The sequence below is a fragment of the Paenibacillus sp. FSL M7-0420 genome (genome assembly GCF_038002345.1).
In the GTDB taxonomy this organism is placed as follows: domain Bacteria; phylum Bacillota; class Bacilli; order Paenibacillales; family Paenibacillaceae; genus Paenibacillus_AQ.
Map to the genome: position 1 here is coordinate 6974570 of NZ_JBBOCJ010000001.1, position 115343 is coordinate 7089912.

A 115343-nucleotide genomic window follows, 5' to 3' on the forward strand; every position below is an offset into this window, starting at 1 on the left:
ATCCACAATGGTGTCCTTGAGTATCCACTGGCCGCGGTTATGCAGCAGCAGGGCGAAGACCTCCTGCGCCTTGCTGGTTCTCCACTGCATTTTGCGCCCCGGCTCCGTGCTGTCTGTGAATTCAAGCCGGTGGAAGCAGAGGATTGACAGCTCCTTGACAGGCGCCGGTGTAGGCGGCATCTTCACTTCAGGACTCTCCTTGCCGACTTCCAGCCGCTCAAGGGTTTTGCTTAACCGCTGGGAGGTCACCGGCTTCAGCAAATAATCAGCTGCATTGAGTTCAAAGGCTTCGATCGCATACTCGCTGTATGCGGTAATATAGACAATCCGGGTGCTCCGGTCCATACCTGCAATGTATTCACCTGCTTCCAGCCCGTTCATCTCCGGCATCCCGATATCCAGGAAGACAATATCCGCCTTCTCCCGTTCCAGATGCGCAAGTCCCAGGCGTGCCGAGGTGAATTTCCCGGTGATTTCCACACGCCCATCCTTCAGAAGCATACGCTCCAGATGCTGCAGCGCCGGCTTCTCATCGTCAATCAATATGGCCTTCATCAGTCGGACTCACCTCCTCTTCGTTCGTAGTTCTCAAATGCCTTTAGGTGGGGATGGTATATGATATAGCGGTCCCTCTTCCCGGTACACTGTCAATATTCAGGCCTGCTCCATACATCTTGAGCAGGCGGTGCTGAATATTGCGCAGTCCGATGCCCCCCTCTGTCCGCTCTTCCGAGAGGACCTCCGCAATCTTCTCCGGGGTCATACCTACACCGTCATCCGTGACTGCTACCTTGAGACAGCCGGGCAGCAGTTCGACGGTCAGCCGTACCGTCCCTCCGGCCTCCTTCTGCATCAGGCCATGATTCACGGCATTCTCCACAATCGGCTGGATGCTCAGCGGCGGAACCATAGCCATCACATCTTCCGGCACATCGAACTCGATGTTCAGCCGTTCATCGAACCTCGCCTGCTCCAGCGCAAGATAGGATTTGACCAGTCCCAGCTCCTTCTCCATGGATACCGTCTGTCCCCGGTTCTGGAAGTCGAAGCTGCTCCGCAGGTATTGGCTGAGGTCCAGCAGCAGCTCCGTGGCCTTGTCCGGGTCCTCCGGACAGACCGAGATAATGGCATTCAGCGCATTATATAAGAAATGCGGCTTGATCTGCGCCTGGAGGAAGGCAATCTCCGACTGGACAGATACACGGATTGACTTGCGCATATCCAGCAGGGTCTGCATCCGTGCCTTGAATTCGCGCACCTCCACCGGCTTGCTCAGATAATCATTCGCTCCGGCCTCGAAGGCTGCGAGGATATCATCTGGGCGGCTGCTCGCCATCAGTACCAGAATCGGCAGCTCGGACAAGGTGAACCGTTCACGGATGGCCTTACAGAGCAGAAGCCCGGGCATCTCCGGCATTACCCAGTCGGCAATCACCAGATCAAGCTCAGGATGCTGCTGGATGATCTGGATCGCCTCAGCCCCGCTGCTGGCGGTAATCACAGAATGTTTATCCAGCTGCAATACGCCTACCAGCACGCGGAGGTTAACGGGATCATTATCCACTACCAGAATGGAGCAGCAGTCTTCAGCCGGCAGCTGCACAGGTTCTTCTCCGGGAAGCGTGTACGAAGGCGCCGTCTCCCAGCCGTGAAGCTCTCCGAATTCCTCCTCCAGCAGTGCATGACTCCTCTGCAGGATCGGCTGGGTGAAGCTGAAGACGGAGCCTTGCCCCAGTTCGGAATGCACCTCAATCTCCCCGCCCGTCAGTTCTACCAGCCTCTGGGTAATGCTGAGGCCAAGCCCGTTCTCACGGTAGACCTTACTGGCGGCAGGACCGCTTGGATCATTGGCATCGAAGATCGTACGCAGACGCTCAGGCGCGATACCCTGGCCAGTGTCTGTTATGATGATGGCAACATACTCTTCTTTAACCTCAGCAGACAGCGTTATCACGCCTCTGGGCGTATAATTCACTGCACTCGCGAGTAAATTATGCAGAATCTGAGCGAACCGCTGCTCATCCGTCTCCAGCAGCGGAAGCTGCTCCGGCAGATTCAGCCGGAATTCCAGCTGGCTGTTGCCGTAGACCTGACGGGTGACCGCCATAATGGAGGAAGCTGCCATGCGGAGATCGACGGCCTGCCGGCGCAGGAAGAGCGCGCCGTGATTCAGCTTCGCAAAGTCCGACATATCATGGATCAGGGCTGTAAGCCGCTTGCCGGTGGAGACAATCGTGAGCAGCTGATCCTGCTGGGCAGCGCTGATGGAGCCGGCCGTCCCCTGAGCCAGCACCTTGGCCATGTTGACGATCCCCTGCAGCGGCCTCCGCAGTTCCTGCGACGTATCGGAGATGAAGTCATCCTTCAAGCCGTCAAGCGACAAAAGGCGGCGTGAGAGCTGTTCCACTTCGCGGAAGGAAGCTGCGTATTGCCGGGTCATAAGGATCGCCTGCACGAACCCGAACAGGAGTATCTCGTAGGAGATGATGAAATAGCTGAAGGTCATGCCCATGAAGCTGACCAGATAATAGATAATGACCACGCTCAGGCTTTCAATACTGACCATCATCAGGAACATATTCTTCGGATTGCGCCGGGTGCCCTGGACCATGGAGTAGAGCACGAAGCCCAGGCTTACCGAGCCCCAGGTCAGCAGCAGCACCTCCAGATAGCTGAACAGATAGGCCGGGACGAAGGCAGCAATCAGCAGCAGGAATGCCGTAACCAGCCTGGAGGCCTTAATTACCCCGATAGACATCGGGTAATTCACTGAATTGGCGACATAGTGCAGCAGATAATAATAGACCAGTGTAGAGGACGCGAGCTGCAGCTTGAGTATAATCTCGTAAGGGAAGCCCGGCAGTGCCGCCAGGATAAGCTTTTCGCCGTGCGTAAAAATGTAGACAAAAGCCGCTATGCAGAACAAGCCCAGATACAATGTGACCCCCCGGCTCTCCCTCACCTTGGAGAACATCAGCAGGAAGAGGGCTAGCACGAAGAATCCGATCAGTGCAGCCCCGTCTACAAACAGGGCAAATTCCCTGTGCTTCAAAATAGCGGCCTGATTACCGATCACAATCGGCTGAACGATCCCGCCTGAGGAGTAGCTATAGTTAGCTGCCTGCACAATAATCTCCATGGTATCCCCGGTTACCGAGGCGAATCCCATAAAAGGCATGTTATTCTGTCTGCCCTCAGAGGCCGAGGCTGCCGGGGTTCCGCTGCTTCCAATCTCCTGCCCGTTCAGATAGACCTTGCTGGCACTGCGGATGTTGCTGGTGCGCAGGCCGTAGACCATGTCTTCCCCTGGGGCAATCATCGCCTGAAGGCGGTATGTAGCATAGCCTTTGGCTCTGCGCTCGCCCTGTTCGGAGATATCGTCGTTCCACTTCCCCGGGACCTGAATCATCGTAGAGGGGGCGGGGACCTCCTTGCCAGCGTTCACCGGATGGAAATCCCCGGGCGACAGCAGTACATCCCGGTACAGCTCCCACTCTCCGTCCAGCTTCATAATCCCGTCGTGGCGGGCGTCCCAGGAGCGAAGGTCAATCACACCCTGCACCGCCTGCGGCCTGTCCCCCTTAATCTGATGTGTCTGGAGGACCGAGAGCAGCGGAACGATCAACACCAGCACCAGACTGCCGAGAATGCTCAGCCAATACTTTCTCATGTCCTCTGCCAGTCCCTTCTAGTTGTCATTGTATAAATTATACAACAGGCTCCGTTCATCTGAAGCAAAAAAAAAGCCGAGTTCCATTTATTTCGGAATCGGCTGTTCATCTTATTAGAGCTACGCGGATGGAATATTTTACTTCGTTTCCGGAGCGGCTGCGGCAGGAACCGCACTCTCCTGGGTCTTCGACAAGAAGATATTCAGAATGATCGCTGTCAGCGACCCGGACACGATTCCATTCTGCAGCAGCATTCTGGCGAATTCCGGCAGCTGGTCGAACATGGACGGAAGCACTGCAGAGCCGAGGCCCACCGCGATGCTGCAGGCAGCAATCAGCAGATTGCCGTCCTTGCGCAGATCCACATCGGACAGAATCGACATACCGGAAGCGGCGACCGAGCCGAACATGACAATCATCGCCCCGCCCAGCACCGCATTCGGCACCACTGTAGTCAGTGCCGCCAGCTTAGGCAGCAGACCAAGTACGATCATAATTCCGCCTGCTGCAAAAATAACATTCCGCGTCTTCACCCGCGTCAGCGACAGCAAGCCGACATTCTGGGAGAATGCGGTGTACGGGAAGGCATTGAACAGGCCCCCCAGCATGATGGCCAGTCCCTCGGAACGCAGGCCGTTCACGATCTGCTTCTGCTCCACCTGCTGGTCCGTCGCCTTACCTACGGCAAAGTAGACCCCGGTGGATTCGACCATAGACACAATATTGACGATGATCATTGTGAATATGGCGGTAATGCTGAACTGAGGCCAGCCGAAGTAGAACGGCTGTGCAACGCTGACCCAGGAAGCTGTGGTCACGGTAGAGAAATGAACAATGCCCATGGCATAGCCGATTACTGTACCCACTACAAGTCCTACCAGCACAGATACGGAGCGCAGGAACCCTGTGGTCAGCCGGTTAACGGCCAGAATAACGAGCAGTGTGATCAGAGCCAGCAGCAGATTGCGGGGCTGCCCGAAGTCGGCGCTGCCCTGGCCGCCGGCCACATTATTCATCGCTACGGGAATCAGCGACAGTCCGATGATTGTGACTACCGAGCCGGTGACCACGGTCGGGAAGAACTTCAGCAGCTTCCCGTACACCGGGGCTGCCAGCACCACGAACAACCCGGAGATAATGATTGCGCCATAAGCCGTTGCCAGATTGGAGCCTGAAGCGATGGCGATAATCGGGCTAACGGCTGTGAAGGTACAGCCGAGAACAACCGGCAGCCCGCTTCCGAAATATTTGCTGCCCATAATCTGCAGCAGGGTCGCCAGTCCACAGGTGAACAGATCCGCTGCAATCAGATACGCCATCTGCGTACCATTCAAGTTGAGTGCTCCCCCGACAACCAGCGGTACTATGACCGCTCCGGCATACATCGCCAGTACATGCTGAAGCCCTAGGGCCAGTATCTTCTGTTTGCTTAACATCCTGCACGCTCCTTGATTAATCCTTCATTATCTATGAAATGAATCTCACCCGGCGACATGGAAGCAATCCGTGCCAGGGAATACACCGGAACTCCGCGCTGCTCCAGCAGACCGCGTCCCTCCTGGAAGCTCTTCTCGATGACACAGCCGACCCCGGCCAGCTGCGCCCCCGACTCTGCTACGATATCGCATAGCCCTACAAGCGCCGCGCCGGTAGCCAGGAAATCATCAACGATCAATACGGTATCGTCCGGCCCGAGATATTTCTGTGAGATGCTGATCTGGTAGTCCTCTTGACGGGTGAAGGAGTGAACCGGTGCCGAATACACCGCTTCGGACAAGGTGACTGCCTTCTTCTTCTTGGCGTAGATGAACGGAACACCCAGCGCAATTCCCGCCGCCATGGCGAACTGAATGCCGCTGGCCTCCACAGTCAGCACCTTGGTGATCTGCCGGTCTCCGAAGACTGCTGCGAATTCCTTCCCGATCGCAAGCGCAAGCGCCGTGTCTACCTGATGGTTAAGAAATGAGTCCACTTTCAGCACAGTCTCCGATAGAATTAAGCCTTCTTGTCTAATGCGTTCTTCTAATACTTTCATTACAGCGGATCTTCCTCCTTAGAAATAAAAAAAGACAGATAAAATAAAAAGGACAGATTCCCTGAGTGTTTCTCTCAAGTGAATCTGTCCTTCTGGGTTTTTGTCCCTTGGTGGTGTAACACATATACGTGTCCGCATCGCTTGGACCAGTCTTTCCCGTGCCGCAGCACAAGAAACGGAACCCTAGATGCGCTATTTCACTCATAGTCGGATAATTACAGTGGCTATCCGGTAGAAACTTATGGGCCATATTCCCAAGATTATATGAGTTATATGAAATCTGTTATTTGAACTCAGAATGAATCATGTTTGTTATCTTACACGCTCTACACGCTGGTTACAAGCAAAATTTTAAGTAAATTGCGGTGATTTCAAAGTTTTCATGAAAACTCCGGCAAAAGCAGGCCTGCCTCCGGAAAGCCTTGTAAATTTTAGGTTTAAGGTGTATTCTTCATGTCTTCTATATCACTGAAGCTCCATAAAAGCTATAATTATATAGCTTAGCATTCTAACTGAACAAAGGCGGCGGACAATGAGAATAAAACAACAGGTTTGGTTAGCTGCATCAGCTTCTATCCTGCTGCTAGGCAGTATGATTACTATATCTATCCTCTTTATGGAGGGTGGCCCGCGCCTGCTTACAACAGGATTAGGCGCGGGCGGCATTCTGGTTAGTATCGGCCTTCTGTACAGTATTCAGCGAAATATAGACCGCGGCCTGGGCCGGATCACGGAGATCTCACAGGATATCGCAGCAGGCATTTTTGACCCTGCTGCTGCGGCTACTGTCCGGAAGGATGAATTCGGCCAGCTTTCAGCTTCCTTTTTCGGGCTGGCAGCTGAGCTCCATCACAGAACCGCCGATGAGCGCGAACTGCGGCTTAGAGCCGAGGAACAGGCCTGGATTAATACGCAGGTGTCTGAGATGGCGCTGCTGCTTCAAGGCTCTGTCCAGCTGAGGACGGCCTCGCGTGTGTTCATCGGCAGGCTGGCTACCGCTGTCGGCGGAAGCTACGGGGCGATCTATCTGAAGCAGGGGGGGCAGCTGAACTTCGCGGCCGGCTATGCCTTCGATGATGCTTCAGGGCAACAGGAGTCCATACCGCTGGGCAGCGGCCTGGTCGGACAATGCGCACTGGATCAGCAGATGATCGTACTGCAGGATCTACCAGAGAATTATATCAAGGTCCGCTCCGGCCTGGGGGAGGCTGCGCCCTCCTCGCTGATTATAGTCCCTATTAAGCATGAACAGGAAGTTGTAGCAGTCATGGAACTGGCTGCCTTAAGCCCGTTCAACTCCAAAGAGATGCAGCTGATTGAACGCACCGGACAGAACATGGGCGTGCTGATGAATACGCTGGCGGATGTCGCCAGAATTGAAGAGCTGCTGAGCGAGACTCAGCTGCAGAAGGAAGAACTGGAGGCCCAGACCGAAGAACTGACCGCCCAGACCCAGGAGCTGGAAGCTCAGACCGAAGAGCTGATGGCCCAGACAGAGGAGCTGCGGCTGCAGACCGACCAGTTACAGGACCAGAAGACTGAACTGGAGGCGCAGTCCGAGAGCCTGCTGACCTCCAATGAACAGCTTCAGACACAAATGAAGCTCACAGAGGCCCAGAAGGACGAGATTGAAGCCCAGACGGAGGAACTGCGGCAGCAGACGGAAGAGCTGCATGCCTCCAACCTGGAATTGCAGAATCAGATGGAGATTTCCCGCCGGCAAACCATGGAGATCCAGGCACAGGCCGACGAGATCTCTGCGGCAAACCGCGATATGCAGAAGCAGCTGCAAATCACGGAAATGCAAAAGTCCGAGATCGCAGATCAGGCCGAGGAGCTTCAGGCCCAGACCGAAGAGCTTCAGTCTCAGACGGAGGAGCTTCAGGCCCAGACCGATACATTGCAAACTCAGGCCGATGAACTGCTGATCCAGAAGGAGGAGCTGGCTGCCTCCCATGATCAGCTGCTGCTTCAAGTCGAGCTTACTGAGAAGCAAAAGGAGGAGATCCAGGCACAGGCGCAGGAAATCTTCATGGCCGCGCAGTACAAATCGGAATTCCTGGCCAATGTCTCCCATGAGCTGCGCACCCCGCTGAACAGCCTGCTGATCCTCTCGCAGATTCTTGCCGAGAACAAGGACGGCAATCTGGAAGCGAAGCAGCTGGAATACGTTCATACGATCTTCTCGGCAGGCAAGGATCTCCTGCAGCTGATCGATGAGATTCTCGATCTGGCGAAGCTGGAGGTCGGCAAAATGACCCCTGTAATCGAACCGGTCTCCCCACAGGATCTCAGCAATCATGTCTTCCGCCACTTCGAACAGCAGGCCAAGAAGAAGAACCTGCGGTTCGATGTCCATTCCGACAACCGGCTGCCGGATTATCTGATGACCGACGGTCACAGATTGCAGCAGGTCTTGAATAATCTGTTATCCAACGCCATCAAATTCACACCGGAGCAAGGCTCCGTCTCCCTGTCGATCCGCACCAGCGGCGAAGAGGTCATCTTCGCCGTCAGCGATACCGGTATCGGCATAGCCGCTTCCAAGCTGGAGAGCATCTTCGAAGCGTTCCAGCAGGCAGACGGCACCACCAGCCGCAAATACGGCGGCACCGGTCTCGGCCTCACGATCTGCCGGGAGCTGGCTACCCTGCTGGGCGGAAGAATTGAGGTGGATTCCGTGGAAGGCAAGGGCAGCACCTTCTCCCTCATTATTCCCGCTGTGGAACCGGGAGAGGATGCCCAGACCCTTGCTGCCGCAGCCTATTCAGCAGCAGCCTCTCCGGAGATTCCGGCTTCCGAGCCTATCCGCCGCGAGAATCCGGCCTTCCGCGAATCCTTCGTGCCCGACATTTCCATCTCCAATCCGAAGCTGCTGCAATATGCGGAAATGGATGATGACCGGGGCAATCTGCTGAGCGGGGATATTACCCTGCTGATTATCGAGGAGGACGCCGAATTCGCCGCCCGGCTGCTGGAGCTGGCGCGCAGCCGGGGCTTCAAGGCCATCGTCGCCTTCCAGGGCGATCAAGGGCTTGCCCTGGCCCATGCCTACAAGCCTGATGCCATCCTGCTGGATCTGCATCTTCCCGTTCTGGACGGCTGGTCCATTATCAGCCGCCTGAAGAGCAGGCCGGAACTGCGGCATATCCCAGTGCATGTCATCTCGACAGCCGAGGAGAACCAGCAGAGCTTGTCGATGGGCGCCTTATCCTTCTGGAAGAAGCCGAATGATTATGCAGAGCTGGAAGCAGCCTTTCTCCAGATTGAGACTTATATCCGCCGTCCGGTGAAGAGTCTGCTGATTGTCGAAGACAACAAGGTTTTGCGCGGCAGTCTTGTCGAATTCATCGCCCATCCCGATGTGAACATTATTGCAGTGGGCACCGGAAGAGAAGCGATGGAGCATCTGGCCAGCCATCATTTTGACTGTATGGTGCTGGACCTGGGTCTCTCGGATATTTCCGGCTTCGACCTGCTGGAGCAGGTCAAGACCAACCGCAAGCTGCAGACCTTGCCGGTGATTATTTATACAGGCAAGGATCTCAGCAAGACAGATGAGCAGCGCCTTAAGCACTACGCCGAGAGTATTGTGATCAAGAACGTGCGTTCAATGGAACGTCTCTATGACGATACGGCCCTCTACCTCCACCGCAAGCATGCAGACCTGCCTTTGGATAAGCAGCGCCTGATCGAGAACCTGCATAATCCGGAGTCCGCTTTTGCCGGGAAAAGCATTCTGCTTGTGGATGATGATATGCGTAATATTTTTGCGTTATCCAGTGTGCTGGAAGGTTATAATATGGAGATCAGCTTTGCCCAGAATGGCAGAGAAGCCCTGGAGCATCTGGAGACCCACCCTGGCGTTGAACTGGTATTCATGGATATTATGATGCCGGAGATGGATGGTTACGAGACGATGAAGCATATCCGGCTAAATCCGGACTATGATCAGATCGTCATTATTGCGCTGACCGCCCGCGCCTTGGAGGAAGACCGGGTCAAATGCCTCGAAGCTGGGGCGAGCGATTATATATCCAAACCGATTAATACCACACAGCTGGTGAGAGTGCTGAAATTATGGTTGATTCAATAGGAGGCAGCATGGAGTATCCGATTAATATTTTGATTGTAGATGACCGGGCAGATGAGTTCCTGTCCATTCAGGCATTGCTCGCCGATTCGCCCTACCGGCTGGTTCAAGCCCTCTCGGGCATGGATGCTCTGAAATGTCTGCTGGAGCAGGAATTCGCCCTGATCATTATGGATGTGCTCATGCCTGGCATGAACGGGTTTGAAACGGCGAAACGGATAAAGATGCGTCAGAAGTCACGGGATATCCCGATTATTTTCCTAACCTCGCTGACCTCTGAGCTGGAGAACTATATGTTGGCTTATTCGGCAGGGGCCATTGACTACCTGACCAAGCCGTTCCATCCGATCGTGTTAAAAAGCAAGATTGACGGCTTCGTCCGTCTCTACCAGACCCGCAAAGAGCTGCAGCTCAAAACGCAGGAGCTGGAGACAGCCAACAGCATCCTGACCGAGCTGAAGGAGACCGCCGAGGTGGCGCTGCGGATCAAGAGCGGCTTCCTTGCCATGATGAGCCATGAGATCCGTACTCCGCTGAACGGGATTATCGCCATGTCGGATGTGCTTCGTTCCTCCGAGCTGTCCCCGGACGACCAGGAGATGGCCGAAATCATTCATACCAGCGGTCACGCGCTTGTCTCTGTCATTACGCACATCCTGGACTTCACCAAGATCGAATCCGGCAAAATGGAGCTGGATTATGAGCTCTTCAATCTTCACTCCTGCATCAAAGAAACGGTCGATCTGTTCAGGGCTCTGGCGAGAGAACGCAGCCTGACCCTGGAGACCTCTATTGATCCTGACATTCCTGCCCTGCTTATCGGTGACCCCAACCGTCTGCGCCAGGTACTGAATAATCTGATCGGCAATGCCATCAAGTTCACGATCACCGGCGGCGTCAAAGTGCATGTCCAGCTCCGGCAGGCTATGGATAAGCTGCTGGAGCTGGAATTCATTATTGAAGATACCGGTATTGGCATTCCAGAAGACAAGATGAAATATCTGTTCCAGCCGTTCACCCAGATCGGAGCCACCATCAACCGCAAGTTCGGCGGAACCGGGCTCGGGCTGTCCATCTGCAAAATGCTGGTCGACCTCATGGGCGGAACAATCTATGCCAAGCCGGGTCTAGTGGGCGGGGCTACCTTCATCTTCACCATCCAGGTCGCTGAAGGCCAGCCGGACTGAGGCTCCCCCGTCGTTCAGCATGAACCCGTCTCACTGCATACAAGAAGCTCCCCCTTCAGATCATGAAGCGGGAGCTTCTTTGTTATTGCTGTGGACTATTGTAGAATGAAATGGATTAACTCTGGAAGGGGATGAACTCTTTAGATGGGAACCTCTAGATTCCCTTTGTTCCAGCAAAACTTCGTGCTGCAGGCGCGAAGTACAACTCATCATTGGGAAGGCACCGGCCCCCTTTCGATCAAGACATTTCGGAATGGCCGGGCCTATTACAAAACAAATCTTGGTCATTATGCTGTGGAGAAAGAGGGCTACCTTCTTCTAAATGAGGGGGAGCAGTACGGAATAGCCATTGAGTCAGAGACAGAAGTCGACTCTTTTTGTGTCTTTTTCAAGACTGGCTTTGCTGAAGAATTTCATCGAGCCATTCATGTCGGAACAGAGAAGTCTTTGGACGATCCATTTTCAGAATCTAAGCAACCGTTGCAATTTCATACAAAGTCATACCGCCATAGTCATTTGATAACTGCGCTTATCGAGAACTTCAAGAATTCCTTACCTGTACTCGGCAGCGAGAATCTCTGGCTTGATGAACAGTATCAAAATCTAATTCAGGCACTGCTTAACGTCCATCAGAAGATGGCTCAAGAAATTAATACCGTCCTCGGCACACGCCCGGCCACCAGGGAGGAGCTGTTCCGGCGGTTGACCGTAGCATACGAATACTTGCATGCGTACTACAACCAAAATGTGTCTCTTGAAGAAGTCTCAAAGGTCTCATGTCTCTCTAAAAACCATCTGATCCGCAGCTTCCGCCACTTTTTCAAAAGAACGCCACACCAGTTCATCCTCGAAAAAAGGATACTTGAAGCACAGCGTCTCCTTGCTCAAACGGACAGCAATGTAACCGAGATTAGCCTAAGTATTGGCTTCGATAATGTCTCTTCCTTCAATAAGGTTTTTAAACAAAGAACGGGACTCTCACCCCGGATGTTTAGAAAAAAGTGATTTTGGAAAAGTAACCTTCATCCGCACATGTTACATTTACTGTGTGGAACATACAATATAACAAGGGAGCGATATTCACATGAATTCAGAATTTCAAATCAAAGGCATCGGGCAAATATCCATTCGGGTACATGACATGGAAGCTGCCACCCGGTTCTATCAAGATACCCTAGGCCTAAACCTTTTATTTCAGATCCCAAACATGACTTTTCTGGAGTGTAACGGAATTCAGCTGGTCTTGAGTATTGCCGAAGACCCGCGGTTCGATCATCCCAGCTCGGTGTTCTATTTCCAAGTTGACAATATTCACGCATCGTACGAAACGTTGGTCGAGCGGAATGTACATTTTCTGGACAAGCCGCATAAAGTCGCTGAGATGGGTCAAACCGCTACCTGGATGACGTTCTTTCAGGACCCCGATCAGAATGTACATGCCTTGATGAGCGAAGTACCTGTGTCTTAATAATTTCTTCTGGGGGGCGCTATTGCCCCTTTATTCGGTTTTTCGCTTACATTTGGCCCGCGTACTCCGCATCAGCAAATTGTATGCTGTTTTTCGCATACATTCGGTCCGCGCACCCCGTATCAGCAAATTGTATGCTGTTTTTCGCATACATTTGGCCCGCGTACTCCGCATCAGCAAATTGTATACTGTTTTTCACACACATTCGGTCCGCGCACCCCGTATCAGCAAATTGTATGCTGTTTTTCGCATACATTTGGCCCGCGTACTCCGCATCAACCCAGTGCTCCTCAGCGCCCCCTATCCCCCCACCGCCGCAATCAACACCGGCAGGACCAGGAAGGAGGCCAGCGTCGTCCAGACGATACAGCGCGAGACCAGCGCAGGCGAGCTGCCGAAGCGTTCCGCCAGGACGACGGAATTGACAGCCACCGGCATGGAGGCCAGAATCAGCAGCACCGAGAACAGGGTGCCTGTGATGTTCAGGGCAAGCAGCACCAGCGCGGCCAGCAGCGGAGCCAGCACCAGCCGGACGGTCAGCCCCGTCCAGAAGGCCAGCTGCACATTGCGCTCCGTATGTGCTGCCTGGACCTTGACCATCTGCGCGCCGAGGATCGCCAGTACTACCGGCGAATATGCTCCGGCGGCCATCGCAACGCCTGAGGCCAGCTCATGCGGCATATGCAGGCCCAGCGCCCGCAGCAGCAGCGCCAGGATGGCGGCGTAGATGGCCGGCAGCGAGAAGACGGACTTCACCGCGCTGCGCACGGAGAACTGTGACCGGGCGGCAAAATACACGCCGATCGTATTCACGATCACCATCTGGGCGATGACATAGACCGATGCCTTGTCCAGGCCCAGCTGGCCGAAGGCCAGCAGTACCAGCGGCAGGCCGTAATTGACGCTGTTCGTGAAGGTGGAGATGAGCGTCAGGCCGGCGGCCTCCGGCGGAGCCAGCTTCAGCATTTTACCGATTAGGGTCGCCACACCCCACAGCAGAAACAGGTTCATGAGCGAGAAGGCCAGTGTCTTATAGACATCATCGAAGGAGATATCTGCCGTAGCCAGCGTGTCGAGAATAATAGCCGGACTGAGAAAATACAGGTACAGCGTCAGCAGAGGCTTCGTATCGAGCTGCTTATACCGTCCAAGCAGCGCTCCGGCAGCCACCGGAATGGACAGCGGTACGATAACCTCAACAAGTGTCGTGAGTACAGTCTGAATCACAAGCCAGGACTCCTCTATGTAGTAGTTATTTCTACTATAACCCTCCGGGCAGGGAGCGTCTAAGACAAGGAAGCAATATCCTTGATAGCAATTGCCTATGACCCCCGCCCCGTGCAGACAAAATAACCCCACAAAGTGGAGCTTTAGCGTAGGTGTTGACTCAGGTACTTTGCGGGGACCCCAAAACATAAAAAAAATCCCGCACCCTTAAATTAAGGGCCACGGGATTCCGGTCAGGTCTTCATTTTACAGCATTTTGATCTCAAGCAGCTCGTATTTGATGATCCCCATCGGGGCATTGACGCTGATGATATCGCCTACCTTTTTGCCGATCAGCTCTTTGCCGAGCGGGCTCTCGTAGGAAATCTTGTTGTCCAGCACATCGGCTTCCGCCGGTCCAACCACTCTATATTCGATCTTCTCCGAGTACTCCACATCGTTGAGGATAACGATGCAGCCTACGCTGACTGTACTCAGATCCATATTGCTGGCATCCACAATCTGTGCCTTGATCAGCATCTTCTCGAGAATCATAATGCGGGTCTCCATGAAGGATTGATCCTCCTTGGCGGAGTGGTATTCGCTGTTCTCCTTCAGATCGCCGTAGCTGATCGCCAGCTTAAGCCGGGCTGCAAGCTCCTTGCGCCCTGCTCCCTTCAGTTCCCTCAGCTCTTCCTCCAGCTTGGCCAAGCCTTCTTTGGTCAAAAATACTTCGTCATTATTAGACATGTATACAACTCCTATTATTTGCTCACTTTATAGTATTCTAACTCATAATCGCCCAACATGCGAAGAGAAAGCGCTATAACGCATTATTAAGGAGTATTTACGGCAGAGTCCCGGCTTCAAGCCTCTGCCTGCGGAGCAGGGGCCGCTGCAGGCTTGCCGCTGCCGCTTCTCAGGAGAAAGGTCAGCGGAATAGCCAGCAGCCCCACTGCCGTAGCGATCAGGAAAATATCCTGCACGCCCATTGTCATACCCTGCGCCTTCAGCAGAGAACCGGCTGTCCGGGCTGGCCCATCCGCCAGCTCCTGCTGATGGGCCAGCGATCTGGAAGCGAGCAGCGAGCTGAATACGGCAATGGACAAGGCACCTGTAGCCTGGCGGACCCAGTTGGTTACAGAGGAGGCATGCCCGGTAATGGCTCTTGGCACCGCCGACATTCCGGCATTGGTCACCGGCATGAAGGCCAGTGCAATGCCGACATTGCGCACCGCCATAAGCACCGCCACACGGGTATGAGTCACGGCCATCGTGATGTGGGCAAGCTCCCAGGTTGAGGCGCTTAGCAGCAGAATGCCGCCAAGGATGAGCCAGAACGGGCCGATCCAGGAGTACAGCTTGCCGACCACCGGTGACAGAACAGCCATCACGATGGAGCCCGGCAACAGCACCAGCGCGGTCTTCAGCGGGGTAGACTGCTGAATATCCTGCAGGAAGACCGGGATCAGGAAGGTTCCCGAGTATAACGCAACGGTAATAATGCAGTTGATGATCAGGCTGTAGGTGAACCGGCTCTGCCGGAATACCTTCAGATTCAGCAGCGGCTCCTGGATCGACAGCTCCCTGCGGATGAAATACGTTAAGGCCGCCGCCCCAACCAGCAGCAAGGTCAGGGTATTCCATGACGTCCAGCCCCAGGCGCCCCCTTTATTGAACGCCAGAATAATGAAGGCGCTGCTTAGAATGACTGTGACGAAGCCCGGCAGATCGAAGCTTCTGCTCCCGGTGTTCTGCCGCTGGAAGGGCAGGCACTTGAGAGCTACGCCAATGGCAATCAGGCCAATCGGCAGATTGATCACGAACAGCGATTTCCAGCCGAAGTATCCGGTCAGCCAGCCGCCGAGTGTCGGGCCGAAGGCAGGCGCCAGCATCGAGGACAGGCTCCAGAGGCTCATGGCGAAGGCCTGCTTTTCTTTGTCGATGAACTGATAAATCATCGTCATGGTAGTAGGGATGATCAGGCCGCCGAATATCCCCTGGATAATGCGGAAGGTAATCAGGGAATGAATATTCCAGGCCACCGTGCACAGTGCCGAGAACAAGGTGAAGCCCGACAGGGCGAATACGTACAGAACCTTATAGCTCCATTTATCCCCGAAATAACCCACCACAGGCGCAATGACGCCGGTAGCAAGCAGATAGCCGGTAATCATCCATTGTACGGTGCTGATCCCGGCGTGGAAGTCGTTCAGAAAGACCGGGAACGCTACGTTAATGGTGGTCGTACTGAGAATGGCCATGAAATTTCCGAAAAAGATGGCCAGAATAATCAGCCAGAATGATGAATGTTTTGCCGCCGGACTGCTCAAGGGCGCTCTCTCCTCTATTTTGCGGTTCACCCCAATATAGGTGTATAATACAATTAATTTAATATATGTGTATTATACAACTATATGATTGAAAGTCAACTTGACTTTTTTCATGATTCTTTCATAATAAGGCGGCAATATCCGGTTCCCTTAGCATAAGGCCGGTGTTATCACTTATACTAGGGAGACATATGACAAAGTAACCGGTAAAGGACGGAATCTAACTATGGCTGATGAACAGAAGGATAAGCACCTCGAAGCCCTGAACCAGGAGCTGATCACGCTGATCCGCCTCGGCTCGCTGGATAAGAAGCATGGCGGGCTGGACCGCTCCTCGTATACCCTGCTCCACCATTTGTCGATACACGACAAGGTAGGCGTTAAGGCGCTTGCCGAACAATTCGGCCTCGACACCTCTACCATCAGCAGGCAGACAAGTGTCCTGGAGGCGAAGAACTATGTGGAGCGGGTGCCTGATCCGCAGGATGGGCGCTCCAGCTATTTTCAGCTTACTGCGCTTGGTGCACAGACCTTCGCCGAGGCCCGGGACATCCGGCTTGCGCGCTACGGGGAGATCTTCGGGAATTGGTCCCCGGAGGACTGCGGACTCTTCAGCGGACTGCTCGCCCGGCTCAACCGCACCCTGCAGCAAAAATAGCACGAAGAGGATTGACGGATGCTGGCGAAGCTGGTAGATTGAATTAATCATACAAAATAACTCGGAATTATATTTTAGCCAAAGGGGCCGGTCTGCATGAACTTTATTTTCTTTTCCCCGCATTTCCCCAAGAACAGCACTGATTTCTGTACGCATCTGCGGGAGCAGGGAGCCACGGTGCTTGGGATTGGCGATGCAGCCTATGACCAGCTGGAGGACAAGCTGAAATCGGCATTGACCGAGTACTATAAGGTAAGCAACCTCGAGAGCTACGAGGAGATTCTGCGGGCTGTCGGTTATTTCACCCATAAATACGGCAAGATTGACCGCTTTGAGTCGCTGAATGAATACTGGCTGGAGCAGGATGCGGCGATCCGTACGGACTTCAACATCTACGGCACCAAGTCGGATTTCGTCCATAATCTGAAGCAGAAGTCCAAGATGAAGGAATTTTTCCGCAAAAGCGGGGTAAGCACCGTCCAGTTCTCCACCGGCACAACACGCGTGAGCGTCGAGAGCTTCATCCAGAGCGCGGGCTTTCCGCTGGTGGTGAAGCCCGATCTCGGCTCCGGGGCCAGTAATACGTACAAGATCAATAACGAAGAGGAGCTCCAGCACTTTTTTGACACGAAGCCGGAGGATGTAGCCTTCATTATTGAGGAATTCATAGACGGGGTTATCTTCACCTATGACGGGCTGGTGGACAGGGACGGGAATGTACGCTTCGCAGTCAGCCACCTGTTCGAGAACAGTGTGATGGATGTCGTCAATACGGACAATCACCTCTACTACTTCTGTCTGCGGGAGATCAGTCCAGAGGTCGAGGAGGCGGGCCGGAGCATTTTGCAGGCTTTTGACATCCGGGAACGGTTCTTCCATATCGAGCTGTTCAAATCGCACAAGGATGGCCGGATCATTGCCCTGGAAGTGAATATGCGACCGCCCGGCGCCTGGATGACTGATGCGATTAACTTCGCCTATGATGTCAATGTGTATAAGGAATGGGCCAGTATGGTAGTGCATAATGAGGTCGGCGGTCCATACGAAGGCAAATATTATACCGGCTATGCCAGCCGCAAGAATCATAAGCATTACGCTCACAGCCACGAGGACATCTACCGTGCATTCGGCGGGAAGATCGTCAATTATGACGAGATTGAGGAGGTCTTCAGCAGAGCGATGGGCAACCGCGCTTATCAGTTCCGTTCACCCGAGCTTTCGGAGGTCAGAGACATTAGAGGCTATATTCAACAAGAAGAGGGATAGGATGTGTTAACGGATGAGGATAAGCTACCATAAGGAGTACAGCCACAACCTGGGCAGAGACATGGAGTATAAAATATACGGCCACGCCGGCAAACCGATGCTCGTCTTCCCCACCTCGCTTGGACGCTTTTATCAATATGAGGATTCGGGCATGATCGGCACGCTCTCGTCCTTCATTGAAGCGGGCAAGCTGCAGATCTGGGCCTGCGACAGTCTGGATGAGGAGACCTTCTTCTCCACCCACTGGAACAATGAGGACCGTGTGCACCGCCATGAGCAGTATGACAAATATATTGCGCATGAGCTGATTCCCGGCATCCTCCATGAGAGCAAGCACAACAACGGCGGGACCGACCAGCGCATTCTGATCTCCGGCTGCTCGATGGGCGCTTATTACAGCGCCAGCTTCTTTTTCCGTTATCCGCACTATTTCGATACCTTGATCGCCCTGAGCGGCGTCTACTCCACCTACTACTTCTTCGGCGACTATATGAGCGGGAACGTCTATCTTAATTCACCGCTGCATTACCTGCCCGGGCTGACGGATGAGCATTATCTGAACCAGTACCGCAGCAGCACAATCATCGTCTGTGTCGGTCAAGGGGCGTATGAGGACGAGATGCTTCATGAGACCCGGCTGCTTCAGGAAGTGCTGGGGCAAAAGGGTATTCCGGCCAGGATCGACTACTGGGGCCATGATGTCAGCCATGATTGGCCATGGTGGAACAAGCAGATTCATTATTATGTGGAAGGCTGCCTGGGTTAGTGAAGCTGGGGCTTGAACAGATTCATTTGAATAAAATCATCCTACCGGATGAATGGGATTACCTGCGCGCCACCGCAATGTATGCTGTTTTCCACATACATTCGGGCCATATGCCTGCATGTGAGTACAATGTATGCTGTTTTTCACATACATTCGGGCCATATGTCTACGTGTGAGTACAATGTATGCTGTTTTCCACATACATTCGGGCCATATGTCTACGTGTGAGTACAATGTATCCTGTTTTCCACATACATTCGGGCCATATGCTTACATGTGAGTACAATGTATGCTGTTTTTCACATACATTCGGGCCATATGCCGCTGTACCAGCCGATAGTACTCGTTTTTCAGCATATCATTACCGATAAAATTAAACTCACTCTTGCTCCTAGCGACTACCCTTCAGCCACATTCAGCAACTAAGTACTCTGCGAATCATTCAACACGAGGAAACTATAATTTCCTATACGAGCACAAAAAAAGGGGCTGTCCCAAAAGCCATGAAATGGCTGCTTGGGATAGCTCTTTATTTTGTAGTAGGATCAACGTGAGCACTTGGGTGGACGCTGCGCGAACGGACCGTTGTTCCAATCGCTGTGGTCTCCAGATTTTTTTCATTCCCCTTAGCGGTGAAAATCCGGAGACCAAGGCGACCGCTGCCGCTTTTCCACAATCGTTCCGTCCTCTCCGCTGTTTAAGTGGGAAAAGTTTCTTCAAATCTTTCTAAAATCACAAAAAGAAACCTCTCTTTTGTTAAAATGGAGTTACCACACAACCATTTCAAAGGAGAGGTTTCTTTGTACATTCAATATACCATGGACCAACTTTGCTTGCCAATGGATCTGGAAGAAGATATCCCGGGAAATCACCTCGTTCGCGTCGTGAATGCCGCCGTCAATCGGCTGGACAACGCCATTTTTGACGCGGCCTATCCCGGCGGCGGCCGTGACAGCTACCATCCTAAAATGCTCACCAAAGTCATCATCTACGCTTACACTCAGCGAATCTATTCGTCTCGCCAAATCGCCAAAGCGGTCCGGGAGAACATTCCCTTCATGTGGCTGGCCGGACGGCAGCGACCTGACTTCCGCACGCTGAATCGCTTCCGTTCCCAGCGGATGAGAAATGTCCTCGAAACGGTATTTACCGCCGTGCTTCAGTTTCTGGCTAACGAAAAATACGTGTCTCTGGAGCATTATTTTGTGGACGGAACTAAGATCGAGGCGAATGCCAATCGCTACACCTTTGTCTGGAGCAAAGCGGTCAGCAAACACAAAGCGAAACTGCAAGATAAGGTACAGGCCCTATTCGCTGACATTGACGCAGCGGAAGAGCAGGAAGAACAAGAGAACCAGGGCAAAGATCTGGCTGAACTCAGCACGGGTTCGGAAATGGACAGTGAGAAACTCGAACAAGCCGTGCAAAAGCTTGAAGCTCAGCTTGCCGAAAAACCAAAAGACAAGCCCCTAAAAAAGACGGTTCGGACGTTGCGTAAGGATTTGCTCCCTCGACTGCAGAAGTACGAACAGTACCAAAAGCTGCTTGGGGACCGGAACAGTTTCAGCAAGACCGATCCCGAGGCAACGTTTATGCGGATGAAAGAAGATCACATGCAAAATGGCCAACTGAAGCCAGGTTATAATCTACAGATTGGGACCGAAAACCAGTTTATTGTGGCCTACAGTCTCCATCAAAGACCGGGTGACACCCGCTGTTTAGAACCACATCTGGCAAAAACAAAGCAATTCCTCGGGAAACTTCCAAAGACGGTCATTGCAGATGCCGGCTATGGAAGTGAAGAAAACTACGCCTATCTGGAAAAGAGCGGGATACAGGCCGTCGTGAAATACAGCACCTACCACAAAGAAAAGAGCAAAGCCTGGAAAGCCGACGTCGGAAAAATCGAGAACTGGACCTACGACGGATCCGAGGATCGCTGGACGTGTTTAGCTGGACACCCGCTGTATTTCCAACGAGAAAGCAAGGAAACCACAGAGAGTGGATACGAAATTAAGAAGCGTCACTACCAAAGTCAAAGCTGCGGAGGTTGTCCGCTAAAAGAAAACTGCACGAAGGGAAGCGGAAACCGGGAAATCGCAGTCAGTTTGGAGCGGCTTAGATACCAGAAACAGGCGAAAGAAATCCTCTGAAGCGAGGAAGGCTATCTATAGGCCGTACGTCGAATGACGGAGCCGGAAAGTGTATTTGGACAATTAAAAAATAACCGGGGTTTCCGGCGCTTTCTGCTTCGCGGCATGGAAAAAGTGACGCTAGAGGTCGGTTGGCTTTCGCTTGCTCACAACCTGCTGAAGCAAGCAGCGAATGACCAGAAACGCAAGGGAGCGATCCTCCAATAACGGAGAACCGCTCCCTTTCTTACAAATTAATCTTTTAAGAAGGCATGGGATTTTTCCCCCACCAGTAGAGTATCTACTTTTGGGACAGCCCCTTTTTCTTAAGACCGCTGCCGCCCTGTCCTATGCAGGAACATGCTCCGAACAGAACTGAAGCAGCGCGGCTTCCTCATCTTCTTCCATATCGAAATCGAGCAGCTGGCCTGACGAGGTCTCCAGCAGATCGTAGCTGACAATGCTTGTCTGCTCCTCTTCCACTTTGACAATCACGCGGGCGGACACGCCGTTCTCCACGTACAGCTCATCATCCTCCGGCACATCAATATTCACGACGAACTCATATCGCTTGCCGCTTAGGATATTAAATGGATCTCTTACGTTCTCCACGGTGTAGCTTGTAAATGTCAACAAGTTGCATTCCTCATTTCTCAATTCACTGCCAGATTATTGTAACACAGTATCTGCGGCTTTGCCTTTGGTCTTCTTAATCTGCTTGCTGCGCAGCTGTCCGCAGGCCGCATCAATATCGACGCCCTGCTCCAGCCGGGTGCTGACGCTGACGCCCTGCTTCTTCAGCGTATCGAAGAACGCACGCACCGACTCCCGACTGCTCCGCTGATACTGGCTATGCTCATCCACAGGATTATACGGAATCAGGTTGACGTTCGCCAGCTGGCGGCGGTCTCCGATTAACGCAGCCAGCTCCAGCGCATGCTCCTCACGGTCATTGATATCCTTCAGCAGGATATACTCCAGCGTGATTCTCCGGTTCGTCTTCTCCAGATAGTAATCAATCGCCGGCATTAACTTCTCTATAGGAATGGCCCGGTTAATCTTCATAATCTGTGTCCGCAGCTCATTATTCGGGGCGTGCAGCGAGATCGCCAGATTAACCTGCATATTGGCGTCGGCGAATTCTCGGATTTTGTCCGCCAGGCCGCTGGTGGATACGGTGATTCCTTTGCCGGCAATCGCCAGGCCCTTGTGATCCTTAATTGTAATCAGGAAGTTCAGCAGATGCTGGAAGTTATCGAACGGCTCGCCGATCCCCATAACTACGACATGGGTGACCTTCTGGCCCAGACCGGCCTGATCCAGATAATGCTGGACCTTCATAATCTGCTCCACGATCTCGCCGCTGGTCAGGTCCCGGCTCTTCGCCAGCAGCCCGCTTGCACAGAAGCTGCACCCGATATTACAGCCGACCTGAGTGGTGACACATACGGACAAGCCGTACTTCTGCCGCATCATCACTGTCTCAATCAGGTTGCCGTCCTGGAGGCGGAAGAGGAACTTCACCGTACCGTCGGCCGATTCCTGCTTCACATGCTCTTCCATCGTCTGAAACACATAATGCTCTTCCAGCAGCTCTATGCATTCCTGATTCATTCCGTCCATCTCGGCGAAGCTGGTGATCCGCTTGCGGTACAGCCATTCCCAGACCGCAGTGGCCCGGGATTTCTTGTGGCCATGCTCCAGCAGCCATGCTGTCAATTGCTCCAAAGTCAATCCATAAATGGATTCTTTATTCATTTCATATCCTCTTTTCAAAACATTAAAGTTCAATCTATCTATTCTACCTTGACAGGGACATTAGCAACAATACCTTATTGTCTCAAATTTTGTTTATTAAAACAAGAGGAAACACTGCGGAGCCGGGCGCTTTTGAGCTGAAAAAAATAAAAAAGCGCAGTCCGCAGCGACCACGCCTTTTTCGCCAAACCTTATTTATACAGAACCTTCTCGACATTGTACTTCGCGCGAAGCTTGTTCACGATGTAGGTCTCATAAATCTCTCTGTCCACCGGATCTTCGACGAGGCAGACTTCGATGCGGGTGACCTCATCGCGGTGGAGCTTCATCACGGATACATTATCCTCGAAATGCTTCTTGATCCGCGGTCTCAGCTTGCGGGCCTTGCCCACAAACAACAGCTCGTCCTGATCATTGTAGAACATGAAGATGCCGCCGGCTTCGCGGGTAATCAGGTGGAAATCGGTGAATCCGTTAATATGGCTCAGCTCAGGGTTAGCTTGCTTGTAAATAATAACTTCCGGTGACGGAATGGTAATGCTGATCATTAAGCTTCACTTCCTCATTGGATATAGAAATAAATAGTATCACAGAATGGGTATCGTGACTATTTGTATCTTGTGCAAATTACCCTAGAGCTATAAGGAAAAATCAAAAAATCCGGCTCTACGGCTTCAAATCATACTGGTTATTGATCAATCACTCTTCATGGACTGATGAAAAGGACAGCCCTTCGCTTCCGCAGCCTCATGCTGCCCAGAGTCCGCCTGTTGCTTCTTCCGGTAGACGAAGCGCGGGCTTAGCTGCAAATCTCGCAGCTTGTTGTCATTCCAGATCGGCGTGGAGGAAGGCGACATCGGCGGAATCAGCCAGCCCCACTTGCCGGATACTTCCCGTCCCTGCTGCTGCTCCTGTTCCTGGAAGCGGACGAACTGGTCTGCGGCAGTATGATGGTCCACAATACTGACCCCAGCCTGCTTGAAGGAATGGAGGACAGCCCGGTTCAATTCCAGCAGCGCCCGGTCCTTCCACAGCGAGGTATTAGTGGACCGGTCCAGGCCTAGCAGGTCAGCTACCGCAGGCAGACGGTTGTAGCGGTCCGTATCGCCGAAATTCCGCGAGCCGATCTCCGTCTCCATGTACCAGCCGTTGAATGGCGCTGCCGGGTAACGGATGCCGCCGATCTCCAGACACATGTCCGAGACAATCGGAACGGAGTACCAGCGCAGGCCCAGCTCCGTGAACTGCGGAATCTCCGGATGGCTGAGCGGAACCTCCTGCGCAAGTCCTGGGGGGATTGGGAAGTAACGGGGCTCCTCCCGGCCGATGCTGATCACGAGCGGCAAAATGTCGAAATCCCCGCCTGTGCCCTGCCAGCCCAGCCTGAGGCAGACGGCGGTGAATTCATCCGAAGCCGGATCACCGGCACGCGGATGCTCCCCGTCCCCGGGATAACCGGCATAGCGGATCAGCTGATGATTCCAGATCCGGATTGCACGGTCTTGCTCCTCTTCACTGCGGAAGACGGTAATGACCGGCCGGATACGGCCGCCGTTATTCGCATGCTCCATATGATGCAGCAGCGCCTCCGCGACCTCCGCTACAGTCTCTGCTCTGCGGGCGTCAATCACCTCTAGGGAATGCCAGAACAGTCTTCCGATGCAGCGGCTGTTATGGCGCCAGGCCATCCTTGCCCCGTGCGCCAGCTCTTCTGCCGTATGCCTGTATGTACCTGTGCGCTGCACCTCTTCGCGTATCTCCGCCAGACGAAGGTCCCGTTCACCCTCTGTTAACCCCAGCTCCTGATAGCAGGCCGTAATGAAGGACTCCGCCTGCCGGATCAGCTCCTGAGTGCTATGCTGTGGAACTGTGTGTTTCATCTTCTCTCTCCTATCCATGCGTGCCCTGCTACAGTGCCCTCAGCGTATCATCTCTGCTCCAGCTCTGCCAGCCTGGAGATAATCCGTCGTTTGCGGTAGAGCATCCGCGCAGCCTCTGTAACCTCCTCCAGCGTCTTCCGGTTCAGGTATGCGCCGAAGAACATGCCTGCGACCGGAACGGTCTGGAGCAGCTTTTTCCAGCCCCAATTGTCGCGGTATACAGTCACTACCTCCTTCCAGCCCTGAATCCTGGAGACGGTCTCCTGGGTCGCGGCGAGAATGTTGCCGTCCCCCCCTGCCTGCAGATTCAGCTCCTTCAGCAGCGTGCGCTTCCCCACTACATCGGAGGAGGCGAACTGCATCACCTTCACGGTGAAGATCCGCTCGGCCTTATCGGTCGGATCGTAGCCATAACACAAACCGATCTCCTGAATCGCCTTCAAGGAGAGGCCCAGGACAGCCGGAATATCGGCAGCCAGTGTAAAAATCCCGCCGAAGCCCGTGGTCGCCCCCTGAGCCGTAGCCGTATTCCGGCTCCGCTCCGCGAGCTTCAGTGCCACTGCATCCATGACAGCCAGCGGGTAAGGCCCGGTAGAGGGAGCGCCCGCCGCCCGGCTTGTCTCTTCCATCAGCTTGCCCACCTTGCGCCCGGCCACCAGATAGTTGCCGCCGTTCTGGATGTAGCCGCCCAGTTCATCAAGCAGCCGGCCTACCTTCTCGTGGATAACCTTTGGCGTGATTGCATCCAGCAGCTTGAAGGGCAACCGGGTAATCCGGTCCCAGATCATCAGCCTATTCTGCTCTTTCTCCCACTTGGTAATCTCCTTAAGCGCGGCATACAGCATCTCCGGTGTCTCCGGAGGCCCTCCTGAACCGGTATTGTCCGCTTCTGGCATAGTTATGTACCTCCCCTGAATGGTCTCGTCATTACCTTATAACCCTTTTTCACAGCAAATGATTGCACAAGTCCCCCATTCGCCCCTCGGGTACCATCAACAGCAAACAGGCACCCCGGATCAACTCCGGGAATGCCGGTTCTCCATAGCCTGGTTCAGGCTTTAATCCTGTGACTCGCCTGCCTGCCCATCCAGCGAAGACAATCTGCGCTTCTCTTCCTCCAGCCTCTCTTGGACCAGCTCTACCCCTTGTCTGCCGACCGAGCCTTCCGGGGCATGGCGCACAGCTTCTTCAGCGTGCTCCAGGCTGTTCTCTGCCTGCTCCATCATCTGTCCGGTCGGATGGCTCACGGCCTGGGTTACAGCGTTATGCAGCTTCGTCACCGCATCGTGCGCCTGATCCACCGTACTGTTGGTGCGCAGACTAGATTCGTAATGCTTCATATTATATTTCCCCCTCCATCACAATGTCCGTTCTTCTGTAGGATGGATTAGGGAAGGAAATCTTATGCGGATTGTAGGCGCGGGGTTCACATGCGGACCGTACGGACGTTATTACTCTCAAAACCGTGGCCTTTCGCTCCATGAGGACTGGAGAGACCTTATCCCCCCAAAAGCAAGGCCGAATTGTGCCAAATGGGAGCAATAAAGGCTCTGGAGTCCGCATGGGCTCGAAAACAGGCTGATTGCTGGAAATAACGGCGCTGGAGTCCGTACGTAACTGAGTAGCGGAGGTTATGGTACCTTAAGCGGCGCCTACACCAGGAACATGGCGACAATGGTCATTGCCGTAAGACCCAGCAGGACCGGCTTCAGATTGCGCCGGGCCAGCTCGAACGGGCTGACGCCGCAGATCGCAGCGGCGGGAATGAGCGCCCACGGGATCAGGGTGCCGCCGCCGACCCAGATGGCGGCCACCTGCCCAAGGGCGGTCAGCGTGGCCGCGCCGGAGTGGATCGCGGCGGCGAACAGCCCGGCAATCGAGCCGGCCAGCGAGATGCCGGAGAACCCGGAGCCGTCGAGGCCGGTGATCGCGCCGATTACCGTCAGCGTAACGGCTCCTACCGCGCCGTTCAGGGGCACGTGATTGGCCAGGGCCACGCCCAGGTCGTTCACGATGCCGTGCGAGCCGTCCGGCAGCACCTTGCCGAACAGCTCGGTGAAGGCGGCATCACCCAGATAGAAGAAGGCGGCAATCGGGATGACCGGCCCGAAGACCTTGAAGCCGAAGGTGAACCCTTCAATGAGATAGGCGGTAATCCTCTCTAGCCCCTGCCCCTGGCCGCGATGGGCCAGCAGGGTAACGGCAATCAGGATCAGCACAGCGGTTCCTCCGACCAGCGCGGTAGCATCGCCGCCTTGCAGGTGAAGCATGAACATGCCGATCACATCCAGCAGGAAGAGCAGCGGAATGGCGATCGCCAGCCCTTTGCGCAGACGTTCACTCAGGAGGACTGGCTGGTCATCCTCCGTCCCCGCATCAGCCAGCGGCTCTGCTGCTGCTACGGGTGAAGTGACCAGACCGTCTCTCCAGGTGCCGTTCCTCTGGTCTCTCTTCATCATCCAGAAGGCTGACACCGTGGTCACTACCCCCATTACGACCACCAGCGGAATACTGGCCTCCATCACGCTCGACACCGGAAGACCGGCGGCATCCGCCGTCAGCTTCGGAGCGCCTTGAATAATATAATCGCCGGAGAGGGCGATCCCGTGCCCGAACAGGTTCATAGCTACCGCTGCGCCCAGCGCAGGCAGGCCGACCCGGACCGCCACCGGCAGCAGAACGGCTCCGACCAGCGCTACCGCAGGGGACGGCCAGAAGAAGAACGAGGTCACCATCATAATCAGTCCGATTCCCCAGTAGGCCATCGCCGGTGTGCGCAGGAACCGGGTGAGCGGCGATACCATCGTCTCGTTGATGCCTGTTATAATCAGAATCCGGCTCATCGCCACGATAATAGAGATAATCATTATAGTGCCGAGCAGCTCCTTAGTCGCATAGACAAAAGAGTTAAAGATCCCCGACACCGACCCGCTAAGCGTCGCCGTTGCCAGCAGCCCGAGCGCCAAAATCCCGGTCACACAGATCATGGTTGTATCACGCCGCTTGATCAGCAGCGCCAGAATGAACACAATAAACACCAGATACACCCAATGAATCGCAGTAAGCTGGATACCCATTAGCCATGCGCCCCCTTTCCACTTACAAATAGCAAGCAGGTGCTATATGCTATGCAGGAGGATAGGCCATTGTTCGCTTCAGGGACGCGCAGGATCGTACAAAAAGACCCCTGTCTCCACAGCACATGGATTCAGGGATCTTATTTGCGGATTACACTCTGTTACCGGTGCCTGCCTGCTCTTCTGGCCCGGAGGAACGCAAGCTGCTTCAGTCTGTCCTGATCGTATAAGCTGCCCGCGATTTCCGGTTGCCCGGTATGTAGATGGGTAATCTCCTGCACTGCTGCTGGTCTGGAGAAGACAGGATGAAGGGTAGAAGTACCGTCCCTGTGAACGATCAGGCTATGACCGGACGAGGGGTGCGGCTCGCGCACATACTCGTCAAGGTAGCCATATACCTTACGTTGCATCACAGGATCTTTGCTCATCTGCTGCAGAATATTCGGAGCGATTACAAGCTCTCGCTGATCCCTCCGGTCTCCTGCATCAGTCTTCTTCCCCTTGCTGCCATCTTTGGCTACCGCCATAATGCGGACGGACAGACCGTACCTTGCCTTGATTCTGCGTGCCTGATCCTCAATTGCCGCTCCCACAGCCGCCATCATCTCCGGGAAGCTAAGCGGGGATGACCCGGCGGAAGTGTGGTCCGCCTGTTGCGGTGAGCGGGTCAGCGAAGCGGCGTTGATTCGTGATATGGGAATATACATCGGACGCTCCTCTTCTCGCGCGTAAAGTTCAGGACAACTATTTATCGGCAAAAAGAGGAAAATTACTTATAAAGGGCTATTCCTTAGCCAATGCGCCCGCAGCTGCATCCTCGCCGCCAAGCCGCCCGGAGGTGAAGGAGTATCCCAGTCCAACGCCGTTGCCTACATAGGTATCATTAAATAACACCCCTTCAGACTCCACGCCCACAGCATACAGTCCTTTGACCGGCAGACGCTTATCATTCAGCACCTGGAACTTGGTATTGACCAGCAGACCGCCTACTGAACAGAGGTTGTTGATCTCGGCAATAACGGCGTAATACGGCCCGCTGCTGCCCATAGGAATCAGATATTCCTTCGCCTTGCCGAACTCCGTATCGGTGCCCGTCTTCGCTGCTTCCTCATAGAGCTTGAACTCAGCGGCAAATACTTCAGGGTCCATCCCTGCATTCTTCGCCAGCTCCTCAAGTGTATTGCCCTTGAAGCCGTCGCCGTTCGCTACCATGGATTCGAAGACTTTGTCGGCATCCTTCCAAGGCTGGTCGAGCGTGAACTTCTCTGTATAGGAGGCATAGAATTCCGGCGGCATGCCCGGCAGCTTAGGTGCCTGAATCCCCTTCATCCCCTTGGACTTCAGGGCATCCAGCTGCGCCTGCGAGACAATAACCAGATGATAAGCTCCGTTAAAAGCACTGGTATTCGCCGCTGCAACCGCCGTCAGCGTCGCCGCCTCATCTCTGAATCTCGCGCCCGAAGGGCCTACATTCATCAGGGTTGGCAGGTAAGACAGCATCATCGGATAGCTGGCTTCAAACGGCTCATACTCCGTCTTCAGCTTATCTGTAGCTCTGGCCAGCGTCTGGTGAAGCATCTGCCCGCCGAAGTTGTCCGGCACCTTCGCGCCGATCTCCCAGGACATCTTCAGCCCTTCACCGATGTTCTGCCCAAGACCGCCGTTCACGCCTTCGAAGCCAAAGGCTTCCTTAACCATCTCTTTATTCCCGGCATATCCTCCGGTAGCCATCACAACGCTTGCCCCTGTAATCTCCAGGGTGGTTCCGTCAGACTTCTTGGCAACGACTCCGGTCACCTCTCCATTAGCGCCAGTCATCAGCTTCTGCGCGGTGGCCTCCGTGATCACCTGTCCGCCGCCCTTCTCTACGGATGCTGCAAGCATCTTGCGCAGCAGCTCCTGGCGTGTCTCATAAGGAGGCAGCATATGAAGCTGTTCCCCGGCGAAGTTCAGGAAGGTGGTGGTGTAGCCCTTGCCGGTCAGCCAGTCATAGGTCTCGCCCGACTTCGTAACGTATTGGCGGATTGCCGCCGCATCCACGCGCCAGTGATTGTTCACGATCCAGTCGGCAATCTCCTTCTCAACTTCTACTTTCAGCCCGCTGCTTAGCGCGGCCGAGGAGTTGTAGAATTTGCCCGCCCAGGACAGGTTGCTCGCGCCGCCGATCGTCGCTGTTTTCTCGATCAGGATCACCTTCGCGCCCTTATCCGCTGCCGATACCGCTGCCGATACTCCAGAGGCACCTGCTCCAACCACGACCACATCTGCGGACAGCTGCTCGGTCTTGCCTTCTCCCGATTTCACTACAGCCTTTGTTTTAAAAGCCTCCACATTGCCGCCCGCCTGCTTAAGCGCATCCTCCACAGCGGTCAGAATCGCCTTGCTGGACTCGGACGCACCGCTGACGGCATCAATATTCAGAGTCTGGCCGGATAGAATCTCCTCCTTGACCTTATTGATCGCCTCCACCCCGATTCCGGCGGTTTCGTTCTGGCTGACCACATTGATTCCGGTAATGACCGAATGATCGTCAAGCGTCACCTCAACCTGAATCTTGCCGTCCTTGCCTTCAGCTTCCGCTTTATAGATTCCGGCTTTGAAGCCTGCCGGTACAGCACTTGTATCCGCTGGCTGTGACGCCTGCGGCGAAGCGGACGGCTGCTCGGAAGCTGCCGGTGCGGCGGAATTATTACCGCTACAGCCGCTCAGGAGCGACAGGACCAATACCAGACATACGGTGAATAGGAACACTCGTTTTGTTGCTTGCTTACGCATTAATTTCTCCCCCTGTGTGGTTAATGCAGTCCCGTTTCTCTCTAATAGGACTGCTGACTACCGCACAAAGTGTAAACCTTGGTACTGTACCAAGGTCAATGGACAATATGTGAAACTTTTCTCAAAGTAGGGGAGACGCTTCCTCCGGTTCAACCGGAATATTAATCTCCAGATACGTTTTGCTGCCGTTACCCGTGCGCTCAGTGAATAGAATTTTACCGCTGATATCCCCGCTAATCTTATAATTCCTTGCCTCCACATATTCCAGCATGAATCCGAAGGCATCCCGCTCCAGGTAATCCTCCTGGCCGCTGACAATGACGGCAGAGATGCAGGTAGCCGGCTCCAGAACCTCCACACTGTCATTCAGGCAGACCCCGAGCTTCACCTGATCCTCCGCAAGCAGGCCAAGTCCCCAGCTATACTCCAGATCCCCTGGTCCACAGACGTATTCGCCCGCCTTATGCTCAACCCGGAAGGAATAAAAGGTGAACGGCAGCAGCTCCATCCACGCCTGAACCGTGTCTTTGAGCTCCTCCTTTTGCAGCAAATGATTCTTGTTCGTCTGCTGAATCCGGTACATGCGCGGCACCTGCTTCATCTTGCACGTATACAGGGATGCGCTGACCTGCGCCAGCTCCGCCTGAATCTCCTGAATCTTGCCGAGCAGCAGCGTGCTGCGCCGGATCTCCTCCTCCAGCTGCATACCCGCAGCGGCAATCGACTCCACCACTTGCTCACACGGCGCGTCCTTGATCAGCCCGGCTACATCCTGAAGCGGGATCTGCATGCTCCGGTACCATCTGCTCGTCAATAGATTCCGCGCATCCAGATCGTTGAAATACCTGTAATTATTATGATGATCCTTCATTGGCCGGACAATATCATGTTTCTCATATAACCGCAGTGTATCTGCCGTCACTCCCAGAATGGATGCAAATTCACCGATTGAATACTTCATCAGCAGCCCCCCAGCTTACTTGATCGCATACGCTCATGCCTATGATTCATGTAATTAATGATAGAGGGTTATACCGGGAGACATTGTGGATTATGTCACACCGCTTCTGCCGGAGGACCGGGAGGAGCTTTTCCTGTCGCAGGTGACGGCGGCATGGTCTATACTTGAAAGATACGGAAGAAACTCACGAACGGAGGCGGCTGCCATGCCCGCAAAGCTAACAGACAAGGTCGCTGACCTGCCCTTGACGCCTGGCGTATATCTAATGAAGGACGGCCTGGGTCATGTGATTTATGTCGGTAAGGCGAAGCAGCTAAGGAAGCGGGTCCAGTCTTATTTTTATAATAATAAGGGACATTCGCCCAAGGTGAAGCAGCTCGTTAAGCATATCCGCGATCTGGACTACCGGTTGACCGATACAGAGCTGGAGGCCTTCATGCTGGAATGCCAGCTGATCAAAGAGATCAAGCCGATGTATAACCGCAAAATGAAAAATCCGCTCGCCTACAGCTATATTTCCATCGTGGACAAAGCGCCTTACCGGCAGATTGAGATCGGCTATGAGCCAAGTACAGAGGCGGGCGGCCTCGTCTACGGCCCTTATACCAGCCGGAGTACGGTGGAGAGAGCGGTGCTGGGCATCAAAGAATCGCAGCGCATTCTGTGCAGCAGCCCCCATTCCCGCAGCTCCCGCTGCCTGAACCATTCGCTGGGCCTATGCATCGGCATGTGCGGAGGCGGGGAGGCAGCTGTGGCACAGTATGAAGCCGTTATAGAAGAGATCATTTGCCTGCTGGAAGGCAGAGACAGCGTAATTGTAACCGGACTGGAAGCCCGGATGGAGGAAGCTGCGCTGCGGTTCGACTTCGAGACCGCTGCCAAGTTCCGCGATTATCTGGGGGCGGTTCACTCGCTGCTGCAGAAGGAGCAAGTGATCGAATTCACCGGAGCAAACAAGAATATTATCGTGCTGGAGCCGGTGGACGCGCAGTCCCATAAGCTGATCCTCATCAAGGGCAGCGTGATCCTCTACCGCACCCTGCTGGCAACGGAAGCCCTGAACGAAGGGCTGCTCACCGGGAGGATCGCTGCATCCGCCCGTGAGGTCTTCCACAGCAGCAGCCAGACCGCCGCTACGGAAGAGATGAGCCGCCACAAGATCGACGAGGCACAGATCATCTACAGCTACCTCAAGAACAGCTCCAGCCATTATCTTCTCGTCCCGCCGGAGTGGCTGGAGAATGAGGAGGTGACAGGGTTAGAGGAAGGGATAGCGGAACTGGTTCAGTCTTCTGTCTTGGGTACATAGCAATTGACTCTGCATCCCCACTTAATACACCGCCTGCGGCGCAAACCGCCCGGTGCCTTTTAACGTATAGTCATAGAATTCAAGAATTAGCCTGTTCATGGTCTCAATACAGTAATACTTATCGATATCCGCCTGCCCGCGCTGCAGCATATTCGCAAGGATGGGGGAGAACAGCGGCAGATCAGTCAAGCTCAAGTGCTTGGCTCCCTGATTTAGCAGCCTTTTCCACACCCGGGTTGAATGTCTGGACGGTCTCACGCCTGTCTTCTTGCGGACCAGATCAACCGAGCCTTTCAGCGTAAAAATAAACAGCAATGCCGCCAGTATTCCCCAACTGAACCTCCAATCCATAACGGGGGCAGTGTCAGTATAACGAATACGATAAACAGGGTAATTCTAATTTAGGATTAGAATTACCCTGTTTATCGTAGGTTTGAGCCTAACGTTGAGATGGAGCTTATCTCTATCTCAACGTTTTTTGTTGGAAATTGCGATCAAGATGTGAAAGAGCTGGAGGCGCATCGAGTCATCATGTGTCGTCCTCTCTCTTTGAGGGCTTTATTTTATCCGGAAGGGCCTGAATCGCTTGAACGAGCTGGGCGAGTGACTGATCCAAGTGATCCAGTCTCTCAACAATGGTTTGCAATACATAGTGAATCAAGATGAAACATAGTGTGACCGGAAATCCGACGTTCGTAACCAAGGATATCAAATCAGTAGGAGACATCGAGAACCTCCTCCTTTCTACATAGTGTCTCTGGATTCTACAAATAGGGAAATTTTTGATATGGATATACAACCAAATATGATAAGATATAGGAACACAAGTTCGTATTTTGGTTGTGAAACACCTCCTAAATTTTCCCTCTAAGTAGAAAGATATTTGTACCAAGGAGGTAGGTTGAGGATGGAGCAGCAAATAATACAACGCTATCGCCGGGAAGTGTATCGGATTGGCTGGCGCTTGCAATATCGGAGCAAAAAAATCTATCGCAATGAGTGTGGCTTTTTGGATATCAACCCTATTCAGAAGGATGAAGCAGAGGACATAATTAACCGGTTATCCATAGAGCAATTGTTGGACACGCTGCCGGCCAAAGGAAAGATGATCTTGCAAAAGCTGTACTTGCAAGAGTTGACAGAAGCCGAGGTCGCTGCGCAGCTGCACATGAGTCAACAGGGGGTTAACAAATGGAAACGAAGAATGATACAGCAGCTATCACAGACTGTGAATTTGTAGAGCTACTGCAGGCGGCCAAACAGCAGCAGCCCGAAGCCATACTAAAAATAATCGAATTGTTCCAGGAGGATATTGAAACCGTCAGTCAACGTATCCGCATCCCGCGAGAAGATGCAGTTTCTCATATTGTGACGGAGCTGTTGGCTTATATTCAAAGAAACAACATCTCATAAAGAAGCGGGCAACGCCTGATAAGTGGCGCTGCCCGCTATGTTTATGGGAATGCTTTAGGACTTGTTTTCTTCCGGAATGTCGAAGAACTGATTCAGATTCATTTCCTTTGTCCCCAGGGTAGTGACCTCACCGTTAGTCTCAACGAATCCATAATCCGATTGTCCGACATGCCCCTTGAAGTGGAAAAAGAAGACACGACTCGTGATTTTTGGAAGTACGCCATCCTGGTCGGTGATTTTTCGGGGCAAAAAGAACAGGCCACTTGAACCTGAATCTGATTTAAAGGTGGCTGTCCATTTTTCTTCGCTATGGTTCCCCGAAACTTCGTAGTATGAAATGCTATTACCCCCAGTCAAGAAAAATTGATCTGCTCTTCCTTCCGGGAAATAATAATTTTGATTTCCTCCAACTTCACTAGGGATAAATTTCAAGGCCTTTAATGAACTCACCATTGGAAATTTCAGCGCTGCACTCCGAGCTTCAGCCAGGCTGGACGAAGCCAATTGTTCCTTCAGCTCTTCACCGGATTGTGCGACGAATACCATTCGTTGTTTAGGATTCCACAGGACATATGCCCCCGTGGATTCTGCGATAAAGCGTAACGGTACAATCACACGCCCTTGTTTAAGGGTCGAGGCCGCTTCCAGCTTCACTTCTTTATTCCCGACCTTTGCTGTTTTTTGGCCCGCTACCAAGGTGGTGGTTGCCCCGTCCCGGGTAATGGTGACGGTCTTGGATGCGTTATTCCATTGTATCGAGCTGCCAGGTATTTTTTGGGCTAATTGCAAGGGCACCATAGTCGTACCACTAGTGATATAAGGGGCTACATCCGTATTTGCGTAAAGGCCGTTGATACTAATTTTGATTGCTGTAGAAGCTGCGGAAGCCGTTCCTGCAGATATGGCGCTTCCCGCGATCAGCAGGGACGCAGCGAGACACCCAACAAATGATCTTTTTAACATTTTTTTCACGTTATCACATCCTCCTTGTTCCATTTATTGTATTCACTCCCTGTAATGTAGACGCAAATATATCCAAAATGTTACTAAAAACAAAGAAGAAACTTCTTAAAAGAAGTTTCTTCTTTGTTTTTAGTATGACTGCTCCGGTTAGGCAGGGTCAAGCTTGGTGATAAGCGGAGCGAAGTTATAGATGGTGAATTTGGCGGCGCTATTGGGGTCAGCAGGATTTTCCTCTGTGCTGACTACTACGCGGTTAGTGGTAGATAGATTGTCCGTCCATGTATTGTAAATCGCTCCTGCGACATCCATCCGCAGCTGGGTTTGTGAAAAGCTGGCTTGGCTGTACGAGCTGCCGCCCTGATCCTCAACACCGTGAATCATTTTGACTTTGTTGTAGGTGCCCAGCAGGTTTTGGGTAAGTCCAACGTTAACGTTATCCGTCCAAGGCAGGGCAGAACCGTTTACATACAAAGTTGCCCGATTCGTCGCGTAGTTGTATACCAGCTTCAAATCTACGGTTTGACCTTTGCCCAGACTGGCTACCGGGTTGGATTGAAAATACGTCGAGTTGTTATTGTAGGACGAACCAAGGAAAACTTTGAATCCTGCGGAGGAATACGATATGCCGGCTTCAATAGCCGCATCTCCAATGCCCAGGTACCAATCGACATACCCATTGACCAAGTTGATGGTCGTAGGCAAAATGAGTTTGGTTGTCACTCCTGTATAAGAGGCTGATTTTGTAAGTGTTCTTACTGCACCATGTCTAAGCATAATTTTTCTCTCCTTATTTGTATGAGTTGAGTAGCTTGGAAGCTGGCGCGCCGTTTTGCTTCTCATCTATAAGGGAGAATTTTGAGAGGAATCTACTACCTTTTTTCTTTTTTTGTGGTTAAACAACAAATAATTCAGAAGAGCAATACCAAATAGGATCATCATATTCTCATAATATAAATGGCCGTATCTTACCAGCCACTTGGTTCCATATGATTTAGGCGAAGTTACGGTTACATTAACGCGGATTAATTTTAAACGATGCTCAGGAGCATGTATTTATCATCAGAAAAAAAGCCATCCGCCAGATACTCCGGTACGGACAGCCTTGTGTACGCTTAGTTGTTATGATACCGCCCTCTAGGCACGACCAGCGGGGAACCGGAGACCGGGTCAGGAATGACTGTGCTATCCAGTCCGAAGATCTCTTTAACCCGCAGGCTTGTGATGACCTCTGCGGGCGAGCCCTCGGCAACCAGCCGACCGGAATGCAGCGCAAAGATATGGTCGGCATACCGGGCGGACAGGTTGATATCATGCAGGACCATCACAATGGTGGTTCCGTGCTTGCGGTTCAGATCGGTGAGCAGGTCCAGAATCTCCACCTGGTAGGTGATATCCAGGAAGGTGGTCGGCTCATCCAGGAACAGGATATCGGTCTGCTGGGCCAGGGCCATCGCAATCCAGACCCGCTGCTGCTGGCCGCCTGAGAGCTCATCGATATTACGGTTAGCGAACTCTGTGATATTCATAATCTCCATCGCTTCGGCCACGGCTTCGTAATCCTTCCGGGACCAGCCCCCAAGCAAGGACTGGTGCGGGAATCTGCCGCGTCCCACCAGATCGGCAACCGATATTCCTTCCGGCACAATCGGGGATTGCGGCAGCAGCCCGATGACCCGGGCCAGCGCTTTGGCCGGAATCTGCGAGATCGGCTTGCCGTCCAGCGTCACCTGGCCTGCGGTATGCTTGATCAGCCTGGCCATGGTTTTGAGCAGGGTGGATTTCCCGCAGCCGTTCGCGCCGATAATGACGCTGATCTGATGATCCGGGATCACCAGGTCTATCCCATGAATAATCGTCTTATTCTCATAGCCCGCTATCAACTGCTCAGCTCCAAACACATGTGCCTTGTTCATTATAATTCTCCCTTTCGATTCATGCGGATTAACAGGAAGATCAGGTAAGGCGCTCCGAGTAATCCGGTAATGATGCCTACAGGGAATCTGTACTCAAAAGCAAATTGTCCAATCAGATCAGACGCCAGGACCAGATTCACACCGACCAGACCTGCGGGTATGATGCTGGAGGCACCTGTACCTACCAGTCTTTTGGCAATCGGCCCTGACAGGAAGGAGACAAACGCAATAGGTCCAGTAGTAGCCGTAGCAATCGCCACCATGAAGACAGAGCTGACAATCAGTGCAATTCGGGTCCGGTCTGTGCGGACTCCAAGCGAGGTAGCCGACTGCTCCCCCAGCTCCAGAATACTCAGATGCTTGCCCAGCAGGATGATGATAGGCGAACAGATCAGCACGATGATCACCAGCGGCGGAAGCTCGCGCATCTGTGAGCCGTTGAGACTGCCGGTCAGCCAGCGGACCGCTGAAGGGATGTCCTTCTCGGAGCCGATCAGCAGCAGGTAGGAGATCACGGCATCCAGCATCGCCTGAAGACCAATCCCGATCAGAATTAACCGCCCGATGGAGAAGGTTCTTCCCCTGGAGAGCACATAGATCAGCAGCACGGTGGCAAGGCCAGCGATTACCGAAGCAACAGAGACTACAGCTCCGCTGGCTTGAAGGATCACGATGCAGTATACCGCTGCCGCACTAGATCCTGAGGTAATGCCAATCACATTCGGGTTCGCCAGCGGATTGCGCAGCATCGTCTGGAAGGTGTACCCGGCAATCCCGAAGGCGAATCCGGCAAAAAGACCCGCCAGCATCCTCGGCAGCCGGATCACATTCACGGCGAAGGAGACGCCCTTCAGCTCTTCCCCGGAGAGTGCGCGCAGCACATCGGCAATCGGATAGACGGTATTGCCGAGCAGCAGCATGGCGCAGCAGAGCCCTACGGCAAGTACTGCAAGCAGGCTGGTAACAATCAGGCCGCGGCGGTGTCGCTGACGTCTGCCCGCCATAATAAATTCAATCGTTTCATTTCTCATAAGGATCGCACTTTCGACTTCATCGCTAATAGAATCAGGATCGGTGCCCCTACGAAGGCTGTAACTACACCGACTTCAAGCTCTCCGGGGCTGCCGATCAGCCGCCCGCCTACATCGGAGATTGTCAGAATAATCGCCCCGGTGACCGCTGACATCGGGATCACGAACCGCAGGTCCGAACCGAGGATCAGACGGATCACATGAGTGGACAAAAGGCCGATGAACCCGATAGGCCCGGCCAGGGCCGTCACAGCTCCGCATAACAATACCCCTGCCAGCGCGGCGATAAGCCGCAGTGTCCCTGTGCGGACCCCGAGGCCTGTCGCCACATCATCGCCCAGGGCCAGCGCATTCAGGGCCGGAGCTGTAAGGAAGGCAATCAGCATGCCGATCATCAGGAACGGAATGAAGGTTGTAATGCCGCTCCAGGTCCCCGCACCCACGCTGCCCACCTGCCAGAACCGGAACTGGTCCATGACGTAAGCGCGCGGAATCATGATGGCAGTGACCAGAGAGGACAGAGCTGCGCTGATCGCAGCACCCGCCAGAACGAGCTTAATGGGCGTGGCTCCGCCACGCCCCATCGAGCCGATTCCGAATACGAAGACCGCTGTAATTGCAGCTCCGGCTAAGGCTAACCATATATATTGGCCCGCAGTGCTTATGTTCAGGAAAGCAATTCCGCAGACCACGAACAAGGAGGCTCCCGTGTTCACCCCAAGGATGCTGGGATCGGCAATCGGGTTGCGGGTCACCGCCTGCATTAAGGCTCCCGATACACCTAGCGCCCCGCCGCACATCAGGCTGAACACCGTCCGGGAGATCCGCTTGCGCACCACATTTGCCCCATAGCTGTCCACCTCTGGACGGAAAAGCCCGTCAATCAGCTCATTCCAGCCTACATGACGGGCTCCCAGTACAAGTGACGCAATGATGCACAGGACCAGCAGGACCATGCAGCTCATCAGCACCAGGATGAAATTCTTCGGCATATGCAATTTTAGCTTATTGTTGTCCGAGACCGGTGAACTCATCATTTTATTTTATCAATAGCTCCCCCAATTAAGGCAAGGTATTCATCAATGGTGTACGCAATGGACAGCGGATTCGGTGTTCCGGCAGCAACCAGCGGAGTATCACTGTCGATAAAAGCTACCGATCCCCGTTCAATGGCCGGGATTTTGCCGATCAGTGAATCTGCCTGAAGCGTCTTAAGCAATTCGGCATTTCCATAACCTACGATCAGATCTGCATCATACAGGGCTTCCACATTCTCGGAGCTTAAGCTGAGCGAATAGCTGGTAGGGTCTGTAATCTGTTTGGTAATGCTCTCGGGATAGATCATCCCCAGCTCATACAGGAATGCGACCCGGGAGTCCACAGGTGTATAAATATGCAGTTTCGACAAATCCTCAGCGGAGAAATTGACCCAGACTACTTTTTTGCCGGCAATCTGCGGATATTTGCTCAGCTTGTCCTTAACCAGGGCTTCGGTGTCCTTGATGAGCTGCTCGCCTTCAGGCTTCATGCCCATGCCTTCTGCGTTCAGCAGCACCTGCTCACGCCATGTTGTAGCCCAAGCAGCTGTCGGGTAAGCTACCACTGGAGCGATCTGGCTCAGTGTCTCATAGTCTTCCTTCGTTAGGCCAGAGTACGCAGCCAGAATAACATCAGGATCGGCGTCTGAGATCGCCTCGAAATCAAGACCATCGGTATCCTGGAATACATTCGGATCGGTTACATTCAGCTCCTTGAGCTTATCTGCAGTCCAAGGCAGCAGTCCGCTGCCATCCTGCACGCCGAAGTTCGCAGCCGAGAAGCCTACAGGGACAACGCCCAAGGCCAGAGCCACATCATGGTTAGCCCACTGCACAGTAACTACGCGTTCCGGCTTGCTCTTAATTACAGCTTCACCAAGCGCATGCTTGATGGTAATCGGATAGGTCACAGCATCCTGCGCCGCTGGTGCTTCTGTGCTTGCCGCTTCGCTGGTTGCAGCTGCTGCCGGTGCAGGGGAAGGTGAAGCTGCTGAATTCGGCTGGTTGGACGAGCAGCCTGCCAGCACTATAGTTAGCGCTAATGGAATGAATAATGTCTTGAAAGAGAACTTTTTGGTACGGTTCATGTGTGGACCCTTCCTTATCTGAATATGGTTTTGGTCGATCTTATACTGTGGCTTATCCGGCAATATGACATCATGCAATTTTATACGATAATGAGAATCATTATCGATAAATATATAGGGGCTGGGGCAGGTTGTCAATGTAAAATTTGGATTCCGCCCGCAAACCTCAGCAAAATGCCCGATGGTAATTTTCGGATTACAAAAAACCTTTTTAAAAAGTGGGCTAAAGGGCGCTGTTGGTGGTCGGGGCGGGATTAGGATCGTTGGTTGGGATAGTAGTAGCTGTGGTGGTGGCTGGTGGTATTGGGGTGGATGATGGGGCTTATGAGCTTATAGGCTGATTGCTGGTGATAATGTGCGGATGGTGATAGTTGCTAACGTAATGGTGTGGCTCCGGTGAACGGCATTGATTATAAGGTAACCACCTTCCCGCCTCCAGCCCACTTTCCAAGAATTCAGGGTCCTTTGCTCCTCAGTTCTGCCACCCTGACCGCCTGTACCAAATTTAGCGGGATTTATCCCTTTGATCTCCTCACACCAACCGCTTTAACCATATTTAATGGGATTTATCCCTTTTATCCCCTTGCAACGAGCACGTTTCACCTGAATTAATGGGATTTATCCCTCTGCTTGTCCGATATAGCCAACCTCCGCCTAATTTAATAGTATTTATCCCTTTGAATACTCATTCTACGTGTACATTAAAAAAAGCCCCACAAACAACCGCCCTTTATAGTGGGCCGCTTGTGGGGAAGTCTGGGGGGAGAACAGAAAGGTTAGCTAAGTTAGCTTACTTACAATTACATGCTCTTGGTCAGTGTAATGGATTGATCCGCTTTACCCCATTGTACGTTCCAGCCCAGTAATTCGGTGATGAAACGAAGGGGAACTACGGTTCTGTTATCGTCGTTCACAAAGACCTTGGCGCCGACGGATTTCCTCATGCCGTTGACTTCCATGAAGTCTTTGTTCATCCAGAATACCAGGGTGTCGCTGCCTGCGGTAATAGTAACCTGCTGCGCCTGCTTATCCCATTTCACTTCTGCCCCGATGCCTTCACTCAGGTAGCGAAGCGGGATATAGGTCATTCCGCTCCAGATGAACGGCTTGGTATCCATTTGAGTTACTTGTCCGTTAATGTTCAGGACGCCGCTGCCCACCTTCATCCAGACTTTCATCATGGAAGCAGGAGCTGCTGGTGTTGCAGGTGCGGGTGCTGCTGCATCCTGGAACTTATCGTTGAACTGCGTAACAATCGCATTGCCCAGCGCTTGGCCTACCCCGAACATCGTCTTGTAGCCCTCGCGGTTCGTCTTGTACGATGCGTCATAGTTGCCCGCTGCATATTGCGTAAGCACCTGCTGCACTTGATTCTCGTGGGTGGTCAGTGCGGATTGCCCCGCCGACTTCGGCAGGTTGCCTGTTGTAGCCGAATCAAGGAAGGCTGCAAATTCAGTGGTGAAGCCTGCGATACGCGCTTCGACTGCTGCTTTTGCCGCTGCATCATTGTTCTTCACTGCCGCTGTGAAATCAGCCTGGGCATTCACATGATTCGTGACCCAGATCTTCTCGAAAGCCGCTGCCCCGTCTGCACCATAGATGGAGGCAATCGCTGCTTTGAAGTCGGCCGTATTCATGGCTTCGGCTCCAATCAGCGCACTGGAAGCGGCTCTTCCGTCATATTGCTCCTGCATTTGCAGGACGGACAGGGCGAAGTGTTCACCCGCTAACTGGTTGAGTGCGGATCTCAGATCAGCAGCCTTGGTATCTGCCTTGGTATTCTCAAATTTAGCAGGCATTTGCGTAGTAATTGCACTGGACAAGGCCTTGCTGATGCCGAACATCTCAGCATACCCCTTACGGTAGGCTTCATAAGCGCCCTTGTAATCGCCGGCTGCATAATCCTCGAACACTTCCTGGACATGGTTCTCATGACTGCGGATAACCTGCTTCGCGGCTGCGGCCGGAAGCTTGCCCTCTGTTGCCGTGCCGAGGAAATTCCCGAATTCGTCTACAAAACCGCTTACTTTATCTTCTGCAGCTTTGACGGCTGCGGTGTCCTTGTTCTTCGTCGCCTTCACCAGATCGTCGGTGTACTTGTTATGAGCGCGGAAAATCCGTCCAAATTCAGCTGCACCTGCATCACCGTACAGTGAAGCAATGGCGGGCTGCATATCGAGCGCGTTCTGATCAAGCGCCTGGTAGGCTGCTGCCGCATCCTTGGTCTCGTCATAGGCCTTCGTCATTGCGGTTACGGCAAGGGTGAAATGCTCGGAGAGCAAATAATCCAGGCCCGCTCTCAGCTCAGCTGCCGGTGTATTCACCGAAGCCTTCATCATTGTGGCTGCAGTGGCTGCCTCCGCACCTGCCAGCGCAGGTACCATTAGGGTCAAGCTTAACATGGGAACGACTAGCTTCTTCATCTTCATCTCACTTCACTCCTTGGGTTGGTGTAATATATGGTGTTCACGTTTCCTGTCTGCCTGTTTGCCTGTACATACACTGAAACGCAGGGAATTCAGGTTTGGATCACCATCCCGCAAAAAAAAGCTGCCCGCCGGTATAAAACACCGGAACGGGCAGCCTCTTGTAATAATATAACCTGCTTGCAGATTGAGTTACGCCAGCAATGCGCGAACACCTTCACTCAGCGGGGTAAGCGGACGGTTCAGCAGCTTCACGAGGTCGCCGCTCTCGATATTCAGCGCGCCATCACGGATGGCTGCCTGAATGGCAACGACGATCGGCAGCGCCGCTTCCGGCACGCCTGCACCTGCCATAATCTTCGCATAGGCGGTGTCATCCACCTGCTGCACGGCCACCTCCTGGCCCAGAACCTCACCGACCACCGCTGCCAGCTCTGCCTGGGTAAGCGGAGTACCGGACAATTCGTAGATGACACTCTCACGGCTCTCTCCAACCAGAACAGCAGCAGCCGCTTCAGCATAATCACTGCGCAATGCCCAGCCTACCTTGCCGTCTTCGGCTGAGGTCAGCCAAGGAGCGCCGGCCTTCACGGCCTGAATGGAGCCGACTTCGTTCTCCAGGTACCAGTTGTTGCGCAGGAAAGCATACGGAATGCCGGATTCACGGATGAACTCTTCTGTCGCACGGTGTACCGGCGCCAGGAACAGGGAGCTGTTATCGGCATCGCCTACACTGGTGTAGACGATGAAGCCTACACCTGCACGGACAGCGGCGTCTACAGCTGCCTTATGCTGGCGGATACGGGTGTCATTGTCGCCGTCAGCCGAGACGATCAGCAGGCGCTCCACTCCGGCAAAGGCGGTGTCCAGCGTCTCCGGCTGATCGAAATCACCATGACGGACATCGACCCCGCGCGCCTTCAGTGCTTCTGCCTTCTCCGGGTTTCTGACACTGGCTACAATATTCCCAGCGGGTACGGTCTTCAGCAGAGTCTCTGCTACGATGGAACCAAATTTGCCTGTTGCTCCTGTTAATGCGATTGTCATCTCTAATTCCTCCATTTGGGTTCTTGTATTTCAATCTCAGCTATAAGCTCTCGTTGACATCGGTAATCATCACTCATGTAACCATTGTAGTTACAAGTTGGCCGGATGTCAAATAGATTGTTCAAGATTCACACCACCGTCTTGAAATAGCGGTAGATCTGCTCCAGCTTCTTGCTGTGCTTCCCCTTCTTACTCTCCATGTTACCGAATTCGAAGAACTTCACCTTACGGATGCCCACGTAGTTGAACAGGGCTTTGCGCATCAGTATCTTATGCGAGTTCCCCAGCCATAGCAGCGGGTAGTGGGTCGGCCCCTTCATGCTGGAGATGCAGATCACGCTCTTCCCCTTGAGCAGCCCCTCCGGCAAAAGTCCGCCCTTATCCCGGTAGGCGAAGCCCGATGCAAACATCCGGTCGATGTAGCCCATCAGCATCGCTGGCGGGCGTCCCCACCAGATCGGATAGACCAGGACGATCTGATCGGCCCACAGCAGCTGCTCCCTGTACTCTGCCAGCTCCGGTTCCCGGTACATATCCCGTCTGCGCCGATTCTCATTGAACACCAGGACCGGATCGAATCCGGCCTCATACAGATCAAGCACCTTCACTTCCGTAATCTTCGCATTCTCCTTGCTGCCGCGCAGCACTTCCTCCAGGAAGGCGTAGCTCAGGCTCTTATGGTTCGGATGGGTGTAGATCACAAGTGTATTCATTAGTGGTATTCCCCTTTAGTTGTCATTTGATAACCAAAACATAGCACAGCCGCGAATTACTTGTCAAATGATAATTGTTTTTTGATAATTATTCTGGTATTGTGACCTCTGAGGTGATCTTATGGACAACAACCATCTATTCCAGAAATTCATAGCCTTCACTGCCGCCGTCCATCAAATAACGAACAATATTTCCAAAGATGTGAATTCGGACGGCTTAACGCCGTTGCAATATAAGATTATCGAATACATCGCCGTCAGCCAGCCCGTTACGCTCAGCGAGATCAGCGACTGCATGAACATGTCGATGCCCAATACGAGCCGGGAGCTGAAGAAGCTCAGCGAAAAAGGGCTATGTACCCGCATCACCGACCCCGCTGACCGCCGCAGGCAGGGAATTACGCTCTCCGCCGCAGGCGAGGCGTTGATGAATGAGGCGTTCTCGCAGATAGCCGTGCGGTTCGAGCAGCGCATCGCCGGCCTGAGCGCTGAGGAACGCAAAGAGACCGAGTGGGCGCTCGATCTCTTGCAGCAGAAGGTATTTTATTTGAGCTGAGGAACTATCCTGTCTCCATATTCCTGCCAACAATTGGCACAAAACCAATTCACACCAATCGCGTCTAACTGGAGAGAGTTAAATCTATCCATAAGGTGATGAATCCATGACAACAAGAACGACTATGCTGCTGTCTCTGCTTGGACTGGCCCTGTTATTGCCAGAGCGCGTCCATGCAGATGCAGCCCCTTCACCCCAGCCCATCTCCATCTACCTGGACGGGCAGCAGCTCCAGCCGGAGACCCGGCCGCTGAACATCAGCGGGACTGTACTGGTTCCTATGCGCGGGCTGTTCGAAGCCCAAGGGGCCGAGCTCTCCTGGGACAATGCAAGCAAGACGGTAACCGCCGTCAAAGGCGGCACTGCACTCACCTATACCTTAGGCTCGTCCACAGCTCTGCTGAACGGGAAGACCTCCCAGCTGGCTGTACCGGGACAACTGTCGCAAGGCTACAGTATGATTCCCCTGCGCTTCGTCAGTGAAGCCCTGGGCAGCGAGGTGAGCTGGGAGCCGGCTTCGGGCTCCGTCCTTATCTCCTCGGCGGCTGCCTATGAGACCTCGGTCACCTGGGGGGTCAACCTGCGCAGCACCCCGGATGCCGGGAGCAGCGCCACCAGTCTGGGCCTGCTGCCCGCCGGAAGCAAGGTTCATGTCATCCGTGAGATTGATGCCCTCTGGCTGGAGGTGCGGACCGCAGATCATGTAAGAGGATATGTATCTTCCAAGCCGAAATTCACGGATTACAGAAGCCCCTCGCTACTGCAGAAGCAGGGAGAGGCAGTGATTAACGAGGGCCGGAAATACCTGAATACCCCCTATGAATTCGGCGCTTCTCCTGACCAGACGGATACGTTCGACTGTTCTTCTTTTGTGAAGCGTGTGTTCGGGGATACGCTCGGGATTGAGCTTCCCCGCGTCTCTTACGATCAGGCACAGGAAGGCCGGAAAGTTGGCGTGGGCGAGCTGCGCACCGGAGATCTGCTGTTCTTCACCGCCAGGGGTCTCGACATCGGACATGTAGCCATCTATGCCGGAAATAACCGGATCCTGCATACCTACTCCAAGGAGCAGGGTGTACATATGGAGGATTTCAGCAGTAAGTGGAAGCAGCGGTTTGTTACCGCGCGGCGGATTCTATAACGGGGGAGTTCGGGAGTTCGGGAATCCTCTGTAACAGTTGGAAAAAAGGCACTGCCAGAAATAAGTGCCTTATTTCCTTCTCTTCCGGTCCTGCTTCATGCTATGCCTTGCGCACAAACTCCGATTTCAGCTTCATTGCGCCGAACCCGTCGATTTTGCAATCGATATCATGGTCGCCTTCCACCAGCCGGATATTCTTCACCTTGGTGCCTATCTTCAGAACGGACGAGCTGCCTTTGACCTTGAGATCCTTAATCACCGTTACGGTGTCCCCGTCAGCCAGTACATTTCCGTTAGCATCCTTAACTACCTTCTCTTCTTCACCGCTTGCACTTCCTGCATCCAAAGACCACTCATGTCCGCATTCCGGGCAGACCAGAAGCGCTCCGTCCTCATAGGTGTACACAGAGCTGCACTGCGGGCAATTTGGCAATTCATTCATGATTTCATTTCTCCATTCCTGCTTAAGCATGTGTTATAGGGATAAGTCTGTCTAAGTTTAACATATAACTTGATTTAACTCCGCCCCCTGCCTGATTCAATTTGGTAACCAGGTGGATGTCTACGGGAAGCAGTTTGGATGAGCGATGGAAGTGGTAATAATTAGAAGGTAGCTTGTATACGTTATAAATGACCGTGAAGGAGTGAATGAGGGCATGAATGAATCGGAATCGGAGCACAGCAGCAGCCAGCCTGCCGCAGACACCGGGGAGCATACAGCGCTTGCCGCTGAGGCTGTAGATGCCATAGAGAACCTGTCCGGTATCCATCCCGGATACCGCCGCGCCCATGCGGCGGGAGTCTGCTGCCGCGGCTTCTTCCGGCCGAGCGGGCTGGGGATGGAATTCACGGAGGCTGCGCATCTTCAGGAGCAGCAGGTGAATGCCATTATCCGCTTCTCGGGCAGTTCGACTGATCCGGCACTTGCGGATCTGCTATCCCCTGCCAAGGGGATGGCTGTCCAGTTCACCCTGCCGGATGGCGGGGTTACGAATCTGGTTGGAGTGACCGTCCCTGTCTTTTTTGCGCGGACCCCGGAGTCCTTCATCGACATTGTGCATATGGCCCACCGGCTGCGGACCGGGACACTCGGACCGATTGAGCTGATGAAGGAAATTGTCAGCCACTTCAGCGAGAGCAAGGAAGCTCTGCTTGCTGTGCGGCGGCTGAAGCCGCCTGCCAGCTACGCCGAATGTCATTACTACTGCATACATGCTTATGTGCTGGTCAATGCAGCGGGCAGGCAGCAGCCTGTCCGGTTCGAGTGGGTTCCCGAGACGGGCGTGCGCACACTGACACTGGAAGAGGCTGCGCAGCAGCCGGACCGCTATCTGGAGGATGAGCTGGAGCTGCGCTTCAAGGATGAGCCGGCTATCTTCCAACTGGTCGCTGTTCTTGGAGAGGAAGGCGATGCTACGGATGATCCTACCCGCGCCTGGCCGGAGGACCGCCGCAGAATCGATCTCGGGCGGCTGCATATTTCAGAGATCTGCCCCGATCCGGCATATCTGCTCATGGACCCTACGATCCTTACAACTGGTATGCTCCTCTCGGATGATCCGATTCTTAAGTTCCGCAGTGCGGCCTACGCCGAATCTTATGGGCGGCGGATCGAAGGAAGATAGCTTCTGCCCGCTGTGGCAGCTATACACCGGCCCAGCGCCAAAGGGACACTGCGCCCTTTGGCGCTTTTGATTCAAACGCTATACTTAGTTGGTTAATGGATATTAATCCGGTTACAAGAGAGAGGAGTGCAGTATGCAGCAGGCCATGGTCATCATGAACCCGTCGTCCGGCAAGGCAGAGGCGCGGGATTATATTAGAGCAGCGGAAGAGGTGCTGCAAGGCGCAGGGTATCAGGTTACCGTCCAGGAGACCGCAGGGGAAGGAGATGCAACCGCCTTCTGCCTCCAGGCCTGCGCCGAGTGCTATGATCTGGTGGTTGCCATTGGCGGAGACGGAACGCTCCACGAGACGATGAACGGCCTCACAGATCAGCAGCACCGCCCTACACTTGGCATTGTGCCAATGGGCACCGTCAATGATTTCGCCCGCGCGCTACAGATTCCGCTTGTTCCTGAAGAGGCAATCCAGAGCCTGGCTTCGCCCCGGACCCGAAGAGTCGATATGGGCCGGCTGAATGACCGGCTGTTCGTCAATGTGGTGGCCGCAGGCTCTCTGGCAGGCTCCCTCTCCTCGGTTAGCTCCGAAGACAAGAGCCGGCTCGGGTTCCTTGCTTATCTAAAAGAGGGCATTAAGGAGCTGACCAGCAATACTGCACATACCCTGACGATTACTCACGACGGGGAGATCTGGGAAGGCTCCTCCCCGCTGTTCATTGCTGCACTGACCAATTCCGTGGGCGGCTTCGAGAAGCTTGCCCCTGCCGCTGCCGTAGATGACGGCCTGCTCCATTGCTTCATCGTCAAGGACCTGCACCTGCTGAATTCCGTTACGGTCAGCATCTCCCTGCTGCTCGGCAATCTGCGGAATCATAAGGATGTCATCTACTTCACAGCCAAGGAGGTCACCGTCCGTTCCGCCGAGCCGGTACAGACGAATGTGGACGGCGAGCAAGGTCCGCCGCTGCCGATCCGCTTAAGCACCATTCCGCGCCACATTCAGGTCGTGGTGCCGGAGGACTGAGCAGCTCGGGCGCCTCAGGTGCTCCAGGCTGCAGAATACAGGAATCCGGGAGAAGACTCTTCCTTAGCTGATTCCGTGCAGCTCTGCGAAGTCCTCACCGAGTGTCCATTCCAGACGTCTGACCCATTCACGCTGCACCTCCTTGGGCGCGATCTGCAGGCGGTGCAGGATATTCCATACCCTGTACAGACTCGCCGCCTTCATCTGCTGCGGCGTGAAGGATAACGGGTTAACAGACAGATAGCCCTGCATGAAGGCAGTGTTGAGCAGCGAGGATTGTACGGGATAATGGTGCTTCGTGAACCAGCAGACCCAGGCTACATCATTCAGCGGGCTGCCCCATTCCGCCCATTCCCAGTCCAGCACATGCAGCAGATCATCGGCTTCACAGAGCAGATTATGTACTCCGTAATCGCCATGGGTCAGGACCCACGGAAGCTCCCCGGCCTCCGCCGCAGACAGCAAGTGAAGCGACTGCCTGCCGAGAGCGGCGGGAACGAATTCCAGCTTCTGAATCACCTGACTCAGTGCAGACCTGTTGCTGAGCCGGATCTCTGTCTCTTGCGGCTGATAAGGGCGGGAATGAATCTGGGCAGCCAGCAGCTGCCCCATTCTGCTGTAGATCCGCTCGGCTCTTGTCCAGTCCCTGGCATCCAGAACGGATTGGGCGTTCCCGCCCTGCATGCAGTCCATGATGATGATGCGCTTCCCGTCCATCTCTGCCACCTCATGCACCACCGGGGTATCACAGCTTCCCTGCACCAGCTGCATTACCTGAACCTCATTGAGCGTATCTTCATTGGACAGATTTGTTATTTTGGCTACAAGCGGCGGCTCGGCCCCCGCCATCAGATAGGTGAGATTCGTATATCCCCCTGTCAGCCGTTCAAGCCGGCAGGCATATCTTGCTTCCAGACCTCTGATGATGTTCTCAATCATGATATGAATCCCTCTCTTTTTCCTTCTGTAAGCCTTTATTCCAAGAATATCACATGCTCCATTTCATTACAGATTAAGCTATTCTGCACAAGCAGATCTATGCTGGCGGCCCTCACTGTATGTATGACAAAGAGACCGGCGAGAGAATCCGGCCAGTCTGCTGGAGCCATGCCTCATAGCGGCATAGCGGTCTCCTGCACAGCCAATGCCTGCCCTGGAAGGGGCTTATGCTTGTGGCCTGGCCGGGACGTACAGCTTGTGGATCAACACCATTTGACCTATATGATAGGCATTATGAGTTGCCGCATTGCTGATGATCTCCCACCATGCAGCCGTTACCGGGAAGCCGTCCACCTGTTCCTCCAGCCCTTCCTCAGACAACAGGCTCTGCCAGTTCAAGAGCGTCTGCAGCAGCCTTCCGCGCAGCTCGCTGAACGCAATATCTGCCGGAAGCCTGAAGCTGAGGTTATTATCCTTCACCGGAGGCACAGCGTCCATACGCCCCTCGCGGTACCGGCTCTGCCAGGCTTCATTCCAGTACAGCAAATGCTGGGTAAGCTCAGCTATGCTGCTGACTCCTTCACCGGGCTTCCAGAACGCTTCCTCCTCGGTCACGTTCTCCACAGCCTGCATATAGGGAAGATGCCAGCTGGGATCGTTGGCCCCGGCCAGCAATTGATTGGCCAGCACATCCTTGGCATGAACCATTCCTTCACTCTCCTCTTCTTCGCATTCCGTTATATTTGAAGTGAAGCCCCCTTTCCCTACCGGGAACGAGGACTTCTCTAGTGGCTGGACGGCTTGTATTCGCTCAGCTTACCGTAATAAACCAGATGCAGCCGGTCGCTCTGCCGGAAGTCATCCGGGGTGACGAGCGCAGGCAGCTTGTTCCACAGCTTAATGCCGGAGCGCTCCAGAATCTCGGCCACGAACTGTGAGCAGAAATAGGAGTTGCTGAACTCCACCGGCTCCTTCAGTGCAATGCCGATAACACCGAGGATATTGTAGAGATACTTCTGGCGGCTGCGGATGAAGACCTGGAGCACCCGCTTCATTTTCTCAACCTCACGGTCCGTAACCTGAAGCTCGTAGATGACGCAGGTCGTCTCCGGGTATTTACTGTAGGTGCCTGTGCGGATATCCTCCTTCACGAACCCGCCGTTCAGCGGATTGGCCGGATGCTTCCTTCCAAAGCTGTATAGCTCGGACAGCTCCCGGTTAAACGAGATCGAGGCATGATTATACGGCGCTTTGGTATAGCCCTGAATGAGCTTCGTGAACAGCGTTCCCGTATTGGTGAGCATGATGTACACCGATGGATCTGCTGACATTTACAATATTTCCCCTTATCAAGTCGGTTGTTTTGCTTCATAATAAGCTGGACGCTTTGTCTATTTTAGCATAAAATCCCTGTATTGAATGCCCACCCCGAGACAAGTTGGTGATTGCTGATGAACCGCTCCTTATTCACACTTATTCTTATTATTGCAGTGCTGTCGGTTGTAAATGTACTGTATCTGATTGTCAGCCGGTTGCAGAAGGACAAGGACTATTCCGGCATCGGCTTCCGGATCAGAACCTGGTGGGGCATGGTGTTTATCTTCTGCCTCGCCACGCTGTCCAATGCTGTTGTCTCCCTGCTGTCCCTGATGGTGCTGAGCTTCTTCGCCCTCAAGGAATACTTCTCCATGATCCGCACCCGAAAAGCAGACCGCAGGCTGTTCCTCTGGGCGTACCTGTCCATTCCGCTGCAGTTCTACTGGATCTACGTGGAATGGTACGGGATGTTCATTATCTTCATTCCAGTCTATGTGTTCCTGCTGCTGCCGATTCCCCGGCTGATTAACAAGGGAACGCTCGGCTTCCTGCGCGGTGTCAGCGCGGTGCAGTGGGGACTGATGCTGATGGTCTTCGGGCTTAGCCATCTGGCCTATTTCCAGTTCGCCACGCCGGAATACGGTGCAGGGCTGGTTCTCTTCCTGGTGGTGCTGACCCAGCTCAATGATGCCGTGCATTATCTGGCCTCGCTCTACATCGGCAAGCACCGGATCGTCCCGACCGCGAACCCGAACCTCACCTGGGAGGGCTTCGGCTGTGCGTTCGTGATCACAACGATCGCCTCATATCTGATGTATCCGCACCTCACCCCGCTGAATCCGGCCTTTGGCTATCTCTCCGGCATGCTGATCAGTCTCAGCGGCTTCTTCGGCAGCCTGACAGTCTCCGTCCTGAAGCGGGATCTGCTGATTGGGGACGATGACAAATTCGCTGCCCTTAAGCAAAGCTATCTGAGCCGCGTAGACAGTCTTGCCTACACCGCACCGGTATTCTTCCATGTGATCCGCTACTATTTCGACTTCATGTAGCCGCTGATCACACTTATATTTGTACAAAAACAGAGACTATCCGCTAATGGATAGTCTCTGCTCTGCTGTCCCGCTTAATTCGTGCTTGTACCTGCACTGTCTGGAGCTGTAGTGCCTGCATCGGCCGGCTTCGTGGTGCCCGCGTCGGCTGGCTTCGTAGTACCAGCGTCCGCAGGCGGCGTTCCTCCCTCTCCGCCTGGTCCGCCTCCGGCTCTGTTGCCTCTGCCGCCGCCGAAGCCTCCCGGCCCGCCCATACCGCTGCCGCCTGTGGTTACACCCGATGCATTCACCCAGGTCACCGTACTGGTGATGTCAAAAGCAACGAATTTGCTGCCCCCGCTGTACGTCCCGCCGGTATACAGTCCATCCGCAGCTGTTCCAGTAGAGCTGCCTCCGGTATAGACGGTATAAGAGCCGTCCTTCAGCTCTGGAGCGCTGACCACTACGGTCTGGAAGCTCTTCGCCGGAGCGAAGGTCAGAATGGTATTACCGTCAGCGTCTTCCAGATGAACCATCGTTCCGGCCTGCTGAGTAGCTGCGAATTCCACGCTTACCGAATACTGGCCGGAGTCCTCGCCCGGAGCCTGTGCCATGCCGGAAGCGCCTGCGGCTACCAGGAATCCGCCTGTGATGTTGAAGTTCCCGTCATAATCCAAGGCTCCGTTGCCGGAGTTCTCGGGGCCATTCACAATGACGTTGCCCCCAGTCATAGTCACCGAGCCGTTGGAGTCCAGACCATCGCCTGCGGCATCTACAGTCAGGGTGCCGCCGCTGATGGTCAGCAGGTTGCTGCCGGTGCTGCTGAACGAATCCTGAGCCTGCGTTCCTGCTGCCGTATTGGTATCGTTGCCTCCGGCCACATTGACGCCATCGTCTGTGGCTGTCACATGGATCTCACCGCCGGATATGGTGATGTCCGCCCCTTCTATCCCTTCATAGCTCCGCGTAATATTGACGGTGCCGCCCGATATCGAGACCAGAGCATCGGCGTGAAGCCCGTCATCCCCTGTAGCGATCTGGAATTCCCCATCCGTTACCGAGAGGCTGCTGTTACTGTGCAGCGCATCATCTGCGGCGTCCACCGTGAAGCTTCCGCCGTTCACCGTCAGGTTGCCGCCTGCCTTAATCCCTTTGGCGCTGACGGATTCTGTCTCCGCCGCTGCTGTGGTGTCCGTCTGTGCCGCTGAAGCGGTGTCTGACTGCACCACGGCTGCGGTGCCACTCTCCGCTGCTTGGGGCTGGTCAGCCGCCGGCCCAGCATCCACCGCAGGCGGCGTACCCCCTTCTTCCCCGGGAGCAGGGAAGGCTCCACCCTCCGGACGCTGGCCGAAGCCGCCGCCCATTCCCGGCCCTCCCTGATCGCCGGTCTTCACTTCGGCATTCACATAGCCGCCGCCAGTCACCAGTGTATACGTGCCGCCGTCGATGACAGCAGCGGTTTCCGCTTGAATCCCGTCATTGCCGGCCGTAATATCAAAGGTCCCGCCTGCAATGGCGATGAAGCCCTTGGCGGCATCCTTATCGTTGGTTGATTTGATGCCATCCCCTGCTGCTTGAATCGTTAGATTGCCGTCCTGAATGGCAATCATGTCTTTGCCGACAATACCGTCATCTGCTGCCTGCACTTCAATGGTGCCGGACATGATTTTGAGATCATCCTTGCCGGTGATGCCGTCGTTATAGTTGCCGGTTACCGTCAGCTTGCCGGTGCCGTTAATCGTCAGGTCTGCTTTGCTGAAGAGCGCAGCGCTTGGCTCATCCTCAGCTCCGTCTGCGAATACATAGGCGGCTCCATCCGTCACACTGTTATCCGTCCCTTCCTGCAAGGTGATGACCACTTTGCCGGCTTCCTTGATGTAGACCGGGGCACTATCGCTGTCCGTCAGGTGAGCGCCGTTCAGCACCAGCCTTACGGTCCCTTTGGCCTGCTCATCTACGATAATCTGGCCGTCACTCAGTGTGCCGCTAAGCACATAAGTGCCTGCTTCCGTAATGGTTACTGTGCCTTCTTGCGCTGTGGCGCCTGCACCGTCCACCACAGCAGCAGTGCCAGCCAGAGTTATAGCGGTCGAATCTGCTTCCGTCCAGGCGGTTACAGCATCCTCTTCCTCCCAAGTCACAAGATCTGCCGCCTTCACACTTGCCGGCTGCACAGCGGCAGAGGAACTGCTCTGCACGGCCGCAACTGATGTACCCGCGTTGTTACTTGTATCTGGCGTAGCGGCTTTTGCACTGCATGCCGACATGAGTGCGGCGCATAGCAGCATAAGTCCGATTTTACCGGCTGTTAATCTGTTCTTCATCAGTCATCATTCCCTTCCTGTAGCGGATTAGTATTCATTCATGACAGGTGCCATGGTTAGTGAGAGATCCAGGTTCCCGTTACGTGTGCGGATGGCGTCCAGCAGCTCCTTCTGGCTCGTCTGCTCATCAATCGTTACTGCGTAGACCAGCTCATACAGGCTGCCCAGCTCCGTGGTTCTGATCTTCTTCAGCTCGTAGGCGACATTGAAGGTATTGAAGACCTCCGCGAAGGCCTCCTCATAGCCCAGATTCTCAGGGATCGTTACCTTCAGTGTCTTGTGCATCGACTTCTTAAGTCCAAAGCCCGTACGGTTAAGCACGGTCATCAGAGCGCAGAGGATAAGGGTGAAGAAGACCGCGTAACCGAAGGCCCCTACCCCGCAGGCCAGCCCGGAGGCCATGGTGAACAGGACAAAAGTGATATCCTTCGGATCGCCGGGAGCGCTTCGGAACCGGATGATCGAGAAGGCACCCGCCAGGCTGAAGGCCCGGGCCACATTGCTGCCAATGAGCAGAATAATGATAGCAACAATCACCGGCAGCAGAACCATGGTCAGTGTGAAGCTCTGCGAGTATCCGGCGGGGCTCGTCTTCATGTAGGTGAAGCTGATTAGCCCGCCGAGTATAATGGCGATGACGATGGTTAAGGCAGCATTCGTGAACGTTAGTTCCGAAGTAGACTCCGCTACGGCAAAAATCGAATCAAGCATATCGAACACTCTCTCTTTCTGATTGGCTGTTTCGCAGCATCTTTTTATATTCGTTGCCGTATTTGGAGAAGCTGGTGCGGTACATCTGATGCTCCGACAGCATCCTGGCCAGCCAGACCGGTATGGTCTTCTCGGCCTTCACTTCCATCAGCCATTGCCCCGGCTCCAGCAGCTCCTCGCCATAGACGCCGTGCTCCAGCTTCAGATCATACCGGCGGCAGCGGATGTTGGTGTCGAAGGTGATGCGCAGGTCCCTGTTATTTTTACAGAACATGGCTTTGCGGTCATAGGACAGATACAGCTTCGGCTGCAGCTCATAGCGGGTCAGCAAGTACTTGATCTCCCCGATCACCTGCTTGTTCATATAACTCTTGAATTCAGGCTCTCTGCCGCTCTCGATGAACGCATAGGCCTCTTTCAGCGTCAGTGAGGTTCTCCTCTTGTTGACTAGGCCCAGCACCTTCTTCTTGATCTCCAGATAGACTCTGGTGTCCCCTTCAGGAATGCCGTAGGCCCGGATGCGGAGCTTCTCCCTATACTTCGGCTTCGCCAGGCTGCTGCGGATCAGGGAATTCTGCGGGGTGTCGTAGTACAGATTGGTGATAGAATAAAATTCGTGCTGCTTGTTGTACGCATCGGGCTCCATATATTCCAGCAGTTCGTCATAGAGCTTCAGATAAGATTCGTGGTCGAACAGATACTTGTTCTCGTAGCGGTTGAAGACCTCGATCGCCATAGGGTTCAGATCCTTTCGGGTGAGTATGGGGTGCACTTGCTTATGAATGTATCTTAGCCCCCGAACCTTTAACGAATCTTAAATGGATTAAGGTTGATTAAAGGTCCCCTTGATATAATGGCACCAGCAGCAAGTACCTTACTTAGGAAGAGGATGAGCCATCCCATGAGAATATTAATTGTAGAAGACGAGGTCCATCTGGCGGAGGCCTTAACCCAAATCCTCAAAAAACACAATTATTCGGTAGATGCGGTGCATGACGGCAGAGCCGGTCTCGATTATGCGCAGAGCGGGATCTATGACCTGCTGCTGCTGGATATTATGATGCCGGAGCTGGATGGAATCAGCGTGCTGAAGGAGCTGCGCAGGGACGGAGTCTCCACACCGGTCATTATGCTTACCGCAAAAGGGGAGCTCACCGATATGGTGACCGGACTCGATTATGGAGCAGACGATTATATCGCCAAGCCGTTCGCTTCAGAGGAGCTGCTGGCCCGTATCCGGGCTGCGCTGCGGCGTAAGGGCGAGGTGATTCCTGACGATGCCCTGAAGTTCGGGGATCTGGAGCTGAATACGGCTAACCCGAAGCTGACGGTGAAGGGCAAGGAGATGAAGCTAAATCTCAAGGAGACGGAGCTGCTGGAGCTGCTGATCCTAAGGAAGCAGGCGGTCACCTCGAAGGAGCAGATCATTGAGAAGCTGTGGGGGTTCGATTCCGATGCGGAGCATAATAACGTGGAGGTCTATATTTCTTTTTTGCGTAAAAAGCTGGCCTTCCTGAACTCGGAGGTGCGCATCAGCACGATTAGGGGCGTAGGGTACGTGCTGGAGGGGAGTGCCTGATGTTCAATAAACTCCGAACCCGGTTCCTGATTGTCAATCTGGTCACCATCTCCATCATCATGCTGGTGGCCTTCGCCGCCATCTACATCTTCACGTACCGCAATGTGCAGGGAGACATCGATATGGCGCTCCACCGGATTGCGGATATGCAGCAGCGGGGTCCGGGCGACGGGCAAGGTCCGCGCGGTCCGGGAGGCGGCGGGGGGGCCAGCCCCATGGATAAAGGGCCGATCGACCCTTACCAGCCGGAGCGTTCCGTCTCGTTCACGGTACAAACAGATGCCAGCGGCGCGATGACCCGCAAAGAATCGAAGTTCACGATGGACGATGAACTCTATACCGCCGCACTGAAGGAGGCTCAGGGTATCGGCAAGGATACCGGCCGGTTCACGCTGGACGGCAGCCGCTGGATCTTCATGGCCAAGCCTGTAAGCAGCGGACAACAGTATGTCTTCATGGACATCACCGCCCAGCAGCAGATCCTGACGAACCTGATCTATACCTTCGCGGCTGTCGGCCTGCTGACCCTGGTCATCCTCTACTTCACCAGCCGCTACTTTGCGGGGCGCTCGATTGCGCCGGTGCGGGAGGCTTTTGACAAGCAGAAGCAGTTCATTGCCGACGCCTCCCATGAGCTGAAGACGCCGCTGACGATTATTAACACCAACGCGGATGTGCTGCTGGCGAACAGTGAGGATACGATCCGCAATCAGGCAAAATGGCTGCAATATATCAAGTCCGAGACGGAACGCATGACCCGGCTGACTAACGATCTGCTGTACCTGACGGAGATGGATGACTCCCGGACCGGGAAGCTCCACAGCCGGTTCAATATGAGCGAGGCAGTTGAGAATATTATTCTGACCATGGAGGCGGTCATCTTCGAGAAGAATCTCTCCTTCGACTATGACATTCAGCCCGGGCTTACCGTGCTGGGCAACAACGAGCAGATCAAGCAGGTGGTCATGATTCTGCTCGATAACGCAGTGAAATATACGAATCCCAAGGGCGCTGTACACATCTCGCTCTATAAGCAGAACAGCGATGTCCTCCTCTCCGTCTCGAATACAGGGGAAGGCATAGCTGCGGAGCATCTGGCGCGGATTTTTGACCGCTTTTACCGTACGGATACCTCCAGAGCGCGCAAGCAGGGCGGCTACGGGCTGGGTCTGGCTATCGCTAGGTCCATTGTGGACCAGCATCAAGGAAGGATTTACGTAAAAAGTGTGGTTGGAGCGTCTACGACGTTCTATGTACAACTGCCCAGAATGGCGTAAAGTCTATAATTCCATAAACCAGCCACTTCCTTACGGGAAGCGTGCTGATTTATGGACTATCCTTAAAGGTAGGGGTTCCTTGTTAACCCCGCTGCCGGCATTGTGCATTCTTTTGCCTCCGCCCCGCTGGTGCGGGCCGAGTCTTCAGCGGCACTCTCGTCTGTCTTCAGCAATACAATTATGAATTCGCCGATCCCGGGAACGTATATCCGGGATACAGAATTCTCCCGGTCCATGCCCGACAGCTGTATCATGATATCTTCGGCTGATGTTATTTCCATCCTATGAATCACCTCGCTCGTTAAGATAATGGCCTCAATTGGCATGGCACTGGATTCCTGTTCCTGGACTCCTACGGATTGACGCCCACGGAGAACGGACGCGCGCCAACCAGTATGACACTAATCACAGCCTGAGTGACACCATCAATGACCGATACCGTATTATCATCCTGATTGGTAATATAGATGCGGTTCGTCAATGGATTAGCGCCCGCGCCGTTAGGATTATTTCCGACTGGAATGGTAGTAATCACCGTATTCGTTAACCCGCCAATCACCGATACATTGTCGTCATCCCGGTTTGTTACATAGATGGCATTGGTAGAGATGTTCACTCCCGGCTCAGCCGGAGTCGTGCCGACAGGCACGTTGGTGATCACCGTATTGGTCGCACCATCAAGAACGGATACGGTGTTGCTGGTGAAGTTCGCGACATAAATCCGGTTCGTCAAGGGATCAACAGCCAAACGGAACGGGTTCACCTGCACGGGAATCTGGGTAATAACCGTATTCGTAGCCCCATCAATGACGGTAACGATATCCGAGTTGAATTCAGATACATAAATAGTATTGGTTAAGGAATTCACACCGATCCCCGTTGGAAAAGGAGAACCGCCGGCGGGAATAATGGTAGTCACCACAGTGTTGGTTAATCCGTCAATGACAGTGACCGTATTATCATTGAAATTAGCCACATAGATGGCATTGGTAGCGGTATTCACCGCAACTGCGCCCGAACCATCCCCGGCAGGAATGGTAGCCAGCACCGTATTGGTTAACCCGTCGATAACGGATACGTTGTCACTGTTCAAGTTAGCGACATAAATGCGGTTGGTTAACGGGTTCACAGCTATTCCAGCAGGATTCACTCCTACAGGGATGACTGCGATTACTGCACCTGTAGCACCGTTGATCACAGAAACATCATTGCTGTTGAAATTGGCAACATAGATACGGTTGACGGAGCCTGTGACTCCCCCCTCTTCAGCACCCAGCAGCTCGGCTGAGACCAGACGGTGGGCGGTAACCAGCTGTCCGGCAGAATCCTTGCCCCACACGGAGACTTCGGTCTGCAATTCAGCAGGACCCTCCGTTGTAAAGACAAACTCATAGGCATCCAGATTGGCAAAGTAATTCCTTGTGATCACCTCGTCCGGGGAAACCGTAATAAGCTCGCTTACATACAACGTTCTGGTGAGGGTCAAGTTGTACCCTTGGATCAGAATCGCAGACGGATTCACCGCATCCCGGTTATCAATCTTGACCGTCACCTGTACCGTAGGCCTTACACCGTTCACTGCATTATTCTCAATAGGCCCTGTTGATATAATAGCCATTCCAGCCAAGCCTCCCTAGATAAGAGATTTGCAAACTACCAGTATCTCCTAGTATATGTAAGAACTGCGGCCCCGCTTGGACTATGCTATAGCTAGAATCAAATTATGGCTCTACGACTACCCATTCATGTGAGAAAGGTGTGATCCTATGCATGCTACAGGACCCAATCCAAATGACATCCATCCGAATCCCCAGATCAGACAGGTCCGTTTCATCAAAAATACGCTGACCCGCCCCAACATCATCGCCGGAGACTTCTCCTACTATGATGATCCCGACGAGGCGGTGACCTTCGAGAGCCGTGTTACCCATCACTATGAGTTCATCGGCGACAAGCTGATTATCGGCAAGTTCTGCGCCATCGCCAGGGGTACCGAGTTCATTATGAACGGCGCCAACCACCGGATGGGCTCCGTGACCACCTACCCCTTCAACATTATGGGCGGCGGCTGGGAGCAGGCCACTCCTGCACTTGCCGACCTGCCCTACAAAGGCGACACCGTCATCGGCAACGATGTCTGGATTGGCCAGAATGCCACCATCATGCCCGGTGTGACCATTGGCGACGGGGCGATTATTGCCGCTAATACTACTGTCACCAAGGATGTTCCTGCCTATCATATCGCCGGGGGCAATCCTGCCCGGATTCTGCGGCAGCGCTTCGATGACGAGCTCATCGCCCTGCTGCTGGAGTTGAAGTGGTGGGACTGGAGTCCAGAGAAGATCACCACCCATCTGAAGGCGCTGTGCAGCAGTGATCTGGAGCGGATCAGAAGCCTGGCGGACAAGAGCTGATGATAGGAGTACAGCAAAGGGGACATCCCGTAGGCCATGTAATGGCCGATTGGGATGCCCCCTTGTTGCTAGAGCAGGTATTAGGAACCTTTAGTTAATCTCCAAATAATCAATATAAGCATCCCAAGTTCCGTCATCGGCCGTAACCACCAGCTCAATCACCTGATTGCCGGTTCCATGGCTGACATTGCTGATCGTATAGACTGCAGGGCTGCTTCCCCCGTAGTAAAAGGTCCCCTTCGTCACCCCGCCGATCTTGAGGTCCACCCTGGCCATATTGGCGTTATTGGAGGCCCCGCGCAGGGAGAAATTATGGGTGCCGCTGGTGAAATTCTGGGTGTACTTCACAGAATCATTATTAGCGTATAAGGCAACTCCGGAGAAAGGGGAGCTAATATTCGCGGCATATTGACCGGCCTTGGTCATGCTCTCCGCCTCTACCTTCGTTACAGCGGGACCAGGACCATTGCCGCCATCAGGCGCAACCGCCCTCCCGGTGCTTGGCGAGATCATGCCTGAACACAGGCCGCGATTCTTAAGATTCTGTGCAATCTGCGGTACCGCCTGGAGTGTGGTCTGGTATTGGTCATGCATCAAGATGACATCCCCATTCTTCATCGTGCCCACAGCGGCCACGATCTGGGCGGTTCCCGCTCCGTTCCAGTCCTGGGAATCCACGTTCCAGAGCACTTCGGTAAGGCCGTTCTGGGCCTCGATGGACTTGAGAGTCGCGTTGGTCGCCCCATACGGCGGACGGAACAGCTTCGGAGCGGTGCCGGTAATAGACTGCAGCGTCTGCTGCGTCTGCGTAATCTGAGACGTGACCTGGGAAGCGCCCAACTGTGTCAGATTAGGATGCGACCAGGAGTGGTTGCCGATCCACATTCCTGCGTTCTTCTGGGCCAGTACAAGCGAAGGATTGTTCTGCGCATTCTGCCCGATATTGAAGAACGTGGCGCGCAGGCCATTCTGCTGCAGAGCATTCAGCAGATTCGTCGTGGTGCTTGGATTAGGCCCATCATCATACGTTAGAGCCACGTAGCCGGCCGAGCAATCAGCGGCGAACACCTTCTCCCCGCCCAACGCCAGCGACCCCATAAATAAAGACACGACAAGCGATCCGACAGCTGCCCATTGTATAGCTTTGCTTTTAAACATCCTTCTAATCTCCTCTCGAATGAAATAGTTTCCTGACTGTAACCGTTAAGCAGTAAATCTTAAGGATGAAGCCGCTAAGACTATAACTGTATGTATACGCTCCGTTGTTATCAATCGCTTACATTAGTAATTATAGCAATTATTCCCTTTTTAAGCTAGGTAGTATTCTTACAATTTGGGATAATTAATAGCGGGGACAAGGAGAGATATAACAGGGGCGAGTGCCCACCCCTTCCTGCAACCCCCTCCTGTTTTATTCAATAATTTTCCATAATTTAGACCCGTCCCGGATGAATAGGTTTTCATTTTACCCGTATGATATAAAGTTCGACTTTATCAAGAACCATTTACGAGGAGGAAGATGAATGACCTTTGGTTTCAGGACATTGGGGACAATGCTTTTGGCTTTAACACTGCTTGCAGGTACATCCGCTATTGCAGAACAGCCTGTGAAGGCTGAGGGGGCAGGGAAGCTTTTTTATCACACCTCGGGCAGCCGGATTGTAGACTCGCAGGGGAACCCGGCCGTGTTCAACGGACTGAACTGGTTTGGCTTCGAGACGCCGAACTATTCCCCGCACGGATTGTGGTCGCGTTCCATGGATGATGTGCTCGATCAGGTCCGCGCAGAAGGGTACAACTTGATTCGCCTGCCGTTCAGCAGTCAAATGTTCGATCCGGCTTCCCAGGCCAACAGCATTGATTATGCCAAAAACCCGGACCTGGCCGGTCTGACTCCCATCGAAATTATGGATACCTTAATTGAAAAAGCCGGCCAGCGCGGCATTCAAATCTTCCTGGACCGGCACCGTCCCGATTCCGGCGGGCAATCGACGCTCTGGTATACCGCCGCTTATCCTGAATCCCGCTGGATCAGTGACTGGGTGATGCTGGCTGCACGGTATGCGAATAATCCTACGGTAATCGGTGCGGATCTGCATAATGAGCCTCACGGCACGGCAAGCTGGGGGACCGGTGATCTCAGCACAGACTGGCGGCTCGCGGCCCAGCGGGCAGGGAATGCCATCCTTACGGTGAATCCGCACTGGCTGATCATCGTCGAAGGGATCGAGCAGAATGTGCAGGGTAACACCAGCAAGTACTGGTGGGGCGGCAATCTGACCGGGGTGCGGAATTATCCAGTAAATCTTACGGTACCGAATCAAGTAGTGTATTCTCCGCATGATTACGGTCCCGGGGTGGCGGAGCAGCCGTGGTTCAGCGATCCGGCTTTTCCGGCGAACCTGCCAGCGATATGGGATCAGACCTGGGGCTATATCAGCAAAGAGAACATTGCCCCTCTAATCATGGGTGAATTCGGAGGCCGCAGCGTGGACACCCTCTCGGTTGAAGGGAAATGGCAAAATAAACTAGTCGATTACATCGGCACGAATGATCTCTATTGGACCTACTGGACACTGAACCCCAACAGCGGGGATACCGGCGGTCTACTGCAGGATGACTGGGTAACCTGGAACCGGCCGAAGCAGCTCATGCTGAACCGGATCATGAAGACGGTCACCTTCCCTCCTATTGAGGAGCCCGGCGGCCCCGGGGCAGGACCTGTGACCGCCACTCCGCTCTACCGCAGTGATGAGACCGGCAACAACGTGGGCTCCATCCGGGCCAGTCTCCAGCTGAAGAGCACTTCCACCGTCCCCGTCCCGCTAAGCCAATTCACAATCCGTTACTGGTTCACCCAGGACGGCAGCACCGCCCATACCATGGAGATTGACTACGCCGTCGTCGGCAAAAACAATATCCAGACCACCATCGTCCCGCTCGCGGTCCCGGTCCCGAACGCGGATGCCTACGCTGAAATCTCCTTCAAGGACGGGGCGGGCAGTCTGGCGGCTTCCGGCTCGACCGGAGAGATCCAGTTCCGTATTCACAAGGATAACTATGCGAATTACAGCCAGGCCAACGATTACTCCTTCCGTCCGCTGCTGACCAGCTACACCGCCAATGACCGGATCACAGTCTACCATAACGGAACGCTCATCTACGGGGTAGAGCCGTAACCAAGCGGAAACGGCTACGAGGCTGTCCCAAAAGCAGGTTTTCTACGGCAGAAGATAGTTTTCTTCATTCTTAAAACCACAAAAAGTGAGCAGAGCAGCGATCCTCCAAATGGGAGAATCGCTGCTCTGCGTTTTTGGTCATTGGGGGCTCATGGGAAATCCGCCCGTGATCAGCGGCATGACCCGCTCCGCCAGTTCGGAGGAAGACTCTGATCTTCCCTCCAGATTCCAGCGGTAGGTTACGCCATATAAGGACCAGCTTAGCAGCGTGGCGGCAGTTGCAAGCGGCTTCGAATCTGTAGCCGCAGCTGATCCGGAGATCAGCTGCAGGATAAGTTTCTCGAGATGCAGCTTAATATTCTCCTCCAGCAAGAGAGCTACAGAATCATATCTTTTGAAACAGCGGTGACTGGTTTCATGATAATTACATAATGCTACTATCAGCTCTTGAAGCGTCTTCTCGGTCAACGGTCCTTTGGCATCGACTTTATGGAGGACCATATTCGTAAAGGCATCTAACAAAAAGGCTTCGAACAGCGCATATTTATCCTGGAAATGGGCATAAAAGGTGGTCCTGTTAATCGTAGCTGCTTTGGTAATGTCGCCGACGGTTATCGAGTTGAAGTCCATGATATTCAATTGCCGGACGAAGGCATCCAGAATTAATTGACGGGTCCGAATCACCCGCGGGTCGTTCGGATTGGGGGGAAGTATGCCAGCCATCCAAGGAGCACCCCTTTCAGAAGAGATTATAATCCTCTTATTATAAACATGTGCTCTGTACACAACAAATAGGATCTGCCAATACGACAGTTTTTCCGGCTTCTAGCTTAAGCAACAACTTGCGCAGTTTGTTGGTTGAAGGGTGGACTGGAGCTTGTTACTATTGCATTCATACCCCGCTTTGAGAATAATCATTCAACCTACAGGAGGCGTTAACCATGGCTAAACAACAGGAGCAAATCCACTCACTGGAGACCTTATTTGAACCGTACACGGTTCAACAATTAACTATACACAACCGGATTGTAATGTCACCGATGGCGCGTGCTTTTTCACCGGAGGGAGTACCGGGTGAGGATATGGCAGCGTATTACCGCCGCCGTGCTGAGAATGGGGTGGGGTTAATCATCACCGTTGGTATGATTGACCATCCGGCAGCAAGCAGTGATCCGGGACTGGCTAATCTCTTTGGTGAAGCTGCTCTGAACGGCTGGCGTGAAGTCGTCAGAGCGGTTCATGAGGCCGGCGGTATCATTTTTCCGCAGTTGTCACATATGGGAATGATTCGGCCCATGGGTTCCCAGCCCTACCCGGATTCACCATCGATCGGGCCATCAGGACTCGACATGCAGGGGAACAAGATAAGCGGGCCGATGACAGAAGAAGAAATTGCGGGGGTCATTCAAGCCTATGCCGATGCGGCAGTGAATGCACAGCAAGCGGGCTTCGACGGAATAGAGCTCTCCGGCGGCCACGGCTTGTTGATTGACCAGTTCTTCTGGGAAAGAACCAATCAGCGGACAGACCGCTACGGCGGCGATTTCCTGAAGCGTACCCGGTTTGCAGCCGAAGTTGTCCAGGCCGTCCGCGCTGCAGTCGGACCGGATTATCCGATTTCCATCCGGTTGTCCCAGTGGAAGATGACGGATTACACGGCAAAGCTGGTGGATACACCGGAGCAGCTGGAGCAATTCCTGGATGTGCTGGTACAGGCAGGGGTAGATATCTTCCACATCTCGACCCGCAGGTTCTGGGACCCGGAATTCGCGGGCTCGGAGCTGGGTCTCGCCGGATGGGTGAAGAAGCTTACCGGGAAGACAACGATTGCCGTTGGTTCCGTAGGCATGGACAATGCTCCCGCTGAAGGCGGGGAAGCAGACCATCAAGGGATGGAGGAGCTGCTGAAGCGGCTGGACCACCAGGAGTTCGATCTGGTAGCGGTTGGACGCGCACTTCTGGGCGATCCGGCATGGGCGAAGAAAATCCGTGAGGGCAGGCTGGAAGAGATTCAAGCTTTTACTCCAGAGGCGGCGGCCCAATTGTATTGAATCATAGATAATCTCCAAGAACCGCTCGAATACCCTTTCTCTGCCAAATAAAACGCACGGGAATGAGAAATTCTCTCTGTACCCGTGCGTTTTTTTGATTGTTAACCCAGGTCACTCTGCCTGTTCCTCCAGCCTCGCCCGCATCTGCGCATAGGCTTCCGGGGTGCCGACATCCTCTATCGTGCCCTCCGTATAGTAGGCCCGCATCTCCTGGCGGGAATGCAGCCATTCGGGAAAATAAGTCGGCGCATCCGGGTTGCCCCCTTCCGCCAGATAACGGGAGAACAGCGGCAGCGTAGACCGTTTGTAGATATACAGCGCGAATACGCCAATGTTCGAGCGGGGCGCCTGCGGCTTTTCCTCCAGGGACAAGACCCGATTCTGCGCATCCAGCTCCGCCACGCCGATACTGTGCAGCTCTGCCGGATCATTCACCCTACGGACAAGAATACAGTCGGTACCCACCTTATGAAAATAGTCCAAGTACCCCTCAAGGCCGAATCCCAGCACATTATCGCCTGCCAGAACCAACAGATCCTCCTGCGGCTGCTCCCGCTCCAGCACAAACTGGATATCGCCAATCGCGCCTAGCCGCCCCTCAGGAGAAGAAGTGCCATCGTTCAGAACGCGAACCGGCTTCATGCCCTTATACTGCTGCTGCCACTGTTCAAAAGCATGGAAAAAGCGGTCATTCGTCACAATGAGAATCTCCGAGATCTCCTCCAGCACCTCCAGACGGGCGGCCAGCAGGTCCAGAATCGTCCGGCTTCCTTGAACCGGGAGCAGCGGCTTGGGCGTGTCTAGCGTTAATGGATACAGGCGGGTCGCATACCCCGCAGCCAAGATTAATGCAATCATCCCTTGCTCTCTCCTCTGCCTGGCTCCGGTGCGGTAAACAAGGATCGGGCCAGCATAGCCATGGTTTGTTTGTATACGGTATGGGCGGCATCGGCATCGCCAAGGAACCCGCCCATATACAGGTGAATTACACCGTGCAGCGATGACCAGATGGCGGCGACAAGTGCCCCGGTCTCTTCCTGGTCCGAAATAAGTCCCTGCTGCTGGGCAGTAATGATTAGAACCTGTAATTGGCGTATGGCAGTTAGCGTTCCCTGCATACTCTCCGCATCCGGCTTGAACTCGGCAAAGGCTCCTCCGAACATCAGCTTGTAGTAGCTGCTGTGCTCCTGTCCAAACTGCCAGAAGGCTTCGCCTAGCTCCAGCAGATGCTGCCGCAGATTAGCGGACGGCGGCACCTCATCAAACTGCCGGGCCAGCAGGCTGCAGCCCTCCAGATATAATTGCTGGGCCAAACCCTCTTTATTGACGAACAAACTATAGATAATTTTGGTGGAACAGCCCATCTTTTGCGATACTTTACGCACCGTAACGGCCTCTGGCCCCTCTTCCTGCAGAATGGCTGCGGCGGCATCCACCACCAGCTTACGGAGATTTTCCGTATTTTGCAGACGGGCTTCCTGATAGGTTTTTAAGGTACGGCCCGTGGACGGCGAGGACTTGTCTTCGTTATGGATAGGAATCACCTTCATTCGGTTATCAATGTTGTTGACCAGCAACAGGGTTGCCGGGTTCTAACAGGAATTCTAAACATTCGAACATAGGATGTCAATTGAACCCTTACGCGAAAAAAACAGATTGACACAGCAGTATTCTTTTGGTTACTATGATTCATATAAGAAACAGTGTTACCGAATAAATATATCACGCTGAGAACGAATTTAAGCCCGCTAAGACGGGTTATATTTTTTCGAATGTGGTAACGTTGTTTCCATCACAAAACATTGATTCTAAAAGGAGCAAAAAACATGAATATTGCAGGGAAATGGTCATTAATCACCGGGGCCTCTTCGGGAATCGGCGAACAGTTCGCCAGACAACTCGCCAAGAAAGGCAGCCATCTGGTGCTTGTAGCCAGATCCAAAGACAAACTGGATGCGCTCGCAGCCGAATTGACCCGAAGCCATGGAATTCAGTGCCGGGTGATTCCCCAGGATCTGTCGCTTCAAGGTGCTGCCGGAGAGCTGTATCAGACCTGCCAGCAGTTAGGCCTGAGCATCGATCTGCTGGTGAACAATGCAGGATTCGCCACTCACGGTCTGTTCGAGCAGGTCTCCGGCGGGCGCCAGCATGAAGAGGTCATGTTGAACGTATCTGCTGTAGTGGATATGACTCATCTATTCCTGCCTGGGATGCTCCACAGAGGAGCAGGCGCTGTGATCAATGTATCGTCTACCGCAGGCTTTCAGCCGCTGCCTTATATGGCGGTCTACGGGGCGACCAAAGCTTTTGTCTTATCCTTCACCGATGCCCTCTACTGGGAGAATCGTGACCGCGGCGTGCAATTCTTCACCCTGTGTCCAGGCTCAACGGAGACGGATTTCTTCAACGTGGTAGGAACGGAGGATGCCTCAGTCGGCGGCGCGAAAGACTCACCGGAACGTGTAGTAGCCCTTACACTGCGCGCTATGGCCAGAGGGAAGCAATACGTTGTTCCGGGATTCCGCAACTACCTGGGCGCCCAGATCTCCCGGTTCATGACCCGCAGACAAAGTCTGCGGCTGGTTGGGGGTATGCTGCGCCCTGCCGCGAAGGAGCATAATGGACAGCCGTCATAATCCTGAAGGAACATTGTATGGTATCACCACTGCCCTAAGTCATGTATCCCGCTGCAACTTTTAGGCAACCCAAACAGCAGCTCATCCCGGCAGGAGGGCTGCTCTTGGGGTTGGAATTACCGCTACATACGCGGACGGTACGCTACACTGTCGATCTGGACCTTAAGTCCATCCGGGCCGCCCACATGCGCGAACTCGGTGGAGATCGTTTTGCGGGCAGGGTACTTGCATCTGTATGACATAATTTGAGAGGAGGAATATGGTATTGGCGGCATTCTCTTTCTTTTGCTGAACAAGAATTCAATTTGACCTTAGACTCCCACACGCGTAGTTTCAGGAAGCTCCAAAGCAGCCTGCTCCAGACACTCTGCCATTACCTCACGGTACCGCCGCTCCTCTTCTACCGTCACTTTCCCACGCAGCAATTCGAATAGTGCAAGACAGCGCTTGAAATTCCCGTCATGTCCGGACTGGTGGGCCAGCCTTAAAGATTGCATGGTCCAGTCCAGCGCCTCCGGCAGTCTGCCTGCCCGCTTATGATAGAGAGCCAAATAATAACAATAGTTGAAATAATGTGAGAGATTGCCTGCATCCTCGTAGTCCCCAAATCCGGCGCTCTGCTCCGCGAATGTATGCAGCAGATCGTCCACATCTAACCTATACTGCACCGCAGCCTGCACAATAGTTCCTAACCCCGGCAACAGTTCTTCAGGATTATCCTGCAAGAACTGAGTATATCCCTCCAGAAACTCCGTTCTGCCAGACAAAATCTCCACGATATACAGGTTGGCACATGCCAAACCTCTGAACTCCTCGGCAATTGCCTCCCCTTCTACCCCCAAGTCCTCCATCCAGCCAAGCTCGGCATAGCGGTATATCGTCTCTCTAGCCTCGTCATACTTCCGCTGCTTCTGATAGGCAATGCCCTGCATCAGGTGACTGAACCCGAAGTAATACACAAGCGGACGCTGCGTGTCCACAAGCGGTAACGGAAGCCCTTTAGCCTTGTGATACTGCCGTTCCTCATAGATACACTGCGCATAGCTGTACAGAATACCTGCCGTATTCAGCATCTTGTCCCAATCCTCTAAGCGATACGCCATGTCCAGCATTTCAACGATAATGTCCGGATTAAGTAGTTTCAGAATGGAAGGGCGCATGTGTGGGGCCTCCTTTATTATCCATTTCCAATTAATTGTATAGCCGAATATATATTTGGTCAATATAAATTGTACTTATAAGTACAATTTAATTCTCATTAAGTTTGAGTTTAGTTATCTGTATTGGTTAGCGCACCTCTTCTAACCTTAAGTGGAGGTGATACCATGAATTTACCAGAAAGTGTAGGAAATCGGATACGTGAACTCAGAAAGGCCAAAGGATGGACACAAGAGCAACTGGCTGAGGCAGCATCGCTGCACTACAGTTACATAGGTGGTGTTGAACGGGGAGACCGCAACATTTCTTTGGAGACACTGGAGAAAATAATAGCTGCCTTCCATATTCCCGCTGAAGAAATTTTTCGCTTCGAGGATGAAAGTGACCGCCGCAAGGTGTTAGATGAACATATGATTTTGATTAGTGATAGGAGTATTGAAGAAATAGTTGCCCTCACTAAAATAAATCGGGAAGTGATTGTTACACTAGATATCTCTGGAAGAAAGGATAATAAGCACTAAATTAAGCCTTCCTTCTAAGAGGTGAGCCAAGATGCCAGACGAGTCCAAATCCGAGCTTGTAAAAAGAATCGGAGAACGTATCCGAAGATTCCTCTCGCAAAAGCAGCTTGCAGAACGGTCAGGTCTACATACGAATTATGCGGGACAAGTTGAACGTTGGCTGGGCGGTTACACACACCCAGCCTTACATTCTCTTAGAGTCACGGCAATCCCAGAACGGTCAGCATAGGGTTACACATTATTGTTCCTCTGGAATATCCACAATAATATAATTTTCCTTCAGCTTAGGCTGAGGAACCTCGGCTTCTTTATAAATAACCTCATTCCAATTCTCCTTATTAATCAAACTATACCCAGTGGAAGTGATATGAGGCATCCAGCGAAAGCTTGCGAATGTCGTAGCTGTAAAATCCGGTAAGGAACCATCCTGCTGCGTAAAAGAGCGGTTGATGAAATAAAGGTTTTCTTGCTTACCAGCCTTGTCGCCAGTGAGAGCTTGCCACTTAAGGTAAGCTGTGTTCTTCGTCAACTGATAGTAACGGATTACATTATTATTAACCTCGATGAACCGGTCCTTTGTAGTCGCCGGAAAATAATATTGGAGACTGGCGGTTTCCAGAGAGGGTTCAAAGTCCTCCTTGAGCTGTGAAACTCTGGGAAGATTAATCGCAGCATTTCTTGCAGTGCTTAACTCGCTGCTCTTCACATCAGCCAACAATTTCGCGCTTGGTTTTGACACAAATGCCGTTTGGGTGTCTGGATTCCAAATTACTGAACCGTCCAACGCTTCGGCAACAAAACGTAAAGGGATCATGGTTTTGCCATTATGAATAAATGGAGCAGCGCTTAAGGAAACGGAGGCTCCATTTTTCAGTGCTGTTGTATTATTTATGGTCAACTGCAGACTTGTGCCGCTCCCCTTCACGGTTACTTGCTTCGTCGCATTATTCCAGGCAAACGTTAAACCGCCTAAGCTTTGGAGTGAAGTCAGGCTAAAAAACACCTGATTCTTCTTGTTAAGAATGTCTTTGGCCTCTAAATCGTTATTATTCACAACTACTTGTGTTCCTTGGGGACTCTTGCCTGCTGCAGACGCCGTATGTGCTACCGGTGCCAGAAGCGCAGCACATAGAACAATAGATGAACATAGGATCAACTTCCTCATCATACAACCTCCTGAATTTTACATTCTTTATATGAGAGACGCAAAAGAATCCAAAAAGTTCCTCGAAAGTACCCTTATAACAATACAGGACCGCCCCATAATGCAGGCAGTCCCGTTAATGTCTTATCCGGTCTAGTCCAGCTCCGCACGCGAGAATAAATCGCGGATGAGCATATCGTCCTCGCAAGCCTGCTTGAAGGCAGTCGCGAAGGCGACAAGCGCATCACCGTCAGATGAATAGGCGCAGAACATACCGGCCTCCGGGTCGAACTGGACAACACCCGCCAGCGCAGGCATCTTTTCCTCCAGGAATACCGCTGCCAGAGAGGCCCAATCATATCCATTGCCCTCGAAGCCCTCCTCCTCCCGTGCAGCGAATACCTCTGTCTTATAATTGCCAACGCTCAGAATGACCGACTTGCCGCCGTTATCCTGCTCCACGATAATAAAAGGCTTCAGATCCTCAGCTCCCGCTATTTCTGCTTCCTTCAGCTTTTCAAGCAATTGATCCTTCGCTGTATCCGTAAACCGGAGCGTCCCCTCAGTCTTCACGATCATTCCCTGCTTAACCCGGTCATCCAGCCAGTCCGTGATGAAGCCCGGGGCATATCCGCCTGTGCTGAATTCACCACCGAACGCGATCATTGTGGAATACACCTCCAGATACTGGTCACGGCTCGTATTCGGGTAAGCGCTGGTATAGAGCCAGAACTGCAGATCATACATCAGGGTGGAGCGTTCGTCCGCATGAAGAGAGAAATGGCCCTTCTCCTCTACGATGGCGGTGCATATCTTGCGGATAACGCCCTCTATATCGTCCATTTCCGTAACCTGGTCACACAGCTCCTGAAGCAGCGGAGAGAACGGCGCGGACGCTACCTTCTCCAGGTCCTCCTGCTTATCCTCCTCCGAGGTATCGTAGACCTCCTCATTCACCAGCCCGCGAATGAAAGTCTCAAAATCCGGGGCCAGGAACGTAATCTCATAGTTGCTCTCCTGGTCCACATGAATCACCTCAGGTTCCCCTTCCGGGCCGCAGTGACGGTAATCCAGCATGATGACATCATGTCCGGCAGAAGGACAGTCGCCGAAGACCACGCCGATATCGGGGTAGCCCCACTCCTCAATCATGAAACGGCTGCCCAGCTCCCCGCAGAGGGAATAGAGTTTGTCGCGGCCGATCCCGGCAATTCCCGAAATTGCGACATGATCTGCTGACCAGGAAGTGGGTTCATTCACAGGAAAACACGTATTGAGTGGAACTCCGCCGTTATGCTGCTTCATCATGGCGATATAAGAGGCCGGCAGCTTATAGCCCAGCTCCTCCTCCACAGAAGCAATCAGCTCGTCACTGGGCAGCGGAGAGACATAAGACTTCAAGGCATAATCACTGTCCTCCCAGAAATCCGCGCAATAGTCGAGGAATGCACCAAGGTCTCTACCGCCACCCTCTCTATTCACCTTCAAGGCCTCCAGCGCTTCGGCGCGTCTTGCCTGCTCTCTTGTCTCACGCCAGGCGCCTTCCCGGCTCCACTCCAGCATTCTTGCGGTATCCCCGTCTCCCGGCTCCAGCTCCTCTGCACGTTCAAAGGCATGAATAGCCTGCTCATACTGCTTCAGATGATAGTAAGAATACCCTATGCGGAATTGCCACAGCGGATCATCTTCGCCTTCCTTGGAGATGCTGAGCAGCTGCTCCAGCGCCTCCCTATATTCACCCAGATTATTGTAGGCTCTGCCTAATTGGCCGATACACTCATAATCTCTTGCATCCGGTGGAATCTCCAGAATACGGTCCACAATCTGCTGATATTCATCTTCTTCATGCCAACGCTTCACCTGTTCCAGCAACGCCTCTTCCATGCCTTTAGCCTCCCTAATTGGACACTGCAAAACAAGCCTGTCCCCTATTCCGAAGGACTGCTTCTTGTCAGTATATTCGCTATTACCCATTCACCGGAAAATCACAAGTAGAAACGGCCACACAGTCCTTTTTGAGGTGAAACCTATAACAGTCCATCCCAAAAAGAGGCCGCCTCGGCCGGGCATCCGGCATCAAGACAACCTCTCTATGAACGTTCAACTTCTATTCCGGCAAAGCTCTACTGAATGGACTGCAGATGCTCCCCGAGACGGTCCCAGGTTTCGGTAATTCCCTGAATCATCCCCATATCCATAACAGTGCGGAGCGCTTCTTCAGACTCATATTTCGAGCGGCTGACCAGCTTCGTTCCGCCACCCTCCGCCTCTTCAAAGATCATGCTGACCAATGTAGACGGCATTCCCTCAGTCTCATTGCCTTCGGCATCGGAGAAGTAGTCGGTGTAGACAAAGCTCTCGCCATCGGTAATTTCATGATAGATGCCTTTGCCCCAGGATTCCATTCCGAAGAATTCCCCCTGCTTCTCATCGACACACTTCATACAGTAATGCCAAATGCCGCCTGGCCGAAAATCAACACTGCAGAAGGGAACGATCCAGCCGCGGGGCCCCCACCACTGCTTCAGATGCTCAGCTTCAGAGAACACTTTGAATACAAGCTCATGCGGGGCGGCGAATACACGTTCCAGAACCAGTTCAAGACCTTCTACACGGGAAATCATTGTCTCAGACATACCTAATCCCTCCTGATCGTCATTTAATGACGTTTGGTCTTCGGATTTCAGCCGCTGTGGAATTCTACTGCCCGCTACCCCTGCTTAATCGGCGCTGCGAGAATCATTTTCCCGCGCGGGGTCTCTCCCGCGCCATCCGGCTCCAGCGTAACGGCTATGGTATCGTAGGCCTTCGGGTCAAAGGAATAATACAGTGCCCCGTTCCCGTCCTGCGAGATGAAGGTGCCCGCATTCACCGGTTTGTCCCCTTTGATCAGCCATACCTGATAGACCTCGGTGCCGGTAAGCTCCGGCAGATCTTCTGCCTGAAGCACCAGGTGGGTGCCAGCAGGGTCTGCGACAATGGTTGCTGTGCCCTTGGCGGTAATCCCTTCTCCCGCCGGACTAAGCGCTACCGCCTCATTCACCTTAAGCCCCTGGAGCGGTCCGGTGCCGGAGGCCAGCTGCTCCTTCAGCTCAGACACATTCCCGCGCAGCTGGCCGGTGTAGACGACCAGGAGCAGCACAGCCACAGCCAGTCCAAGGCTCAGGTACCCCCAGAAGCGGGTTCTCTTGGGCTCCGGGATGCTTAACTGGGGCATGCCCTGCTCCTGCTCTGCCGCAGGAGTCCTCGCTGGCTCATGCTCCGCCCCCCGCTCTGCATCAGGCTTCATATTGAGCAGGCGGGTCTCCGGCCGGGCTGCCGGTGCGCCCGCATTCCCGGATTCCAGCACCCGTGACAAGATGCGCTCCTTCATGCCGGAGGGCGGGTCTACCGGCACAGAGGCAAGCGGAAGATGGTCCAGTACCTGGCGGTATTCCGCCACCAGCTCCCTGCATTCCGCGCATTCTGCCGCATGGGCAGCGAATTGCTGCATTTCTTCTGCAGTCAGCGCGCCCAGCGTATATAATTCGGCCAATTCACAGAGTTCCTCATTGTGTTCACTCATGCGCATGATCCCTCCTTCCCCAGTGCCGTAACGATTTGTGAAGCTGCTTCATCGCCAGCCGGACTCTTCCCTTGACCGTGCCCAGCGGGATAGCCGCAAGCTGCGCTACCTCCTGCTGGGTGTAGCCCTGGTAATAGATCATATCCATTACCTGCTGCTGGTCGCGGCTTAATCCCAGCAGCGCCTCTCTGATCTCTTCCCCCGCCATCTGCAGCTCAACGAGATCCTCAGTAAGCGCGCTATGGTCCTGAACCTGCTCCAGATTCCCGGATTCGCCGGATTGACGCGGCAGCCTGGCGTCCCGCTTGCGGAGATAATCGATCGCCAGATTGCGGGTCACTGCGAACATCCAGGTGAGCAGCTTGCCCTTGCCGAAGTCAATCTGCCCTGCATTCTTCCACAGGCGCAGGAACAGCTCCTGCATAACCTCCTCGGCAGCCATCGAATCCTTCACGATCTGGTAAGCAAAGCTATAGATGACCCGTTCATACCGGTCATAGAGCAGTTCGAGGGCATTCGAGTCTTTCTGTGCAATAAGCAGAATTAACTGCTTATCGTCAGCTGTGTCATTCAATTGCCATCCCCCATTCAACAGAAAATATAGTAGTGCCAGTGGTTCAATGCTGAAAAACCTGCGTCCACTGAGTATAACCGCTTTGCACAACTGTCTCAACCTGCCGGCCTGGCTGCTGCAAGCATCCGGCAGCCGTTATTGAAGCCCCGCCCGCTTCCATATATGATAGCTATATCATATCCGCAAAGGGAGGATCATTTCCGTGGCCGTACTGATTAATGAACAGATTAAGGCAGCCGAGGTAGAGTTGACCGGGCTGAAGGGCGAGAAGCTCGGCACCGTATCCAGAAGCGAGGCGCTGTCCAAGGCCAGAGCCGCAGGGGCCGATCTGGTCTGCACCTCGCTGATGAGCAGCCCGCCGCCCTGCAGCCTGGTTGCCAAGGGCAAAGGCAAAGCGGCTGCGCAAGCTGTCCGCAAGGGCGATACCAGCCGTCCGCAAGGCGGCGGCAGTAATGAGAAGGTGAAAGAGCTGCGCTTCACCGCCCATATTGAAGAGCATGACTACGACACGAAGCTGCGTCAGGCGGACAAGCATCTGCGCTCCGGCAAGCCGGTGCAGCTCGTCGTGAAGTCCTCCGGCGCCAAGGAGGCCGCCGCTGCGAAGGCAGTGCTGGAGCGGCTCGTGGCCGATCTGAAGGAAGCCGGAACCAAGGCCTCCGGCCTGCAGACCAGCGGCAAGGGCGCACAGGTTAGAGTTAATCCGCGGACGTAAGTTGTCTTATCTAGGCACACTTATGCCTGAATTGTGTGCGGGTTCAGAACTGGCTGCACTCTACTTCTGTTGCACTTTGTACATTAGCTGACCCCGAAATTGTTCTAAAAATCGAATCCGTTGCACTCTGTACAGCAGAATCGGGAAAAATCAGGGCCCACGGGCAGAATTCACGAAAGCCATTGTATGAAATACAACAGATGATCATTTAGCTTAGCAAAGTGCGAATTCTATTGCAGAAAATACAATCAGTCTACAAAACTGCTGCAATCCTGCATAAGACAGCGATAGGAGTCCTGCTCATGCACAACAGGTGCCATCCTATATGGACGGCACCTGTTATTAAAATACGGCAAAGCAGCTGTAATCTCTAATCTTCCGATCTTCTTCCGATCTTCTTCCGATTATATATTACGCGCATCCTTCACGCATAACCCTCTTCAGTTCATCGCCCGCCTGCTCAGCTTATGGTCACTTCCCACCTTTAAGCCGCTCCATGAACGACTCCTTCCTCAGCACATGCAGCAGCTCCCCATTGCAGTCCTCATAATCGCCGGTTAATCCGGCCAGCTCCTGCTCCACCCGGAAGCCCAGCTTCCGGAGCACCCCGAGCGATGCGGTGTTGCGCGGATCTGCCTTGGCATATAATTGCTCCAGTCCGATCACACCGAAGGCGTAGTCCGCCATCGCCGCAGCGGCTTCGGTAGCATAGCCCCGGCCCCAGTGTTCGCGCCCGATCAGATAATACAGCTCCGCATCCGGCGCCCTGAACTCCAGCACACCGGCCCCGCACCGGCCGATCAGCCGGCCGGTGGCCTTATCGCAGACGGCGAATGAATACTTGAACGGCAGCTCGAACGGCGTATGATAGCTGAACATCAGCCAGCGGAACATCCCCTCATACTCATGCAGCGGCATGACCTCCATATGCATGAAGGCCAGCACCTCCGGGTTCTGCATCAGCTCGAATGAAGCCATAAGATCACTTTCCATATAGGGACGGATGATTAACCGCTCCGTTTCGAGCCTCATCCTGGACAGTACCGGATTCATAATACGCATACCCTCACCTTCAAGTTCTATCTGTCCCCAGCATAGTTCAGGCCCAGGATTGTCCACAAGGTAAAAGATAGTTTAATCCGTTTGCCCCCTGCCGTTATTCCACAGCGTACGGAAGGATGAACAGTCCCGGATCAGGGAATCGAAATCCCCTTCCCCCGCCAGCCTGCCTTGCTCCATGACCAGAATCTGGTCCACGCCGCTGATGAAATTCAGCCGGTGCGCGATAATAATGACCGTCTTATGCCTGAACTCCGCGAACACCGTCTCCATCAGGCTGCGCTCCGTAATATTATCCAGTGCCGATACCGGCTCATCGAGGATGATCAGATTCCGCTTCTGCAGGATCGCCCGGGCAAAAGCCAGCCGCTGCCGTTCCCCGCCCGACAGCTTCAGCCCGCGCTCCCCAACCCGCGTCTCCAGCTTCTCCGGCAGCTCCAGTACCTTCTCCTTCAGATGAACCTTGTCCAGCACCGCATACAGCTCTTCATCCGGGACGTCCTGCTCGAACACCATGTTTCCCCGGATGGTAGTGTCGAAGATCGGACTGTCCTGTGACAGATAAGAGATGTGATCATAGTAGCTGTCGAGACTCAGCTCATCGATATCCGTGCCGTCTACCAACAGCTGGCCGCCGCTTTTTTTGAGCAAGCCCGTAATCAGCTTAATGACTGTTGACTTGCCGCTGCCGCTTAGGCCGACCAGAGCCACTGAGGTTCCGGGCGCAACCGAGAAGGACAGCCGGTCCAGCACCTGTACCTCTCCGTAGCTGAACGATACCTCCTTGAATTCGATGCTGCCCTGTAGCTGTGCAAGCGCCTTGCCCTGCTCCAGATTCCGGTCCTCGGGGGCATTCAGGAAGCCCTCGAACCGCTGATAGGTCACCCTGTTCAGCTTATAGCCGACGAATAAGACGTTGAAGATGGCGATCGGCGTATAGATTTTCTCAATGAACATGAACAGTGCGACCATGACCCCGACAGAAGCCTGCCCGGAGACCACATTCTTCACACCGTACAGCAGCACGATCACCTTAATGACCGTAATGAACAATTCGAATAAGGCGAAGAAGGATTCATGAATCATCTGCAGCTTCGCGCTCTGCCTGATGATCTGCTGTGCCGCCTTGTTCAGTCTGCCGATCTCCTGCGCGTACTTCTTGTTGGTGCGGAAGACGACCAGCTCCATGAAGCCGCGGACCCCGTACCGGGACATGGCCTCCTGCTGCATAAGCACCGATTCTTTGATCCGGTAGAGAACTTTGAGCAGAACATTCGTTAACAGGAAGATGACCACGTACCCGCCCGCAATCACCAGCATGATTCGGAGGTCATAGTAGCTGATGAAGAGCAGGCTGAAGAGAATGGTGGGCAGCAGCTCATGCAGCGTGTGGAGGATAAAAGAAAAGAGAATGCTGTTCCCGGCCGCCGCGCCGTTCTCAATCACCTTGATCATCTGGCCTGTGCCCATGTTCTGATAGGCGGAATAATCCATTCTGGAGATTTTGGACAAGGCCATAATCTTCAGTCTTTCCGTGATGCTGTTCGATAGATAGGCGCTGGGATATTCATCCGCATAATTCAGCAGGACATTCAGGCCGAGCAGTATCCCGTAGAAGATAACCCCATATAGGATTTCACGGAAGCCCGTTCCCGCCACCGCCTGATCCAGAATCCGCTGAAAGACTACAATGCCCAGACTGCTTAAGAGCTGAATGGCGAAGCCGAGACCTATATACAGAGCGGCCCACCCTCTGAGGTGGACAAGACATTTCTTTAACATGATCACAATCTCCAATCTTATACATAAGAATATGGCAAAAAAGCCGGGAACTCTCCTCGCCACCCCGCGCCAAAGACTCCTGCCCCGGCAGTATAGTCTTCAAGCGGAATAACTCAGTGTCCCGGCTCACAAAGAATGACCTTCCAGGCACCGTACAAGAAACCAGTTAGCTGTGACCAAGAGGACAGACCTCCCCCTTGGTGGCTGGTACGCGTTCTACCCAGCCCGATAACTAGTTCCTTGCGACGGTACGGAATGGCATCCATTTCACCTCTTTGATAAGATTGACCTTCATTGTATGCTTCGGCCAGACCGGCCGTCAAGCCCTAGTGCTTAGTCCCTTTTGCCGCATCCGGTTCTGCATCAGGGCTGGCATCTGAAGCGGAATCCGCTTCGGCAGCTTCTTCTGCATCCTCGCTATCCTCGTCCGCAGCGGCCAGCGCCGCCTTCTCACTGCGGCTCCATTCCAGGAATTCGATAGTATCCTGATCCTCAGGGTCCAGCTTATTTGCCTTCTTGAACGCCTTGATCGCCTGATCGTACTCGTCCAGATAATAGTGGGCGTAGCCGACGCGGAAATGCCAGAGCGGATCTTTTTTACCCTGATCCGCTGCCTTGTTGAACCATTTAAGCGCTTCCCGGTAGCGGCCCAGATTGTTGAGCGCCCGGCCCAAATGTACCGCCAGCTCTTCATCGATCAGCGGTGTCGGCACCTCTTTGATGCGGGATACGATTTCTTCATATTCGTCCGCCTCGTGCCAAGCGTTCAATTGCGCGATTAATTCTTCTCTCATTACCCATAGCCTCCCGGTTAATAGTTCCAAGTTCTCTTAGAGATACTTTATCATTTTCACACCAAGTTTCCCACTGTTGCCATGCGCTAGGCCGGGATAATGATCCGGAAGATGGTTCCCTTGCCCTTCTCGCTGGTGACCTCAATACGCCCCTTGAGCTTGTTAATCGTGTTATAGGCCATGACCATTCCGAGCCCTGTCCCGTCTGCCTTGGTGGAGTAATACGGCTTGCCCAGGCGCGAGATCTCATCCTTGGTCATTCCGACACCGGTGTCGCGGATGGTAATGATAATATTCTGCCCGCTCGCGAAGACAGAAATAGACAGAACCGCATCCTCCACCCCATCCATCGCTTCAATCGCATTCTTGTACAGATTAATCAGGCATTGCTGCATCCCATTACTGTCATAATGGGTGCTAAGCGGGTTGTTGAAGCTGAATTCAACCGCAACCTTGTGGATCGTGGCATACGGCAGGATCACATTCTTGGTGTATTCACATTCAGCCATCAGGTTGGAGTAGACCCGGCTCTCCGACTGCGGCTTGGCAAAAGACAGATAATCGCTGATGATCTTCTCCGCCCGGTTCAGCTCCAGCAGTGACAGCTCGACGTACCCCTTCTCCTCCGGTGTGAGGTTCTTGGAGAGATTAAGCAGCTGGAGAAAACCGCTGGTCACGGTTAACGGATTGCGCATCTCATGGGAGACGCTGGCCGCCAGCTCACTGACCACATTCAGCCGCTCCGACTGCATAATCCGCTCACGGTTCCTGAGATTCGCCAGGATCTGCTCCAGCAGGATCATTAGGATCACCATGACCACCGCATGCGTAATTAAGGCATAGAAGGCAAGCGTCCAGAACTGGGTATCCAGCTTATCCATGATCCGGCCCAGAATGATCAGATAACAGCCCATAGTCAGGACCACGATGGAGGTAGCCCACAAGATCCGTCCCTTGGGCTTAGAACGGAGAAATCTGGCGCTTATGGAAGGAACCAGAATGAGGACTGCTGTCGAAAAAAGTAAAGATTGGACGGTTCCCTCACCGCCTATGTAGAAACGGTACACATTCAGAATCACATATAAGGGCAGGGTATGTTTGTACCCTCCATACAAGGCCGCAATCACAAACGGAACATACCGCAAGTCAAAGATGAACCCGGTCTCCAGCCGGATCGGCTTAGCGATACACAGGATCATGGTGGCGGCGATGAGCAGTACAAGAATCTTATGATTGTAGGCGTGGGGCCTGTTTTCGAAGAAAATCAGAAATATCAGCACCGGAAACAGCATAAACAAAAAATTGAGCAGCAGCGTCTCAAACAAGGCTAACTTCCTTTCGGTTCTAATGCTGGTGTCAAGAGATACGTTTGTATTCTGAGCACTATACTTAGAACATTACGCTAACCTGATATTAGAAGTAAAGGAATTATTGTATGCGTTTTTTCTCCCGGAATTCAAGGATACCCGCGAGAAGTGTCGAATACGTATGCTTTGAAGGCATGATGCACAGAATTGCATAACTACAGCTACCGAAGGAGCGGGTATCCATGGCTTTTACCATTAATAATCTGAAGGACAATACCAACGTTATCATTAAAGAGCAGCTAGGCGGCTTCAGCATCATCGAATACAAAGAGGATCTCAGCACCACTACCCGGTATGAAGCAGAGACCAACTTCTTCATGAGCAAGAGCAATATGCGCAACAAGCAGCTGATGATTGAGCTGAATAACAATGAGGTGATGCTCAGTGCCGGAGCCATGCAGTATATGATCGGCAATATCGAGATGACCTCCGGCATCAAAGGCGTAGGAGGACTGATGCGCAATATGCTATCCGGGGCGGCAACCGGAACCAGTGCAGTCAAGCCGCTCTACAAGGGAACCGGAACCATTCTGCTGGAGACCACCTACAAATACCTCTGGCTGATTGATGTGGACAACGACCATATCGTAATCGATGACGGCATGTTCCTCGCTTGTGAGACTACGCTTGATATCTCCGTTGCGGCACGCAAGAACATCTCCTCTGCCGTCCTCGGCGGTGAAGGGCTGTTCAACCTGAGCGCGCGCGGCAAAGGGATTCTTGCCCTCGAAGCTCCCATTCCTTCCGAGGAGGCTGTCGTGGTCGAGCTGCAGAATGATGTGCTGAAGGTGGACGGGAACTTCGCCCTCATGTGGTCCAACTCTCTGGACTTCACGGTCGAGAAGTCAGGCAAGACCCGTCTGGGCTCCGCCGCCTCAGGCGAAGGCCTGGTCAACGTGTACCGGGGAACCGGCATGGTCTGGCTGGCCCCGCTCATGAATTACAGAAACAGCCTGCTTCAGGGCACGCCTACTTCATAATGATGCTGGGGTACCGTCCCACCCGCATGAACCCAAGCGAAAGGAGGCCCTGTCTTTATGTCCATTCAAGCTGTGCTGTTTGATTTCGATGGAACCCTGGCAGACACCTTGCCGTTATCCTTTCGTGCCTTCCAGGCTGTATTTAAGCAATATGACCAGAGAGAGGTCACCCGCGATGAGCTTGTCGCGATGTTCGGTCCCACCGAGGAAGGCATCATCAGCGGAAATTTCACAGATCCGGCTTCGGTTCCACAAGCGATAGAGGATTATTATTCAATATATAAGCTGGGACACACCGAAGAATTCCAGAATAATGCGCACATCCTTGGATTACTTCAAGCCTTGAAGGCTCAGGGAATGAAGCTTGGAGTCATTACCGGTAAAAGCAGACGGGCCTATCAGATATCGGCCGGAGCGCTGGATCTGGTGCATTTCTTCGATATCTCGATTACCGGCGATGATGTCGCGAAGCCAAAACCTGATCCCGAAGGTATACAATCGGCATTGCGAACACTGGGCATTGAACCATCCCAGGCCATATTCGTAGGGGACAGCAATGCGGATATTCTCGCAGGCAAGGCTGCCGGAATGCGGACCTACGCTGTCCGCTGGCTACCCACCTTCCAGAGTCAGGCCTATGATCTTGCGCCGGACGGCATTCTGGAGAATGTTGCGGAGTTCCAGCGGCTTCTCCAATTGAATAACATTATACCAATGACCTACCATTCCAAGCAGCAGGCAGCGGACATTAAGGCGTTAGAGCAGCAGTGCAGCCAAGCCGATTCTATCCAATTAAGCTCCGATCTAGAGCATCTCGTCAAGGAAGACGGCGACCATGCCCTGCTCTGTTACTGCGAAGATCAGCTCATTGGCCTGCTTAGCTGGTTCGCTGCGGACAGTGATTATGCACAGATCAATGCCATGGTCCATCCGGATTACCGCCGGCAAGGTGTGTTCCGCAGCCTTGTGAAACGTGCCAGAGCAGACATTGAGCCTCTTGGCGTACACCTGCTCAGCTACAAAATTCCCGCCAGCTCGCAGACAGGACTATTGGCGGCGCAGGCCCTGGGCGGGGATTTTGACCGGTCAGAATACGCCATGTCCTACGCCGGTATGAATTCCACCAGCCCGCTTCCTTCAGAGCTAATCCTGCTTCCCGCTGCGCCTGAGGATTTCGAATTCATAATCTCCTGCTCCTCCCAGGCCTTCGGAGAATCGGAAGACGATACGCGCAAGTACTTCACACAGACGGATGAGCCAGAGCGGATAACGTATATCGCTTGGACAGGGAGTGAACGAATCGGCCTGATCCGGGTCAACTATATCAATGAGGATACGGCTTTTATTCATAATTTCTGTATCCTGCCTTCCCATCAGGGGAAGGGGGCTGGCGGGAAGGTGCTAAGACAGACCGTCGGTATCCTGTTGCAGAAGCCCTACCCGGTTATTCGCCTAAGTGTTGTCACCGGGAATGTCCGGGCGCTGAATCTCTATCTCCGTGCCGGATTTAAGATTAACTCAGAGTACAGATATTACAGCGGCAGCCTGTACCTTGAACCGTAATTGCAGCTTTAACTACAGTCAGCACATGCCAAAAAGATCCTCTTTCTGATTAAGAAAGGGGATCTTTTGCTATGCGGCATAAAAATCTTAGAGCGCATGCTACGACTTCTTCTTTCCCGCCAGCTGCTCTTGGGCCAGACGGACCATCTCACGAACCATGGAGCCTCCGATGCGGCCGCCAATCTGTCCCGCCGATTCGGTCGTCAGCTTACCGTTATTACCGGCCTGCAGCGGGATGCCCAGTTCCTTCGCCACCTCGTATTTCACATCGTCCGGGTGATTCGGATCTACGTGATATCCTTCCTGCCGCATAACCTCCGCTTTGAACGTCTGCATTCCCTGGGCGGACCCTGGTACAGCATACTTTCTGCTTCTTCTCGCCATTTAAGGACACACTCCCTTGCTGTCTTTCCTCTAAGTTGCCCAGGAGTGTGGGCCTTCATTCCCTGTCGTCCTTTAAGACTGCATCCCGTCCTCAATCCGCTGCATGAATTCTTCCACCGCGCTGTAGCCCAGCTGCTTGAGATACCAGTTGTTCGCAGCCGCTTCAATCAGACCCGCTACATCGCGGCCCGGCTGAAGCTGGACCTCGATATGCGGGATCTGCACCCCGAGATATTCGGTGAACTGGGGCACCAGCTCCAGCTCATTGTTGAGTGAATTCTCCTGCCAGGGGGCAAGCTCGATATCCAGCACAATCCGCGTCTCATCCTGGAACGCCCGCCGCCCGTACTGCCGCACGACGTTGATCAGGCCGATGCTGCGCAGGGCCAGGAATTCACGTGTGGTCTCATTGTGGGTCCCGAGGAGCGTCGCCGGACCCAGCTTCTTCAGCACCACAATATCATCAGCTACGAAGCGGTGGCCCCTGCGGATCAGCGTATGCGCCGTCTCGCTCTTGCCGATTCCCGACTTGCCCCGCAGCAGAATTCCTATTCCCGATACGTTAACGCATACCCCGTGGATCGACAGCTCGGGCGCCAGCGTCTTCACCAGGAAGCTGTCCAGCTTGGCGATGAACTCGGTGGTCACCTCCGGCGTCCGCAGCAGCGGAATGCCTTCCTGGTCACAGAACAGCGTCAGGTAAGGAATCTCCTGCTGGCCGCTGGTCACGATGAAGCAGGGCGGATGGTATTTGACGATGTTGCCAATATGCAGCATCCGCTCCTCTACACTCAGCGTTAACAGGTAGTTGATCTCTTTACGTCCAAGGACCTGCACCCGCTCCATCGGAAAAAAATCAAAATAACCGACAAACTCCAGACCCGGTCTGTGCGTCCTTGGACGGGTGATGTTCCGGTCCATCCGGCCCGCTCCGGCCAGCACCTCCAGATGGAATTTCTCTACAAGACTCTGCACGCTAATAGACTTCATGTGGTCCCCTCCCAATCCAATATTTTCCGATAGATTTATCTAAAAATCTTGTAATCTGCACACGCTAATTATATATTAAAAACAATATATAAGACCTAAGACCCACAAAAATCAATAAATACTATTAAAATCAAGAAGGTGTAACATATTGGCCTTAGCCTCTTGGATTGACCTGATTATGTGCTTCCTTCTGTTCCTGCTGCTCATCTATATCGTGGCTACGGTCACCATTACCAAGCTGCACAAGGTCTATTTAGGGTTCCATTTCTCTATGCTGATCTGGCCTTACTGCCAGTTTGCCATAAGAACCGTTGATGATCCTCTCTATCAGCTCTTTTATGTGAAGCTTGCCTTCGTGGATGCTTCCCTGCTGGGCCTGGGCTGGATCTTCTTCACGATTCTGCTTGCGGGACAATCCCAGTTCCTGAGTAGAAAAATAGTGTCCGCGCTGGTGATCCCTGCAGTACTGACCTCCCTCGGAGTGGTGCTCAATCCTTATGGATGGTTCGTCCGTCCGGTGAACGGAGGGTATGTGGAGCGGATCTACGGACCTATTTTCTGGATTAGCATAAGCGTACTTGCGATTAACGCCATCATGTCCATGTATGTCATCTACGTGGCTCTGACCTCTAATCAGGCTGCACGGATCAAAAATCAGGTTATGTATATGCTCAAAGGCATTACAGCCCTATGCGTCTTCCTTATGATCGATGTGCTTCTCAATGTCATTCTGGATGACTATCTGCCGGTAATTCCGGGCTTCACTTCGCTGGGTATCGTGGTGTCGGCTACGTTCTTTGTGATTACGATCCACCAGGACAAAGTATTCGATATCGTAACTATCGCCCATCAGGATATTATCAATACCATGGAATACGGAATTCTCGTGCTGGATGACCAGGAGCAAGTCGTAGAGATCAATCATGCCCTGCATCCCTATATCCCGCTTGTGACGGGTGCGGCGTTCAACATGAGCAGCTATCTGCCGGATGACCCTGCCATGAAGATCGAGTCCTTCCTCGAGAAATACCATGGGTATCCGCTGGAGACGGCCGAGCTGGAAATTCTGTATCCCCTTATCCAAATGGTTGTCAGTATTCATGCAGCACCCATTATGGTGAGCGGCAGCCGGGTCGGACGGATTGTCACCTTCCAGAATGTAACCGAGATCCGGCGGCTCATCGATGAGACGAACCAGCAGAATGCCATCCTGAAGGAACGTAACGATTCGCTGGTGAAGGTACAGGAGGAGCTGTTCCAGACGAACGGCAAGCTGAGGAAGCTGGCGATCACCGACAGCCTAACCGGCTGCTACAACCGGCATTATCTGATGCAGCAATTGGAGCAGGAGGCGCTGCGGGTCAGCGATACCCGGACACCTTCGACTATTATACTGATCGACATCGACTTTTTCAAAAAAATCAACGACCAGCACGGCCATCTGGCCGGAGATATGGTCCTGTGCAACACAGTGGAGCTGCTGCAGCACAGCCTGCGGCCCTCCGATATTCTGGCCCGCTACGGCGGAGAGGAATTCATTATCTATTTGCCGGATACGGATGGAGCCGAGGCGCGGCGTCTGGCGGAGCAGCTGAAATCCGAGGTTGAACATAACACTATCAATATCGATTATATCGATGAGCCTGTGTCCATCACCATCAGCATGGGACTGCTCAGCATCGCTGAATTCAAGATCCCGCCTGCCATGGATGCGACCACCTACCTGAACGACCTGTTCAAGTCTGCCGACAAAGCCCTGTACGCCGCCAAGCATCAGGGCCGGAATCAGATTGTTGCGGCGGAGGTATAATTGGATGTTATCCTTGTATCATGAGCACTAGCCGCATAGGCAGTGCTTTTTTTTGCATTTATTTATGATTTTGATTATTTTATTTTTGCTGGAACCTTTTTGACTAAGCTGCCGTCTAAGATCACAAATAAACCACAAACTACTCTTGCGAGGTGACTGGACATGAAGAAGACATTCAAGATGATAACCCTATCCGCAGCAGCAGCTCTGGCGCTCAGCTTCACAGGACAACAATTCGCCTCGGCCGCAGCCTTCAAGGATATCCATAACGTGCAGGATAAAGACAAGATTATCGCGCTTCAGAACAGCGGACTGATTAAAGGCATCAGCGCGGATCTGTTCGGCCCGAGCCTCAGCATCACAGCAGCCCAGGGGGTGCAGATGATCGTGAGTGCGCTTGATCTGAATCTGGATACGATCCGGTTCGTGAAGGAGCCGCATGCCACCGACTATTTCAAGAACGCGAGTGACTCCGCCTGGTATGCACAGGCGCTGATTATTGCCGGTGTGCACGGCCTGGACCTGCCAGCGGACTTGAAGCCTGGTGAGAAGCTGACCCGCGAAGAATTTACCTACCAGCTCATTGATGCGATGGAGAACACGAACCGCCTGCCGATGATTAAGCCAGTGGTGGTGGAGTATGCCGATCAGGATCAGGTGCAGGTAGAATACTCCGGTGCCCTGCAGCGTGCGCTGAATTACGGTATCCTGAAGCTGGATGGCAGCGGCAAGCTTAACCCGAAGCAGGAAATCACCCGTGCGGAAGCGGCAGTAGCCATCAGCAATGCACTCGCTTATCTGAAGGCACATCCAGCCCCTGCTGCTATGGATGAGGTCCTGACCGCAGAACAAGCTGTGAAGGTTATTAAAGAAGCGGTCGGTCCTGAAGCCGGCCTGCAGATCAAGATTGCTCCGGCGGCCAGCATGTCACGTGAAGCCTTCACGTATCTGTTAATCCATACGTTACAGACCAGCGGTCAACTGCCGATGATTAATGTCATTCCAGTAGACGTGAAGGACGGCGATCAGATCGACATCCTGAACTCGGGAGCTATCCAGACCGCCCTTGCTCTTGGCTTTGTGGAGCTGGATGCCGACGGGAACTTCAATCCAAAGGCGGCAATCACCCGTCCTGAGGCTGCTTCCATCGCCGGAAATGCCATGAATTATTTGAAGGCCCATCCGGCACCCGGTGCTGTAAGCAAGACAATCACCGCAACCGAGGCCGTCCAGTTCATCAAGGATGCTGCCGGGCCTGAGGTGAATCTTCAGATCAAAATCGATCCGAATATGAGCGTAACCCGCGAATCGTTCACGTATCTGCTCATCAACACGCTCCAGACCAGCGGCCAACTGCCGATGATTAAGCTGATCCCGGTGGAGATCAAGGATAATGACAAGATCAATATCCTGAACTCAGGAGCCATTCAGACCGCGCTTGCCCTTAAGATCGTGAAGCTGGATCAAGACGGGGGCTTCCGTCCCCAGGACGGTGTCACCAGTGCTGACGCAGTGGCAATGGTCAGCCAGGTGAAGGCCATCCTGAGCGGAAAGTCTTCGAAGTAAGCAACATATGCGATTTATCTTACCCCTTCTGCGAACATGCGGGAGGGGTTTGTGCTGTGTTCTACAGAATCAGCACCATCAGATCCTCATCCAGGTACTCGCTGCCAAGCTTCATCGCCTTCGGCTCTGTGCCGTAGCGGATGAATCCAAGGGATTCGTAGAGCCTTTTGGCCGGAGCGTTATTGGAGGTTACGGTCAGCGTCAGCAGCTCTAGCCCCGGTGCGGCCTTCGCCCGTGCAATCAGCTCCAGCATCAGCGCGCGTCCCACGCCATGTTTACGGGCAACCGGATCTACATATACTGCATAGACATTAGCTTTGTGCTGAACCTTGGGCCTGCTCTCCCGGAACAAGGTAGCCATTCCCGCCAGCTGCTGCTCCCCGTCCAAGAAGGCACCCAGGGTGAAATGCTCATCCGAGGAGTCCAGCCTAATCCGGGTAGTCTCGATAGACAGCTTCACTTCCGATTCATAAGAGCTAAGGAAAGCTTCCGGGTGCAGCTGCAGCGACTGCAAACGAAGCGCACGGTAGCTTTCGGCGTCCGGGGGGGTCAGTGTTCTGATGTACATTTCCTTCCTCCCCTATAATATGGATGCAATAAATTGACAAAAGGCTAATATTTGGTTATATTTAGGTTTGTAAAATTATATTTTGCGCAATTTAAATTCCTATCACTTGAAAAGAGGGACTTCTTATGATGACTGTAAGTTTAATTCTTGTTGCCTTAGTAGCACTAGAGCATGTGTACATACTAGTACTGGAGATGTTTCTGTGGACAACCCCGAGAGCACAGAAGGCGTTCGGATTGACCCCCGCCTTCGCACAGGAGACGAAATCGCTGGCAGCCAATCAGGGCTTATATAACGGCTTCCTCGCAGCCGGTCTAATCTGGGGCCTGCTGCATCCAAGCGCGGACTTCGGTTACCAGCTGCAATTGTTCTTCCTGATCTGTGTGGCGGTTGCGGCCATCTACGGCGGACTTACCTCCAAGAGATCCATCCTGCTGATGCAAGGCCTCCCGGCCTTTCTGGCGCTGGCGGCCACATTGATCGCACATCTGTAAAATTCGCGGAGCGATGCAGGCAGCTTCCGCTCCGCCCTAGCCTCACAGCTTCTGAGCGAACTGGTTCAACTGCTCCGACATCGCCCGGATCTCCTCAATGAAGCTGGAGATCTCTTGCGTTGAAGCTGCCTGCTCTTGTCCCACTGAGGCAATCTGACCGATGGATTGGCCGATTCCCTTCATCGCTGCCTGGATCTCCCGCAGGGTGTCCCGTATCCGCTGCGCGGATTGCTCGGTCTCCTGTGAGAACTTGCGGATTTCTCTGGCGACAATGTCGAAGCCCCGGCCCCTCTCTCCGGCATGGGCGGCCTCAATGGCCGCATTAATTCCAAGCAGATGCGTCTGGTCGGCAACCTTCCTCAGAATGGCCAGCACTTCACTGCTTTTGTGGACACTATGGGCTGTCGACTCTGACTGGGCCAGCAGCCTCTGCGAGTAACTTGCAAGCAGGCCTGAGCCGTCGGCGACCTGGCTGATTCTATTATTGGCCTGATTCAGCGATAACGCAATCCGGTCAGCGATCTCCCGCAGCTCGGTCTGTCTGCGCACCTGGATACAAACTGCTCCGCAGACCCTTTCCTCTTCATCATGGACCGGCAGCACCGTACCGACGAATTCATAACCGTAGTATTCCTTGGGAACATTGGCTACCGAGTGTTCATCATGCTTAAGTGCATAATACAGAGGCTCGTCTGGCTGAATTACCTGCCCTTCCCGGATGCCCAGATCGATGGAATCGCCGGGGTAATAGGCAAGGAACTTCACTGTATCACAGACAGCAATCGATATATCATATGGAAAGGCAGCTTTCAGAATCGGTGCCAGATTCACTATATCTTCAAGAGAGCGGACGATGTTTTTCATAGGTGTGAGTCTCCTTTTAGTCAGGTGGCTTCAGGGTACAGCGAAATCAAGAGTTAAGTTCGACATTTTATGACAAACCTCCTTTATTCAAAAATGAATAATTAAAAATTGATTTTCTCCGCCAACTTGCTGGCGTGACCATTGTGGTCGGTTTTTCGACCACATCTGGCCCGCGCGCCTTCGGCGTACCTAGTGTGGGCGGTTTTTCGACCAAAAAAGCCGAAGCCCGTCAGTCTTTTGCTGACAGGCTTCGGCTTTCCTTCGCTCATTGCGGCTTAACTCTATTGTACTCGTGCCGCTATTGCATCCTTCAACCGGTCCAGCTGCAGCAAGTGGTGGCGGTAGTGCATCTCGATCAGCAGATACCATTCTGCTGCAGTCAAGGGGCCGAACCGGGGATGAGGGACAGTGCTGTGCTCAGGTGCCTGCGCAAGCTTCGGCAGGGTCTCCCGCATCCGTTCAACCACCGTGTTCAGGCCCTGGATCAACTGCTCCTTGCTCTCCGGCTGCACCGGCGTATACTGCGGTGACGGCGGAACATGAACACGTACAGGCGGGAAGCTGCCCCCGGCAAAAATCGCTTTACCCTCCGGGGTCATCTCTGCTTCATTCCCCGCCGCTTCCCCGTTCCCGGCCAGACACTGATCGATATTACGGAGCTGCATGTACAGCGCCGATTGTATCAAATGCTGGACCATCTGCCCGAGCGACCACTCTCCCTCACCAGGCTGCCGCAGCAGTTGCTCCATACTGAAGGTATCTAATTCCATAAGATAGTGATTCGCAGTCTTCTCAAAATGCTCTAAAGCTTCTATAAGATTCTTATTCATAATATTCAGGCAGCTCCTTTATTCCTCGGTCTGCCCTGAATATACACAACCGCTCCTGACAACGTTATGTCAGTAGCGTTCCAGCATTCTCGCCGCTTCGGCCCGCACAAGCTTCCGCAAGGCTTCCGGCTCCAGGACAACCGCCCCCGATCCCCAGCCAAGCACCCATTGCAGCAGGTCCTCGGGCTGGCGCACGCGGAAGGTCATAAGCCTGCCGTCTGCCCGGTCCTCCACTTCCTCCAGATAAAAGTTCCCGGATTCAGCCGCCTTGCCCGCTATCTCCGGCTGAACCAAAATGCACACGCGTACATGGCGGTCATCCTCCGGCTGGTACTCGTGCAGATCGAAATCCGCAGGTGCTTCGAACCGGTCATCCAGAATGGTAAGCCCGCTCATTCTGGATAAGCGGAAATGACGGATCTCCTGCCGCAGCCCGCACCAGGCAACCAGGGTCCATGCGCCTCTGTTCAGGACAAGTCCATACGGCGAGGCGGTTCGGACACTGCGGTGACTTCCGTCAGCTTCCTGTCTCCCCTTTATATACCCGAAGCTGATCTTCCGCTGCTCCAGAATCGCGCGTCGGATCTGCTCCATGTACTCCTTCTCCTGTCCTTGCAGCCTATCTTTACGGGTACTCAGCAGCCGGATGCTCTGGCGGATGCGGGCGGCATTCTCCTTGACACCCTCCGGCAGAACCGCTTCAATCTTCCGGCCTGCTGCGGAGGCCTGGTGACCATACTGAGTGTCGAACCGCTGCTCCACGAAATCCGTTCCGATCAGCAGGGTCACAGCCTCCTCAGCCGTGAAGCTGACCGGGGGCAGGAAATACCCTTTTACCAGTGAATATCCCTGACCCGTAGCTCCTACCACTGGCACTCCGGCTTCACTAAGCGCCTGGATATCGCGGTAGATGGTTCTTACACTCGTCTCGAAGACGGACGCCAGATCCTCTGCCCGTACGACCCCTTTGCGCTGCAGCTCCAGTACGATGGCTAACATGCGGTCTGTCTTGTTCATGCGGCGGCTGCACCCTCTTCATCCTGAAATCAGTTTATGTATTGATTATACTGATTTCCTGTTCACTTTTCTCCTTACGGCTTCGAATGGAATACAGAACGAACAGCAGGATGAACCAGAGCGGGGTGAACAGCAGCGCTGGACGGGTCTCATCGGCAAAGAGCATGATGATCAGAATGGTGGCGAACAGCGCCAGGACAGCATAGTTAATTACCGGGGTGAACGGCGCTTTAAATTTGGAAGTGGCATGTAAGTCCGGGCGGTTCCTTTTATACTTGATATGGCAGACCAGCACAACGCCCCAGACCCAGATGAAGCAAATGGCGCTGATCGTAGTCACGATGCCGAAGGCCTGACCCGGAATAAGCTTGCTGAGCAGTGCCCCGGCAGAGATCACTATAGTAGAAATGAATAGGGAATTCGCAGGTACATGATTCCGGTTCAGCTTGCCGAGCTGAGGGGAGGCCTGATTCCGTCTGCTCAGATTGTAGAGAATCCGGCTGGTCGAGAACATCCCGCTGTTGCAGGCGGAGGCCGCCGAGGTTAAGACAACGAAATTGATAATGCCCGCAGCGACGGGAATGCCGACCAGACTGAAGGTGCGCACGAACGGACTTTCAGACGCGCTAAGCTGGGTCCAGGGATTAATGCACAGCAGCACGAAGAGCGCGCCGACATAGAAGAAGAGAATCCGCAGCGGAATTTTGTTGATCGCGGACGGGATGTTTTTCTCAGGATTAGCCGTCTCCGCTGCCGATACCCCCACCAGCTCCACGCCGACATAGGCGAATACCACCATCTGGAAGGAGAACAGGAAGCCCTTCACTCCGTTCGGGAACACGCCCCCGTGCTCCCAGAGATTGCGGACTGACACTGAGCCAGCATCCGTCTTGAACTGGGTCACCAGCAGGACAATCCCCAGGCCGATCAGAGCCAGAATCGTAACCACCTTGATCAGAGCAAACCAGAATTCGAGTTCGCCGAAGCTTTTGACCGTGAGCAGATTGAGCCCGAGCAGAATGATCAGGCAGATCACGGCCGGCACCCACTGCGGAATATCGAACCAGTACTGCACATAGACACCCACCGCAATCACATCGGCCATCGCCGTCATAATCCAGCAGAACCAGTAGGTCCAGCCTGTAATGAAGGCCGCGCGCGGCCCCAAGTAATCCTCAGCAATATCTGTAAAAGACTGATACCCCGCCTTCGAGAGCAGCAGCTCCCCCAGCGCCCGCATCACAAAAAACACGGCAATCCCCACGATCAGATACGTGAGCATAATGGAAGGCCCGGCCTGCTGAATCGCCTTGCCTGAGCCCAGGAATAATCCTGTGCCGATCGTACCTCCGATGGCGATTAGCTGAACATGCCGGTTCGCAAGCTCTCTTTTTAATTCTGTCTGTGCCATACCTGTTTCCCCCTTAATGAATTCAACGCTGTAAATAACGCAAAAAGGAGACTGGATGTCATCCAATCTCCCGGTTCATAAAAAGTTCCAAATAAGCTTCTGCAGCAGCGGCTAATCCGCACGGCAAAACACAAATCCGGTACTCTTCTGTCCTTTTGCCTGAGATTGTGAACCCTTCGGCGCTGCGGTTCCCCGCAGTCTCTCCAGAAGCTGCTCCAGCTATAGTGTGATCCATAGCCTTCATAGCTTGCGAATATTTAATTATTTGAAGCTGACTTCATGTAAATATTTTTCAATTCTATGCACAGTCCAGACTTCTGTCAATATCATTTGTTACTCTCTTGGTCATCGCCGGGTGTCCTGCACTGCTTCATTGCATGTTATTTAACCGTAATTTTGGTTTCCAGGTCTTTATAATAAGTTTTAGCCCACTGACCCTGCTTGTCTTTGAACATCTTCCCGCTGGCATCTTTGGAATACGTAAAAGGCTTAACGCTAATGGACTTCGGAACGGCTGGGAATGCACTATAGTTCTGTTCCTCGGAACCGCTTGTCCGGACTTTCTCAAACGGCTTGCCCCATGGCGAAATCACATTTCCTTTCTCGTCCACAAGGTCATATAACATTCTTTCCGGGTTGTTCACCTTGGACTTGGCCGCTGCCGGAACTTCCCCCTTAAAGGTCACCTGCAGAGACATCGTTAACGCGGTCATCTCGAAGGAATTCACCGTATAATTGAATTTGTTGTTCTTCTTGGAGACGCCCGGCTTCAGGCTTAACAGGGTTCCCAGCTTGTTTACTTGAACTTTAAAAATAAACGGCTCCTTCACCCCGTTGGCGTATGCCTTCAGCGTCAGGTCGAATTTGTCCGGGATTTGCTGCTTCATGGCTCCCTTACTCAAATAGATCAAGGCTGTGTCCGTATCTTCCAAATTGGGAATGATGGAAGTATCAAACAGCAGCTTTTTCCCATTGATTAACACGTCCATATTCCTGGTCTGGTCCATGAAAGAACCGTTCTTGTCCACCGTCCCTCCCTCCTGCCGGATGCCTGCGATAAGTTGATTACTGTCATAGATCAGATCGGTTAGTGTCAGGGTTACCCCCTCCTGGGTCACGGCCTGATTCGGAGCAGCAGCAAGCCCTTTCTGGAAAACAGCCTTCAGAGTGGCGTTGTCGCTGGCCGCGAACGCGCTGTCAGCCTTAGCATCCTTGTTGACATTGGCTGCCGCCGCTACGGGTACAGTGAATCCCCCGCCGACAACTGCCCCTCCGAGTACAGCAGTTACTGCTGTTGCTATCATTGCTTTCTTCATCGTATTTAAGCTGATCGTGTACATAGTTTCTCTCCTTTGCTTATTAAGAATATACAGGTATAACGTTCCCCTGCTGCTATTTTGTGACAGGAGCGCAGAATAACCTCCTACCTGCACAAAGTCATTTTTGAATAAACAGGGTCATTTGCAAGAAAGAATTCGGTTCATCCGCTCTACTATAATAAGTTCATCCAGAACAAGTAGAGTGAGGTTAGAACTTATGGCAAATCCCGTACCACAAGCTATGAACACCAAGTTAGCGACACCGCCCCAGGGCCGTTTCGGCCGTCTGCTGCACAATATCGTGCGATACCGGGTGCTGCTGCTGATGCTGCTGCCCACATCGATTATCTTTTTCATCAACTGCTATATTCCGATGTTCGGATTATTCATTGCCTTCAAGAACATCAACTACGTGGACGGCATTATGGGCAGTCCCTGGGCCGGGCTCGACAACTTCCGGTTCCTGTTCGCCACCTCTGACGCCCTGCGCGTAACCATCAACACCGTGGGGTACAATGTGGTCTTCATTATCTCAGGCCTCATTCTCTCCGTCTCGCTGGCGATTGCGATCAATGAGGTGCGAAACAAGCTGGCTTCGAAGTTCTTCCAGACCGTCATGATTATGCCGAACTTCCTGTCCATGGTCGTGGTCAGCTTCATCGTCTATGCCTTCCTGCACCCGGAGTACGGCTTCCTGGTCAAGCATATTCTGCCAATGTTCGGCTACTCCTCAGTGAATGCCTATATGCATCCTAACGCATGGCCTTACATTCTGTGGATCACCAAAATGTGGCACTCCATCGGGATCGGCAGCGTCATCTACCTTGCAGCCATCACCGGCATCAGTGAAGAGCTGTACGAAGCTGCGGTGATGGACGGCGCCAGCAAATGGCAGCAGATCACCAAGATTACCCTGCCGCTGCTCACGCCGATCATGGTCATTCTCACGATTCTTAACATGGGCGGCATCTTCCGCTCTGACTTCGGGCTGTTCTACCATGTGACCCTGGACTCCGGTGCGCTGCGCTCAACTACGGACGTCATCGACACCTATGTCTACCGGGGCCTGATCCAGCTCAACGACCTGGGGATGTCCTCAGCAGCGAACTTCTATCAATCGGTCGTCGGCTTCTTCCTGGTCATCGGCGCGAACGCTCTGGCCCGCAAGCTGAACCGCGATACGGCGCTTTTCTAGAAACGGAGGATTCTAATGACTACTGCATCCCGAAGCAACCCTTATACCAAAGGCTCCACTACCGCCCAGATTATTCTGAATGTATTCTTCATCGCCTTCAGCCTGGCATGTATTCTGCCGATCCTGCTCATTGTCGCCATCTCCTTAACCAACGAGAAGGCCTTGACGCTGCAGGGTTACAAGTTCTGGCCCGATCATATCGATGCGTCTGCGTACCAATATCTGTTCAAGCATTCGGAGACACTGGTTAAGGCGTATGGCGTCAGCCTGACGGTTACGGTGATCGGAACGGTGCTGGCCGTGCTGCTGATTGCGCTGTATGCGTATCCGCTCTACCGGAAGGATTTTCCCTTCAAAAAAACATTCAACTTCTACCTGCTGATCACCATGCTGTTCTCGGGAGGGCTTGTCCCCTTCTATCTGCTGTACGTGAACTATCTCGATCTGAAGGACTCGCTGGTTGCGCTGATCCTGCCCGGCCTGTCCAATGCCTTCTATATCTTCATCACCCGTACCTTCTTCCAGCAGACGATCCCGGAGGAGATGATTGAATCCGGCAAGCTGGACGGGGCTTCGGAATGGCGGATATTCTTCCAGCTTGTGCTTCCGATCTCCCTGCCTGTTCTGGCTACGATCGGTCTGTTCACTACACTGATGTATTGGAATGACTGGTTCAACTCCATGCTATTCATTAATGACACCGACAAGTTCTCCCTGCAATACGTCATGATTCAGATGATCCGCCAGGCGGAATTCTTCAAAACCCAGCTTGCCGGCAGCGGTGTCGCCCTGATGGTACAGGAATCCGTTCCGACCGAAAGTCTGCGGATGGCTATGGTCGTGCTGTCGATTGGTCCGATTCTGTTCATCTATCCGTTCTTCCAGAAGTACTTCACCAAGGGCCTTACGATTGGTGCGATCAAGGGTTAAGCGGTCTAGCTCTGGCGTAAATGCCGGTTAGAATATATGATCTAATTATCATTCGAGGAGGTTCATACAAATGAGAACAACAAGAAGCTCAGGCACGGTGCTTGCCGCTCTGACTGCCGTGATACTGGGCATTACCGGATGCGGCGGGGGCAACTCGGGTGCAAACGCCCCGTCCAAGGCAGAATCGACAGCAGCAGCCGCAACAGCAGGCACGGAAGGCAGTACGAATCCTGATACTTCAACGTTCCGCAAGCTGAAAGTGTACACGGTCGGGAATTTCCCGCAGAATGATACCAAGGCGGTTGTAGATGAGATCAACAAGTATCTCAAAGAGAAAATCAACGCCGAGATTGACTTCCAGGGACTCCCTTGGTCCTCCTGGGCCGAGAAGATGGCACTGGCTTACCAGTCCGGTGAACAGGTCGATCTGACCTTCGCCCCCAACTGGGCCGACTTCGCCAATAACGTAGCCAAAGGCGCGTTCCTTCCGCTGGATGATCTGTTAGCCAAGTATGGACAAGGCATCAAGGAGACCCTTGATCCCCGCTTCCTGGACGGCGGAACCGTAGACGGCAAAATCTATGCGATTCCTACCAATAAAGAAATTGGTGAGAGCCATACCATTATGTTCCGCAAGGATCTGGTAGATAAATACGGATTCGATGTGAACTCGATTGAGACGCTGGAGGATCTGGAGCCATGGCTGCAGACGATCAAGGAGAAGGAACCGGCTATTGCGCCGATCTGGCTCTCCGGCAGCGGCTCCGATACCCTGGGCTACTTCGACAAGACCAGAGAGAGCATGAAGGAGAACTTCCGTTATGAGCTGGTGGCCGGCGCTCCTGCCGGAATCGTACTGGATACCAAGACTGATAAGATGGTGATCAGCTCCATGGAGTCCGACACCGCAATCTACCGGATGAAGCTCTACGGCGACTGGTTCAGCAAAGGCTACATCAATAAAGATGCTGCAACGACCAAAACCAGTACTGAAGACGCTTTCAAGGCCGGCAAGACCTGGATGAAATTCGGTTCAGACAAACCGGATTCCGACAAGGAAGATTCCATCGCCACCGGCATTGAGCTGGTGAAGCTGAAGGGGAATGAACCCGAGATCAGTACTGCCAGCGTCAGCAACTCCATGATGGCCATCGGACGCACCTCGATTGATCCCGAGCGGACCATGATGCTGCTGAACCTTCTGCATACCGACCCGGTGCTGGTCAATCTCATTGACTTCGGTGTAGAAGGACGGCAATATGTGAAGGTGGAAGGCAAGGAGAACTTCATCAAGCTGCCTGACGGCATTGCTACCCGTGCCGATACCGGCTGGGCGCCGGGCATTGAATGGATGTTCGGTAACCAGACCATAACCTATCTGTGGGAAGGCGAAAGCGCCGACAAGTGGGAGAAATTCAAGGCTTATAACGAGAGCGCCCATAAGGTGAAGTCCTTCGGCTTCAACTTCAATACCGACGCTGTCAAAACACAGGTCTCCGTGGTCAGCAACATTATCAAGGAATTCCGCCCGCTGCTGGAAACGGGCAGCCTGGGTGTAGATAAGGTGCTTACGGAGTACAATAAGAAGCTTAAGGCTAACGGCATTGAAGAGATCCGCGCCGAGGTTCAGAAGCAATACGATGCCTGGAAGGCCAAACAATCCTAAACAAACAAGTGGAAACGACTATGCCGTCCTTTTTAGGACGGCACCCGTTTCAGCGAGAAATATAAGGATAAGTTGTCGTGTGGAACATACCACTTCTTATATTTTAAGCTAAGGGGAAGGACGGCAGCCGTCCTTCCCCTTTCCTGCCGCTCAGCGTGTAATTGTACCTAAGGATAAGGGGGAAGACTGTGAAACTATCATTGCGATTCAAAGTGAGTGCCCTTGTCCTGCTGCTGGTCACGCCGCTGTTCCTCTTTCTCTCTTACACCAACCTCTATTCCACCAACATTGTCCGGGAGAAGGTTGCGAAGTCCGCTTCGGACACGTTGACCCTGCACTTAGGTACACTCGATGAGCTGCTGGAGCAGACCAGCCATTATCTGCTGCGTACGGCCAATGAAAACATGCTGCTGGAGCTCTATTCCGACAGCGGTCCCGACAGCGTCAATTATTATCTGTCCATCCGTAAGCTGATGGACCAGTGGTACAGCGATGTCAGCTACTATACCATTATCCGCAGTGTCTTCGTCTACCATCAGGACCGGGATGAACTCTTCCTGAGCAGCCAGAAGGAGTATTACCAAGAGAAGGAGATGATTGCCTCGGGGCTGTCTTCACACCTCAAGACCCCTAATCTCCAGGCCTCCCTGAAGTGGGAGACCGTGACCCTCGGCGGAGAGCCGGTGTTATTCAAGGTGCTGCCGGACAAGAGCGGCCGGCTTCTCATGGGGGTACTGGTCAGCATCGACTCTCTGGCCCAGCCCCTGACCCAGCTGGAGTCTACCGGAGGCAGCGGACAGGTCGGCATGATCGACAATGACGGTAAGTTACTCTGGGGCCAGTTCGCCAGTGAAGATCTTGCGCTCATCCGCAGCCGGCTTAATCAGCCCAACCCTCGTGCGGATGCCTCGATTCGCCTGAGTAACGGCAATTCGTATCTGCTGATTGACAAGCCCTCTCAATATTCCAATCTGAATGTCTTTTTCCTGCTCGACGAGAAATCCATTCTGGACGAGCTGCCGGTCTTCCAGCGGATCATCAAGGTGATTCCCTTCGTCATTATCCTCGTAATGGTTATCCTGCTGGCTCTGCTTAGCAGACTGGTGTTCAAGCCTATCCAACAATTGACCAGCGGGATGCGCATTCTGGGGAAGGGACAGCTGGAATACCGGCTGAAGGATGGCAACAGCAGGGAGTTCCAGATCATTACGATGCAATTCAACCAGATGGCGGAGCAGATCGGCAATCTCAAGATTGATGTGTATGAGGAGCAGATGAAGGTGCAGCAAGCGGAGCTGAAGCATCTTCAGGCGCAGATCAATCCCCATTTTTTCATGAATTCCTTGAACATCGTCTTTCATCTGGTAGAGCTGAAGCAATATGCGCTAATCAAAAAAATGATCGGACATCTGGTCTCCCACTTCCGGTTCATCATGAATACCAACGACGCCTGGCTTCCGCTGCGCAGCGAGCTAGGTCATATTCAGAACTATATTGAGATCCAGATGGTCATGTATCCGAACAAGCTGTCTTATGAGGTGCTGCTTCCGCAGGAGCTTGAGTCTACGCTGATTCCGCCGCTGCTGATCCAGCCCTTCGTCGAGAATGCCATCAAGCATGGCTTCAATAACAATTCGAAGCCCTTCAATGTCGGCATCACAGTCAGTGAAGAAGCCGGAGAGAGCGGCGATTCCTGCATTGCCATTCAGATCCGCGATTCCGGGCCGGGCTTCTCCGCGGCTCAGCTCGACAGGCTCAATCATGGCGTATATGAGCGCAAGCCGACAGACCGCCATCTGGGAATATGGAACGTATACAGACGCATGCTGATGTTCTATAACAACCGGGCACGGCTTACCTTCCATAATGCTCCAGACGGAGGCGCGGTTGTGGAAATCAGACTACCTGTTCAAAAGGAGCTGTGACGTTCAATGTACAGAGTTCTAATCGTTGACGACCAATACTTTGCCTTGCTCGGCCTCCAGCAGGGGGTGGATTGGAGCGCGCTTAGCGTGTCAGATGTCTGTCTGGCGGAGAACGTAGACCAGGCGATTGCCGTTCTTGAGCAGCAGCCTGTAGACCTGCTGATCTGCGATATCGAAATGCCGGGCAGAAGCGGCCTGGAGCTGCTGGCCTGGGTGAAGCAATCCGCTCCCGGCACGCTGACGATTATGCTGACCTGCCATGCCGATTTCGAGTATGCCCAGCGCGCGATTTATCACGGTGCCTTCCATTATCTGCTCAAGCCGGTAGACTATGAAGAATTGATGAAAATCTCCCGTGAGGCGCTATTCGAGATCAGTAAGCAGAGAGAGCAGCAGCAGTTCGAGGCCCTGATCCAGAAGTACCGGAGACAGTGGGAGCATCAGCTCCCCCTGCTGGTGGAACGGTTCTGGCAGGATATTCTCAGCCAGCGGGCAGCGCCCGTGCTGGAATCGCTCACCCTTCCGGCGAACACCTATAATCTGGATCTGCAGCCTGGAGACCGCTACTTCCTCGCTCTGCTGGGGCTGGAGCAGTGGAAGGAGAACCTTAGCGCACGGGATGAGACGATTATGGAATATGCACTGCGCAACATGGCCGATGAGCTGCTGCTAAGCGGGCTGGAAGGCACTGTGCTGCAGGATCAGGTCGGCCATAATCTGGCGGTCATCTACGTGCGTGGCGATATGAACGCCGCCTGGCATACGCTGGAGCAGAATGGCCGCACCTTCCTGGATACCTGCGGGCGGCTGCTGCATTGCTCCCTGTCGATCTACATCAGCGCAGGTGTCCCTCTGTCCGGAATCATGAGCGCTTACACGGATGTCACGGAGCGGGAACAACGCAACCTGAACCGTTCGCGTCAGGTGTTCGGACCGGAGGATCAGGCCTATAGCCGAGATCAGCCGCTTGCGCCGGTGCCTCAGGCAGCGCCTATGCATATCTTCGGAGAGTGGGCGACCCTCCTGGAGCTTGGCGAGCTGGAGGAGCTGGAGCGCCGCGTGACCCTGTGGTTCTCGGGCATCGGGCCCGGCCGCTGGACAAGTGAGCTGCACCGCCAGCTTATCCACGGCATCCTGTTCATTGTACACACCGTTCTCGCCAAAAAAGGCTTATCCGCTCACGCCTCAGCGGAGCTGAAGCCCTTGATGGATAAGGAAAATTATCCGAAGCAGTCCGCTTCGCTCCAGAGCTGGGCGATGGAATGCCTGCGAGCCGTAATGCACTTATTGCAGACAAGCAATAACGTATCCTCGGCCACGGTGTCCAAGATTAGGCAGTATATCCGCTCGCGTCTGAGCGAGGAGATCACCCGCGACGAACTCGCGGCCTATGTCTACCTGAACCCGGCCTACTTGTCCCGGCTGTTCAAGAAGGAGACCGGGCTGTCGATCTCCGATGTGATCATTCAGGAAAGGCTGCAGAAGGCCAAGCAGCTGCTGGAGGAGACCGAGCTGAAGATCACCGACATCGCCGAGCAGGTCGGATACACCAGCCTCGGCAGCTTCTCCAACCTGTTCAAGCGGATCGTCGGCGCCACACCGCAGCAGTACCGTGCGCGGAATAAGAAGTGAGCGGGGCGGGCGGGGACGTTAGGGACACCAGGGGGCACTAGGCATACGAACCGCCGGGCGGGGACATTAGGCCCGCGAATCGCCGCGCAATTGCATTGTGGTCGGTTTTTCGATTACATTTGGTCCGCGCGCCCCCATCCGCCGCATTGTAATCGGTTTTCCGATTACATTTGGTCCGCGCGCCCCCATCCGCCGCATTGTAGTCGGTTTTCCGATTACATTTGGTCCGCGCGCCCCCATCCGCCGCATTGTAGTCGGTTTTTCGATTACATTTGGTCCGCGCGCCCCCATCCGCCACATTGTAGTCGGTTTTCCGATTACATTTGGTCCGCGCGCCCCCATCCGCCGCATTGTGGTCGGTTTTTCGACTACATTTGGTCCGCGTGCGCCCATCCGCCGCATTGTAGTCGGTTTTTCGATTACATTTGGTCCGCACGCGCCCATCCGCCGCATTGTAGTCGGTTTTCCGACTACATTTGGTCCGCGCACCCCCATCCGCGGTAGCGTCAAGAAGTTTGTGTAAATGAGTAGAAGTACCTCCCCGGGGTTACGGGTTGGGGGTGTAGTGTTTCTGGGGGGAGGGGGAACCCCGCCCCCCAGAAACTGGATTCCTTAGTTACTCTTCTTCGGCTGTCGGCAACGAAGGGTAGCGGGCTTCATAGAGCTGGCTGAGCTTCTTTTTCACCGTGTCCACCCCAAAGCCAGGGGTCACTCGCTGCCCAAACCTTTCGTTGTAGCCTAACATCTCCAGATACACGATTTTTTCTGCCGCATCCATGTTGGTCAGACTGTTCATCGGCTTCAGACGTTTGCGGATTTCCTTGTTCATTCGCTCAATGGGATTGGACGTGTAAATCGCTTTACGCATCGGTTCCGGGTACTTGTAGAACGTCAGTAACGTAGAAAGCTGCTCCTCCCAAGACCGCATTTCCTTCGGGTATAACGCATTCCACTTCGCTTTCACCGTGTCAAAGTTCGCCCGGGCCACGACCTCATCCGGTGCATCATACACGGTCTTCAGGGCTTTAATTACATCGGTTTTGTGCTCCACCCGGATTTTGGGTAACGTGGCTCGTACTTTGTGCACCACACAATGCTGCACATCCGCCTGCGGGTAGGTTTCTTTAAAGGCCGCATCTAGCCCCGGCAGTCCATCAAATACACCCAGCAGCACTTCCTGGGCCCCGCGTGCGTACAGATCTTTGAGCACCTCCCGCCAGCCATTCGAGCTCTCTTGACCCCCCACGTAGAACCCCAGGATTTGACGCTGACCTTCTTCGTCGATTCCCATGGCAAAATAGACGACTTCACCCCGGACCGTGCCCCGTTTCAGCTTCACGTACAGCCCATCCAGGTAAATCACAGAGTAGCGCTTGCTCAGCGGACGTTTCTGCCACTGGTGAATGTCCTCCAGCACCGTAGCGGTGATGTTACTGATGGTGGTGGGCGAGTAATGGCTGCCGAACATGCTTTCAATAAATCGGGCCACGTCCCGGGTACCCATGCCGGATTTATACATCTGGATCACCGCCTCCTCCAGCCAGCCCTCCCGCCGCTGGTACGGTTCAAACATCTGAGTTTGAAAGAGACCCTGGCGGTCCCGGGGAACCTGAAGATCCTCAATATGGCCGTATCTCGTGTGCAGATCCCGTGTATAGTATCCGTTACGGCTATTGCTGGCACCGGCTTCTTCACTCGCCATAAACCCTTGGATTTCGGCACGCAGGAGCGATTCCATATTCTCTTTCATGAAGTCTTTAACAAGTTTTTCAAATAGATTATTTAGCATATGTTCGGGTACAATAGTCATCGAGTAGGGCTCCTTCTTGGTGTTGTGGTAAACCCGAGGATACCCTACTTTTTTGTTGCCTGGCTAGGCTCCAAATTGTGGTACACAACTTACTTTACGCCATCCCATCCGCCGCATTGTAGTCGGTTTTTCGATTACATTGGAGCCGATTGCCCCGCGCCTGCACATTGTGATCGGTTTTTCACATACATCTTTCCACGCTTCCCGGCGGGCAGGCAGATGTCTTTGGCATACCGCCGCCGCGCCCACCATATCTGCCAAACAAAAAGAGCGAGAGGGCTATATGCCTCCTCGCTCTTTTTAACATTCACTCGCTGTGCACTTTACATGTAACTCTTATTACTTAATAATCACGTATTCCAGACCCACCAGCTTGGCGTAGGTAACGATTTGGTCGGTAGTCAGGTTGAGCGATACGACCGTGTGGTGGCCGCCGCCGTTCTCGATCCAGGCTCTTACTCCGTCCTGGAAGTTCGGCTTCACCTGCCACAGTACGCGGGCTACCGGAAGATTCGGAGCCGGAACGGTAGGTTCGAAGGCAGTAACTTCGTTGATTAGCAGCTTGTAATGAGTGCCGAAGTCAGCCATCGATACCACGACACCTTCGCCTGCCTTGCCGTCGAAGACGAGACGGGCCGGGTCTTCGCGGTCGCCGATTCCCAGCGGGGAGACAATGATCTTCGGCTGGTTGCTGGCCAGGCTCGGATCAACCTCCAGCATGTGGGACTGGAGAATCGCTTCCTGTCCGGCTGCCATTTCGTAGGTGTAATCTTCCATGAACCCGGTGTTCAGGTTGTGGCTCATCACCTTCATCAGGCGGTCCAGGGCCGCAGTCTTCCAGTCCCCTTCACCGGCGAAACCGTAGCCTTGGGCCATCAGGCGCTGAACAGCCAGACCCGGAAGCTGCTTCATGCCGTGCAGGTCCTCGAAGTTGGAGGTGAAGGCATTGTAGCCGCCTGCATCCAAGAAGCGCTTAAGGGCAATCTCATAGCTCGCCTGCACCTTCACGCTGGCTTCCCAGTCTTCCTTGCTGTAAGTGCCGTAATCAACGGCATACAGCTTGGTATATTCTGCGAACAGGGCATCAATCCCTTCCTGCTTCACTTCATTCACATAGGCTACCAGATCGCCGATACCGAAGTAGTCTACGGTCCAGCCGAACTGAATCTGAGCTTCTACCTTATCGCCTTCAGTAACACCAACATTGCGCATGTTGTCGCCGAAGCGGGCAACCTTGATATTGAAGCCTTCGTTATACGCTACGGCAACATCCATCCACTCGGCAATTTGCTTCTGGACTTCCGGGCGTTCCCAGTATCCTACAACGACCTTATTCTGCTTCTTCAGACGGGCATTGATAAAGCCATATTCACGGTCACCATGGGCAGCCTGGTTAAGGTTCATGAAGTCCATGTCAATGGTTGCCCAAGGAATGCTCTCATTGTACTGGGTAGCCAGATGCAGCAGAGGCTTCTGCAGCAGCTTCGTGCCGCGAATCCACATTTTGGCCGGGGAGAAGGTATGCATCCAGGTAATTACACCCGCAACCTCATCACGATAGTTCACTTCTTTCATGATGGAGGTGATTTTGTCTGCGCTAACGGCCAGATCCTGCAATACCAGCGGATAAGGAAGCACCCCGCTGTTGTTGAGCGCATCGGTCATTTCCTGGGCGTGAGCCTTCACTTCACCCAGCGCTTCATCTCCATACAGGTGCTGCGATCCTACTACGAACCAGAATTGCTTGTCGCTTACTGTTGACATATCATTCATCCTCTTCTCTACTTGAATTGGTAAAAGTCAGTTACTTCTGTCCGTAATACGCATCCTTGCCGTGCTTGCGCAGATAATGCTTGTCCAGAATCCGCTGCGGCAGCTCCTCGGCGAAGGTGTTCAGCTGGCGGGCAAAGTGGTTCATCTTGGACACTTCCTCCAGCACCACACTGTTCATGACAGCAGCGTGGGCATCCTTGCCCCACGTGAACGGCGCGTGGCCCTTCAGCAGAACGCCGGGAATCGCCATCACATCCAGCCCCCGCTGTTCAAAAGTCTCAATGATCACATGCCCGGTCTCTGCTTCATAACCGCGGTCAATCTCTTCCTGTGTCAGGAACCGGGTGCACGGTACAGAACCATAGAAGGTGTCTGCATGTGTCGTCCCCATAACCGGAACATCCAGTCCGGCCTGAGCCCAGATGGTTGCCCACGTGGAATGCGTATGCACGATGCCTCCGATCTCGGCGTAATGCTTGTAGAGTACAGCATGGGTCGCTGTATCCGAGGAAGGACGCATCTCTCCCTCCACCACATTGCCATCGAAGTCCACAACGACCATATCGCTCGGCTTCATCTTGTCATAGCTGACGCCGCTCGGCTTGATGACGAACAGACTGCTCGCCCGGTCCACCGCGCTCACATTGCCCCAGGTGTATTTGACCAGCCCGTGCTTAGGCAGCTCCAGATTGGCCTCATACACCTCTTCCTTCAGTTGCTCCAGCATGTGTTAATGCCCCCCGTTCTCTACGAGATGATCTACAGCGGCCTGCTCAATCGCCAGACCCGCCGTGTAGCGTTCCATGAACAATTCAAAGCCCTTCACATCCGCCGCAACCGGATGAATGGTCTCGCCTTCGATATCCTTGAAGACCTTCTGGTCGAGGAAATCATCCAGACGCTCCTGCTGCGCTCTGTTCTTCATATAAGAAGCCAGAATCGCCATGCCCCACGCGCCGCCTTCTCCGGCTGTTGACATCACAGAGACCGGAACATTCATCGCAGCAGCCACGATTCTCTGTCCGACGACAGGCGTCTTGAACAAGCCGCCGTGCGCCAGAATGCTGTCGATGGACACCTGCTCCTTCAAGGTCAGAATATCCATCCCAATCTTCAGCGCGCCAAAAGCGGAGAACAGATGCGTCCGCATAAAGTTGCCCAGCGTGAACCGGCTCTCCGGCGAGCGGACAAACAGCGGCCGTCCCTTCTCCATCCCGGTGATGTTCTCACCTGAGAAATAGCCGTAGCTGAGCAGCCCGCCGCCATCGGCGTCCGCCTCCAGCGCTTTGTTGAACAGAACGCTGAATAACTTCGCCGGATCAGCCTTGAAGCCCATCGCCTCCGAGAATTCCCGGAACAAGCCGACCCAGGCATTGATATCGCTGGAGCAGTTGTTGGCATGCACCATCCCTACCGGACTGCCATCCGGGGTAGTCACCATGTCGATCTCAGGGTATACCGCTGTAAGGTCCTTCTCCAGCACGATCATGGCGAACACGGAGGTGCCTACAGAGATATTACCGGTCCGTTTGCGCACACTGTTCGTAGCGACCATTCCGGTTCCGGCATCGCCCTCTGGAGGACAGAGCGGAATGCCTGCCAGCAGGTCCCCGGATTCATCCAGCAGTCTCGCTCCGGCTTCCGTTAACACCCCTGCCTGCTCGCCTGCAGCGTAGACCTTGGGCAGAAGATCACTCAGCTTCCAAGGGTAATTCTTAGCGGCAATCAGCTCATCGAACTGGCTGACCATGGCCGGGTGGTAATCCTGTGAAGCTTCATCTATAGGGAAGACCCCGGAGGCATCGCCAATCCCGATCGCCTTGCTGCCGGTCAGCAGCCAATGGATGTATCCGCCCAGCGTCGTTACGAACGTTGCCTGCGGGACATGCTCTTCCCCGTTCAGAATCGCCTGATACAGGTGGGCAATGGTCCAGCGCTCCGGAATATTGAACTGGAACAGCTCTGTTAATTCCTTGGCCGCCGCACCGGTTGTAGCATTACGCCAGGTCCGGAACGGAACCAGCAGCTCACCCGCGCTGTCAAAGGCCATATATCCGTGCATCATTGCTGAGAATCCGATCGAACCGACAGTAGTAAGCGTAACCCCGTATTTCTGTGCAACCTCCTGCTTCATCTCGCGGTAAGCCGCTTGCAGCCCCTTGATGATATCGGTGAGGGGATACGTCCAGTACCCGCCTTCCAGCAGGTTCTCCCACTCGTAGCTTCCGGATGCAACCGTCTCGAACCCCTGATCAATCAGGACGGCCTTGATACGTGTGGACCCAAATTCGATACCCAGTGATGTCTCTCCCTTAAGTATCGCTTGCTTGATGTTCTGATCCATGCCCACGTTACTCCTCTCTGAACCAAACTGTGTTACTTACGAATCTAAAGAATGCGCTTCCTTTATGAACAGGTTTAGTATATTTTTTGTTCGTACATTTGTCAATGATAGATATAAGATATACCTACAAATTTACCGGGAAATCACCCGTATTTTACGCAAATCATGATATATGGTAGACACTGGAGGATATTAAGCTTATATTCAAACTATAATATGTACGTACAACTACATTAATTTTTCTACTCTATATAAGAACAACTATGAAAGAAGTGACCCGTGTGAGAACCAAGTACCAGATCATCTTCGATGAACTCAAAAGCAATATCCTGTCCGGCACCTACAGTGTGGGCGAACAAATCCCTACGGAATCTGCACTGCAGGAGATGTACGGCGTCAGCCGCCAGACTGTGCGGAAGGCCATTCTGGAGCTGTCCAACGAAGGGTTTCTGCGGAGCGAGAAGGGCTCGGGCACCTATGTCAGCCACCAGTTCCGGTCCAAATCCGGGAATGGCGCGGGCAAGCGGACCATCGGCGTAATAACCACTTACCTCTCCGATTATATTTTCCCGTCCATTATCCGGGGGATTGAAGGCAGGCTCAATGAGGACAACTATTCACTGCTGCTCGCCAGCACCAATAATGATGTGGCCCAGGAGAAAAAGGCGCTGGAGATGATGCTGTCCTTCGGGGTAGACGGGCTGATCATCGAGCCTACGAAGAGTAACCTGTACAACCCGAACATTGCCTACTACCTGTCGTTTAAGGAGCAGGACGTTCCGTTCATTATGATTAACGCTTACTATGAAGAGCTGGAGGTGCCGTTCTTCTGTCTGGATGATGTACAGTCCAGCTATCTGGCGACCCGGGAGCTGATCTCGAAGGGGCATACCCAGATCGGAATTATTGCCAAAATGGACGATCTCCAGGGCAAATACCGCATGAAGGGCTATATCAAGGCGCTCGGCGAGGCCAAGCTGCGCTTCCACCCGGAGCAGGTGCTCTCCTTCGATACGGAATCCAAGCGTGACCTGTCGGCGAACCTCAAGCAGTTCCTGAAGGATAACCGGGAGGTACTGACAGCCCTTGTGTGCTATAACGACGAGGTGGGACTCGAAGTGGTTAACGTATGCAAGCAGCTGGAACTTTCTATTCCAGAGGAGCTGTCGATCATCGGCCAGGACAATTCCTATATCGCCAAGAACGCTGGCATCAAGCTGACGACCTTAACCCACCCGCAGGAGCAGATGGGCCGGGATGCGGCCGAATGGGTCATTAAGAAGCTCCAGGGTAAAAAAGATCTGAAGAACAGCACCTACTATCTGCCTGAGCTGGTAGAGGGGGAGACGGTGCGGGTGCTGGAGCCAGCTCCTGCGGAATAGGGTAGTCCGCCCGGAAATAGAAGACAGAGACAAACAGCCCTGCCGCTTCACGGCCTGTAACGGTCATGAAGCGGTCAGGGCTGTTCTTATTCAATCCCGCTGAACCGGCTCAATGTTTAGTCCAGCAGAGTAGAGATGCTTATGCTTTCAATCTTAGCGCCCTTCACATGGAAGAGCATATAATCCACGTAGTTGCTTGGAGCGAACCGGTAGTCATCCTCTTCCTCAGGTGCCCCGTCTCCGGTCAGCTTGCCTTCGGGATAGGCTTTTTTGAGCGTGTCCAGGCTGTCTCCGACCTTGATATTGCGGACCGTAGTGTACTTCGGATCGGTAATCTTAATGCTGAAGATATAGAACTGCTTGCCGTCACCCGAATCAATCGTCTTAATCTCAAGGCCCGGGAAGGTATACGTGTTCTCTGTTCTGCCGATCAGGGTATCCATATTCTTACCGTCATCCAAGGAATACGTGTGCGATTTCTTCGCCGTTGCCTTGCCCAGCATACTCTCCAGCTTAGCATCATCCACAATGTCGGAGAGGGCGATGGTGTGATCCTTATGGACAAAAGCCAGCTCCTTCAGAATCACATTCCCTTCCTTCTCAATAGTTCCTTCCTTGATCGCCTCGGAGCTGCCTGCTGAAGCCGCAGGGGTTGGCTCAGCCGGAGCAGCTTCAGTCGCCGCAGGCTCAGCAGCCGGGGTAGCCGAAGCCTCCGGTGCCCCCGTGGCCACCGCTTCAGCTGTAGGTTCTGCCGAAGGGGTGGCCGCCGGAGCGGCCGAATCGGACTGGCATCCGGCCAGAAGTGTCATTAATAATACTGCGGGCAGCAGCAGCGCTGCCGGTTTTTTAAATGTTCCCATAAGTAATCCCTCCATGAATGTACGCGATGGACGCGTTGTTTGTTTGGTATGAGGTTAGTATACGAAAAGCATTTATTAGTGTAATAACAGAGTTGTATCATTCTTGTAACGCATATCACAGGAGCGGCAGCCGGATGTAGACCGTGGTTCCTACACCGAGCTGGCTCTCTATATCCAGCTGCCCGCCGAACTTCTCGGCGATCTCCTTACAGATGGATAACCCCAGCCCCGTTCCGCCTGCCGCGCTGGCATTCCTTGCCCGGTAGAACCGTTCCTGTACACGGGTAAGTTCATCCGCGCTGATTCCGATTCCCTGATCGCTGATCTGTACAATGGCTTCCTGCTCACGGACCGAAGTTTCAATACTTACCCGGGTACGGGGAGCGGAGTATTTAATCGCGTTGTCCAGCACATTGGCGATGGCATGGGACATCAACAACTGATTCACTAAGACGAAGGCTGGCGGTCCTTGCTGGATCGTAAGCTCTATCCCCTTACTGTCAGCCTTGGTCCTCAATCCAGCGGCTACCCCCGCAGCCAGCTGCGCCAGGTCCGTCTTCTCGGCATCGATTCCATCCTGCCCTGCCTTATCGAAGCGCGACAGCATAAGCAGCTCATTGACCAGCCGGGTCAGGCGGTCCGATTCATTCACCAGATGGAAGTAGATCCGCTGCAGCTCCTCATCCTCGTCCTCACCTTCGTACAAATATTGAGAGAATCCCTTGATAGCAGCAAGCGGCGTCTTCAGCTCATGCGATACGTTCGAGACAAACTGCTTCTGATACTGGATATAGTCACTGAGCTGAATGCCCATCCGGTTCAAGCCCGCAGCCAGCATGCCCAGCTCATCCTTCCTGTTCAGGTGAACCTCCCGGAACTGCTGCCTGGAGAAGCTCTCTGTGGCGCCAAGCAGGTATTTGATCGGCTTCGTCATATTGCGGGCGATGAATAGACTGGAGAGCGTAATCAGGATAATGAACCCTCCAGCACCGGCGAACAGGATATACCGGATCTGGTCCATCATCGTATAGAAATAAGAGACATCCTCCACGAACTCGTACACATAGCTGTTCTGATAATATTTGTCTTGGATCGGAACCGCGAAGTACAGCAGGTGATCCTCAGAGACCGTGTATGCATAATTGCCCTTAAGGGCGTTCTGGATATTCCCGGGAAAAATGACGGGGGTCTTGTTATTGATCACAATCCCGTCAACAGCGAGTCCCAGCAGCTTCTGGCTGCTGTCGTAGATCCGCACCTCCTTGACGGAAGCTTTTAACGTCTCCAGCGCGCTTCTCGCCACCTCCTCCATCTGCCCCGCATCTACCTCCTGTTCGTGTCTGGAGAGCACCTCCCTGAAGGACATCTCGCCCAGATCCGCCTTCTCCATCATTTGCTTCTCTATGGTTACGAAGCTGAAATAGTCAATCGCCTTATTCACCGAAATAATGATAACGGCAAAGGACAGTACCGAGAACAGCAAATACATTAGCACCAGCCGGGTAGCGTATTTCAGGCGGAGCCACCTCCCAGCTGATAACCGAAGCCGTAGACGGTCCGGATATATTTCGGATTCTCGGCATCATCCTCCAGCTTCTTTCTTAAGCGCATGATCGTCATGTCCACGCTGCGGCTGTCTCCCATGAAGTCATAGCCCCAGACGATCTCCAGCAGCTCATCCCGGGTATAGATTTTGTCCGGGCGCTTCAGCAGCGTCTCCAGAATTCTGAATTCCTTGGCCGTCAGGGCAACCGGAACGCCGCTTCTCTGCACTACCCTGGTCTCCAGATCGAAGGTCAGCTCCTCATGCGTAATCCGGGTATCTTCAGTATCTGTAGGCAGGCCGCTGTTCTGGGCTCTCCGGAGCACCACCTTGATCCGCGCCAGCAGCTCCCGGTTATCGAACGGCTTCGTCATATAATCCTCGGCCCCCAGCTCCAGCCCCAGCACCTTATCGATAATCTCATTCTTGGCCGACAGCATAATGACGGGAACCGCCTGCCGCTTGGTGATTTCCTTACACAGGTCATAGCCGGAGCAATCGGGCAGCATCAGATCCAGTACCACCAGATCCGGCTGAAAAGCCTCCAGGGCTGTAAGTCCCGCACTTCCGTTCTCCGCTGTCCGCACCTCATAATTCTCTCTGCGGAGCACAAGCTCGATCAGATCTCTAAGAGCCGCTTCATCGTCGATTACGAGAATTTTGTTCATCCGATCCCTCCTCCTATACTTAATATTAACACCGGCAAAGGACGTTAATCTCCCCGCAGCGCAGATCACCTGTTTTCACCGCTTTCCAAAAATAAACCTTCGCAGATGGTTCACCTTGCCCGCTTCTCAACATACCTTGAATAAACCAACTAGAAAGGGGACAAATCAATGTATCTGCTCTGGGTAATCATCATAGGGGGACTCATCGGCTGGCTAAGCGGTAATCTGATCGGGCGTGATGTTCCGGGAGGCGTGCTGGGCAATGTAATCGCCGGGTTCATCGGCTCCTGGCTGGGCACCGAGCTGCTTGGTCCAAGGGGCCCTGTAGTAGGTGGCTTCCACATTGTTCCGGCCATTATCGGCTCCATCGTTGCACTATTGATCTTCTTTGCCCTGGCCCGCGGCGGCGCCTTCCGGCGCCGTTAATCCTTCCCGCCGGCTGCTGCAAAGTCAACACAGAGCCCCTCCTGTTCACCCAGGCAGGGGCTCTGCCATGTCATCCTTACAGAATCCTTAGAATCTGCTCTTAGAGTAGAGGCAGAGAAAGGATGATATACTATGCAGGAACATATTCTGGAAATACAAGATCTATGTAAAAGCTTCAAGCGCCAGACAGCCGTCAACAACGTATCGTTAACAGTCGCGCGCAATTCCGTCTACGGGCTGCTCGGTCCGAACGGTGCAGGCAAATCCACCCTGCTCAAAATGATTACCGGGATGCTGCGTCCCGATTCCGGGACAATCCGTTTCCAGGGGCAGGAATGGACCCGGAAGGACTTAAGCCGGATCGGCGTATTGATTGAAGCACCGCCGCTGTACGATAATCTGACCGCGAGGGAGAATCTCAAGGTACGCACACTGGCCCTCGGACTGCCGCAGTCGCGTATTGAAGAGGTGCTTGCTGTTGTCGATCTGACCGCTACCGGTAAAAAACGCGCCGGACAATTCTCCATGGGGATGAAGCAGCGGCTCGGCATCGCGATTGCGCTCTTGAACCAGCCGGAGCTGCTGATTCTGGACGAGCCGACGAACGGGCTGGACCCGATCGGGATTCAGGAGCTGCGGGAGCTGATCCGCTCCTTCCCGGAGCAGGGAATCACCGTCATTCTGTCGAGCCACCTGCTCTCCGAGGTGGAGCAGACAGCCGACCATATCGGCATCATCGCAGGCGGCGTGCTGGGCTATCAGGGGGCGATCTCCCCGGATCAGGACCTGGAGGCGCTGTTCATGCAGGTCGTAACAGCCCAGCGGAGGGAGGGTGCCGCTCATGCTTAATATCGTTAGGGCGGAACACCTGAAATGGCGGCGTACCTTCATTCCCAAGCTGGCCTGGATCGCTCCTGTATTCACTCTGCTCTTGTGCGCTGTTCTGATGGGCGGCGGCTTTTTTCAGAGCGGGTCTTACAACTGGTGGTACACGATGCTGTTGCCCGGAGCGCTGAGCCTGGTCTGTTCGCTGGCACTGCAGAAAGATGCGAAGCTGAAGTACCGGGGATTACTGGCCTTGCCCTTTACACCGGGAACGCTCTGGGCCGGCAAAATCCTTGCCTGTATCGGCTGGCTCCTGGCCGCCCTGCTCGTATTCCTGATCGGCGTTACAGCCGGGGGCCTGCTGTTCGGACAGACGATTACACTGCTGAGCAGTCTGGCGGGCAGTATACTGATCTTCCTCACCTTCCTGTGGCAGATCCCGCTGTGTCTGTTCCTGGCTGCCCGTCTCGGATTATTCGCAGCGGTCCTGCTGAACCTGTTTGGCACCGTTCTGGGTGTAGTTGAATTCGACAAGGGCGGCTTGTGGGACTACATTCCTTATACAATTACCTTCAGGCTCATGTGTCCGGTGCTGTCCATCCTGCCGAACGGCCTGCCGGTCCCGGCGGACAGCCCGCTGCGCAGCACAGACATGATTCTTCCGGGTACGCTGGTCTCTCTCGGATGGTTCGCCATCCTGTTCCTGCTCACCACCGTATGGTTCCGCAGACAGGAGGCGAAGTAGCATGAATGCACTTCCGGGCCTGCTCAGGGCCGATCTGCTCAAAATGCGGCGCACCCCGTTTCTCCTGTTCCATCTGGTGACCCCGCTGATCGGGGCTGCCCTGTTCGTGGCCTACTATTCCATCTCCCCTGCCAGTGAAGCGGGCAAGGTGATGGGGTTCATGCAGGCCGTCGCTTGTGCGTTTCCTACCCTCATCGGGCTGGTCTGTGCGATGGCGGCGGAGCAGGAGGCCGCCTCCGGAGGGTTCCAGGGGATGCTTGCCCTGCCTGCGGGCAGGACAACAACCTTTTTGAGCAAGCTGCTGCTCCTGCTGGGATTCAGCCTGGGGGCTGTCCTGCTAGTCTTCGTCCTGTTCAGCCTTGGCTTTGCCGGAATGCTGGGACAGGACCGCCACGGCATCCCCTTTTATCTCACCGGGTCTGTGATCCTGTTCGCAAGCAATATCCTGCTCTATCTGCTTCACTTCACAGTCAGCCTGCGCTTCGGACGGGGCGTCTCTATCGGCATAGGAATCACGGGAAGCCTGCTCGCCGCCCTGATGCTGACCGGTCTTGGCGATATCCTGTGGCCGTATATCCCCTTCGCCTGGGGCGGCCGCTTCCTCTCCCTGCTGGAGATTCAGCATTCGGGAGGCTTGCCGTCTTTTGCCGAAACGAGATTGGCCACCGGCGTATCCATCTGTATAGGAGCAACGATAGCTGCCGGCCTCCTCAGTATGATATGGTTCTACAAGTGGGAAGGCCGCTCTGCGGATAACTAGCTTACTAATCTGTAAATGAAGGAATTAATGATTATGGCCAAAATACTTGTGGTAGACGACGAACCCGCCATCCTGTCTCTGATAGCCAACGCGCTCAGTACCGACCGCCATCTGGTAACCACCTTCTCTGATCCCGCGCTGGTGCGCCGGACTGACCTCGGTGCGTATGACCTGATTCTGCTGGATGTGATGATGCCCGGCGTGGACGGCTTCACCCTGTGCCGGGAGATCCGCACGGCGGTGGATTGTCCGATTCTGTTCCTGACGGCGAAGACGCTGGAAAGTGACCTGATGTACGGACTCGGACTGGGCGCGGATGACTATATTATGAAGCCCTTCGGTATAGGTGCGCTGAGGGCGCGGATCAACGCTCATCTGCGGCG

General features: G+C 53.7%; 105 protein-coding genes, 1 pseudogene and 2 riboswitches (2 of these 108 running past the window's edge). Of the genes and pseudogenes, 41 read left to right on the forward strand and 65 right to left on the reverse strand.

The window, feature by feature from the left end; all coding sequences use genetic code 11:
* The 4 genes from MKX51_RS29895 to MKX51_RS29910 form a co-directional block, all read right to left on the reverse strand.
* Nucleotides 1–555, reverse strand: partial view of a response regulator gene (locus MKX51_RS29895; protein ID WP_340946291.1) — the beginning only. It extends 573 nt beyond the left edge of the window; only the first 555 of its 1128 coding nucleotides appear in the window; the start codon lies at nucleotides 553–555; its stop codon lies beyond the left edge, outside the window.
* Between the two features lie 43 nt (nucleotides 556–598).
* Nucleotides 599–3670, reverse strand: a complete 3072-nt coding sequence (locus MKX51_RS29900) for an ATP-binding protein (protein WP_340994899.1) — start codon at nucleotides 3668–3670, stop codon at nucleotides 599–601.
* A 138-nt stretch (nucleotides 3671–3808) separates the two neighbouring features.
* Nucleotides 3809–5107 carry a nucleobase:cation symporter-2 family protein gene (locus tag MKX51_RS29905; protein ID WP_076081459.1) on the reverse strand — a complete coding sequence of 433 codons (1299 nt, stop codon included), beginning with the start codon at nucleotides 5105–5107 and terminating at the stop codon, nucleotides 3809–3811.
* A complete protein-coding gene (locus MKX51_RS29910; protein ID WP_209868713.1) occupies nucleotides 5101–5706 on the reverse strand; it encodes a xanthine phosphoribosyltransferase in 606 nt (201 codons plus the stop codon). The genes MKX51_RS29905 and MKX51_RS29910 overlap by 7 nt, the downstream gene beginning before the upstream one ends.
* Nucleotides 5707–5890: 184 nt before the next feature.
* Nucleotides 5891–5994, reverse strand: a riboswitch (purine riboswitch).
* Between the two features lie 244 nt (nucleotides 5995–6238).
* Between MKX51_RS29910 and MKX51_RS29915 the strand changes: the two genes are divergently transcribed.
* The 4 genes from MKX51_RS29915 to MKX51_RS29930 all read left to right on the forward strand — a co-directional run bounded on the left by MKX51_RS29915 (nucleotide 6239) and on the right by MKX51_RS29930 (nucleotide 12454).
* Entirely contained in the window at nucleotides 6239–9802 is a 3564-nt protein-coding gene (locus tag MKX51_RS29915) for a response regulator (protein ID WP_340994901.1), read from the forward strand.
* Between the two features lie 8 nt (nucleotides 9803–9810).
* Nucleotides 9811–10986: an ATP-binding response regulator gene (locus tag MKX51_RS29920; RefSeq protein WP_340994902.1), complete on the forward strand. Its 1176-nt coding sequence runs from the start codon at nucleotides 9811–9813 to the stop codon at nucleotides 10984–10986.
* Between the two features lie 144 nt (nucleotides 10987–11130).
* Nucleotides 11131–11991, forward strand: a complete 861-nt coding sequence (locus tag MKX51_RS29925; protein ID WP_340994904.1) for a helix-turn-helix domain-containing protein — start codon at nucleotides 11131–11133, stop codon at nucleotides 11989–11991.
* A gap of 79 nt (nucleotides 11992–12070) precedes the next feature.
* A complete protein-coding gene (locus tag MKX51_RS29930) occupies nucleotides 12071–12454 on the forward strand; it encodes a VOC family protein (RefSeq protein ID WP_340946283.1) in 384 nt (127 codons plus the stop codon).
* Between the two features lie 300 nt (nucleotides 12455–12754).
* Here the strand turns inward: MKX51_RS29930 and MKX51_RS29935 are convergent, their stop codons facing one another.
* The 3 genes from MKX51_RS29935 to MKX51_RS29945 form a co-directional block, all read right to left on the reverse strand.
* Complete coding sequence (locus tag MKX51_RS29935) at nucleotides 12755–13681, reverse strand: AEC family transporter (protein WP_340994905.1); 927 nt, start codon at nucleotides 13679–13681, stop codon at nucleotides 12755–12757.
* 246 nt (nucleotides 13682–13927) lie between these two features.
* Nucleotides 13928–14410 carry a transcription elongation factor GreA gene (greA, locus tag MKX51_RS29940; RefSeq protein ID WP_036691918.1) on the reverse strand — a complete coding sequence of 161 codons (483 nt, stop codon included), beginning with the start codon at nucleotides 14408–14410 and terminating at the stop codon, nucleotides 13928–13930.
* A gap of 116 nt (nucleotides 14411–14526) precedes the next feature.
* Nucleotides 14527–15993, reverse strand: coding sequence for an MDR family MFS transporter (locus MKX51_RS29945; protein ID WP_340994906.1), 1467 nt, complete (start codon nucleotides 15991–15993; stop codon nucleotides 14527–14529).
* A gap of 226 nt (nucleotides 15994–16219) precedes the next feature.
* On the opposite strand from MKX51_RS29945, the gene MKX51_RS29950 reads away from it, so the two are divergent.
* From MKX51_RS29950 to MKX51_RS29965, 4 genes and pseudogenes are all read left to right on the forward strand, one after another.
* Nucleotides 16220–16651, forward strand: coding sequence for a MarR family winged helix-turn-helix transcriptional regulator (locus tag MKX51_RS29950; RefSeq protein WP_340994907.1), 432 nt, complete (start codon nucleotides 16220–16222; stop codon nucleotides 16649–16651).
* Nucleotides 16652–16747: 96 nt separating this feature from the next.
* Complete coding sequence (locus MKX51_RS29955) at nucleotides 16748–17917, forward strand: ATP-grasp domain-containing protein (protein ID WP_340994908.1); 1170 nt, start codon at nucleotides 16748–16750, stop codon at nucleotides 17915–17917.
* Nucleotides 17918–17930: 13 nt separating this feature from the next.
* The gene (locus MKX51_RS29960; protein ID WP_340994909.1) at nucleotides 17931–18683 is read left to right on the forward strand and encodes an esterase family protein; all 753 of its coding nucleotides are present in this window, start codon (nucleotides 17931–17933) and stop codon (nucleotides 18681–18683) included.
* Nucleotides 18684–19483: 800 nt separating this feature from the next.
* Nucleotides 19484–21043, forward strand: a pseudogene (locus tag MKX51_RS29965) (IS1182 family transposase).
* Between the two features lie 120 nt (nucleotides 21044–21163).
* Here the strand turns inward: MKX51_RS29965 and MKX51_RS29970 are convergent.
* The 10 genes from MKX51_RS29970 to MKX51_RS30015 form a co-directional block, all read right to left on the reverse strand.
* Nucleotides 21164–21451: a DUF6509 family protein gene (locus MKX51_RS29970; protein ID WP_076081434.1), complete on the reverse strand. Its 288-nt coding sequence runs from the start codon at nucleotides 21449–21451 to the stop codon at nucleotides 21164–21166.
* Between the two features lie 33 nt (nucleotides 21452–21484).
* Nucleotides 21485–22573 (reverse strand): 23S rRNA (adenine(2503)-C(2))-methyltransferase RlmN, encoded by a 1089-nt coding sequence (gene rlmN / locus MKX51_RS29975; protein ID WP_340994910.1) that lies wholly within the window; start codon nucleotides 22571–22573, stop codon nucleotides 21485–21487.
* 191 nt (nucleotides 22574–22764) lie between these two features.
* Nucleotides 22765–23121, reverse strand: coding sequence for a nucleotide excision repair endonuclease (locus MKX51_RS29980; protein ID WP_340994911.1), 357 nt, complete (start codon nucleotides 23119–23121; stop codon nucleotides 22765–22767).
* Between the two features lie 147 nt (nucleotides 23122–23268).
* Complete coding sequence (locus MKX51_RS29985) at nucleotides 23269–24453, reverse strand: nitric oxide synthase oxygenase (RefSeq protein WP_340994912.1); 1185 nt, start codon at nucleotides 24451–24453, stop codon at nucleotides 23269–23271.
* Between the two features lie 47 nt (nucleotides 24454–24500).
* A complete protein-coding gene (locus MKX51_RS29990) occupies nucleotides 24501–25349 on the reverse strand; it encodes an EcsC family protein (protein ID WP_340994913.1) in 849 nt (282 codons plus the stop codon).
* A 162-nt stretch (nucleotides 25350–25511) separates the two neighbouring features.
* Nucleotides 25512–25793 carry a hypothetical protein gene (locus MKX51_RS29995; RefSeq protein ID WP_340994914.1) on the reverse strand — a complete coding sequence of 94 codons (282 nt, stop codon included), beginning with the start codon at nucleotides 25791–25793 and terminating at the stop codon, nucleotides 25512–25514.
* Nucleotides 25794–26105: 312 nt separating this feature from the next.
* Nucleotides 26106–27530 (reverse strand): hypothetical protein, encoded by a 1425-nt coding sequence (locus MKX51_RS30000; protein WP_340994915.1) that lies wholly within the window; start codon nucleotides 27528–27530, stop codon nucleotides 26106–26108.
* 161 nt (nucleotides 27531–27691) lie between these two features.
* Nucleotides 27692–28237 (reverse strand): hypothetical protein, encoded by a 546-nt coding sequence (locus MKX51_RS30005; RefSeq protein ID WP_340994916.1) that lies wholly within the window; start codon nucleotides 28235–28237, stop codon nucleotides 27692–27694.
* Between the two features lie 76 nt (nucleotides 28238–28313).
* Nucleotides 28314–30305: an FAD-dependent oxidoreductase gene (locus MKX51_RS30010; RefSeq protein WP_340994917.1), complete on the reverse strand. Its 1992-nt coding sequence runs from the start codon at nucleotides 30303–30305 to the stop codon at nucleotides 28314–28316.
* 121 nt (nucleotides 30306–30426) lie between these two features.
* Nucleotides 30427–31266, reverse strand: a complete 840-nt coding sequence (locus tag MKX51_RS30015) for a MerR family transcriptional regulator (protein ID WP_340994918.1) — start codon at nucleotides 31264–31266, stop codon at nucleotides 30427–30429.
* 85 nt (nucleotides 31267–31351) lie between these two features.
* On the opposite strand from MKX51_RS30015, the gene MKX51_RS30020 reads away from it, so the two are divergent.
* Entirely contained in the window at nucleotides 31352–32575 is a 1224-nt protein-coding gene (locus MKX51_RS30020) for a UvrB/UvrC motif-containing protein (protein ID WP_340994919.1), read from the forward strand.
* Between the two features lie 21 nt (nucleotides 32576–32596).
* Here MKX51_RS30020 and MKX51_RS30025 read toward each other — a convergent pair whose 3' ends face one another.
* The gene (locus tag MKX51_RS30025) at nucleotides 32597–32890 is read right to left on the reverse strand and encodes a hypothetical protein (protein WP_340994920.1); all 294 of its coding nucleotides are present in this window, start codon (nucleotides 32888–32890) and stop codon (nucleotides 32597–32599) included.
* 592 nt (nucleotides 32891–33482) lie between these two features.
* Here MKX51_RS30025 and MKX51_RS30030 point away from each other — a divergent pair.
* Together MKX51_RS30030 and MKX51_RS30035 are read left to right on the forward strand one after the other, a co-directional pair.
* A complete protein-coding gene (locus MKX51_RS30030; protein WP_340946253.1) occupies nucleotides 33483–33815 on the forward strand; it encodes a sigma factor-like helix-turn-helix DNA-binding protein in 333 nt (110 codons plus the stop codon).
* Nucleotides 33767–33988: a hypothetical protein gene (locus tag MKX51_RS30035; protein ID WP_340946251.1), complete on the forward strand. Its 222-nt coding sequence runs from the start codon at nucleotides 33767–33769 to the stop codon at nucleotides 33986–33988. Before MKX51_RS30030 ends, MKX51_RS30035 begins: the two co-directional genes overlap by 49 nt.
* A 54-nt stretch (nucleotides 33989–34042) precedes the next feature.
* On the opposite strand, the gene MKX51_RS30040 is transcribed toward MKX51_RS30035, so the two are convergent.
* From MKX51_RS30040 to MKX51_RS30080, 9 genes are all read right to left on the reverse strand, one after another.
* On the reverse strand, nucleotides 34043–34951 hold the full coding sequence (locus MKX51_RS30040; protein WP_340946810.1) for a copper amine oxidase N-terminal domain-containing protein: 909 nt from the start codon (nucleotides 34949–34951) through the stop codon (nucleotides 34043–34045).
* 147 nt (nucleotides 34952–35098) lie between these two features.
* A complete protein-coding gene (locus MKX51_RS30045) occupies nucleotides 35099–35725 on the reverse strand; it encodes a hypothetical protein (RefSeq protein WP_340994921.1) in 627 nt (208 codons plus the stop codon).
* A 338-nt stretch (nucleotides 35726–36063) separates the two neighbouring features.
* Nucleotides 36064–36864, reverse strand: a complete 801-nt coding sequence (locus MKX51_RS30050; protein ID WP_340946247.1) for an ABC transporter ATP-binding protein — start codon at nucleotides 36862–36864, stop codon at nucleotides 36064–36066.
* A complete protein-coding gene (locus MKX51_RS30055) occupies nucleotides 36864–37895 on the reverse strand; it encodes a FecCD family ABC transporter permease (RefSeq protein ID WP_340946245.1) in 1032 nt (343 codons plus the stop codon). The genes MKX51_RS30050 and MKX51_RS30055 overlap by 1 nt, the downstream gene beginning before the upstream one ends.
* A complete protein-coding gene (locus MKX51_RS30060; protein ID WP_340994922.1) occupies nucleotides 37892–38932 on the reverse strand; it encodes a FecCD family ABC transporter permease in 1041 nt (346 codons plus the stop codon). The genes MKX51_RS30055 and MKX51_RS30060 overlap by 4 nt, the downstream gene beginning before the upstream one ends.
* The gene (locus MKX51_RS30065; protein ID WP_340994923.1) at nucleotides 38929–40020 is read right to left on the reverse strand and encodes an iron-siderophore ABC transporter substrate-binding protein; all 1092 of its coding nucleotides are present in this window, start codon (nucleotides 40018–40020) and stop codon (nucleotides 38929–38931) included. Before MKX51_RS30065 ends, MKX51_RS30060 begins: the two co-directional genes overlap by 4 nt.
* Before the next feature lie 800 nt (nucleotides 40021–40820).
* A complete protein-coding gene (locus MKX51_RS30070; protein ID WP_340994924.1) occupies nucleotides 40821–42449 on the reverse strand; it encodes a copper amine oxidase N-terminal domain-containing protein in 1629 nt (542 codons plus the stop codon).
* 189 nt (nucleotides 42450–42638) lie between these two features.
* Entirely contained in the window at nucleotides 42639–43493 is an 855-nt protein-coding gene (locus MKX51_RS30075; protein ID WP_340994925.1) for an SDR family oxidoreductase, read from the reverse strand.
* Between the two features lie 128 nt (nucleotides 43494–43621).
* Entirely contained in the window at nucleotides 43622–44206 is a 585-nt protein-coding gene (locus MKX51_RS30080) for an NAD(P)H-dependent oxidoreductase (RefSeq protein ID WP_340994926.1), read from the reverse strand.
* Between the two features lie 121 nt (nucleotides 44207–44327).
* On the opposite strand from MKX51_RS30080, the gene MKX51_RS30085 reads away from it, so the two are divergent.
* Together MKX51_RS30085 and MKX51_RS30090 are read left to right on the forward strand one after the other, a co-directional pair.
* Nucleotides 44328–44762: a MarR family winged helix-turn-helix transcriptional regulator gene (locus MKX51_RS30085; RefSeq protein WP_340946237.1), complete on the forward strand. Its 435-nt coding sequence runs from the start codon at nucleotides 44328–44330 to the stop codon at nucleotides 44760–44762.
* 106 nt (nucleotides 44763–44868) lie between these two features.
* Complete coding sequence (locus tag MKX51_RS30090; protein ID WP_340994927.1) at nucleotides 44869–45903, forward strand: C40 family peptidase; 1035 nt, start codon at nucleotides 44869–44871, stop codon at nucleotides 45901–45903.
* Nucleotides 45904–46003: 100 nt separating this feature from the next.
* Here the strand turns inward: MKX51_RS30090 and MKX51_RS30095 are convergent, their stop codons facing one another.
* Complete coding sequence (locus MKX51_RS30095) at nucleotides 46004–46345, reverse strand: zinc ribbon domain-containing protein YjdM (protein ID WP_339312045.1); 342 nt, start codon at nucleotides 46343–46345, stop codon at nucleotides 46004–46006.
* 214 nt (nucleotides 46346–46559) lie between these two features.
* Between MKX51_RS30095 and MKX51_RS30100 the strand changes: the two genes are divergently transcribed.
* Entirely contained in the window at nucleotides 46560–47528 is a 969-nt protein-coding gene (locus MKX51_RS30100) for a catalase family peroxidase (protein WP_340994928.1), read from the forward strand.
* A gap of 133 nt (nucleotides 47529–47661) precedes the next feature.
* A complete protein-coding gene (locus tag MKX51_RS30105; protein ID WP_340994929.1) occupies nucleotides 47662–48549 on the forward strand; it encodes a diacylglycerol/lipid kinase family protein in 888 nt (295 codons plus the stop codon).
* Between the two features lie 63 nt (nucleotides 48550–48612).
* Here MKX51_RS30105 and MKX51_RS30110 read toward each other — a convergent pair whose 3' ends face one another.
* The 3 genes from MKX51_RS30110 to MKX51_RS30120 form a co-directional block, all read right to left on the reverse strand.
* Nucleotides 48613–49488: a phosphotransferase family protein gene (locus MKX51_RS30110; RefSeq protein WP_340946228.1), complete on the reverse strand. Its 876-nt coding sequence runs from the start codon at nucleotides 49486–49488 to the stop codon at nucleotides 48613–48615.
* A 225-nt stretch (nucleotides 49489–49713) separates the two neighbouring features.
* Nucleotides 49714–50196 carry a DinB family protein gene (locus MKX51_RS30115; RefSeq protein WP_340946226.1) on the reverse strand — a complete coding sequence of 161 codons (483 nt, stop codon included), beginning with the start codon at nucleotides 50194–50196 and terminating at the stop codon, nucleotides 49714–49716.
* 77 nt (nucleotides 50197–50273) lie between these two features.
* Nucleotides 50274–50819 (reverse strand): hypothetical protein, encoded by a 546-nt coding sequence (locus MKX51_RS30120; protein ID WP_340946225.1) that lies wholly within the window; start codon nucleotides 50817–50819, stop codon nucleotides 50274–50276.
* A 120-nt stretch (nucleotides 50820–50939) separates the two neighbouring features.
* On the opposite strand from MKX51_RS30120, the gene MKX51_RS30125 reads away from it, so the two are divergent.
* Complete coding sequence (locus tag MKX51_RS30125) at nucleotides 50940–51854, forward strand: phosphatidate cytidylyltransferase (RefSeq protein WP_340946224.1); 915 nt, start codon at nucleotides 50940–50942, stop codon at nucleotides 51852–51854.
* A 74-nt stretch (nucleotides 51855–51928) separates the two neighbouring features.
* Here the strand turns inward: MKX51_RS30125 and MKX51_RS30130 are convergent, their stop codons facing one another.
* Genes MKX51_RS30130 through MKX51_RS30140 form a run of 3 tightly spaced genes read right to left on the reverse strand, consistent with a single transcriptional unit; the run spans nucleotide 51929 to nucleotide 55604 of the window.
* A complete protein-coding gene (locus MKX51_RS30130) occupies nucleotides 51929–54157 on the reverse strand; it encodes a carbohydrate-binding domain-containing protein (RefSeq protein WP_340994930.1) in 2229 nt (742 codons plus the stop codon).
* A gap of 27 nt (nucleotides 54158–54184) precedes the next feature.
* Nucleotides 54185–54868 carry a DUF4956 domain-containing protein gene (locus tag MKX51_RS30135; RefSeq protein WP_340994931.1) on the reverse strand — a complete coding sequence of 228 codons (684 nt, stop codon included), beginning with the start codon at nucleotides 54866–54868 and terminating at the stop codon, nucleotides 54185–54187.
* Nucleotides 54861–55604 (reverse strand): polyphosphate polymerase domain-containing protein, encoded by a 744-nt coding sequence (locus MKX51_RS30140; RefSeq protein ID WP_340994932.1) that lies wholly within the window; start codon nucleotides 55602–55604, stop codon nucleotides 54861–54863. Before MKX51_RS30140 ends, MKX51_RS30135 begins: the two co-directional genes overlap by 8 nt.
* Before the next feature lie 165 nt (nucleotides 55605–55769).
* Between MKX51_RS30140 and MKX51_RS30145 the strand changes: the two genes are divergently transcribed.
* Nucleotides 55770–56447, forward strand: coding sequence for a response regulator transcription factor (locus MKX51_RS30145; RefSeq protein ID WP_340994933.1), 678 nt, complete (start codon nucleotides 55770–55772; stop codon nucleotides 56445–56447).
* Complete coding sequence (locus MKX51_RS30150) at nucleotides 56447–57724, forward strand: sensor histidine kinase (RefSeq protein ID WP_340994934.1); 1278 nt, start codon at nucleotides 56447–56449, stop codon at nucleotides 57722–57724. The genes MKX51_RS30145 and MKX51_RS30150 overlap by 1 nt, the downstream gene beginning before the upstream one ends.
* A gap of 62 nt (nucleotides 57725–57786) precedes the next feature.
* Here MKX51_RS30150 and MKX51_RS30155 read toward each other — a convergent pair whose 3' ends face one another.
* Nucleotides 57787–58005 (reverse strand): hypothetical protein, encoded by a 219-nt coding sequence (locus MKX51_RS30155; RefSeq protein WP_340994935.1) that lies wholly within the window; start codon nucleotides 58003–58005, stop codon nucleotides 57787–57789.
* 71 nt (nucleotides 58006–58076) lie between these two features.
* Nucleotides 58077–59342 carry a YncE family protein gene (locus MKX51_RS30160; RefSeq protein WP_340994936.1) on the reverse strand — a complete coding sequence of 422 codons (1266 nt, stop codon included), beginning with the start codon at nucleotides 59340–59342 and terminating at the stop codon, nucleotides 58077–58079.
* Between the two features lie 148 nt (nucleotides 59343–59490).
* On the opposite strand from MKX51_RS30160, the gene MKX51_RS30165 reads away from it, so the two are divergent.
* Nucleotides 59491–60138, forward strand: coding sequence for a Vat family streptogramin A O-acetyltransferase (locus MKX51_RS30165; protein ID WP_340994937.1), 648 nt, complete (start codon nucleotides 59491–59493; stop codon nucleotides 60136–60138).
* A 90-nt stretch (nucleotides 60139–60228) separates the two neighbouring features.
* Here the strand turns inward: MKX51_RS30165 and MKX51_RS30170 are convergent, their stop codons facing one another.
* Nucleotides 60229–61296 (reverse strand): polysaccharide deacetylase family protein, encoded by a 1068-nt coding sequence (locus tag MKX51_RS30170; protein ID WP_340994938.1) that lies wholly within the window; start codon nucleotides 61294–61296, stop codon nucleotides 60229–60231.
* 395 nt (nucleotides 61297–61691) lie between these two features.
* On the opposite strand from MKX51_RS30170, the gene MKX51_RS30175 reads away from it, so the two are divergent.
* Nucleotides 61692–63317 carry a cellulase family glycosylhydrolase gene (locus MKX51_RS30175; protein WP_340995759.1) on the forward strand — a complete coding sequence of 542 codons (1626 nt, stop codon included), beginning with the start codon at nucleotides 61692–61694 and terminating at the stop codon, nucleotides 63315–63317.
* Nucleotides 63318–63455: 138 nt separating this feature from the next.
* On the opposite strand, the gene MKX51_RS30180 is transcribed toward MKX51_RS30175, so the two are convergent.
* Nucleotides 63456–64040 carry a TetR/AcrR family transcriptional regulator gene (locus tag MKX51_RS30180; protein WP_340994939.1) on the reverse strand — a complete coding sequence of 195 codons (585 nt, stop codon included), beginning with the start codon at nucleotides 64038–64040 and terminating at the stop codon, nucleotides 63456–63458.
* A 218-nt stretch (nucleotides 64041–64258) separates the two neighbouring features.
* On the opposite strand from MKX51_RS30180, the gene MKX51_RS30185 reads away from it, so the two are divergent.
* Nucleotides 64259–65368 (forward strand): NADH:flavin oxidoreductase, encoded by a 1110-nt coding sequence (locus tag MKX51_RS30185; RefSeq protein ID WP_340994940.1) that lies wholly within the window; start codon nucleotides 64259–64261, stop codon nucleotides 65366–65368.
* Nucleotides 65369–65479: 111 nt separating this feature from the next.
* On the opposite strand, the gene MKX51_RS30190 is transcribed toward MKX51_RS30185, so the two are convergent.
* Both MKX51_RS30190 and MKX51_RS30195 read right to left on the reverse strand, forming a co-directional pair.
* The gene (locus tag MKX51_RS30190) at nucleotides 65480–66226 is read right to left on the reverse strand and encodes a nucleotidyltransferase family protein (protein ID WP_340994941.1); all 747 of its coding nucleotides are present in this window, start codon (nucleotides 66224–66226) and stop codon (nucleotides 65480–65482) included.
* Complete coding sequence (locus MKX51_RS30195) at nucleotides 66223–66918, reverse strand: TetR/AcrR family transcriptional regulator (RefSeq protein ID WP_340946213.1); 696 nt, start codon at nucleotides 66916–66918, stop codon at nucleotides 66223–66225. Before MKX51_RS30195 ends, MKX51_RS30190 begins: the two co-directional genes overlap by 4 nt.
* A 276-nt stretch (nucleotides 66919–67194) precedes the next feature.
* Between MKX51_RS30195 and MKX51_RS30200 the strand changes: the two genes are divergently transcribed.
* Nucleotides 67195–68004 (forward strand): SDR family NAD(P)-dependent oxidoreductase, encoded by an 810-nt coding sequence (locus tag MKX51_RS30200; protein ID WP_340994942.1) that lies wholly within the window; start codon nucleotides 67195–67197, stop codon nucleotides 68002–68004.
* Nucleotides 68005–68315: 311 nt separating this feature from the next.
* Here MKX51_RS30200 and MKX51_RS30205 read toward each other — a convergent pair whose 3' ends face one another.
* Complete coding sequence (locus MKX51_RS30205) at nucleotides 68316–69164, reverse strand: DNA-binding protein (RefSeq protein ID WP_340994943.1); 849 nt, start codon at nucleotides 69162–69164, stop codon at nucleotides 68316–68318.
* A gap of 165 nt (nucleotides 69165–69329) precedes the next feature.
* On the opposite strand from MKX51_RS30205, the gene MKX51_RS30210 reads away from it, so the two are divergent.
* Nucleotides 69330–69683 carry a helix-turn-helix domain-containing protein gene (locus MKX51_RS30210; protein ID WP_340994944.1) on the forward strand — a complete coding sequence of 118 codons (354 nt, stop codon included), beginning with the start codon at nucleotides 69330–69332 and terminating at the stop codon, nucleotides 69681–69683.
* A 238-nt stretch (nucleotides 69684–69921) separates the two neighbouring features.
* Here the strand turns inward: MKX51_RS30210 and MKX51_RS30215 are convergent, their stop codons facing one another.
* The 5 genes from MKX51_RS30215 to MKX51_RS30235 form a co-directional block, all read right to left on the reverse strand.
* Entirely contained in the window at nucleotides 69922–70848 is a 927-nt protein-coding gene (locus tag MKX51_RS30215; protein ID WP_340994945.1) for a copper amine oxidase N-terminal domain-containing protein, read from the reverse strand.
* A gap of 132 nt (nucleotides 70849–70980) precedes the next feature.
* Complete coding sequence (locus MKX51_RS30220; RefSeq protein ID WP_340994946.1) at nucleotides 70981–72711, reverse strand: Imm51 family immunity protein; 1731 nt, start codon at nucleotides 72709–72711, stop codon at nucleotides 70981–70983.
* A 239-nt stretch (nucleotides 72712–72950) separates the two neighbouring features.
* The gene (locus MKX51_RS30225) at nucleotides 72951–73463 is read right to left on the reverse strand and encodes an SRPBCC domain-containing protein (protein WP_340946198.1); all 513 of its coding nucleotides are present in this window, start codon (nucleotides 73461–73463) and stop codon (nucleotides 72951–72953) included.
* A 74-nt stretch (nucleotides 73464–73537) separates the two neighbouring features.
* Nucleotides 73538–74392 (reverse strand): anti-sigma factor, encoded by an 855-nt coding sequence (locus MKX51_RS30230; protein ID WP_340994947.1) that lies wholly within the window; start codon nucleotides 74390–74392, stop codon nucleotides 73538–73540.
* On the reverse strand, nucleotides 74385–74966 hold the full coding sequence (locus MKX51_RS30235; protein WP_076080781.1) for an RNA polymerase sigma factor: 582 nt from the start codon (nucleotides 74964–74966) through the stop codon (nucleotides 74385–74387). The genes MKX51_RS30230 and MKX51_RS30235 overlap by 8 nt, the downstream gene beginning before the upstream one ends.
* A gap of 202 nt (nucleotides 74967–75168) precedes the next feature.
* On the opposite strand from MKX51_RS30235, the gene infC reads away from it, so the two are divergent.
* Complete coding sequence (gene infC, locus MKX51_RS30240; protein WP_076080779.1) at nucleotides 75169–75678, forward strand: translation initiation factor IF-3; 510 nt, start codon at nucleotides 75169–75171, stop codon at nucleotides 75676–75678.
* Between the two features lie 471 nt (nucleotides 75679–76149).
* On the opposite strand, the gene MKX51_RS30245 is transcribed toward infC, so the two are convergent.
* The 4 genes from MKX51_RS30245 to MKX51_RS30260 all read right to left on the reverse strand — a co-directional run bounded on the left by MKX51_RS30245 (nucleotide 76150) and on the right by MKX51_RS30260 (nucleotide 80638).
* Nucleotides 76150–76740 carry a GNAT family N-acetyltransferase gene (locus MKX51_RS30245; protein ID WP_340994948.1) on the reverse strand — a complete coding sequence of 197 codons (591 nt, stop codon included), beginning with the start codon at nucleotides 76738–76740 and terminating at the stop codon, nucleotides 76150–76152.
* 72 nt (nucleotides 76741–76812) lie between these two features.
* Nucleotides 76813–78519: an ABC transporter ATP-binding protein gene (locus tag MKX51_RS30250; RefSeq protein ID WP_340994949.1), complete on the reverse strand. Its 1707-nt coding sequence runs from the start codon at nucleotides 78517–78519 to the stop codon at nucleotides 76813–76815.
* Between the two features lie 326 nt (nucleotides 78520–78845).
* Complete coding sequence (locus MKX51_RS30255; RefSeq protein ID WP_340946189.1) at nucleotides 78846–79313, reverse strand: tetratricopeptide repeat protein; 468 nt, start codon at nucleotides 79311–79313, stop codon at nucleotides 78846–78848.
* A gap of 86 nt (nucleotides 79314–79399) precedes the next feature.
* Nucleotides 79400–80638: an ATP-binding protein gene (locus tag MKX51_RS30260; protein ID WP_340994950.1), complete on the reverse strand. Its 1239-nt coding sequence runs from the start codon at nucleotides 80636–80638 to the stop codon at nucleotides 79400–79402.
* Nucleotides 80639–80862: 224 nt separating this feature from the next.
* Between MKX51_RS30260 and MKX51_RS30265 the strand changes: the two genes are divergently transcribed.
* Complete coding sequence (locus MKX51_RS30265) at nucleotides 80863–81660, forward strand: AIM24 family protein (protein ID WP_340994951.1); 798 nt, start codon at nucleotides 80863–80865, stop codon at nucleotides 81658–81660.
* Between the two features lie 57 nt (nucleotides 81661–81717).
* Complete coding sequence (locus tag MKX51_RS30270) at nucleotides 81718–83223, forward strand: GNAT family N-acetyltransferase (RefSeq protein ID WP_340994952.1); 1506 nt, start codon at nucleotides 81718–81720, stop codon at nucleotides 83221–83223.
* Between the two features lie 99 nt (nucleotides 83224–83322).
* Here MKX51_RS30270 and MKX51_RS30275 read toward each other — a convergent pair whose 3' ends face one another.
* Both MKX51_RS30275 and hprK read right to left on the reverse strand, forming a co-directional pair.
* Nucleotides 83323–83607 (reverse strand): alpha/beta-type small acid-soluble spore protein, encoded by a 285-nt coding sequence (locus MKX51_RS30275; protein WP_340994953.1) that lies wholly within the window; start codon nucleotides 83605–83607, stop codon nucleotides 83323–83325.
* A gap of 72 nt (nucleotides 83608–83679) precedes the next feature.
* Nucleotides 83680–84597, reverse strand: a complete 918-nt coding sequence (hprK, locus tag MKX51_RS30280) for an HPr(Ser) kinase/phosphatase (RefSeq protein WP_076080767.1) — start codon at nucleotides 84595–84597, stop codon at nucleotides 83680–83682.
* Nucleotides 84598–84745: 148 nt separating this feature from the next.
* On the opposite strand from hprK, the gene MKX51_RS30285 reads away from it, so the two are divergent.
* Together MKX51_RS30285 and MKX51_RS30290 are read left to right on the forward strand one after the other, a co-directional pair.
* Nucleotides 84746–86407 carry a histidine kinase N-terminal 7TM domain-containing diguanylate cyclase gene (locus MKX51_RS30285; protein WP_340994954.1) on the forward strand — a complete coding sequence of 554 codons (1662 nt, stop codon included), beginning with the start codon at nucleotides 84746–84748 and terminating at the stop codon, nucleotides 86405–86407.
* Nucleotides 86408–86569: 162 nt separating this feature from the next.
* Complete coding sequence (locus MKX51_RS30290; protein ID WP_340994955.1) at nucleotides 86570–87973, forward strand: S-layer homology domain-containing protein; 1404 nt, start codon at nucleotides 86570–86572, stop codon at nucleotides 87971–87973.
* 61 nt (nucleotides 87974–88034) lie between these two features.
* Here MKX51_RS30290 and MKX51_RS30295 read toward each other — a convergent pair whose 3' ends face one another.
* Entirely contained in the window at nucleotides 88035–88541 is a 507-nt protein-coding gene (locus MKX51_RS30295) for a GNAT family N-acetyltransferase (protein ID WP_340994956.1), read from the reverse strand.
* A gap of 125 nt (nucleotides 88542–88666) precedes the next feature.
* Here MKX51_RS30295 and MKX51_RS30300 point away from each other — a divergent pair, with 125 nt between their 5' ends.
* Nucleotides 88667–89035: a DUF1304 domain-containing protein gene (locus MKX51_RS30300; protein WP_036722850.1), complete on the forward strand. Its 369-nt coding sequence runs from the start codon at nucleotides 88667–88669 to the stop codon at nucleotides 89033–89035.
* Between the two features lie 42 nt (nucleotides 89036–89077).
* Here MKX51_RS30300 and MKX51_RS30305 read toward each other — a convergent pair whose 3' ends face one another.
* The 5 genes from MKX51_RS30305 to MKX51_RS30325 form a co-directional block, all read right to left on the reverse strand.
* On the reverse strand, nucleotides 89078–89899 hold the full coding sequence (locus MKX51_RS30305; RefSeq protein WP_340994957.1) for a methyl-accepting chemotaxis protein: 822 nt from the start codon (nucleotides 89897–89899) through the stop codon (nucleotides 89078–89080).
* A 281-nt stretch (nucleotides 89900–90180) separates the two neighbouring features.
* Complete coding sequence (locus MKX51_RS30310) at nucleotides 90181–90729, reverse strand: DinB family protein (RefSeq protein ID WP_340994958.1); 549 nt, start codon at nucleotides 90727–90729, stop codon at nucleotides 90181–90183.
* Nucleotides 90730–90798: 69 nt separating this feature from the next.
* Nucleotides 90799–91746 (reverse strand): helix-turn-helix transcriptional regulator, encoded by a 948-nt coding sequence (locus tag MKX51_RS30315; protein ID WP_340994959.1) that lies wholly within the window; start codon nucleotides 91744–91746, stop codon nucleotides 90799–90801.
* 34 nt (nucleotides 91747–91780) lie between these two features.
* Nucleotides 91781–93157 (reverse strand): amino acid permease, encoded by a 1377-nt coding sequence (locus tag MKX51_RS30320; RefSeq protein ID WP_340994960.1) that lies wholly within the window; start codon nucleotides 93155–93157, stop codon nucleotides 91781–91783.
* 137 nt (nucleotides 93158–93294) lie between these two features.
* Nucleotides 93295–93374, reverse strand: a riboswitch (glycine riboswitch).
* A gap of 163 nt (nucleotides 93375–93537) precedes the next feature.
* The gene (locus MKX51_RS30325) at nucleotides 93538–94497 is read right to left on the reverse strand and encodes a DUF5643 domain-containing protein (protein ID WP_340994961.1); all 960 of its coding nucleotides are present in this window, start codon (nucleotides 94495–94497) and stop codon (nucleotides 93538–93540) included.
* Nucleotides 94498–94693: 196 nt separating this feature from the next.
* On the opposite strand from MKX51_RS30325, the gene MKX51_RS30330 reads away from it, so the two are divergent.
* The 6 genes from MKX51_RS30330 to MKX51_RS30355 all read left to right on the forward strand — a co-directional run bounded on the left by MKX51_RS30330 (nucleotide 94694) and on the right by MKX51_RS30355 (nucleotide 102347).
* Nucleotides 94694–95671 carry an ABC transporter permease gene (locus tag MKX51_RS30330; protein ID WP_340994962.1) on the forward strand — a complete coding sequence of 326 codons (978 nt, stop codon included), beginning with the start codon at nucleotides 94694–94696 and terminating at the stop codon, nucleotides 95669–95671.
* Nucleotides 95672–95686: 15 nt separating this feature from the next.
* Complete coding sequence (locus MKX51_RS30335; RefSeq protein ID WP_340946163.1) at nucleotides 95687–96601, forward strand: carbohydrate ABC transporter permease; 915 nt, start codon at nucleotides 95687–95689, stop codon at nucleotides 96599–96601.
* A 70-nt stretch (nucleotides 96602–96671) separates the two neighbouring features.
* A complete protein-coding gene (locus tag MKX51_RS30340; protein WP_340994963.1) occupies nucleotides 96672–98267 on the forward strand; it encodes an ABC transporter substrate-binding protein in 1596 nt (531 codons plus the stop codon).
* A 188-nt stretch (nucleotides 98268–98455) separates the two neighbouring features.
* Entirely contained in the window at nucleotides 98456–100192 is a 1737-nt protein-coding gene (locus MKX51_RS30345; RefSeq protein ID WP_340994964.1) for a sensor histidine kinase, read from the forward strand.
* Nucleotides 100193–100198: 6 nt separating this feature from the next.
* Nucleotides 100199–101824 carry a response regulator gene (locus MKX51_RS30350; protein ID WP_340946158.1) on the forward strand — a complete coding sequence of 542 codons (1626 nt, stop codon included), beginning with the start codon at nucleotides 100199–100201 and terminating at the stop codon, nucleotides 101822–101824.
* 97 nt (nucleotides 101825–101921) lie between these two features.
* Nucleotides 101922–102347, forward strand: a complete 426-nt coding sequence (locus tag MKX51_RS30355) for a hypothetical protein (RefSeq protein ID WP_340994965.1) — start codon at nucleotides 101922–101924, stop codon at nucleotides 102345–102347.
* 93 nt (nucleotides 102348–102440) lie between these two features.
* On the opposite strand, the gene MKX51_RS30360 is transcribed toward MKX51_RS30355, so the two are convergent.
* The 4 genes from MKX51_RS30360 to MKX51_RS30375 form a co-directional block, all read right to left on the reverse strand.
* Nucleotides 102441–103634: an IS256 family transposase gene (locus tag MKX51_RS30360; RefSeq protein WP_076086938.1), complete on the reverse strand. Its 1194-nt coding sequence runs from the start codon at nucleotides 103632–103634 to the stop codon at nucleotides 102441–102443.
* Nucleotides 103635–103973: 339 nt separating this feature from the next.
* The gene (gene araA, locus MKX51_RS30365; RefSeq protein ID WP_340994966.1) at nucleotides 103974–105398 is read right to left on the reverse strand and encodes an L-arabinose isomerase; all 1425 of its coding nucleotides are present in this window, start codon (nucleotides 105396–105398) and stop codon (nucleotides 103974–103976) included.
* 40 nt (nucleotides 105399–105438) lie between these two features.
* The gene (locus MKX51_RS30370) at nucleotides 105439–106134 is read right to left on the reverse strand and encodes an L-ribulose-5-phosphate 4-epimerase (RefSeq protein ID WP_036722865.1); all 696 of its coding nucleotides are present in this window, start codon (nucleotides 106132–106134) and stop codon (nucleotides 105439–105441) included.
* Between the two features lie 3 nt (nucleotides 106135–106137).
* Nucleotides 106138–107751 carry a xylulokinase gene (locus tag MKX51_RS30375; protein ID WP_340994967.1) on the reverse strand — a complete coding sequence of 538 codons (1614 nt, stop codon included), beginning with the start codon at nucleotides 107749–107751 and terminating at the stop codon, nucleotides 106138–106140.
* A 281-nt stretch (nucleotides 107752–108032) separates the two neighbouring features.
* On the opposite strand from MKX51_RS30375, the gene MKX51_RS30380 reads away from it, so the two are divergent.
* Nucleotides 108033–109133 carry a GntR family transcriptional regulator gene (locus MKX51_RS30380; RefSeq protein ID WP_340994968.1) on the forward strand — a complete coding sequence of 367 codons (1101 nt, stop codon included), beginning with the start codon at nucleotides 108033–108035 and terminating at the stop codon, nucleotides 109131–109133.
* A 116-nt stretch (nucleotides 109134–109249) separates the two neighbouring features.
* Here MKX51_RS30380 and MKX51_RS30385 read toward each other — a convergent pair whose 3' ends face one another.
* From MKX51_RS30385 to MKX51_RS30395, 3 genes are all read right to left on the reverse strand, one after another.
* Nucleotides 109250–109993: a hypothetical protein gene (locus MKX51_RS30385; RefSeq protein ID WP_340994969.1), complete on the reverse strand. Its 744-nt coding sequence runs from the start codon at nucleotides 109991–109993 to the stop codon at nucleotides 109250–109252.
* A gap of 115 nt (nucleotides 109994–110108) precedes the next feature.
* On the reverse strand, nucleotides 110109–111476 hold the full coding sequence (locus MKX51_RS30390) for a sensor histidine kinase (RefSeq protein ID WP_340994970.1): 1368 nt from the start codon (nucleotides 111474–111476) through the stop codon (nucleotides 110109–110111).
* Nucleotides 111477–111505: 29 nt separating this feature from the next.
* The gene (locus MKX51_RS30395; RefSeq protein ID WP_340994971.1) at nucleotides 111506–112204 is read right to left on the reverse strand and encodes a response regulator transcription factor; all 699 of its coding nucleotides are present in this window, start codon (nucleotides 112202–112204) and stop codon (nucleotides 111506–111508) included.
* Nucleotides 112205–112372: 168 nt separating this feature from the next.
* Between MKX51_RS30395 and MKX51_RS30400 the strand changes: the two genes are divergently transcribed.
* From MKX51_RS30400 to MKX51_RS30420, 5 genes are all read left to right on the forward strand, one after another.
* A complete protein-coding gene (locus tag MKX51_RS30400) occupies nucleotides 112373–112630 on the forward strand; it encodes a GlsB/YeaQ/YmgE family stress response membrane protein (protein WP_173134188.1) in 258 nt (85 codons plus the stop codon).
* Nucleotides 112631–112762: 132 nt separating this feature from the next.
* Nucleotides 112763–113479 carry a lantibiotic protection ABC transporter ATP-binding protein gene (locus MKX51_RS30405; protein WP_340994972.1) on the forward strand — a complete coding sequence of 239 codons (717 nt, stop codon included), beginning with the start codon at nucleotides 112763–112765 and terminating at the stop codon, nucleotides 113477–113479.
* The gene (locus tag MKX51_RS30410) at nucleotides 113472–114200 is read left to right on the forward strand and encodes a lantibiotic immunity ABC transporter MutE/EpiE family permease subunit (protein ID WP_340994973.1); all 729 of its coding nucleotides are present in this window, start codon (nucleotides 113472–113474) and stop codon (nucleotides 114198–114200) included. Before MKX51_RS30405 ends, MKX51_RS30410 begins: the two co-directional genes overlap by 8 nt.
* Before the next feature lies 1 nt (nucleotide 114201).
* Nucleotides 114202–114960 (forward strand): lantibiotic immunity ABC transporter MutG family permease subunit, encoded by a 759-nt coding sequence (locus MKX51_RS30415; RefSeq protein ID WP_340994974.1) that lies wholly within the window; start codon nucleotides 114202–114204, stop codon nucleotides 114958–114960.
* Nucleotides 114961–114993: 33 nt separating this feature from the next.
* Nucleotides 114994–115343, forward strand: the 5' portion of a protein-coding gene (locus MKX51_RS30420) for a response regulator transcription factor (RefSeq protein WP_340994975.1). Its footprint extends 313 nt past the window's final position; the window shows 350 of its 663 coding nt (coding positions 1–350); it begins with the start codon at nucleotides 114994–114996; its stop codon lies beyond the right edge, outside the window.

Excerpts from the sequence above, each read along its gene's own strand:
- MKX51_RS30155 (WP_340994935.1), bottom strand. The coding sequence starts at position 58,005 with ATGGAAATAACATCAGCCGAAGATATCATGATACAGCTGTCGGGCATG.
- MKX51_RS30100 (WP_340994928.1), top strand. The coding sequence starts at position 46,560 with ATGAATGAATCGGAATCGGAGCACAGCAGCAGCCAGCCTGCCGCAGAC.
- MKX51_RS30175 (WP_340995759.1), top strand. The coding sequence starts at position 61,692 with ATGCTTTTGGCTTTAACACTGCTTGCAGGTACATCCGCTATTGCAGAA.
- MKX51_RS30035 (WP_340946251.1), top strand. The coding sequence starts at position 33,767 with ATGGAAACGAAGAATGATACAGCAGCTATCACAGACTGTGAATTTGTA.
- hprK (WP_076080767.1), bottom strand. The coding sequence starts at position 84,597 with ATGAAGTCTATTAGCGTGCAGAGTCTTGTAGAGAAATTCCATCTGGAG.
- MKX51_RS30300 (WP_036722850.1), top strand. The coding sequence starts at position 88,667 with ATGATGACTGTAAGTTTAATTCTTGTTGCCTTAGTAGCACTAGAGCAT.
- MKX51_RS30115 (WP_340946226.1), bottom strand. The coding sequence starts at position 50,196 with ATGGTTCATGCCAAGGATGTGCTGGCCAATCAATTGCTGGCCGGGGCC.
- MKX51_RS30200 (WP_340994942.1), top strand. The coding sequence starts at position 67,195 with ATGAATATTGCAGGGAAATGGTCATTAATCACCGGGGCCTCTTCGGGA.
- MKX51_RS30395 (WP_340994971.1), bottom strand. The coding sequence starts at position 112,204 with ATGAACAAAATTCTCGTAATCGACGATGAAGCGGCTCTTAGAGATCTG.
- MKX51_RS30030 (WP_340946253.1), top strand. The coding sequence starts at position 33,483 with ATGGAGCAGCAAATAATACAACGCTATCGCCGGGAAGTGTATCGGATT.
- MKX51_RS30375 (WP_340994967.1), bottom strand. The coding sequence starts at position 107,751 with ATGGATCAGAACATCAAGCAAGCGATACTTAAGGGAGAGACATCACTG.
- MKX51_RS30335 (WP_340946163.1), top strand. The coding sequence starts at position 95,687 with ATGACTACTGCATCCCGAAGCAACCCTTATACCAAAGGCTCCACTACC.
- MKX51_RS29900 (WP_340994899.1), bottom strand. The coding sequence starts at position 3,670 with ATGAGAAAGTATTGGCTGAGCATTCTCGGCAGTCTGGTGCTGGTGTTG.
- MKX51_RS30060 (WP_340994922.1), bottom strand. The coding sequence starts at position 38,932 with ATGATGAGTTCACCGGTCTCGGACAACAATAAGCTAAAATTGCATATG.
- MKX51_RS30165 (WP_340994937.1), top strand. The coding sequence starts at position 59,491 with ATGCATGCTACAGGACCCAATCCAAATGACATCCATCCGAATCCCCAG.
- MKX51_RS30410 (WP_340994973.1), top strand. The coding sequence starts at position 113,472 with ATGCTTAATATCGTTAGGGCGGAACACCTGAAATGGCGGCGTACCTTC.
- MKX51_RS30320 (WP_340994960.1), bottom strand. The coding sequence starts at position 93,157 with ATGGCACAGACAGAATTAAAAAGAGAGCTTGCGAACCGGCATGTTCAG.
- MKX51_RS30130 (WP_340994930.1), bottom strand. The coding sequence starts at position 54,157 with ATGAAGAACAGATTAACAGCCGGTAAAATCGGACTTATGCTGCTATGC.
- MKX51_RS30275 (WP_340994953.1), bottom strand. The coding sequence starts at position 83,607 with ATGGCGAGAAGAAGCAGAAAGTATGCTGTACCAGGGTCCGCCCAGGGA.
- MKX51_RS30255 (WP_340946189.1), bottom strand. The coding sequence starts at position 79,313 with ATGAGAGAAGAATTAATCGCGCAATTGAACGCTTGGCACGAGGCGGAC.
- MKX51_RS30250 (WP_340994949.1), bottom strand. The coding sequence starts at position 78,519 with ATGTTAAAGAAATGTCTTGTCCACCTCAGAGGGTGGGCCGCTCTGTAT.
- MKX51_RS30145 (WP_340994933.1), top strand. The coding sequence starts at position 55,770 with ATGAGAATATTAATTGTAGAAGACGAGGTCCATCTGGCGGAGGCCTTA.
- MKX51_RS30135 (WP_340994931.1), bottom strand. The coding sequence starts at position 54,868 with ATGCTTGATTCGATTTTTGCCGTAGCGGAGTCTACTTCGGAACTAACG.
- MKX51_RS30405 (WP_340994972.1), top strand. The coding sequence starts at position 112,763 with ATGCAGGAACATATTCTGGAAATACAAGATCTATGTAAAAGCTTCAAG.
- MKX51_RS30105 (WP_340994929.1), top strand. The coding sequence starts at position 47,662 with ATGCAGCAGGCCATGGTCATCATGAACCCGTCGTCCGGCAAGGCAGAG.
- MKX51_RS29905 (WP_076081459.1), bottom strand. The coding sequence starts at position 5,107 with ATGTTAAGCAAACAGAAGATACTGGCCCTAGGGCTTCAGCATGTACTG.
- MKX51_RS30080 (WP_340994926.1), bottom strand. The coding sequence starts at position 44,206 with ATGAATACACTTGTGATCTACACCCATCCGAACCATAAGAGCCTGAGC.
- MKX51_RS29930 (WP_340946283.1), top strand. The coding sequence starts at position 12,071 with ATGAATTCAGAATTTCAAATCAAAGGCATCGGGCAAATATCCATTCGG.
- MKX51_RS29990 (WP_340994913.1), bottom strand. The coding sequence starts at position 25,349 with ATGCCAGAAGCGGACAATACCGGTTCAGGAGGGCCTCCGGAGACACCG.
- MKX51_RS30265 (WP_340994951.1), top strand. The coding sequence starts at position 80,863 with ATGGCTTTTACCATTAATAATCTGAAGGACAATACCAACGTTATCATT.
- MKX51_RS30340 (WP_340994963.1), top strand. The coding sequence starts at position 96,672 with ATGAGAACAACAAGAAGCTCAGGCACGGTGCTTGCCGCTCTGACTGCC.
- MKX51_RS30005 (WP_340994916.1), bottom strand. The coding sequence starts at position 28,237 with ATGTATATTCCCATATCACGAATCAACGCCGCTTCGCTGACCCGCTCA.
- MKX51_RS30350 (WP_340946158.1), top strand. The coding sequence starts at position 100,199 with ATGTACAGAGTTCTAATCGTTGACGACCAATACTTTGCCTTGCTCGGC.
- greA (WP_036691918.1), bottom strand. The coding sequence starts at position 14,410 with ATGTCTAATAATGACGAAGTATTTTTGACCAAAGAAGGCTTGGCCAAG.
- MKX51_RS30290 (WP_340994955.1), top strand. The coding sequence starts at position 86,570 with ATGAAGAAGACATTCAAGATGATAACCCTATCCGCAGCAGCAGCTCTG.
- MKX51_RS30400 (WP_173134188.1), top strand. The coding sequence starts at position 112,373 with ATGTATCTGCTCTGGGTAATCATCATAGGGGGACTCATCGGCTGGCTA.
- MKX51_RS30205 (WP_340994943.1), bottom strand. The coding sequence starts at position 69,164 with ATGCGCCCTTCCATTCTGAAACTACTTAATCCGGACATTATCGTTGAA.
- MKX51_RS30070 (WP_340994924.1), bottom strand. The coding sequence starts at position 42,449 with ATGAAGATGAAGAAGCTAGTCGTTCCCATGTTAAGCTTGACCCTAATG.
- MKX51_RS30185 (WP_340994940.1), top strand. The coding sequence starts at position 64,259 with ATGGCTAAACAACAGGAGCAAATCCACTCACTGGAGACCTTATTTGAA.
- MKX51_RS30150 (WP_340994934.1), top strand. The coding sequence starts at position 56,447 with ATGTTCAATAAACTCCGAACCCGGTTCCTGATTGTCAATCTGGTCACC.
- MKX51_RS30330 (WP_340994962.1), top strand. The coding sequence starts at position 94,694 with ATGGCAAATCCCGTACCACAAGCTATGAACACCAAGTTAGCGACACCG.
- MKX51_RS30120 (WP_340946225.1), bottom strand. The coding sequence starts at position 50,819 with ATGTCAGCAGATCCATCGGTGTACATCATGCTCACCAATACGGGAACG.
- MKX51_RS30040 (WP_340946810.1), bottom strand. The coding sequence starts at position 34,951 with ATGTTAAAAAGATCATTTGTTGGGTGTCTCGCTGCGTCCCTGCTGATC.
- MKX51_RS29995 (WP_340994914.1), bottom strand. The coding sequence starts at position 25,793 with ATGAAGCATTACGAATCTAGTCTGCGCACCAACAGTACGGTGGATCAG.
- MKX51_RS30015 (WP_340994918.1), bottom strand. The coding sequence starts at position 31,266 with ATGAAGTATTCAATCGGTGAATTTGCATCCATTCTGGGAGTGACGGCA.
- MKX51_RS29950 (WP_340994907.1), top strand. The coding sequence starts at position 16,220 with ATGGCTGATGAACAGAAGGATAAGCACCTCGAAGCCCTGAACCAGGAG.
- MKX51_RS29910 (WP_209868713.1), bottom strand. The coding sequence starts at position 5,706 with ATGAAAGTATTAGAAGAACGCATTAGACAAGAAGGCTTAATTCTATCG.
- MKX51_RS30415 (WP_340994974.1), top strand. The coding sequence starts at position 114,202 with ATGAATGCACTTCCGGGCCTGCTCAGGGCCGATCTGCTCAAAATGCGG.
- MKX51_RS30305 (WP_340994957.1), bottom strand. The coding sequence starts at position 89,899 with ATGAAAAACATCGTCCGCTCTCTTGAAGATATAGTGAATCTGGCACCG.
- MKX51_RS30075 (WP_340994925.1), bottom strand. The coding sequence starts at position 43,493 with ATGACAATCGCATTAACAGGAGCAACAGGCAAATTTGGTTCCATCGTA.
- MKX51_RS30180 (WP_340994939.1), bottom strand. The coding sequence starts at position 64,040 with ATGGCTGGCATACTTCCCCCCAATCCGAACGACCCGCGGGTGATTCGG.
- MKX51_RS30360 (WP_076086938.1), bottom strand. The coding sequence starts at position 103,634 with ATGACTATTGTACCCGAACATATGCTAAATAATCTATTTGAAAAACTT.
- MKX51_RS30010 (WP_340994917.1), bottom strand. The coding sequence starts at position 30,305 with ATGCGTAAGCAAGCAACAAAACGAGTGTTCCTATTCACCGTATGTCTG.
- MKX51_RS30310 (WP_340994958.1), bottom strand. The coding sequence starts at position 90,729 with ATGAATAAGAATCTTATAGAAGCTTTAGAGCATTTTGAGAAGACTGCG.
- MKX51_RS29925 (WP_340994904.1), top strand. The coding sequence starts at position 11,131 with ATGGGAACCTCTAGATTCCCTTTGTTCCAGCAAAACTTCGTGCTGCAG.
- MKX51_RS30385 (WP_340994969.1), bottom strand. The coding sequence starts at position 109,993 with ATGGGAACATTTAAAAAACCGGCAGCGCTGCTGCTGCCCGCAGTATTA.
- MKX51_RS30110 (WP_340946228.1), bottom strand. The coding sequence starts at position 49,488 with ATGATTGAGAACATCATCAGAGGTCTGGAAGCAAGATATGCCTGCCGG.
- araA (WP_340994966.1), bottom strand. The coding sequence starts at position 105,398 with ATGTCAACAGTAAGCGACAAGCAATTCTGGTTCGTAGTAGGATCGCAG.
- MKX51_RS30210 (WP_340994944.1), top strand. The coding sequence starts at position 69,330 with ATGAATTTACCAGAAAGTGTAGGAAATCGGATACGTGAACTCAGAAAG.
- MKX51_RS30050 (WP_340946247.1), bottom strand. The coding sequence starts at position 36,864 with ATGAACAAGGCACATGTGTTTGGAGCTGAGCAGTTGATAGCGGGCTAT.
- MKX51_RS30295 (WP_340994956.1), bottom strand. The coding sequence starts at position 88,541 with ATGTACATCAGAACACTGACCCCCCCGGACGCCGAAAGCTACCGTGCG.
- MKX51_RS30065 (WP_340994923.1), bottom strand. The coding sequence starts at position 40,020 with ATGAACCGTACCAAAAAGTTCTCTTTCAAGACATTATTCATTCCATTA.
- MKX51_RS30055 (WP_340946245.1), bottom strand. The coding sequence starts at position 37,895 with ATGAGAAATGAAACGATTGAATTTATTATGGCGGGCAGACGTCAGCGA.
- MKX51_RS30090 (WP_340994927.1), top strand. The coding sequence starts at position 44,869 with ATGACAACAAGAACGACTATGCTGCTGTCTCTGCTTGGACTGGCCCTG.
- MKX51_RS30325 (WP_340994961.1), bottom strand. The coding sequence starts at position 94,497 with ATGTACACGATCAGCTTAAATACGATGAAGAAAGCAATGATAGCAACA.
- MKX51_RS30215 (WP_340994945.1), bottom strand. The coding sequence starts at position 70,848 with ATGAGGAAGTTGATCCTATGTTCATCTATTGTTCTATGTGCTGCGCTT.
- MKX51_RS29955 (WP_340994908.1), top strand. The coding sequence starts at position 16,748 with ATGAACTTTATTTTCTTTTCCCCGCATTTCCCCAAGAACAGCACTGAT.
- MKX51_RS30045 (WP_340994921.1), bottom strand. The coding sequence starts at position 35,725 with ATGCTTAGACATGGTGCAGTAAGAACACTTACAAAATCAGCCTCTTAT.
- MKX51_RS30315 (WP_340994959.1), bottom strand. The coding sequence starts at position 91,746 with ATGAACAAGACAGACCGCATGTTAGCCATCGTACTGGAGCTGCAGCGC.
- MKX51_RS30085 (WP_340946237.1), top strand. The coding sequence starts at position 44,328 with ATGGACAACAACCATCTATTCCAGAAATTCATAGCCTTCACTGCCGCC.
- MKX51_RS29915 (WP_340994901.1), top strand. The coding sequence starts at position 6,239 with ATGAGAATAAAACAACAGGTTTGGTTAGCTGCATCAGCTTCTATCCTG.
- MKX51_RS29985 (WP_340994912.1), bottom strand. The coding sequence starts at position 24,453 with ATGAAACACACAGTTCCACAGCATAGCACTCAGGAGCTGATCCGGCAG.
- MKX51_RS30160 (WP_340994936.1), bottom strand. The coding sequence starts at position 59,342 with ATGGCTATTATATCAACAGGGCCTATTGAGAATAATGCAGTGAACGGT.
- MKX51_RS29960 (WP_340994909.1), top strand. The coding sequence starts at position 17,931 with ATGAGGATAAGCTACCATAAGGAGTACAGCCACAACCTGGGCAGAGAC.
- rlmN (WP_340994910.1), bottom strand. The coding sequence starts at position 22,573 with ATGAATAAAGAATCCATTTATGGATTGACTTTGGAGCAATTGACAGCA.
- MKX51_RS30220 (WP_340994946.1), bottom strand. The coding sequence starts at position 72,711 with ATGGAAGAGGCGTTGCTGGAACAGGTGAAGCGTTGGCATGAAGAAGAT.
- MKX51_RS30095 (WP_339312045.1), bottom strand. The coding sequence starts at position 46,345 with ATGAATGAATTGCCAAATTGCCCGCAGTGCAGCTCTGTGTACACCTAT.
- MKX51_RS30245 (WP_340994948.1), bottom strand. The coding sequence starts at position 76,740 with ATGCGTATTATGAATCCGGTACTGTCCAGGATGAGGCTCGAAACGGAG.
- MKX51_RS30140 (WP_340994932.1), bottom strand. The coding sequence starts at position 55,604 with ATGGCGATCGAGGTCTTCAACCGCTACGAGAACAAGTATCTGTTCGAC.
- MKX51_RS30195 (WP_340946213.1), bottom strand. The coding sequence starts at position 66,918 with ATGAAGGTGATTCCTATCCATAACGAAGACAAGTCCTCGCCGTCCACG.
- MKX51_RS30000 (WP_340994915.1), bottom strand. The coding sequence starts at position 27,530 with ATGGGTATCCAGCTTACTGCGATTCATTGGGTGTATCTGGTGTTTATT.
- MKX51_RS30230 (WP_340994947.1), bottom strand. The coding sequence starts at position 74,392 with ATGAGTGAACACAATGAGGAACTCTGTGAATTGGCCGAATTATATACG.
- MKX51_RS30225 (WP_340946198.1), bottom strand. The coding sequence starts at position 73,463 with ATGTCTGAGACAATGATTTCCCGTGTAGAAGGTCTTGAACTGGTTCTG.
- MKX51_RS30270 (WP_340994952.1), top strand. The coding sequence starts at position 81,718 with ATGTCCATTCAAGCTGTGCTGTTTGATTTCGATGGAACCCTGGCAGAC.
- MKX51_RS30125 (WP_340946224.1), top strand. The coding sequence starts at position 50,940 with ATGAACCGCTCCTTATTCACACTTATTCTTATTATTGCAGTGCTGTCG.
- MKX51_RS30190 (WP_340994941.1), bottom strand. The coding sequence starts at position 66,226 with ATGATTGCATTAATCTTGGCTGCGGGGTATGCGACCCGCCTGTATCCA.
- MKX51_RS30170 (WP_340994938.1), bottom strand. The coding sequence starts at position 61,296 with ATGTTTAAAAGCAAAGCTATACAATGGGCAGCTGTCGGATCGCTTGTC.
- MKX51_RS29920 (WP_340994902.1), top strand. The coding sequence starts at position 9,811 with ATGGAGTATCCGATTAATATTTTGATTGTAGATGACCGGGCAGATGAG.
- MKX51_RS30370 (WP_036722865.1), bottom strand. The coding sequence starts at position 106,134 with ATGCTGGAGCAACTGAAGGAAGAGGTGTATGAGGCCAATCTGGAGCTG.
- MKX51_RS29980 (WP_340994911.1), bottom strand. The coding sequence starts at position 23,121 with ATGATCAGCATTACCATTCCGTCACCGGAAGTTATTATTTACAAGCAA.